We start from the raw sequence: 115343 nt of genomic DNA, 5'->3' as shown, positions 1-115343 counted from the left end.
TACGAAACTAATTGCCAAACCTTTTCAATTTATGAGCGATGCTTTAAAAGATATTATGAATCTTGATTTCTCAGATAAAAAGCTACTTAACAAAAATACAGACCAAACCGATTTTAATTTACAAGTAGCTGCTTCACAGGTTCCAAATATCGTGAAGAATTTACATGCAAGCAATCAAGATTTAAGAAACGAGCTCAAGAGAGAACAACAATTAGAACAATCTCGTAAAGAATTTATGTCTATGGTATCCCATGAATTAAAAACACCAATCGCAGCCGTTATGGGACAACTAGATGGCATGATTCACGGAATTGGAGCTTATAAAGATAGAGATAAATATTTAAAACGTTCCTATGAGATGATGCAAGATATTAACATATTAACGGAAAAAATGTCGGAATTATCCAAAATACAAAATCCTCAATTTAAACCTGATTTAAAAGTTATCTCATTAACTAATATTATTGAGGATGTTATGAAGAAAGTAGATTACTTTGTATCTGTAAAGCAATTAAATGTTCAATCTAACATTAAGCAAGATGTACAAATTTTAGCTGACCCTAAATTTATTCAAACTGCTATTTTTAACATTATTTCAAATGCAATTCATTACACAATTGACCATCAGCATGTATATATAAAGCTTTATGAAAAGCCAAACGGTTATGCATTAGAAGTATTAAATACAGGTTCACAAATTGATGAGGATAAACTCGCCCATTTATTTGAGCCATTCTATCGCGCAAACCCTGGCAAACACGGATTAGTACAAGGTAGTGGCCTTGGACTATATATTGTAAAACAAATATTAGATAAACATCAGTTTCCTTATGGGATACAAAACACACCTCAAGGTGTAAAATGTTCTATTGTATTCCCAAAAGCAATGTAAAAAACCTACTACAATTTCATACCCCAAATTCATACTTCGTATGAGTGGCGGAATTTTGTAGAGTATCTTACTCTGTTTCGTTCGCCCGTTATCCTTATTTGGATAGCGGGCGTTTTTTATTATTTAAAAGGAGGATTTTCATGGAGAAATTTAAGTATTCATTACTTGTTTTATTCGGAGCTTGTAGCTACGGCGTACTTTCAACTATTTTCAAACTCGGATTCATTGATGGATTTTCAGCACATCAACTATTAGGAGGACAATATGTCTTCGGATGGATCGGGCTTCTTCTGCTCGTTCTTTTCGTTTCACGTCATAAAGTAACAAAAAAGCAATTCTTTTCCTTACTAACAGTTGGCACAACAATGAGTATGACTGGTATCTTCTACGCTATTTCTGTAGAAGAACTACCAGCGTCTATCGCTGTTGTCCTACTCTTCCAGTTCACATGGATTGGTGTCGTTATAGAAGCAATCGCTAATCGAACATTACCAAGCCGTGAGAAAGTTATATCCATCATTATTTTATTTACTGGAACATTGTTTGCAGGCGGTGTCTTTGAAGGTCTCGGACAAAACTTTTCCACGAAAGGTATTATCTTTGGTTTATTAGCCGCTGTCTCTTTTTCATTCTATGTTTTTGCAAGTGGGCGTGTTGCTACAGAAGTACCACCTTATACGAAAAGCTTTCTTATGACAACAAGTGCTACTCTTATCGTATGCCTATTCTTCCCGCCAACCTTTTTAACGGATGGTGCCTTGCAAGCCGGTCTTTGGAAATACGCTTTCTTCCTCGGATTGTTCGGTGTTGTCGTACCTGTCATTTGTTTTTCAATTGGCGTACCGAAAGTAGGAACAGGACTTAGTACAATACTAGGAGCAGCTGAATTACCAACGGCCATTATCGCTTCTATTACACTTGTACATGAAGTCGTAACATTCATGCAGTGGATTGGGATACTCTTTATACTACTTGGAATTTTTACTCCTCAGCTGCTTACCTCTAGGAAAGCAAAGAAGCATAGAAGCGTGCATAGTGCGTAACAAAAGACCTTTCATGTATTTGAAAGGTCTTTTTCTCTATCTCACTTTACCGCTCCATATAGCTTTTCTATTTCATGCTCAATTTGTTTTACATCAATTCGTTCAAATAGTGGCTGCACACTATCAATTCTATTCGGCAACGTATTTTGAGGCTCCCAATTTCGGTTCACAATCGATAATGTATTTCTAACTCTTTCACTTGAAAATGGTAAAAACGGTTCAAGGAGATTTGCAAAATTAGCGATAAGATACACACAGTTGTAAATTGTTTTTTCGCATGAAACTGGATCATCTTCCCTTTGTTTCCAAGGCTGCCTCTCATCAAAGTATTTATTTGCAAAACGTACTGCATCAAATATTGTTTCTAGCGCCACCTTAAATTTAGTTTGCTCGATCAATTCTCCCACATTTTTATATAATCCTTCTACTTTATCTTTCAGCTCTACATCAATACTTCCCTTCGGCATGATACCACCATAATATTTTTCAATAAACTTTAATGTCCGGTTCACAAAGTTCCCGTATGCACCTAATAGTTCACTATTATGACTGTAAATGAATTCACGCCATGAAAAATCAGTATCACGATTTTCTGGTGCGTTGACGGTTAAAAAGTAACGAATAGAGTCTGGATTATAGCATTCCAATATGTCAGGCACCCATACTGCCCAGTTTTTACTTGTAGATAATTTTCTTTTTTCAACTGTTAAATATTCATTCGAAACGATATGACGAGGAATTGCCCCTTCTCCTATTCCAAGCAATACCGCTGGCCAAATGATGGAATGAAACGGAATATTATCCTTTCCGTGCACATAATATGTTTTCGCTCCTCGATCCCAAAACTCTTGATCATCTTTCCCTGTTTCTTCAGCCCAATGTTTACTCGCTGAATAATAGCCTGTCACTGCTTCAATCCATACGTAAATTTTCTTATCTTCATACCCTTCTACTGGAATTGGTACCCCGATTGGTAAATCACGTGATACGGCCCTATCTAGTAATCCTTCCTTTACATACCTTTCTGTTAGCTGAATCGCATTGTCACGCCATGTTCCTTCTTGTTTTGCGATTTCTACTGCTTCTTTAATTTGCTCCTGAAATGTATGCAATGCGAAATAGAAATGCTCTGTTTCCTGTACGGATGGCGTACTACCACATAACTTACATTTCTTTTCTAGCAAATCGAGTGGATCTAAAATAGCTGAACACGCATCGCATTGATCTCCTCTTGCTGCTTCATGGCAATGTGGACAAATGCCTTCTACATAACGATCAGGTAAAAACTGCGTACACGTTTCACAATACGCTTGTTCCACCATTTTTTTATAAATATAGCCTTCTTCTAATAAACGTAAAAAGACATTTTGAACAGTTTCATGATGATGCTCACTATCTGTACGTGTATAGCAATCATACGTAAAACCAAGGCTATGAAAACATCGCTGGAATTCTTCATGATACTTATCAGCAATTTCCTTCGCCGTCACACCTTCTTGTTTTGCCCTAATTGCAATCGGTGTTCCATTACAATCACTTCCCGACACATACAATACATTCTCACCTTTCGCTCTGTAATAACGTGCTAAAATATCTCCAGGTAACAAACTCGCAATATGTCCAAGATGTAACGAACCATTTGCATACGGCCAAGCTCCCCCAATGAAAATACTCATCTTACATTCCTCCTTTTAAATATAAAAAAGCCCCGCCCTTATCTTAAAAAAGATAAGGGCGGGGCTTTATAAACAGTCGCGGTACCACCTTATTTCGCCAATTACTCACATAACTAGCCTTAACAAGTACGGAGCTATATGCTCTTATACTGTGGTTTTGATAACGAGTACCAACTCTCGTCGCCGCCTACTATTATCATTTGATAAGTTCAGGACGAAGCTCAAAGGCCATTGTTCAAATGAATATTCTTGCTTCTTCTCAGCTACCGAAGCTCTCTGGAAAGAATGTGTTCATCCTACTTTTCCTTTTCAACGCTTTTACGTATAACATGTATTGTACGACTTAATAACAGAAAAATCAAACTTTAATTCAAGAAAAACAGGAAATCTCACCTTCCCGCCGAATACCTATACGTTCACAAAAGGAGTGATAACATTGAACCAAAAACAACTAAGCACTATAAATGAAAAAAGCTGGAATGCAGCTGCTTATGAAGCTTGGACGAATCGCCACGGGGCACCAGCCGATTATGCAAAAAAGCTTATGGAAGATCCCGTGCGCGAGGTAGATCACTATTTACCTTACATACAATCTCCAAAAGGAAAACGTATTATTAATTTACTCGGTTCAAAAGGCAATAAAGCCGTTGCTCTCTCTCTTTTAGGAGCTGACGTAACAGTTGTTGATATTTCGGCAAGTAATGCAAAATATGCAAATGAACTTGCGGAAGCAGCAGGTGTCTCTATCCAGTATGTCGTTTCTGATGTACTAAATGTACAGCTCTCCGAATCATTTGATATCGTATTACTGGAACTTGGTGTACTCCATTACTTTCTAGATTTAAAACCGCTCTTTCAAAAAATTGCTACCTTGCTTAAAGGAGATGGAACGCTTATCCTTCGTGACTATCATCCTGTTTACACGAAATTATTAGGAGTAGACCACCCATCATTTCGGGCCAATGGAAATTATTTCGATGAAGAATTGATTGAAGATGATGTTGCTTATAGCATCCTTCTTACAGAAGCGCAGAAAGAATCATTGCCTAAAACAACCATCCGTCGCTGGACGCTAGGAGAAATTATTACAACACTTGCGGAAGAACATTTTAAAATTGAAAAACTAGTTGAAGAACATGGGTCTCATCAAAGGTGGGTCTTCCCTTCTACTGCACCGGAAGAAATTGAAGATCGCGTGCCTGGTTTATATACATTAATTGCGACAGCATGCAAAAAAGGATCCCTTCACGGATAGGATCCTTTTTGCATGCTCACGCATATAAGTTGAGGTTGGAGATTACCATAATTCTGTAGAATAGGACACAAGATATTTCAACATTTCGTCTCTGACTTACGTCGTCAAAAAGGGGTATGACCAACATAACGAAGAGTAATGTCACAGTTGATACTGATAATCGTTATCAACTAATTAGAAGTATACATGATGTTATTTCAAATTACAATAGCATTTCTCATTTTTATTTATGAACTTTTTGATATACAAATGTATACATTTTAAGAACATTTACTCATATTAATCTGCCATCTTCCATTATCTGCTATAATTTTCATTGAACAGATTAATAACTTCATAATGATGTTTTTATTAATTTCGTTCTCAATATTTATAAATCATAATAAACAGTTTTTAAAGGCAGGGGTAACGATGAAATATGTTAGTATTCGCAAAAAACTACTGTTCACACTCTTAAGCATTTCTTCTTTATTTAGTATTGCTCTTATTGTTATTCTTTCATTCGCTATGAACCAAGCAAGCGAAATTGAAACGTTAAAAAATGATGTATCAAAACGAGCAACAATTTTAAAAGAACGTGGTGATTGGTTCCAAGCACAAGTTGCCGGTTTACAAGAATATTTACTGTCACATGATCAAAAAGGATTGGATAAATTCAACCGAGAAGGAAAAAAACTTGCTGATACTAGAGAGAAAGTAACAAGTGATAAAAAACTCCCAGAAGGAATGAAAGAAGCGATTTTAATGGGAGCAAAATGGCGAAGCGTCATAGATAATGAAGCCCTCCCTCTCGCTCGCGAAGGAAAATGGGACGAAGCATCCAAAATCGCTTTAGCTCAAACAGATTATGTAAACGATCTTTTAAGCCGTTTTACTAAATATGCAAATGAAGAAAATGATAAACGTGACGCATTAATTGCTGACGTAGAGTCTTCTTCATCTCTTATTCAATATATTATTTTCTTCTCACTCATTACATGTACGTTAACATCTATTTTATTAGCATGGTGGTTCTCTGGTAAACTCGTTAAACCGATACGACAAATTGATGAGAAATTAAAAGAATTAGCTTCTCAAGACGGCGATTTAACTGCTAGATTACACGTAACGAGTAAAGATGAAATTGGTGATATCGCCAATTCCTTTAATCAAATGCTCGCTAACTTACAACGTATCATAAAACAAGTGCAACAAACATCAACAAGTGTAAAAGAAGCGTCTGAAAATGTGTTCATCGAAACCACTGCTTCTATGGAAAATACAGCAAAAACCGAAGAAACTATGAATGCTCTTGCGTATAATATTCGTTCACAAGTTTCAAGCATCGAAGAAAGTTCAACTGCAATGGACGATATGACAACGAGTGTTCAGCGTATTGCAGAATCTGCCTCCTCTGTTGCTAGCCTAGCTGTTACAACTTCAGAAAAAGCAGATAGTGGGAATAAAGTCATTGAGAAATCTATTACACAAATGCATACAATTAACGAAGCTGTTAACGCTACATCACAAGTAGTAGAGCGACTCATTACACATACGAATCATATTGATACTGCACTTCAATCCATTTCTAATATCGCGGAACAAACGAATTTACTCGCTTTAAATGCTTCAATTGAAGCAGCTCGTGCTGGCGAACACGGAAAAGGATTCGCCGTTGTTGCCGATGAAGTACGAAAACTTGCTGAACAATCTCAGCTAGCAGCAACTGACATTAACCATTTACTTCATCAAATTCAAGCTGACACAAAAATAGCAAATGAAATGATGACACAAGGTCAGTCAGAGGCTTCGGAAGGAATTACAGTCATTCGTACCGCTGGATCTTCATTCTCGGAAATTGTTAACCACATTAACAAAGTCTCTACACAAATGCAAGAAATGTCTGCAACTGCTGAAGAAATGGCCGCAAGTTCAGAAGAAATCAATGCAGCTTTAAATAACATCGCCTCTATTTCAAATGAAGTTGCCGCCGAAACATCACAAACAGCAACTTCGGCTGGTGACCAAGTAAACAAAATGGGTGTCGTTGCTAAAAAAGCTTCTGAAATGAAAACGACTGTACAAGAACTTGAAGTTCTCGTTTCTCATTTCAAAACAAACGTTTAAAGCAAAACTTTCCTTTATACTTCTATGAGCTCCAAGTTGTTAAAAAGAGAGATTTACAGTCTCTCTTTTTTTAACCTTAAAATATCTCTTTCTATCTCTCATTACGTCTGCTATAATTCCTAAAGGAAAGAAGGAAGCTTTATTCCAGATGGAGTAAAGCTTTCTTTCGGTTTTTTACATTAATTAATTCTAATACTAAGATTTCACAAAGGGGGCTTTTTATCATATGAATTTTATTAGCATTCGAAAAAAACTAATGTTCATGATGGGAACGATTTGCGCTTTATTTGGCATCGCCTTAGCTTTTATTTTATTTTTTGCTATTGACCAATCTCGTAAAGCTGAAACATTACAAAAAGAAATTTCTCCTCTGGCAACAGAATTGAAAGAGCGTGGAGACGCTTATCAAGTACAACTTTCTGCTTTAAGAGGTTATTTACTACAACACGATCAAGTAGAATTAGACAAGTTTAACGAGATGAGTAAACGTCTGGAGGATTCAAAAGATAAACTTCTTTCTAATCCAAATATTTCTCAATCCGTGAAAGATACAATGAATTTAGGGTCCACTTGGAGAAAATTTATTGAAGAAAAAGTCTTCACCCTTGCAAAAGACCAAAAGTGGGAAGAAGCTTTACAAGTAGCTTCTACAGAGAATGGCTCTGTTTATAAAGTAATTGGTGATTTCACAAATTACAGTAATGAACAAGCTAAGTTACGTGATCAATCTATCAAAAAAATTGATCAATCTTCACTACAAATTGAATATGTTGTCTTCTTATCACTTGTTATTTGTATTATCGTAGCTATCATTCTTGCATGGTGGTTCTCTGGTAAACTTGTAAAACCAATTCAACAAATTGATAATAAGCTAAAAGAATTATCATCTCAAGAAGGTGACTTAACAGCTCGCCTACAAGTAAATAGTAATGATGAAATTGGTACGATCGCAACATCATTTAATAAAATGTTAGAAAACCTACAACATATTATCAATCGTGTTCAAAAAACATCCGTAGAAGTACAAAACGCTTCTGAAAATATGCTAGAAAAGACGAATATATCACGCGAGGCAACAATAAGAGTTCAAAGCTCGATGTCTAGCTTAAATGCAAATATTCAATCGCAAGCCTCTAGTATGGAAGAAAGCTCAACTGCAATGGACGATATGACAGTAAGCGTTCAGCGTATTGCTGAATCTGCTTCATCTGTAACTGAACTTGCTGTAACTACATCTGAACAGGCTAACGATGGAAGTTCAGTTATTCAAAAATCTGTTTCACAAATGACAACGATACACGACGCGGTAAATGCTACGTCAGAAGTGGTCGAACGTCTAATCACCCACACGAAATATATTGATACAGCTGTTCAATCTATTTCTAATATCGCAGAACAAACAAACTTACTTGCTTTAAATGCATCTATCGAAGCAGCTCGTGCTGGCGAACAAGGAAAAGGTTTCGCTGTCGTAGCTGACGAAGTTCGAAAACTTGCTGAACAATCTAAAACAGCGGCAACAGATATTAACCAACTACTACATCAAATTCAACAAGACACTGAAACTGCGAGCTCTATGATGTCCCAAGGCCGTTCGGAAGCATTTGAAGGCATTCATGTCATTCGTGAAGCTGGAAATTCTTTCACAACGATTGTAGAACAAGTAAATAAAGTATCTACTCAAATGCAAGACATCTCAGCAACTGCTGAAGAAATGGCTGCAAGCGCTGAAGAAATGAACGCTTCGCTGAATAACATCGCTTCTATTTCGACTGAAGTATCTAGTGAAACAGCGGCAACAGCACAATCTGCTGAGCAAAAGGTCATTACTATGAATGAGATGACTGTAACTGCTAGACAAATGAAACAAACAGTTCAAGAATTAGATCAACTCGTATCTCATTTCAAAACTGAATAGCTTTCAAAAAACATTCCTCTTTCAAGAGGAATATTTTTTTGAGCTCATTCCCTGCATATTATATATATATCCGTTATAATGAGAATCGATATCATTAATATGTAGGGGGTGCTACACATGTCACAACAAGCATTTGAAGAAAAGTTATATGCAAACTTAGAAGCTGTTATTGATCCTGAACTAGGTGTTGATATTGTTAATCTTGGATTAGTTTATGACGTTACAGCAGATGAAAATAATAATGCTGTCATTACGATGACGATGACTTCTATCGGTTGTCCAATGGCTGGGCAAATTGTATCAGACGTTAAAAAAGTATTATCAACGAACGTACCTGAAGTCAATGAAATAGAAGTAAATGTCGTTTGGAATCCGCCCTGGTCTAAAGAACGCATGTCACGTATGGCGAAAATCGCATTAGGTGTTCGTGACTAAATAAAGAAAGACCTGACATCCTAGGAGGGCACTGAAAAAGTGGTTGCTTTGAGAAAATAACACGCATTTTATCAATATGTTGAAATTAAAAAGGACCCCATCACCTTTATATAGTAGGTGGTAGGATCCTTTTTCTTATGAAGTGGAGTTTTTCAGTGCCCTCCATCCTAGTCAGGTCTTTTTCTCTTATTATTTTACGCCTACTGCATCATAAGCTTTCGTTACAGCTTGTACAGCTTTAGAGTTTTTACCATATAAATCTTCAGCTGACTGAAGAGCAGCTTGACGCATCATCTTAAAGTCAGAGTTTGCAGTTAAATATTTCGTAAGAGCACGGTAATAAATTTTTTCTGTCGCTTCACGGCCTACTCCAGCTACTTTCACGCCGTAATGCTCTCCGCCATCAGATACTAAATATGCAGCTTTATTGTTAATACTACTGTTAATATGAACGCCGCCATTATCAGCTGTTCCAGTGTAGCGTTTATTGTAATGATCTGGGTAACCTTCACCTGGTTTTAATGGATTTGGAATAGATGCTGGATCTTTCAGAGAACGAAGTGCATCACCAGGTTTTCCAGGTGTATAAATATCAGCACCTAAATCCCAGCTCTTCTTCTCAACCATGACACCCATAATATCAGATAACGATTCATTTAACGCACCTGACTCATTTTTATAAACAAGGTTTGCTGTATGTTCAGTTACAGCATGCGTTAATTCGTGACCGATAACATCTAATCCAGCAGATAATGGAATGAATGTTTTTCCATCACCATCACCATACATCATTTGCACACCGTTCCAAGCTGCGTTATTCCAACTCTCTCCTACGTGAACAGTAGAAATTAGCTTCGCACCTTTATCATCGAAAGAGTTACGATTAAATGTCTTTTTGTAGTAATCGTATACTTTTCCTGCATTTACATGCGCATCAACCGCTGCTTTATCTTCGAAGAACTTAGATTTACTCTCAACCTCTTCTCCTGTATATCCAAGCCATTGTGAGAATAAATTAAACAAGTTTTCATCCATATTTTCTGCATCAAATGTGTGAACACCTTGTCCTCGTTTACCATCAAATAAGTTGAACGCTCCTGTTTTCTCATCTTGAGCAATTTCAAATGATTGTCTATCGCCTAATACTCCGTAACCAAATCCTGTAATGTGATCTACAGCGTTATATTTCTCAATTACATTTCCATTCGTTGCATCAACGAAATAATGCCAATAGCCTGGAGCTGGTTTTGAAATCGATGCCTTAACTAAGTATGCAAGATAGTACTTCCCATCTTTTTCATACACAAATAAATCTTTTTTCACACCGTCATAATTCTTTACTTTACCAACTTCTTTTTCAATATCTGCCTTTGCAATTGTTTCCGCTTGCTCTGCACTAATATTTGCAAACGCAGGAATATTTTTATCCTCTAAATTCGGAATAACTTGTCCGAAGAATGCTTTTACATTATTTTCTTTATCAAGTGTAACAGTTTGATCTGAACCATACACAGGAATGTTATTATGCTTCTCAACTAACTTCACATGTGTTGTGCCAGATTCAGCATCTTTTTCTTCCCCAACGACATTGAAATGTTTATCAATATTTCCTGCTAATTTAAACATATCTTTCTTACTCTCTAAATACTGAAAGACTGTCTCTTTTTTATCTAGTCCTTCCGGTGCTTTCCATTCTTCACCTATGTATGCAGGCGTTTTAAATTCTTGATGATATTGAATTTTTTGTTCTTCCGCTTTCGTTGTCGTTGCTCCAAATGTTCCAAATCCCCCGGCGATAACAGTTAAGGCTAATGCTGATGAAATGACTTGCTTTTTCACTATAACATTCCCCATTCCCTAAAGATTTTTGACACTTTTATACAATTCTTATTTTCCGGGCTAATACCTTTATCTAAATATTGAGAAAGTTTTCTCTGACAATTCCACTCAAAAAAAGAGGACATCCTCTTGGGTGTCCTCTTTTTCATAAAGTGAAACTATAATCAGTGGGGGATAAACATTTTATTGTTTTTTCAATTCAATTGCTAAATAGTGTGATTGCTCTTTCGCTTCAATATGAATATCTTCTTCTACCGCTTCTGCTGCATCACGCATAATAAGCTTTTCACCATTTATTACGCTACTTCCTTCAATTTGTACAAGGTACAATTGACGACCTTCTTTCACAGGAAAATGAATTTCTTTTCCAGCATCTAACGATAAAGAATATAAATTCGCATCTTGGTGAATTTGAATTGGTGCCTCTCCTTCTAGTGGAGATACCATGTGAAACCATTCGTTTTCACGCTTGCTCCAATCAAATGTAAACTCACCATAGTTTGGTTTATGATCCGCACGATCTGGTAAAATCCAAATTTGTAATAAACGTAGTGTTTCATTTCCTAAATTATGCTCGCTATGAAATACACCTGTGCCAGCACTCATATATTGAACATGTCCTCGCTCAATTGTTCCGCGGTTCCCCATGCTATCCTCATGTGTTAAAGCACCATCTACAACGTACGAAATGATTTCCATATCGCGGTGCGGATGCATATCAAAACCAGTTTGCGGTGCTACTAGGTCATCATTAATTACACGCAATGCTCCAAAGTTCATGTTATTCGGGTTATAGTAATTCGCAAAGGAAAAATGAAAATGTGTATTTAACCAACCGTGATTTGCTCTTCCCATATTTTTATGATCAACTTTTCTAAACATATCCTTCACCTCATATTATCTCGAATTCAAGATTTATTTCAAAAATTTTTCTCACTGTAATTTTTTTAGTAATTGTAATAATTGATGTTGTTCTTCTACATTTAAATTTTGAAACTGCTCCGCTTGGAACGTTTCTTGAGGCGGGACGATTTCTTCATATAAAGCTTTTCCCTTTTCTGTTAACGAAATATATTTTGTAGTACCTTCTTGTTCACGATGAATCCACTCCAGCTGCTCCATTTTATTTAATAGCTGCGTGATATTTCCCTTCGTAACAAATAGTTTATTTCCGAGCTCTTGCTGCGTTAGACGATTATGTCCTCCAACTTGAGCTAGCACATCAAACTGAGCGGCAGATACATTCCATTCTTTCAAATGCTGATTCGTCTCACGAATACTTTTGTTATAAAAACGTGATAAACGAAACCATAATAGTAATCCGAGTCTATCTTCTGTCTTCATTCTATCACCTCGCTCATTTCATACCATTAGTTTAGAGCTAAACTTTATAAAAGTCAATCACTTACTTTTAGTAATTAACAAAGAAAGCACAGTGCCATTTCTTCACTATGCTTTACATTAATTTTCTATTTTTATATTCATCTAACTTCCTCTCCGCGAACTTTCTCGCATCTTTCTCAATCCATCTATCTTCGTACAATTCACTTCCAACATACAATACTTCCCTCTTATGCTGCATCGCATGGCGAAATTCATGCAGTAATGTTTTGAGCACCTGCTCATACTCTTCCCATATGCAAACAAAAATTAATTGTTTTTCTTTATGATAAAAACCACCTACTGGGAATAAGAATTCCTCTTCTTCTTCTCCTAATGATAGAAGCACATGATTCGCATCACACGTATCACAAAAAATAACTGGTGTTTTACATACTTCAATGAGTGAAAACAAATCATCTCTAAGCCTTTTGACATCCCAAGGAAGCTCCGAATCCAACACATACCAATTCTCCACCTGTTGATATACATTTTGAAACTGGAGTTCCATTTCTCTATAATCCCCTTTCCAAACTCCCTTTTCCTATATGTATGCCACAATATGTAAAATATTAAACCTACTCTTTCCCCTTTCGAAAAATGACAATAAAAAAGAATCTATGTCAGCATAGATTCTTTTGTTACAATCATTGTTTCATTCAGTTAGTCTTCGTATCCCACTTAAAGATTTTATTTAAAAATTTATATACATTCTTTGATTCTTTCGTCAGAAGTGGACCTAAGATGGATAGTATAAGCACGTATAGTGCCGAGAATGGTTTCAAGACTGACATTAAACCACCGGCGATGCCGATATTGGCCATAATGATAGAGAATTCTCCTCTTGAAACGATTGTTAATCCAATATTTGTTGACGCTTTATGAGATAATCCAGCTTGTCGCCCTGCAATCATACCTGCAACAAAGTTTCCGATGACTGTAAGAAGGACAGCACCTAACGTTAACCATATCGCTCCACCTAATGAAAACGGATCAATGCTTAATCCGAAACTGAAGAAGAAAATAGCTCCGAAAAAGTCTCTAAATGGAACAACGAGATGTTCAATTCTGTCACTATGCTCTGTCTCAGAGAAAACTAATCCTAAAAGAAGTGCACCAATTGCTTCTGCAACGTGAATTGTTTCCGAGAAACCTGCAATAAAGAATAACGAAGCAAATACTACAATAATGAAAATTTCATCTGAACTAATATTGAGCAATTTATTTAATAATGGTGTAGCCTTTCTAGCTACAATAAAGAATAGAAGCATGTATCCTAGAGCAATTCCAATTGAAGTAAGAGCTCCTAAGAAGGAAGCATGATCCCCTAGAACTAAGCCTGAAACGACTGATAAATATACAGCAAGGAATATATCTTCGAACATGATAATTCCTAAAATTAATTCGGTCTCATTATTACCAGTTCTTCTTAAATCCACTAACACCTTTGCAACGATAGCGCTAGAAGAAATCGTAATAATACCCGCAATAATTAAGATTTCTAGTAAAGGGAATCCCATTATAAATCCATATAATAACCCAAGTGAAAAGTTAATTAAAATATAGATCGTTCCGCCAATTGCAATAGAACGTCCAGATTTAATTAGTTTTTTCATCGAAAACTCTAGTCCTAGATAGAACAGAAGGAACAGAACACCAATCCGTCCAAGGAAGGAAATGACACTTGCACTTTCAATAAACTTGAAATCAATCACACCTATTGTCGGCGCGTGTGGCCCTACTAACATCCCAAGAACAATTAGAAACGGAATGACTGAGAATTTAAACTTTCCAGCAATTACTGCCGCAATTGCAACTAATACTAACGCTGTACCAACTTCAAAAATTAACGTATCCATCTAGTCAGTCCCCCTATTCGAAAGTAACTCATTAATAATTTTTTTAATTTCTTCTCTCTCACCTGAAACTACAAGCATATCGCCTTCTTCAATTACCGTTTCTGGCCCTGGATTAAATAGCTTTTTCATATTCTTTTTCATAACTGCAATGATCGTTACGCTATATGTTTTTCTTATTTCAAGATCACCGATTGTTTTTCCAAGCGCTGGAGCAGCATTCTCTACTTTAAACCACTCAATCGCTAAACCTTCAAAGACCATTTCAACATTTTCTAATGCTCTAGGCTTATATACCATTCCACCTAATATTGCTGCAATTTGTCTCGCCTCTGAGTCACGTAATGAAATACTTGAGATGCTTTCTTCATGATCTGAATCAAAATGATACATTTCTCTACGCCCATCATCATGAATGACAATCACCATCTTTTCGTTACCTTTCGTAACGATTTGAAACTTATAACCAATACCCGGAAGTTCACTTTCTCTAATATTCATATTTAGCTCCTCCATAACTTCTTTATTTTAATTTTCTGTTTTTCTGTCTTTTGTTCATCCAATCAATTTTAGAAATTCTAACCATTCAGGATACCTATGACTTGGAAATCTTTTATTGTAATAATAAGTCGCTCCTAAAAAGATACTTAAAGATGAAATGATAAAAAATATATTACTTCTCATTTTCAAACTCTTAAGGCTTACTTTCAATAAAGTTTCTTCTTTCAAATTATCCCCTCTTTCTCGCTTTACATTTAGTTTTTTAAAATGTAAATAATTCTAAAAATATTACGATGTAACATAATCATAACACAAAACATGTTTATGTAACATCATTTTTTAGAAAAATTGATTCTCGTATATTTTTTGCATATAATTTTCTTATTACGGAAAAAAGGAAGTGTATTATATGGTTGATATCTTTAGCAGATTCCTTGAGGTAACGAATAATATTTTATGGTCATATATTCTTATTGCAATGCTAATCGGCTTCGGTCTTTATTTCTCTTTTAAATTAAAATTCGTCCAAATTACTCATTTACGTGAGATGGTCAGTTTAATTAGTAAAGGATTTAATCGAAAAGAAAAAAAGAAAGATAGCATCTCTCCATTCCAAGCATTTTGCTTAAGTGCAGCAGCACGTATCGGTATCGGAAATTTAGCTGGTGTAGCATTAGCCATTTCAATGGGTGGACCTGGCGCAATATTTTGGATGTGGTTTATCGCAATTATCGGAGCAGCTACTAGTTTCGTAGAATGTACGCTCGCGCAAATTTATAAAGTAAAAGATGGAAGCAGGTTCCGTGGTGGACCAGCATATTACATGGAAAAAGGATTAAACAAACGCTGGATGGGTGTTTGGTTTTCACTTCTTATTACAGTTGCGTACGGATTAATTTTCAATTCTGTACAAGCAAATACAGTAACAATAGCGTTTGAAAATGCTTTTGGACTAGAGCGAACGATTGTAGGAGCTCTATTAGCTTTATTAGTTGCAGTTATTATTTTTGGTGGTATCAAGAGCATTTCACGTATTACAGAAATGATTGTTCCTCCAATGGCAATCATTTATATTGGTGTGGCTGTTTTTGTCGTAATTAACAACTTCAATATGTTACCAAGCATTTTTATGGAAATATTTAATGGCGCATTCGGTTTAGACCAAGCTATCGCTGGTGGTATTGGAGCAGCAATCAAATTCGGAATTCAGCGCGGTCTATTCGCGACAGAAGCAGGTATGGGTAGCTCCCCTAACGCAGCAGCAACATCAGATGTATCTCACCCTGTAAAACAAGGACTTGTTCAAGCATTAGGTGTTTTCGTAGATACATTCTTAGTATGTACATCAACAGCGTTTATCGTATTATGTTCTGGACTTTACAAAGGATCGAATTTAGAAGGTATTGAATTAACACAACAAGCATTAAGTTCACAAATTGGACCGTGGGCAAGCACTTTCTTAGCGATTATTATTTTCCTATTCGCTTTCAGTTCTTTACTAGGAAACTACTATTATGGTGAAACAAACATCGCATTCATTAAAGAAAGCAAAACATGGTTACTGATTTATCGTGTTGCAGTTGTCGGAATGGTGTTCTTCGGATCTATCGCTGCCCTTCAAACGGTTTGGAGTTTAGCTGATTTCTTTATGGGACTAATGGTATTCACAAACTTAATTGCCATCTCATTCCTTAGCAAGTTTGCATACGCAGCTTTAGTAGACTATATAAAGCAAAAGAAACAAGGAAAAGATCCTGTCTTCATTGCAAGTTCTATCCCTGGCTTACAGAATACAGAGTGCTGGGATGGACAGGATGTAGAAGAGAAACAAAAGGCTGTGTAACAGCAAAAAGCGGAAGCGGCTCGTCCAGAATCGCAGGACATTGGAGCTCTCGACCTTGAAGCGCTTTTTGCTTCGAGCGAGAGAGAGAGCGAAATGACCGGAGATTCTAGCCGCTGGAGCTGGATATCATTTAAAGCGGAGGTGACTTGCTCAGAACAGGAGGGCATTGGAGCTCCTGACGAAGAGGCGCTTTTTGCCTCACAGGAAGGCTCGAAATGACCGACTGTTCTAGTCACTGAAGCTGGATATAATTAAAAACAAAAGCGGCTCGTTTAGAACAAGAGCTATATACCAAACAAAATCCCTATTACTCCACAGTAATAGGGATTTTTATTTATAACAGTTCATAATTTGTACAAATTAATTCCAGCAAAAGGGTTGATTTATACGAATTACTAGATTATAATAATTATAAATTAGTAATTGATATAACATAACAACTCAAAAGGAGATTGATCATAATGAACAAACAAGTAATCGTAGTATTAAACAAACAAGTAGCAGACTGGAGCGTTTTATTCACAAAACTACACAACTTCCATTGGTACGTAAAAGGCCCTCAATTCTTCACATTACATGAAAAATTCGAAGAACTTTACACAGAATCAGCTACTCACATCGACGAAATTGCAGAACGCATTTTAGCAATTGGTGGTAAACCAGTAGCAACAATGAAAGAATACTTAGAACTATCTTCTATTCAAGAAGCAGCATACGGCGAAACTGCAGAAGGAATGGTTGAAGCAATCATGAAAGACTACGAAATGATGCTAGTCGAACTGAAAAAAGGCATGGAAATCGCTCAAAACTCTGATGACGAAATGACATCTGACCTACTACTAGGCATCTACACAGAACTAGAAAAACACGCTTGGATGCTACGCGCGTTCTTGAATCAATAATATATTTAAAAGCGGAAGTGGCTCGTTCAGAATGTGAGGGAGATGGAGCTTTTGACGTAGAGGCGCTCTTTGCCTCGCAGGAAAAAGCGAAGCCACCGAACATTCTAGCCGCTGGAGCTGGATATCACCTTAAAGCGGAAGCGGCTCGCTCAGAACAGGAGGGTGTTGGAACTCCTGATTACGAGGCGCTTTTTGCCTCGAATGAAGGAGTGAAACAACCGACTGTTCTAGCCGCTGGAGCTGGATATCATTTAAAGCGGAGGTGACTCGCTCAGAACAAGAGGGCATTGGAGCTCCTGACGAAGAGGCGCTTTTTGCCTCACAGGAAGGGGCGAAATGACCGACTGTTCTAGTCACCGGAGCTGGATATCACTTAAAGCGGAAGCGGCTCGTTCAGAGTCGCTTTTTTCTATGAAGTGGTCGCATTCAATGGTACATGAAATTATATCAACGATTTTTCAAATATATCGACGATAACCCACAATATATCAACGATTTTTTCATTATATCGACGATTCGACATAGGATATCGACTTACCGACAAAACACGACAATATTAGCACCCCTCTCCTCTACTTTTATCAATATATTACAATCCCTTTTATGTTAAAATATAGGTAACACCCTTTAGTAAAATAGATCCAAAAAAGCTTTTCCATATTCATCATTTACTACTTAAATGGCGGGAGTGGTTCAGTTGAAAGACTACTTAATTAGAGCATTTTTTGCGTTAATAACAGTTGGGATTCTCTTACTTATAGCTAATATTTTTAATATACGTGTCGAGGTTAAAGACTATGCTTTCCTCGTTGTTGTAGCAATTGGTGGCGGCTGGGGTGGCTGGTACCTGTATAAAAAACAAAGTAATCAAAGTGATAAAGGCATTCCAAAGTAATACGGAATGCCTTATTTTATTGCCGTCTATAATAAATAATAAAATTCAAACCGCTAATACAGCCAATTGCAATAAACATGCTAAAACTCTGTGCATCCCCAGCTAGATTATACTCATCAACGATAAACCCAGACATAAACAACGTCATCGCGGCAACACCGATACACAATATCGAAATAAACCAAAGCGAAAATTCATTAATTAGCTCTTTCTTCTGTGTTGAAACAATTAGCATAACAAGAATAGATGCTGCTAATATACTTTTAAAAACAGGACGTAAATACACAAACTCCTCCATCTATTTCTCCTTTTCCAAAAACATTATATCTAAATATTAATATATTTAACCAAACTAAAAACACATGCCTTTTCAAAGTAAAATGACATGTGTTTCCAAAAATATCTATAAAATTGTATTATGATAGCTGCTTCCACTTCGTTCCTAAAACAGGACGCTCGTAATTTTGGATTGCATGAATTAGTTTATCTGCCGTCTCAGCTGAAACGATCAATTCTTTATTTGATGGGTTCATAAACCCTTCTTCCGCTGCACGTTCAACCATTTGCAAAATTGGTCCATAAAAGCCTTTTATATTCAATAAACCAACTGGCTTATTATGTATACCAATTTGTGACCAACATACTACTTCAAATAGCTCTTCAAACGTTCCGTATCCGCCTGGTAATGCAATAAAAGCATCCGCAAGCTCTGCCATTTTCGCTTTGCGCTCGTGCATCGTTTCTACTTCAATTAATTCTGTTAGCCCTGTATGAACAATTTCTCCTCGGAATAGACCGCGCGGCATAACACCTGTTACGCGCCCGCCTAAACGAAGAACTTCGTTTGCCACTTCTCCCATTAACCCAACGCAAGAACCACCGTATACAAGCTCATAATCGTTCTCAACAAACATTTTCCCTAACGCTATTGCCTGCTCTTTAAATTCAGGTCTCTCCCCTAAGTTGGAACCTGCAAACACACAAATCTTTCTCATTCCTACACCCCAAAACTATATATTGTCATGATACAATTGTTATTGTACAACATATTGAGGAGATGAGGAAGAAATGGATATCGTTGCATTTCAAAGATGGGTTGAGGAATTTTACGAAAAACGAAGCTGGTCACAGTATAATGCCTTTATTCGCTTAAATTTCTTAACAGAGGAAGTTGGAGAAGTTTCACGCGTTGTTCGCGCTATTGAAATCGGCCGTGATCGTCCTGATGAGGACGCGAAAACAGAAGAAGAGCTAAAACAAGAACTAAAGGAAGAACTTGGTGATGTACTATCTAATCTTATTATTCTTTCACAAAAATATGATTTAGATTTACAAGACATTATGGAGGCACACGTCACAAAGCTTTCGAAAAGGTTCGAAGTATCCAAATGAGAATATTATCAATTATGGTATAATATTCTTGTCACAATACTAAGGGGGATTTTATGTTATCTAAAAAATTGCACGACGCATTAAACGATCAAATGAACTTTGAATTTTACTCTGCCCATGCTTATATGGCGATGGCTGCTTACTGTACGGCGGAGAGCTATGATGGATTCGCTAATTTTTTCCTTGTACAAGCTGAAGAAGAGCGCTTCCACGCAATGAAGCTTTACAACTACATTAATGACCGCGGTGAGCGCGCTATTATTACTGGATTTGATAATCCGAATAACGAATATGAATCTGTACTGAACGCTTTTGAAGTAGCACTTGAGCACGAGCGTGAAGTAACGAAGCGTATTTACAACTTATCTGATATCGCTTGGGATGAGCGTGAGCACGCAACAATTACATTCTTAAAATGGTTCGTCGATGAGCAAGTAGAAGAAGAATCTTCATTCGATAGCATCATCCAAAAATTAAAACGTATTACAAGCGATTCAAACGCATTATTTATGCTAGACGCTGAATTAGAGAAACGTACATTTACGCCTCCAGCTGAGTAGTGTTTCAATCACCTTAATGAATGTATTAAGGTGATTTTTTTATTTTCTCTCTAGCTTAAAATCACCTTAAATTTCCTCATATTTGACATAGCGCCCACTATAAAGTGGTATTATTTTCAATATAAAATAATATACGAGGAGAGAAAAAATGAATCAACGTGTAGAAGTTGTTGACGCCATGCGTGGCTTCGCTTTATTTGGTATTTTACTTGTTAATATAACATTAATTCAATTCGGGTTCTTCGCTAATGAAAAACCATCCTATATATTTGGCGAACTCGATAAAGGTGCTAATTGGTTTATTCAATTTTTCGGCACACAAAATTTCATTTCTTTATTCTCTTTTTTATTTGGTCTTAGCATTATTTTGTTACAAAAAAGCATTGTCGCAAAAGGAAAAAAGTTTTCCCCTACATATTTACGTCGTATTCTTATTCTTTTACTACTAGGTTTTATTCACGGCGTGCTCATTTGGTCCGGGGATATTTTATTCTCATATGGGCTCATCGGGATTTTCTTACTGATGTTTATAAACAGAAAGCCAAAAACATTATTAATTTGGGCAACTATTCTACTCGCACTCCTTACACTTATGACTTATTCAACTGACCCAAATACAAATGTTACTGATTTTGCTCCTTATATTGAAAAAGAACATAAAGTTCATGAGACTGGAAGCTATATGGATCATGTCAACTTTAGGTTAACTGAAAATCCTTTCGAATATATAGGCATTGACGGTTTCTTCGGATTAACCTTTATAACACTTTTTACACTCATTTTCCTATCTCCACTTTTCTTAATCGGTATGTACGTAGGAAAAAAAGGGTGGTTATTTGAGATTGATAAACATATCTCTGCTGTCAAAAGGATCTGGCTTCTTACTGGTATTTTCTCTTTTACAATCAAAATTTCAGCTATGTTCGTCAAACATCCTATTGTACTTATGTTACAAGACGGCCTTACACCAGTAACCATGACCTTCTTTTACGGAAGCACAATTATTTTATTATTCCATTACAAAAAAGCAACCCGTCTACTAACATACATGGCCAATATGGGAAAAATGTCGGTTAGTAATTACTTAGCCCAGTCCATTATCACAACAACAATTTTTTACGCATACGGCTTTGGCTTATTCGGTAAAATAGGATATTTCTTCGGTATTCTTTTAACGATTGGAATCTATACAATTCAATTATTTGTTAGCACATATTGGCTGCGAAAATATCGAATGGGTCCTGTTGAGTATATATGGAGGCTTGGAACTTATTTGGAGAAACCACAATTTAAAAGAGACTTAGATAGAGCAAGTTAAATAAAAAAGCAACGAGCCTACGCTCATTGCTTTTCTTAATTTATTAAAGCATAACCCCAACGATAATCGCTGATAATATACTTACTAACGTTGCACCGTATACAAGTTTTAAGCCGAATGAAGATACAACGTTTGCTTGTTTGCCATCGATACTCTTCGTTGCACCTGCGATAATTCCGATTGATGAGAAGTTCGCAAATGATACAAGGAAGATAGATAAAATACCTACTGTACGAGCTGATAAATCACCAGCTACTTTTCCAAGATCAAGCATTGCAACGAATTCGTTCGTTACTAATTTCGTTGCCATAATTTGTCCTGCCGTTAGCATCTCTGATGTTGGAATACCCATTACGAATGCTAATGGTGAGAAAACATATCCTAAAATGCTTTGGAATGTGATTCCGAAAATTGAATCGAACACACCGTTAATTGCTGTAATTAATGCTACGAAACCGATTAACATCGCCGCTACTGTTACAGCGATAGAGAAACCAAGCATAATATATTCGCCTAACATTTCAAAGAATGTTTGTTTTTTATCTTCTTGTAATTCTAAAATATCGTCTTCTTCTTTCACTTCATATGGATTAATAATATGAACGATAATGAATCCACTAAATAAGTTTAATACAAGTGCTGTTACTACATATTTTGGATCAATCATTTTCATGTAAGAACCGACGATTGACATCGATACTGTTGACATAGAAGATGCACAAAGTGTGTATAAACGATTTTTCGGTAATTTGCTTAGTTGATCTTTTACTGTAATAAATACTTCACCTTGACCAACGATTGCAGCTGCTACTGCATTATATGATTCTAGTTTTCCTAAGCCGTTAATTTTACTTAATAGGAAACCGACTGCACGAATGATAATCGGTAATACTTTAATGTGTTGTAAGATCCCAATTAGTACTGCTAAGAAAATAATTGGTAATAATACTGTTAAGAAGAATGGTGCTTGTCCATCATTTGCTAGACCACCAAATACGAAATTAACCCCTGCTTCCGCAAATTTTAAAATAGCCCCAAACCCATCTGCAATCCCTTTTACTAATACAAATCCGATCTTTGTATTTAGTAAGAAATACGCAAGTACCAATTGAATGACAAGCATAAGTGCAATTGGTTTATATTTAATTTTCTTACGATCTGAACTGATAAGGAACCCTAGTACAAATACTACAAGTAAACCGACTAGAAACATTACGATCTTCATATGTGAATCCTCCACTTCTCCCACGAGTTATCGGTCGTATAACGTATAACGAATGACGTCTGACCATTGTTGTTAAAAAATTTAAAACCCCTAAATTCTATTCAACTGTTTTCTAAAATCAGTAAGCGTTTACATAAATTGCAATTTATAAAAGGTAGCTTCTTCTCTCCTACCATACTTGAAAGTCTGAAATTGATACCACCTACAAATCAAATTGTAAGCGTTATCCAATCGAAATGCAATATAAATTTTAAAAGATTTTTATATGTTAATATATTCCTAACTAATTGGTTTTTTCATGCAAATTTACCATAAAAAATAGCCCTAGCTATGAGCTAGGGCTATTTTTCTTATAACATAACACCAACGATAATCGCTGATAGAATACTTACTAATGTCGCACCGTACACAAGGCGTAGACCGAATGATGATACAACATTTGATTGGTTTTCATCGATACCTTTCGTTGCACCTGCGATAATTCCGATTGATGAGAAGTTCGCAAATGATACAAGGAATACAGAAAGAATACCAACTGTACGAGCTGATAAATCACCAGCTACTTTTCCAAGATCCAGCATCGCAACAAATTCGTTTGATACTAATTTTGTTGCCATAATTTGTCCCGCTGTTACCATCTCTGCTTGCGGGATACCCATTACAAATGCTAATGGTGAGAAAATGTATCCTAAAATAGCTTGGAATGTAATACCGAACATTGAATCAAACAAGCTATTAATTGCTGTAATTAATGCTACGAAACCAAGTAACATTGCCGCTACTGTGATTGCAATCGTGAAACCAAGCATAATATATTCACTTAGCATTTCAAAGAATGACTGTTTTTTCTTATTTTCTAATTTCAGTGTATCTTCTTCTTCTGTAATATCGTACGGGTTAATAATATGAATAATAATGAAACCACTAAATAAATTTAATACAAGTGCTGTTACTACATATTTCGGTTCGATCATTTTCATATAAGAACCTACGATTGACATTGATACTGTCGACATGGAAGATGCACATAATGTATATAAACGATGTTTTGGGATTTTACTTAATTGATCTTTTACTGTAATAAATACTTCCGCTTGCCCAACAATGGCAGCTGCTACTGCGTTATATGATTCTAGTTTTCCTAGACCATTTACTTTACTTAGCGCAGTACCAATAGCACGAATAAATATCGGTAAAATTTTAAAGTGTTGCAGAATTCCGATTAAAACGGCAAAGAATACGATTGGTAATAACGCTGTTAAGAAGAATGAAACCTCTCCTTTATTAACAAGACCGCCAAATACGAAAACGATTCCAGCTTCCGCATATCCAAGAAGCGCGCCAAATCCATCTGAAATTCCTTTTACTAAAATATAACCAACTTGCGTGTTTAATAAGAAATAACTTAACGCTAGCTGAATAACAAGCATAATTGCGATTGGTTTATACTTAATCTTCTTTCGATCGGCACTTATAAGAAAACCGAGTACAAATACAACGAGCAATCCTACAAGAAACATAACAAACTTCATTAATAAAATCCTCCATTTAACTCTTCATTAACGTTGAACGTCTGACCATTTGAAATAAGAAATAATCCGAACTTTCCATTTCTCCTCTAAAACCTTCAATCGGATAGGAAAGATCATAAAACCTCTTGTTTCAAAGGCATTTTCCATTCTAACATAAATCACAACTCATATCCGCACTTTTCTTAAAAAAATTACATTTTATTATAAAACGTTCATGAATGTTCGTCTTTTACATTATATAGCGAAACTTTAATCAGTATCATCCCCACTGATTACTAGCCCGTATCAATCGAGAGTTTTACTGTTCACAAATAGCAGGATAAAACAAAAAAATGAGCATCAAGTTTCACTTGATGCTCACCTCATTATACTGCTTTTTCTTTATCAGCTACTGCTGGCTTATCCCAGCACTCTGTATTGTTCAAACCTGGAATAGACTCCGCATAGAATACTGGATCTTTTCCTTGTTTCTTTTGCTTAACGTAATCTGATAATGCCGTGAAAGCGTACTTAGAAAGGAATACGATCGCAACTAAGTTAATAACAGCCATAATCCCCATAAATAAATCTGCTAAATCCCAAACGATTTGAATTGTTGCTACAGATCCTAAAACAACCATACCAAGCACAGCAATTCGATAAGCATTTAATAACACTTTACTTCCATTTAAGAATTCAATATTCGTTTCACCATAGTAGTAGTTACCCACTAATGAACTAAATGCAAACAAGAAGATTGCAACTGCTACAAATATAGAAGCCCACGGTCCGATATGTTGACTTAATGCTTGCTGCGTTAATTGAATGCCATTTAAATCAGCTGCATTATGCAAATCTGATAAAAGAATGATAAATGCTGTACAACTACAAATTAATAATGTATCTGTAAATACCCCTAAAGTTTGAATGAAACCTTGTTTAACTGGGTGCGTTACGTTTGCAGTCGCAGCTGCGTTCGGCGCACTACCCATACCTGCTTCATTTGAGAATAATCCACGCTTTACCCCTAGTAAAATCGCAGCTCCTAATCCCCCGCCCACTACTTCTTTAATTCCGAAAGCATGTAAGAAAATTTCTTTAAATACATACGGGATTGCCGTAATGTTTGTTACAACAACGAATAATGCTACTGCTACATAAATAATCGCCATTACTGGAACGATCATTTCAACCGCACGTGCAATACGTTTTACTCCACCGAAGATAATAACTGCAAGTAAACCAGCCATTACAAGACCTACTAATCTACTGTCTGTTTTGAATGCCCCATCAAAAGCAGCCGCTACAGTATTAGACTGTACAGCGTTAAAAATCAATCCGAAACTAACTGTTATTAAAACAGAGAAAATTGCTCCAAGCCAGCGCTTATTTAAACCCTTTTCCATATAATAAGCTGGACCACCACGGAATGCATTCCCATCTTTTACTTTATAAATTTGCGCTAATGTGCTCTCTACAAATGCAGAAGCACCCCCAATTACCGCAATTAACCACATCCAAAATACTGCTCCTGGTCCACCTGCTGAGATCGCGATAGCTACACCAGCTAAGTTACCAGTACCTACACGAGAAGCTGTACTCATACAAAAAGCCTGGAACGATGATACACCACTCTTCTCTTTTTGTGCTTTCCTCGTTTTCGAACTTGCCCCATCCCCAAGCAAACGAATCATTTCACCGAAGTAACGAACTTGGACAAATTTCACACGAAATGAAAAGTAAAGTCCTAACCCAATTAACATCGCAATGATTATATATGACCAAAGAACATTATTTATATCCCCAATTACATTAGTTAAAAAATCCATAATTGCATTGCCCCCTCTTCTTCACAATAAGAAAATTATATTCTAAAAACTTTAAACAATCAACAATTTTCGACAAGAAGATGTAAGGTTTTCTAACATGTAATTGTTATCATATATGACATGTTTGTTTTTTTCTATACTAAAACAAGGAAAATAGCACAAACATCCCTACACCTATTCAACCAATTATTTCTATACTGAACATAGCAAGAAAAACAAACCGAATTACACTTTACATCATGTATTACAACAAAAAAGATGAGTATCGAATTCTGCTCGATACTCATCTTTTCATTACACTGCTTTTTCTTTATTTTTTACAACCGGCTTATCCCAACACTCTGTATTCGTTAAACCCGGAATAGAATCTGCACTGAACACCGGATCTTTTCCTTGTTTCTTTTGCCTTACATAGTCTGCCAAAGCAGCATATGCAAATCGGCCAAGAAGTGTAATCGCAATTAAATTTGTCATTACCATTAGTCCCATAAATAAATCCGCCATATTCCATACAACTTGAAGCGTTGCAACAGAACCAAATAACACCATTGCAACTACCGCAATACGGTAAATTGTTAACCAAGTTTTACTTTGTTTAATAAATTCAATATTTGTTTCACCATAATAGTAGTTTCCTAGAAGAGAACTGAATGCAAATAAGAAAATAATAATTGCTAAGAAACTGCTTGCCCACGGACCAATTTGTGAACTTAATGCATTTTGCGTTAACTCAATACCTTCTAAATTTGTTGCTTTATATGCACCAGAACATAGTACGATAAATGCCGTCGATGTACATACTAAGAATGTATCTACTAATACGCCAATTGTTTGAATAAAACCTTGCTTTGCTGGATGTGTTACATCCGCTGTTGCTGCCGCGTTTGGTGCACTACCCATACCTGCTTCGTTCGCAAATAATCCGCGTTGAATACCATATTTCATTGCAGCACCGATACCGCCACCTACAGCTGAATCTAAGCCAAATGCCCCTTTAAAAATTTCAGTAAACATATCCGGTATTAAATAATAATTTTTAATAACGACGAAAATTGCTACTGCAATATAAATAAGCGCCATTGGCGGAACGATCATTTCAGACATACGCGCAATACTTTTTACACCACCAAAAATAATAACCGCGACTAATACCGCTAACACAATCCCAACAACGTAACGCTCAATACCAAAGGCATTTTTAAATGCTAATGTAACTGTATTTGCTTGTACGGAGTTGAAAATTAATCCGTAAGTAATTGTAATTAGAATAGAGAACCAAATTCCCATCCAACGTTTATTTAAACCTTTTTCCATATAATAAGCAGGACCGCCACGGAAACCACTACCATCTTTTACTTTATAAATTTGCGCAAGCGTACTCTCCACGAAGCTCGAAGACGCACCGATAATCGCAATAACCCACATCCAAAATACCGCTCCAGGTCCTCCCATAGAAATAGCTAACGCTACACCGGCTAAGTTCCCGATTCCAATACGAGCTGCTGAACTCATACAGAACGCTTGGAAAGAAGATACACTACCTTTTTTACGCGTCTTTCCAGTTAATCCATCACTCATTAGTCGAACCATTTCCCCTAAATGAGTGATTTGTACGAATTTCAATTTAATAGAAAAATAAAGACCTAAACCAATTAACATTGCAATAAGAATATACGACCAAAGAATTGTATTCGTTGATGAAACGAATTGCTCTAAAATATTCATACAATTACCCCCTCCTTTTTCTTCATAAAACGAATTATATTTAAAAAATATTTAAAAATCAACATTTTTCGACAATTTACTCTTTTCCAAATGTTAGTGATTTATAACGTAACAATCTTTTTATGACTCTCCTCCATTTAACTGTACATACTAAAACAAAAAATAAATCTGCAAACAACACCATTGACAAAAACACCTACCTGTAACTATAATGATTACATCAGGTTGTAACAAACCTTATTACAACAAATTCATTTACTTTCAGATATACACTTTAACAAAACACTTTGGAGGGATTTATTATGAAAATCGGAATCATCGGAGCAACTGGTAAAGCAGGAAGTCGTATTTTAAAAGAAGCATTAGATCGCGGACATGAAGTAACTGCAATCGTAAGAAACGCTGCAAAAATTACAGAAGAAAATATAAAAGTTTTAGAGAAAGATGTATTCGCTCTTACATCTAATGACCTACAAGCATTTGATGTAGTTGTAAATGCATTCGGCGCTCCGGCAGGCGAAGAACACCTTCACGTAGATGCAGGAAACGTACTAATTGAAGCTATGAAAGGTGCACCTAACACAAAATTACTTGTAGTTGGCGGCGCTGGAAGCTTATTTGTAGACGAAGAGAAAACAACGCGTGTATTTGATACGCCAGGTTTCCCAAATGAATACCTTGCAACAGCTCAAAACCAAGGTAAAAACTTAGAAATTCTGCAACAAACAAACGATATTACCTGGACATTCATCAGCCCTTCTGCACTATTCGCATTAGGAAAACGTACTGGTTCTTATACAGCTGGACAAGACAATCTTCTTGTTAACGCAAAAGGTGATAGCTACGTAAGTTACGAAGACTTCGCAGTTGCAGCACTTGATGAAATCGAAAATCCAAAACACGTAAACGAACGCTTCACAGTAGTTTCTGAAGCTGAGTAATAAGAAAAAGCTCGTAAAACATAATGTTTTACGAGCTTTTTCTTATTATTGCACTTGTTCTAAGCCATTTGGAGTAATCTTGAAGGAAATTTCTTTAAACTTTTTTTTATCTCCTTTTCCAACTAACTCACTATTTTTGTACCAAATTAAACGACCTGATTCGGCATGATACACTTTCACTACATCTCCATACTGGAATGAAGTTCCATTTACTTGTTCAGCAAAATTCTTTGAAGTTTCTTGCCCTTCTGCTGTTACATGTTTTTTCTCATTTCCTTCTCCATCATATAACGTAATCCCCATGTATAGTTCGTTTTTAAAGTAGCTATGAATTTGTTCATTTGTATATGTTGCATGCAATTTCTTTTCTTCATGATCTAACGTTACAATTGAACGAACACTATTACTTAGCCCCTGATACACTAGACTGTCTCCATATGTTACTTCTACCGGCACTTCTGTCACTTTCTTATTCCCAAAGCGGTCTTTTGTTTCTATTTTCGCTTTTTGCTTACCGATTTTTGATGTATCTAGTTTTTCTACAAAACCGATTACTTCTCCATCTTTTACTTCAACAAACTTCTTCACATCTAATGTTTCACTATTTGTTCCGATTACTACTTTTTGCGGCACTACTTTTATTTCTTGTAAAGCTTCCATTCGCTCGAAACCTTGCTCTGTAATCTTAAAGAGCACTTCATTTACACCGTACTTCGTGTCTATCAATTCATTCTTTTTATATACTTTAAAGCGATCGAATTCAGCCTGATATACTTTTACTACATCACCGTATTCATAAGGCATTCCATTAAATTGCTCTGCAAATGCTTTTGTATTTTCCGTTCCCTCTAGTATCATTTGCTTCTTTTCTTTACCTTCTTGGTCATATACAGTTAATCCCATATACTTTTTATTTATAAAATGAGAATGAGTCGGGCCTTCTGTACCTATTGTATTTAATTTCTTTTCTTCATGATTTAATGTGACAACCGATTTGATATTACTTCCGTTATAACCTGTACCAAAGAACATAATACTATCACCATAAATCACTTCTAACCGTACTTCTGTCACTTGCTTATTTCCAAAACGATCTTTCGTTTCTACTTTTACTTTTTGCTCACCGATTTTCGATGTATTTGGCTTTTCTACAAAACCGATTACTTCTCCATCTTTTATTTCAACAAAGTTTTTCACGTCTAACTTTTCTACATTTGTTCCAACTACTACTTGTTGTGGTTTTGCTGTTACTTCTTGTAGCATGTCCATTCTCTCAAAACCTTTTTCTGTTACTTTGAAGAATAGTTCTTTCGTTCCTTTTTTCTCACCTTGACCAGTAAGGTTATTATTTTGATACCATTTCAAACGATCTGGTTCTGCGTGAAATACTTTCACTACATCTCCATACTCGAACTGCATACCATTTACTTGCTCTGCAAAATTCTTTGAAGTTTCTTGCCCTTCTGCCGTTACATGTTTTTTCTCTTTTCCTTCTCTATCATATAAAGTAATTCCTATGTAGCGCTCTTTATTAAAATACTGATGAATTTGTCTCTCCATATCAGTTGCATGGAATCTCTTCTCTTCGTGCTTTAAAGTTACAATTGAAGCAATATCATCGCCATATCCGACATATGCAATACTATCTCCGTAAATCACTTCTACTGGCACTTCTGTTACTTGCTTATTTCCGAAACGATCTTTCGTTTCTACTTTTACTGTTTGTTTTCCGATTTTCGTTGTATTTGGTTGCTCCACAAATCCAACTACTTCTCCGCCTTTTACTTCCACAAAATTTTTCGCATCTAGCTTTTCAATTTCTGTTCCGACTACTACGGTTTGTGGTTTCGCCGTTACTTCTTGTAACACGTCCATTCTCTCAAAACCTTTTTCTGTTACTTTGAAGAATAGTTCTTTCGTTCCTTTTTTCTCACCTTGACCAGTAAGGTTATTATTTTGATACCATTTCAAACGATCTGGTTCTGCGTGAAATACTTTCACTACATCTCCATACTCGAACTGCATACCATTTACTTGCTCTGCAAAATTCTTTGAAGTTTCTTGCCCTTCTGCCGTTACATGTTTTTTCTCTTTTCCTTCTCTATCATATAAAGTAATTCCTATGTAGCGCTCTTTATTAAAATACTGATGAATTTGTCTCTCCATATCAGTTGCATGGAATCTCTTCTCTTCGTGCTTTAAAGTTACAATTGAAGCAATATCATCGCCATATCCGACATATGCAATACTATCTCCGTAAATCACTTCTACTGGCACTTCTGTTACTTGCTTATTTCCGAAACGATCTTTCGTTTCTACTTTTACTGTTTGTTTTCCGATTTTCGTTGTATTTGGTTGCTCCACAAATCCAACTACTTCTCCGCCTTTTACTTCCACAAAATTTTTCGCATCTAGCTTTTCAATTTCTGTTCCGACTACTACGGTTTGTGGTTTCGCCGTTACTTCTTGTAACACGTCCATTCTCTCAAAACCTTTTTCTGTTACTTTGAAGAATAGTTCTTTCGTTCCTTTTTTCTCACCTTGACCAGTAAGGTTATTATTTTGATACCATTTCAAACGATCTGGTTCTGCGTGGAATACTTTCACTACATCTCCATACTCGAACTGCATACCATTGACTTGCTCTGCAAAGTTCTTTGAAGTTTCTTGCCCTTCTGCCGTTACATGTTTTTTCTCTTTTCCTTCTCCATCGTATAACGTGATCCCCATGTATAGCTCTTTATTAAAATACTCATGAATTTCGCTATCCATATCAGTCGCATGGAATCTCTTCTCTTCGTGCTTTAAAGTTACAATTGAAGCAATATCATCGCCATATCCGACATATGCAATACTATCTCCATAAACCACTTCTACTGGCACTTCTGTTACTTGCTTATTTCCGAAACGATCTTTCGTTTCTACTTTTACTGTTTGTTTTCCGACTTTTGATGTAGTTGGTTTTTCTACAAACCCAATTACTTCTCCATCTTTTACCTCAACAAAAGCTTTTGGATCTAACTTTTCAACGTCTGTTCCGATTACTACTTGTTGTGGTTTTGCTGTTACTTCTTGCAAACCATCTTTTAATTCAAAGCCTTGCGGAGTAATCTTAAAGAATTTTTCTTTTTTATTTTTAGCCTTTCCTTGATCTGCAAGTTTATTATTTTGGTACCACTTCAAACGATCTGGTTCTGCGTGGAATACTTTTACTACATCACCATACTCAAAGTCCATTCCGTTTAATTCAACCGCAAATCGTTTTCCATTTTCTTGTCCTTCTGCAGATACACTTTTCTTTTCAATCCCATTTCGATCATATACCGTTAAGCCCATATATTGTTCTTTTTCAAAACGGTAATGTATTTTATTATTAGTAAAGTTTACATTTAATTTTTTTTCATTGTGACGAAGCATCACTGTTGATATTACATCATTTGAAATCCCTTGAAAAATGATACTGTCACCATAAATCCCATTAACTTGAACAGGAATTGAATTTTTATTTCCCTTCTCATCCTCAATTTCTACTAATACTTCCTGGTTTCCCTCCTGTAATTTAGACCATATAATCTTACCTGTTACTTTTACATTCTCCCCTAAGTTTCGGACTAGTTTACTTGCTTGATTCTCATCAGAATCTGTACCAACTAAAAGGTTTTGCACCTCATTAGCAGGTTCACCATACGGAACCTTATACGGTTCAACTTGCTTTTCACGAATATCATTACTATCTGTAGCTTTCCATATTTCTTTTTCTAATTTAGGTAAATTTAATTTTTCTATTTTCTCTCTAATATCATTATTTGGCGTTAATCCCCATTCCTCAAAGAAAGGAATTAAATTTTGCCCTGCCACTTTTGATGTCATATAAACAAACATTTGCTTTTTCTCTTCATCAGACGCGGGCATTTCACTCTGTGGTAACAAACGATAAGCTTGATGTAACCTAGGATAGAAATGTTCTCCATACACTACATTTAATTGCCAAAACATTGTAAGAGGATTAATGTCATCAATGATCCTTTCTGCTTTAGGCTTCTCTAAATATTCAAATGATTTTTTATAGTGCTCATCCATTTCTAATCGGTTCCCTAACGCCTTTTGAACGGCTAATGAGTAAATATTTACTGTGACTTCGCTTACTTTAGACCACTTCCAAGGTGCTTGCTGATGTAAGTGTCCAACTTCATGCCATGGTCCCCATCCATCCTTTTCAAGCACTTCTATATCTAAAACTCTATTCATTGCGCTTGGAATATACCCTGTATGATAATTTGTCGCAAACATAAAGTCATCTTCATCAGGATTCCGTTTTTCAACAAACTGAACGTAATGATTTGGAGATTTTGCAACCCCAACACCGTCTTCAGATAATCCCGCTACTGCATTTTCCAAACGAATAATCTTATCGTGTAATTTCATTAACTTTGTTGGATTTGTATCGTTCATATGATCTTGGACAGCATTATAACTCGCAGTAATTAAACTTCTCTCACCTTTTAATTCAACTGCATAAGGATCCTTATATTTCTTCAACATTTCATCAAAATCTTTTTTCGTATGCTTACCTAAAATAAATAAAGGGAAGTGACTACCACCATTCGTAACTGAAGCTGTTACTTCTCCTTCGTTATTCATATTATAAAAATATAAAATACCGCCTCTTGGAGATGAAATAACATTTTTCCCTGGTTTTAAATCAAACTCTTCCGGTGCCTTTTCATCATAAGATCTCGTTCCAATAAAAGCTTGAATAGACTGCGTTCCTTTTATATCAATTGTAATCTCTTCATTTGGCTCTGCATAAATTCCAGTCGGTTCATTCGCAGAAAGTTTCCAACTAACTCTTAAACGTTTATTTTCTTCATCCACGCTACCTTTACCCGGTAACTGAAACACTCTCTGCTCAAACTTATTCTCTTTAACCTCTTCTAAATTCCCACCCTTATTCTCTTCCAAAGGTGCCGCATATCCTTTTGATGCTTCGAAAGCTACTGGCGATAATAATGTAGATATACATATTCCAGCTACTAATACCCTACTCGTCTTTTTCTTCGACATAATCTGTGTCCCCTATTCTTTTTGTAATGCAAACCATCATAGATACATTCACTTACTGCAAAATCAATTTCTCTTTATACAACCATTTTAAATACACAACAAAACTTCGCGCCCCAATATCGCTTACCTTTATTCCCTATATATATTCGCTTTCTTATATAGCAAAAAATTTCAAGTCTAAAATTCCTCCTCATCTTTCTCTATGTTTTATGATGAGTTCTCCTTTTTTACATCACGGGATAATGATAAGAAATACATTTAATGTGTATTGTTGTCTATACATGAAAAATGTGTATAAAAATATCGTTTTTTACAATTCATTCATAGGCATCCATCTATGGACAGTTTTTCCAAAATGAATTGTACACGATTTTTTTCTCGTTAGATAGACTTTTCAATTAGATTAATATTACAATTTTATGAATTTAATCCAAAAATCGTAACGTTTAGATTTCTAACTTTAATGCTATTTTAGAATAAAAAAACTGTCCAAAAGATACTAATCTTCCGGACAGGTTTTTATTAATCCAGTATACGTTTCATTACAAATCCTTTTCCGTGCAGCCACTCATCTTCCATTTCACCGGTTAAATGGAACCCAATTGACTCATATAATTTTTGGGCAAGCTTGTTTTCTGGATGTATGCTTAAATACATAACTTTACGATTATATTCTTTTTTTAAATGCTCTATTAACAAACGTAATAATGGTTTTGCATACCCTTTTCCTTGGCATGCACTATCAATGACAAATTGATTTAAATATACAGCCTTTTCTTCTTCCTCAAACCAGCCATACATTGCATATCCGATAGGTGTATCACCATCATATAGCCCTATCGAAATTGCATCTTCTTTATATTTTGTTTCAGCATCAACTAAACAATTTGCGACTGTGCTTTCAATGAATTTATGCTGTTCTTCTGTTACTTTTAAATTAGCAATTTCATGCCGATTTTCTTTCGTTATTTCACAAATACGAAGGTTCATCTTTTATCTCTCTTTCTAATTTATCATCCTCATTATATCGTAACTCATCAAATCGTTAGTACTGGCAATGCAAGAAATGCAAAAAAGCATTGGCACACGCCAATGCTTTTTCATTATCTCTTTTGATTCGGTTTATGTGGTTCATTTGGAGTATGTGGTTTATTATTTTCATGACCATTTGTTGTTTTCCAACTTACCGATAACTCCGGACTTGTTTTTTCTTCACTACGCTCAAGTAATACAACTGCATTTTGAATAGTCGGTGTCCCTTTATGTGCAATCCCTTGTAACTTTGTTAAATTCCCTAATACTTTAAAGCTAAATCCACCAGCTGGTGTTTGTTTCGGAATTAAAATGCGGAACTTTTCTCCTACATTAAATTCTGTTTTTGCTTCGCCTTTTTCATTTACAAATTTCGCTCCCGCTGGTGCACCTGTTGCTTGCACTTTATACGTTCCGCTTTTCGCATTTGTTTCTACTGTATATAAACCTGTTTCAAAGAAATCATTTTTCAACACTGCTTGTTGTTCTTCTGATGGTACGACACTCATCGTAATTTCTTGTAATTCTTCACTAGCATTTGCTTTTGCAACGATGTCTTTCGTTACCTTTTCTACATTTTTATTACGGAAATCTAAATCGTTAATATCAATTTGTTTTAACGCATTCCATACTGCAAGCTGCGTTGCATAATGTGCCTCTCTCCAATCAGAAACACCTAATTCTTGTGGACTCTTTTGCGGATACCCATTTAACAGTACACGGTATACATTAATATCCACTTTGCCCATTTCCGGTAAATCTTGACCGCTTGGAGATTTCAAATCTACATTTAAGCAAAAGGCAATTTTTCCATCTGCTGTTTTAATAAGCTCTGTTCGAATTGGTTTCTTCTTTGACTTACTATAACTCCAATCCATTTCATACTTTGTATGATCCATAACTTCCGCGAATGCTTTTTGAAGTGGAAATAATAAGTTCGCAAATACAAATAAAACACTCAAAAAAGCAGCCATTAGCTTGAACGATCTTTTTATATTCATGTTTACAACCCCTTATGAAATAACAAATTTTCTTCTGTTTATTATTTAGTTAGAAACTTTTTTTATGCATAAACAAAACAAAAAAGAGTGCAAACTGTTTGCACTCTTGCTCTCCACTATAAGTTTAGAAATCAAAGTTATCAGGATCTGGACCAACGCGATGATTTTCATTTAACGCATCAATTTTCTCCATATCTTCTTTCGTTAATTCAAAATTAAATATATCAGCATTTGCAATAATGCGGTGTTCTTTCGTTGATTTCGGAATTGTTACAACCTCATTTTGAAGATCCCAACGTAAAATAATTTGAGCTGTCGTTTTATCATGCTTATCAGCAATCTCTTGTAATGTTTCGTTATCTAATAATTGACCTTGCATAAGTGGTGACCATGCTTCCATTTGAATACCTTGTTCTTTACAGAACGCTTGTAATTCTTTTTGTGTTAAACGAGGGTGATATTCCACTTGGTTAATCATCGGTTTCATTTCTGCACCTGCTAATACGTCTTTCAGATGGTGAATTTGGAAGTTACTTACGCCAATTGCACGCACACGATCTTCTTTATACAGTGTTTCTAACGCTCTCCACGTATCTTTGTATTTCCCTTCTACAGGCCAATGGACAAGATATAAGTCTAAATAATCTAGCTCTAATTTTTTTAAGCTCTCTTCATATGCAGCAAGTGTCGTTTCATATCCTTGATCCGAATTCCACACTTTTGAAGTAATAAATAAATCTTCTCGAGTAATCCCGGCTTCTTTTATACCAGCGCGAATTCCTTCTCCAACTGCTTTTTCATTTCCATAAATCGCAGCTGTATCAATACTGCGGTATCCTGCTTTAATCGCCGATTTTACCGCTTCTACAAGTTCTGGTCCATCTTCTACTTTAAATACACCTAAACCGAACCAAGGCATTTCTACACCATTATGCAATGTTGTTTTACTTTGTAAATTTTTCATTATATTTTCTCTCCCTTATTTCACTTGATCTCTTTTTTCTAATGTCATACTCCACGCTGTTAAAATAACAGCCCCTGCTACCATGATGCCACCTACCCAGGCCGTATGAATTAACCCTAACGAGTTCGTTACAATACCGCCCAAGTAAGCACCAAGAGCAATTCCTGCGTTAAATGCTGCAATGTTAATCGCTGATGCCACATCAACAGCACTTGGAACAAATCTCTCAGCTAATATAACGACATACACTTGTAGCCCTGGAACATTCATAAACGCAAATAGTCCCATAAAAATAATTGTGATGAGTCCAGCGACTTTAAATGGCGCTGTAAATGTTAAAACAAATAATACAATTGCTTGAATAAAGAACATGTAAAATAGCGCTCGAATCGGATTATGATTCGATAACTTTCCGCCGACCATATTCCCTATCGCAATGGCGATTCCATACACTAATAAAATGATAGTAACAGTACTTGCTTCAAACCCTGTTACTTCTTGTAATAGCGGAGATAAATACGTAAACGTTACGAATGTTCCCCCGTATCCTAATGCAGTAATAATAAATACAAGTAATAGCCTTCCATTCGTAATCAGTTTGAATTGATCACGAAATGCTACGGATGTACCTTTTTTCAAGTTAGACGGAATCAGCATACTGTTGGCAATTAAGGCAACGATTCCAATTGCCACAATTACCATAAACGATGCTCTCCAGCCAAATTGCTGACCGATAAATGTTCCAATCGGTACGCCTGTAATGGTCGCAACAGTTAAACCAGTAAACATAAATGCAATTGCACTCGCACGTTTATTCTCTGGTACAAGCGCAGCCGCAATTGTGGATCCTATCGACATAAAAACGCCGTGTGCAAACGCAGATACAACCCTTGCGATAAGCAACACAGTAAAACTTGTTGCCACTGCCGCAATTCCATTACCAATAATGAAAATAATCATAATCCACATTAATAACGTCTTTCGCGACATACTAGCTGTTAATGACGTTAATACTGGGGCACCAAACGCTACTCCTAATGCATATAAAGAAACGGTTAAACCCGCTGTTGTAACAGAAACATGTAAATCCTCTGAAATAGATAGTAATAAACCGACACTAATAAATTCGGTTGTACCAATTCCAAACGCACTAATTGCTAGTGCTAATAAAGCAAACATGCTTCTCCGATTCGTCTGTACTACCGAAGAAGATACTGTATATGAATTCAATTGAACTCCTCCTTAATACGAGAAATCCAATCATAATAGTATGAAAAAAGGCCTTTTTTCTTCTAACAAATAATGTTACTGCTGATATATACTATTATGAATGGCTTCACTCTTTTTTTGAAGAACGCACTTTAAAGTACGATAGGTACCAAAAAGTAACATAGGCACTTTTTAGTACCGTACTACTCATTTCCCTGTTACGTATGCTATTATGGAACATATTCAACATGATAAAAAGTACGTACTTTAAAGTGCTATAGGTACTTTTTAGTAACATTTAAATTATTTGGCTTCTTTTGTTGGAGAACTAAAATCTACATTCATCAAAGGAGATTTTTTATATGAAGAAATATAATATTCCCGTTGAAGCGACTTTAGAGGTCATCGGTGGAAAATGGAAAGTCGTTATTCTTTGCCACTTAACGAAAGGTACAAAGAGAACGAGTGAATTAAAACGTCTCATGCCTGGTATTACACAAAAGATGTTAACACAGCAATTACGCGAATTAGAAGAAGACGGAGTTATTCAAAGAAAGGTATACAATCAAGTACCACCGAAAGTAGAATATTCTCTTACAGACTACGGTTGGTCTTTAGAATCCATTCTTGATTCTCTTTGTACTTGGGGCGAATGCCACCTTGAAAAAAGCGGTAACACATCGATGCTAATTACAGAAGGTGAACAATAAAAAAAGGAAAAAATGAACATAAATTTGTCCATTTTTTCCTTTTTTTATTTATATATACGTACATTTCTAACCTTAACAAAATAATTTATGCGCTTTCACGCCTTGTCAGTACTACATTATACGCTTAATATCAAATAATTAGGAATCATTTTTATGTTAACATAGGTGTATATAGTATATAATATAGGATATATATTATATACACTTTCCGATAAAGGAACTTTCCATTATGCGGACAAGCCATGTATCGGACAGTTCATAAATAATAGGTAGGACATTATGGTTTTGGATTTATGATTTCAGCTTACTTGCTGGCATAAATTTAAAGGCATTTTATTGTGCTTTGTGAAACTTTGTATAAAGTTTCGCAAACGTTTACTATCTTACCTATCAAAAATAAGAGTATTGCTATCGTAAAGGAGAATTGGAGATGCCAGAAACTATGACTCAAACAAAGCCAGAACAAGAAACTGTACAAATTTCTGCTAGCCAAGGACAACTTGATGTACTTGATCAGTTGTTAAAACCTGAGGTACAAGAATCATTAACTACACTAGTAGAACAGCTTCCAAAATTAACTGAGCTTGTTAACATTTTAACTAAGTCTTATGACTTCGCTCAAACTGTTGCTACTGATGAAGTATTAAAAAGCGACACTGTTGGTGCAATCACAGAGCTTGTAGAACCTGTAAAAGATACAGTGAAAAGCATGGCTGCTACTGCAATCGAAGCGAAAGATCGTGCTGACGAAAGCAACGAAGTTATCGGCCTGTTCGGTCTATTAAAATTATTAAAAGACCCACAAGCGCAAAAAATGTTCCGCTTTGTGAACGCATATCTTCAAATTAGTGCAGAACGTAACAATAAATAAGTTAACTTATAACAACAATTAGTAAAGACGGGGGATATCATACTATGTCAAAACAAATTGTCATCTTAGGCGCTGGTTATGGCGGTCTTCTTGCCGCTTTAAACGTACGTAAATATTACAGCAAATCAGAAGCACAAGTTACAGTGATTAACCAATACCCAACACACCAAATCATCACTGAACTACACCGCCTTGCAGCTGGTAACGTTGCTGAGCAAGCAATTGCAATGCCACTTACAAAGCTTTTCAAAGGTAAAGACATCGATCTTAAAATCGCAACAGTTGAGTCATTCTCAGTTGATAGCAAAGAAATTAAACTAGCTGGTGGCACTACTTTATCTTACGATGCACTTGTAGTTGCTTTAGGAAGTAAAACTGCTTACTTCGGTATTCCAGGACTAGAAGAAAACAGCATGGTATTAAAATCTGCTGCTGATGCAAACAAAATCTACAAACACGTTGAAGACCGTATTCGTGAATACGCGAAAACGAAAAACGAAGCTGATGCTACAATCGTAATCGGTGGTGGCGGATTAACTGGCGTTGAGCTAGTTGGTGAGCTTGCTGACATTATGCCTAAACTTGCAAAAAGCCACGGCGTAAATCCAAAAGAAGTTAAACTTCTTCTTGTTGAAGCAGGTCCAAAAATCCTTCCAGTATTACCAGACCACTTAATCGAACGTGCAACTACTAGCCTAGAAGCACGCGGTGTTACATTCTTAACAGGTCTTCCTGTAACAAACGTTGCTGGCAATGAAATCGACTTAAAAGACGGTCAAAAACTTGTTGCTAACACATTCGTTTGGACAGGCGGCGTACAAGGTAACCCATTAATCGGTGAATCAGGTCTTGAAGTAAACCGTGGCCGTGCAACAGTTGATGCATACCTACAATCTACTTCTCACAAAGACGTATTCGTTGCTGGAGACAGCGCTGTTGTCTTCGCTCCAGACGGACGTCCATACCCACCAACTGCACAAATCGCTTGGCAAATGGGTGAGTTAATTGGATACAACTTATACGCAGCACTAGAAGGCAAAGCATTCGAAGAGTTCGCACCTGTAAACTCTGGAACACTTGCTAGTCTAGGACGTAAAGATGCTGTTGCTACAATTGGAGCAAGCAATACTCCACTTAAAGGCTTACCAGCATCATTAATGAAAGAAGCAAGTAACGTTCGTTACTTATCACACATTAAAGGTCTATTCAGCTTAGCTTACTAAGCTGAATATAAGCCCGAATCATGCCCTGCATGGTTCGGGCTATTTTTATCCGTAATTTTCTCTAACTTATTTATTCGTCAAAAAAATTATATACCCTTTAAATTTATCTAAATATACTGACTTTTCGTAATAAAAGCTGTCCTGTTCGGAACAGCTTTTATTGTTGCTTTTTGTCGGTAAATCGATATATCAGGAAAATCGCTGATATATTTTTCGGCCTTACTCATTATCCTAACTTAACTAAACTGTAGTTCTTCTTCCCTTTACGAATAATAATAAATCGTCCATCAAATGAATTTTCTACAGTAACATCTGTATCCACATCCGTTACTTTTTCGCCATTCATCGAAATAGCTCCATTATTAATATCCTCACGTGCTTGTCGTCTAGATGGCTCAATTCCTAAATCAACTAGCCATTCTACGATGTTTTTCGTCTCTTTTGAAGACTGGAATGTTGGCATCTCTTTAAAACCTTGCTCAATTTCATCAGCTGTTAACGATTTAATATCTCCGCTAAATAACGCTGCTGTAATCTTCTCAGCTTGCAGGAGTGCCTCTGCTCCATGAACGAATTTCGTCATTTCTTCCGCTAATACTTTTTGCGATTCACGTTTATGAGGCTCTGTTTCTACCTTCGTTGCCAATTCATCGATGCGCTCTTTCGTTAAGAACGTAAAGTATTTCAAGTATTTCACTACATCACGGTCATCTGTATTCACCCAAAACTGGTAAAATTCAAATGGTGTTGTTTTTTCAGGATCAAGCCAAACTGCACCACCTGCTGATTTACCGAACTTCGTACCATCTGATTTCAATAATAATGGAATCGTTAATCCAAATACTTTCGCTTCGTGCCCTTCTAACTTACGAATTAAATCTAAACCACTCGTAATATTTCCCCATTGGTCACTACCACCAATTTGCAGTTGAACATCTTCTTTCGTGTATAAATGATGGAAGTCCATCGCTTGCAAAATTTGGTACGTAAATTCTGTGAAAGAAATACCTGTATCTAAACGACTTGCTACAATATCCTTCGCTAACATGCTATTAATGCTAAAGTTCTTCCCGTAATCACGTAAAAACTCAATAATATTTATTTCATGTGTCCAGTCGTAGTTATTTACCATCTTCACTTCGCTATTTCCGCCAAAATCAAATAGCTTTTTCATTTGCGCTGTTAACGCATCCACATTATGCTGAACTACTTCTAACGTTTGAAGTTGACGTTCTGATTGACGTCCGCTCGGATCACCAATTGTTCCTGTTGCCCCACCAATTAAAATAACTGGATGATGGCCAGCTAACTGGAATCTCTTCATCATCATAAACGGAATTAAATGTCCAATATGCATACTATCACCAGTCGGATCAACCCCGCAGTATAGTGAAATCTTTTTCTCTTCTACTAGCTTACGTAAACCTTCTTCATCAGTCTGTTGATTCACAGCGCCGCGCCATTCTAATTCATCAATAATATTCATCTTTTGTCATCCCCTTTATTTTTTAAAACAAAAAGTCCCTATGTCTATGACATAGGGACGATTATTCACCGTGTTACCACCCAGTTTGTATAAATAGCATAGCTACTCATACCACTCTTAGCAATAATATCGATTGCCAATCCGCTTAGCATTACCTAAGATACTCCAGAGTGTAATTCGCAAGTTTGTTTGTGCTAGGTTCCAGCAACCCCTAGCTCTCTCGTTAACAGTGACAAACTGCTACTGGGCTCTTTCAACGTATATTATTTGTTAAATTATTAGCCATTATATTGAATTGAAAACAAATTGTCAACAATACCCAAATGTTATTTTAAAATAATTCATACTTTTATACGCTTTTAATTCAAAGATTATTATAGATCTTCTCCAATAATCCTTACTTCTCTCTCTAACTTCACGCCAAATTTCTCTTCAACTGTCTTTTGTACAAAGTGAATTAAATCGATGTAATCTTGTGCTGTTCCATTATCAACATTCACCATAAATCCAGCGTGTTTTAGAGAAACTTCCACTCCGCCAATTCGCTTACCTTGTAGTCCTGATTCTTGAATCAATTTACCAGCAAAGTTATTTGGTGGACGCTTAAATACGCTACCACATGAAGGATATTCTAGAGGTTGTTTTGACTCACGTTTAAACGTTAAATCATCCATTTTTTCTTTAATTTCTTCACGCACACCTTCTTCAAGCTCAAATCTCGCTTCAAGAATAATGTAATGGTTGTTTGCAAATACGCTCTTACGATATCCAAATTCAAATGCTTCTTTCGTCAAAGTACGTAACTCTCCATCACCTGTCATTACGACAGCTTCTGTTAATACAAACGATACTTCACCGCCGTATGCGCCAGCATTCATATATAAAGCTCCGCCAACTGAACCTGGAATACCACAAGCAAACTCAAGACCCGTTAAATTATAATCTAATGCAATACGTGATACATCAATAATTGCTGCACCACACTGTGCCACAATCGTCGTTCCTGTTACAGTCACATCTGTAATGTGAATTAAACTTACGGTAATCCCGCGAATTCCACCATCTTTAATAATGACATTCGATCCATTTCCTAAAAACGTAACCGGAATATTATATTCGTTAGCATATTTGATAACTTCTTGAATTTCATCATAATTTGTCGGCGCAACGAACACATCTGCTTTTCCACCAACTTTAATATGCGTATGATTCTTTAACATTTCATCTTGTTTCACATGACCTTCAGGCAATACCGTACTTAAATATTTATAAACCTCTTGCATATTCATTTTACGATTCCTCTATTTCTATATTCTTTTTATCCCGTTATACGGGCCCATAATATCCCCACATACATGAACGAACCTAAAGTGGTGGATACAGTGTACCCAAAATCAATTCGAGACACCTATAAACCTCTTAATTTATAAGAGGTGCCACTCATATTAAAATATATATTGCATAATAAAGCAACCCAAATGGGCTACTAAACTTGACATGTCATCAGAAAGACAACAATTTGTAAAATATATAACTTTTTCAAAACACTATCCTTCAGTATCTTACTATACCATACGAAAATAAAGTGGTATTTTTTGTAATCTTTACTTTATTTTCATCAATAAAAAAGATGCTTTTACCTATGTAAAAGCATCTTTTTTATTACTTATTATAATTTACTTTTCGTTCTCTTCTTTTTCCTTATCAAACCATAATAGCTCATCGTCATCAACTTCACCATTATAATTGATTAGAATCTCTTCTCCCGCTTTTATATCTTTGTAAGCAAAGAAGTTAAACGTGTGATTCTCAAAGACAATATCATACGTTGCATTCGGATTATATGCATGATTAAATAACATGCCGTATCCTAAAAGGAATGCTGTATGATTTACCCCATACTCAAATGCGTAGTCAGCAAGTAACGTTTTCTCAATGTGTTCATGCTGTTCATTCGGATAAGAGATAACTGGTGCTGAGTGAATCAACTCACCCTTTTTAATATCACGAGTTGCAAATACACCTCTATTAAATTCTCCATCACTAAGTTCAGAAGTCTTAACTTCGATCATATGCGTCACCTATATAATTCTTTCTTTGAAGTATTTTAATACCGCTATTTGCGGGGTTCAACTAATAATCAGTAGCGTATAGCCCCACTAATTAAAGTCTCACTTTATCTCCTTAAGCTTGGCAGAAAACGCGCAGAAAAGCAATTAAATTACTATCAAGTATTCATTTAAATGAAAAAAGAGCACACATAGTGTGCCCTTTTTAAGAGATATTACTTTTCTAAAATATTTTCTAGCAACTTCACTTGCTCGCTAACAGTATGCAACGTCTTCACCGATATATCATTTCGATGTTTTTCTTCTTCCACACTTGCTAACACTTCTTCCGTAGCCGCAGAAGTTTGCTGAATTACATTAGAAGCATGTGTAACATCCTTTACGATATTCGTCGTTTTAACCTGCAAGTTTTCTTGATGACCAACAATCTCTCTCATTACATCATTAATTGCATCAATAAAATTCCCTAAATCCGTTACATTTGTTAAAACACTTGCTAGCATTTCGTTACATTCTTCTTGTACTTTTTCTGATTTTTCTACCTGCACTTCCACTTTACTTGCCTGATTACTAAATTCCTTCAAAATACCTTGAATTCTCCCCGCAGAACGATTCGATTCTTCGGCAAGCTTTAATACTTCATTCGCTACAATAGCAAATCCTTTTCCATGCTCGCCTGCTCTTGCCGCTTCAATATTTGCATTTAAAGCTAGCAAACTCGTCTGGCTTGAAATATTCGTTATTACATCTACAATTTCATTAATTTGCTTCGACTGCATCATTAAATCTCTAAATATAATTCCTGATTGTGAAACAACATCATTTAAACTTCTCATATTCGCTTCAAAATTTCGTAAAGTATGTACACTACCCTTTGAAACCTCTAAACTTTCATCAACACGAGTCGATGCATTTCTTACTTGCGAAATGATTTGTTCAATATTCCCCTCCATATCATTCAATACTTCTACCGAACGATGCATCATCTCTGATTGTGATTGGGTGCCAACTGCCACCTCTTCAAAAGCGAAATTAATTTCACTCATCGACTCCATTGATGTATTCATATTTTGTCTTAAGTGATTGAAATTACTATGTAGTTTCCCAACCGTTTCCTCAATAAGTCTTTGCGTTTCTTCTAGCTCCTGAGCTTTCCTCATTACTTCTTGCTTCTCATCACTTAAACGAGCTAACAAATTAGAGCCAATCTTCGTTACGCCCCACATTGCGATCGTTACGATTGCTAACAAGCTTGCGAAGTTTGCAGCCTCAGATGCCGCTGTATAAGCAAAAAATTGCTCCGGCCAATAACTACAAAGAATAAATGTGATAACAACCGCCACTCCGCCGAGAATGATAACGAGACGTTCACTTAAATAAATAAGTGAAACTGCTAATGTAAAGTAGACCATTTGAAATACAGCCGGACTTTCATTAAAAGCTTGTACCATAATGAAAGACATAATAAGCAACATAAATGTCATGATATATTTATACATCGCTTCCATGCTTTCTATAAAAGTAAACAGCGTTCCAAATACAACAACTGAAATACCACAAACCCAAAACGCTATTGCTCTCTCTGTAAAAATATATCCGTAATACCCAATCGCGATTATTCCAAGAAAGAAACTACAAATCGTAATGAACAGCAATAAATGATTTTTCTGTGATTCTTTCTCAAGGTTAGAAAAACAAGTTCTCTTTAACCACTCCATATATGAAGCCCCACCTTCTACTTATACATATCGATTACTTCAGCTTAAATACCGCACTTACTGGGTTATGATCGCTATTTTCAAAATTTAAATCTTTCCCTTGTACATTTACAATTTCCACATTCGGTGAAACGATAAAACCATCAATAATCGTGACAAAGTTTTCACCTTCCACATACTTCTTCACATCATCTCTCACCGTCATAACAGACGGATCTACAGCCCACTTAAAGCCACCATCAGTAAAGTCCTTCGGTAACTCTACTAACCACTCAGGACGCTCTTTCACAAACTTCGGATCACTTAATTGAACGTTAGAAAGTAATTGATTCCAATCTCCGCCCATTATTACGTAATCACCATTTTCATAATGTTTGTTCATATATTCTTTTAAAAACTCTACTTGCTGTTTTCTAATTTTCCCGCCTTCATCATACGCAGACAAATGTAAATTTACGAGTCTCACAAACTTCCCATTATTAACAGGTATTTTATGCTCAACAATCGCTCGATCTAAATCAAACAAACGCTTCGGCCAAGGCTCCATTCCAGGAAGCTGGAACCTCTGCGCTGTTTGAACTGTATATTTAGAAAACGTACTTAATCCAGCCTCCGCATATCCCATTGGACTTGTAATTGGTACAGGGACCCATTTTGTATCATAGTTCTTTCCGAACGACAAAGCATAATCAGGTAATCCTTTTTTCAAAAATTCATGCCCATTTACATCAAAAGATCGCATTGATTTTATATCAACTTCTTGTAATAACGTAAAATCACTATTCTCATTTTGTAAAAACGAAAGCATTTTCTTTAAATTCGTTTCCGTTTGCTCTTTACTACTTGAACCAGAACCTTTTCCACCATCCATAAAGAAGTCTTGATCCTTATCTAATCCAGCATATCCAATATTAAATGTTGTAACTTTAAATTCATTTCCTGTCGCTAATACGCGCTCTTTATTATTTTCCACCTTCAAACTTATAACATTAGCCGGCTGTTCTTTAGTAAGCGTCATATACGCTAAAAAACCACCTACAACTCCCGCCCCTACTAAAATACATATAAGTACTATTTTTAATAATTTTTTCAAACGAACGACTCCTTTTCTAAAACTATCAATTTTACTTTTCTTTATTTTCAGTTAACTGAAGCGAATGACAGACATACGAAACATTTTATCATATCGAAAACCTTATATCACTATATTTAGTTTATAAGTATAAATTCTCTATCTTAAACCATCACATACATACAAAACAGCTCCACTTCTTCACTGGAAATTCTACGCAATTTTTAGTACACTATATGTAATAATCATAGGCGATGGGGTTCGCCATAACTGCTGCTTAGCTAATGACTCCTACCAGTATAACTACTGGTAGGAGTCTATTTTTTTGAGCAAGCTATTTAAAGAGGTGAAGAAATTGATTTATATTATCGTTGGCATAGCCGGTATATTAGGAGCCCTTTCTCGCTATTATTTAGGTCTTACTATTCATACTTCATGGAATCATTCATTTCCGCTAGCCACATTGCTCATCAACTTACTCGGCTGCTTCCTATTAGCTTGGCTGACTACGTATATCGCTCGGCGAAACATCTTACCGTCAGAAATTATTACAGGCATTGGGACTGGATTCATCGGTTCTTTTACGACGTTTTCAACATTTAGTGTAGAAACTGTGCAATTAATCCATCATTCTGAATGGGGTACGTCTTTCTTATATGTATCATGCAGCATACTTGGTGGTCTCATTATGTCTGGTCTTGGCTATACACTAGGTGATTTCTTAATTAAGAAACATCTTACGGAAGGTGATCACTTATGATAGAAGCTTTATTAGTGGCAACAGGTGGATTTTTCGGTGCTATTACACGATTTGCAATTAGTAATTGGTTTAAAAAAAGAAATAAAACTTCATTTCCAATTGCTACATTTCTCATTAATATAACAGGCGCGTTTTTACTCGGATATATAATTGGAAACGGAGTCACTACAAGCTGGCAATTATTATTAGGTACTGGATTTATGGGTGCCTTCACGACATTTTCAACATTTAAGCTAGAGTCCATTCAGCTCTTCAATCGTAAAAATTTCGGCATACTATTTCTATATTTAAGTACTACTTATATTATTGGTATCCTTTTTGCATTCCTTGGAATGAAACTAGGCGGAATATAAAAAAAGAAAGCGACTCTTATCAGTCGCTTTCTTTCATAAGAAGTATGTCCCGCCATATGGAATGGAAAATAAACCCGCTGGATGCACATCGTAATGTACAATTTGCATCGGAGGCTGTGAGTACGACAAATACTGCCCTTGCATCATTTGTGCAAAATATGCTTGCTGCTGCATTTGAATCGCTTGATTCACAGCATGAATTGTCCCCTGTGCTCCTGCCAAAGTAATAGCCGATCCGACTTGCCTTTCAGGATAACAATAATGATTCACCATGATTCAGCTCACTTTTTATTTTTCTTCCATATAGTATGTTTCTATTTCATAGTGAGTATTTTGTCCTGATTAATGGATCCCTCACTGATTAAACTTCATTTTATCTATTACTTTTTTTCAACTTTGAAGTAATAAATCCAAATAGTAATACACCAATCCCACTCAAGAACAATACATAACTTATCGGTACTAAGAAAAAGAAAGGTTCTTCAAGGAATCCATTCGCTCCCACTTTACTGTTTGAAGCATGTATAGCTAAAGAAATGATCGCCAAAATCATGAAAGAAATAGCTACTACGTATTTATTTATCATTTCACATTCTCCTCTATTCATATAATTACCCTTAGATTATTAACATCATATTACCTAAAACAAAATCAATCGTCAATAATTATTTATTGTTATACAATAAATAATTATTGATTTGTATAAATAGAAAAAGGTTTATGAAGCACCTTACATTGCCTCACAAACCTTTTCAAACATAAATATTTACACTTCAAATCTTTTACTTACTACAATATAAATTGCACACAACAATACGAATATCCCAGCATAAATTAACAAAATTTCTACACTAAACATATCAGCCAATGGGCCAAATATTATCATTCCTAAAGGAAGCGCGCATGAATTAGCGATTTGTACAAGACTAAACATTCGTCCGTGCATAGAAGGTTCTACTTTTTCCTGCAATAACACGGTAACCGGTGTATTGAAGCACGGCATTGTTATACCAATTAAAAAGTTACATACTAAATACATAATAAATATTGGTGCAATCCCTATTCCAATCATAAGCAGTCCATACAACGCACAAGCTAGCGCTGTTGTATGCATACGATTACGAAAACCACCCCATGCCGCAATCAATATGCCACCAGCTGCTGCACCGGCACTAAAAGTCATCTCACTAGCAGTAAGCCTCCACATTTCTGCACCGAAAGAACGAGTTACCATTAAAGGCGTCAAAAAAGCAGCTGGACTTATTAAAATCATGACAATGATTAATAAAACGAGTAGTCTTTTAATAAATACATTTTCTTTTAAGTAAGCAAAGCCTTCCTTTATACCTTGTAGATTAGATCTTTGCTTACTCTCTGCATTCACATGTCTCTCCACTTGAATGATAAACATAATACTAATTCCAATCATAGCCGTAATAACATCAATAAAAAATGTCGTTTCAATGCTAGCAATAGAAAGAATTGCAGCACTTGCTGCTGGCGAAAGAAACATAATTAAAGATGTAATACTGCTATTTATCCCATTTACTTTCATAAGATGATCTTTCGGAACGATTTGTGGGATTAACGCATTCACAGCTGGCGTTTGTACCCCTGTCCCAGCTGAACGAATGAGTAGTACTATAAAAAGTAACCAAATGCTTTTATATCCCGTTAAAAATAAAACTGCTAAAACTAACGTAGCAATTGCTATAACCCCGTCCGATAACATAATCATTTTTTTACGATCATAACGATCAATCCATATACCTGCAAATAAAGAGATCGCGATTTGTGGTAAGAAACCGCAAACAGTTGAAATAGTCAACATTAATCCTGACGATGTTGTAAGGGTGATATACCATATAATCGCGTACTGTACGAGAGAGGAACCGAACAAAGAAATAGTTTGAGCGGTCAAAAATAATATAATTTCATTTTTCCAATCATTTCCACTCATATGTTTCACACCCCCTTAACTAACCCTGTCTCTATATTAAAAATACTATCTGCCCAATCAAGATAAAAACTTGCTTCGTGGGATACGAGTATAATGCTACCTTTAAACTGAATGAGTGCCTTTTGCAAAGCTTCCTTCGCTTCTGCATCTAGGTGATTTGTCGGTTCATCTAAGATTAAGAAATTACAAGGTGACAATAACAATCCGCATAATTTAACCTTTGATTGTTCACCACCACTCAACGTACGAATTTCTTGGGAAACATGAGTATCCTTCACACCACACGCAGCTAAATGATGACGTATTTCCTTCACGTTTAGTTTAGGAAACTGTTCCGAAATAATTTGAAGCGGCGTTAACGAATCGTTATTCCAATTTAAATCTTGCTCATAATATCCAATCTTTATTTGCTCTGAGAAGTGAAATTCTCCGGCAATACTAGAAATAGTTCCAACGATTGTTTTTAATAAAGTAGATTTCCCTACTCCGTTGAATCCTGTAATAACAAGTTTTTGCCCACCCATCACTGAAAAATTCAATTTTGGTAAGAGAGCAAAATCGTAACCAACTTCAAGATTATTTACTTCAAGAACTGTCTGAACTGAAATAGGAAGTTCCTGAAAATGAATAGACGGTTTATGAGTAAAACTTGGTGGCGCAATTCTTTCCATACGTTGCAACTGCTTCCTACGCCCTTGCGCTATTTTTGAATTCACTCCAGCAATATTTCTACGAATATACTCTTCCGTTTTTTCAATTTTCTTTTGCTGTGCATGATATTGGCGAATATAGTCTTTTCGCAAATGCTCCTTTTGTCTTACAAAATCTGAGTATTTGCCGTAATACTTCTTCACCGTTCCAAACTCTACATCACATATGCAAGAAGTCACTTTTTCTAGGAAATCAAAATCATGTGACACGACAATAAACGCCCCTTCAAAATTCATTAAATAATTAGCAAGCCATTCAACATGCTCTTTATCAAGAAAGTTTGTCGGTTCATCTAGTAATAAAATATTAGGCTCTTCTAATAAAAGCTTTGCTAAAATTACCTTTGCTCGTTGTCCTCCGCTTAATTCACCAATAACACGACTCATCCCAATAGCATCAATACCTAAACCGGCTGCCACCTTATTTATTACGCTGTCTACGGAATAAAAATCACGAGCTTCAAGCTGCTCTTGTATTTCAGCTGCTTTCAATAGTTGATTCTCATCTCCAGTCATTGCACTTTCTTCATATAACTTATTCATTCTCTTTTCCAATTCAAACAAATCATAAAAAGCTCGCTTTAAATATTGTGAAATGGTATAGCTCCCATCAATTTCTGCATATTGATCAAGATGTCCAATTTGAATATTTGGTTGCCACTTAATGCTACCCTTATCAGAAATAATTTCTCCCACCAATATTTTCATTAACGTGCTTTTTCCTGCACCATTCTGTCCAACAATTCCCATATGCTCTCCTTTATGCAAATCAAAAGAAGCATTTTCGTATAATACTTTATCTATAAAACTATGTGATAAACTTTCAATTTTAAGTAAACTCATTTTTATTCCTCTTTTCCTGAAATTAAAAAAGCAGAGAGATAGCGTCATTCGACACTAGCCCTCTGCTTCGTGGTTTTTCCCATACTACTCCAATTTACAGTAAAAGCTCATCGGAATAATATACACAAAGGGCCATAGACAAAGCATTGTCTATGGCCCCTTAATCTATTTTATACATCAGCTGAAAAACCATAACCAAATAAGCATAGGTAAACTATACTTTTTTCGAAAAGTTATTCAGCCGATGAATATAGGGGATTTATACCCCTTGATTAAGCTCCGTACAACGCTTCACCGTATACATTTGTGCGGAGCAAAGTTTTCTAATGAGTTTTACAAATTTTATATAAAGCATGTTCTGCACCTTCCTTAATACTTAAAAGGGATTTTAGCATACGGTTTTATGAAGCGTCAACATTACTTCCAGATCATTCAACTATTTGCTTTCAAAATATTCCTTCTGAAACATACACATTCTTATCGCATTATGATAATTACCATCCACGAAAAACTCGTCGAGAAGTTCACCTTCCACCATAAATCCAACTTTTTTATAAACGTGTACAGCCTTTTCATTCTCTTTATCAACAACTAAATAGAGTTTATGCATATTTAATACAGAAAAAGCGTAATCCATCGCTAACCGCGTCGCTTCCGCTGCGTAACCATACCCTTGGTAATTCGGATCAATAATAATTTGGAATTCCGTTCTTCGATGAATATAATCGATTTCTACTAACTCCACTAATCCAACCATCTCATTATCTTTCTCCAGGATAAAACGACGTTCACTTTGATCGTGTATATGTTTATCGTATAAATCCTGCAGCTCCACAAATGCCTCATATGGCTCTTCAAACCAATACGACATAATATGTGCATTGTTGTTTAGTTCGTGTACAAACTTTAAATCTTCTCGTTCTAATGGACGTAACTTTAATTCCTGACTCATTGCTATAACCTCCAAGTAAAAGAAACCTCTTTACTTAATTTCTCAATTTTTTTCAATTTCAAACGCCCTAATTTCATTGTAAACTTTCAAGCAGCTTGAAGGTCAAGATATAAAAAGTAGTGCAAACTACACCTGCACTACTACTCTTTTCTCAAATCTCTCATATTTGATATGTATAAAGCAATAACTAAAACAAGAATGGATCCCGCATATAACAACGTCTCCATCGGTTCCTCATACGACACAATAATTAAACGAATTAACGCCGTAATTCCGATATAAATAAAATAACGTAACGGGAAATGATAATTTGACTTAAAATACTTAATAATCAATGCGATAAATCAATACAAACAAGAAGTTTAATTGAACTGTTAGAAAATCCACATAGATTAGACCATTTTTAAATTACATTTCTACGGACCTTCTCGCTAAAAATAAAACTATCTTATAAGAATAGAAACACCCCGAATTATAGGACCTTTTAAAGCACCCACAATTCAGGGTATTCTTTTTCTATTTTATTTCTTTTTATTATTCTATCGAGTTAGCAATTCCAATCAACTCTTCAATAGTAAACTTGCCTACATCTTTTTCACCTATTAAAGCATAATATAAATTATCTTTTGGACTATTGAATGCCAAGACTTGAGCTGCATCACCTTCTGCATATGTTGCTTCTATGCCATTACTCAATCTTACAATTTTCGTATCATAACCCGTTGTATCAATATTTGTTTCAGTCCCTATTACATTAAAAGTTATTCTTTGAGAAGCATCTTTATTCTCATATCTATGAGTATAAAACTTTGTTCCCTCTGAAGACTCAGATAGAGATGTTGCTATATATTCTCCAGCCTTATTATCCATAAAATTAGTAATGTCATAGTTTATTTTTTCTAACATACCTTGATTTTTTTGTTCATCTCTAAAGATTACTTTCTTAGGAAGCTTTACATCTTTAGATACCGACTTATATAATTCCCTATCTGTATTTAAAGCATATGCTTCTATTTTTTCTTCACTAGCCTGTACTTTGTCCTCCATTCCACTGACTAAACACATACTAGTAGCTAATCCGCTAAATAAAATCACAGCTAGTAACTTTTTATTAAATTTCATTTAGATCTCCACCTTTTCATAATATAAATTTAATATTTAAAAATCTGCACATATCTGTATTGAACTCCATTACCAGCTCCAGAACTACGAGCATCTGTATTTATATGCAAGTTAGAAGATGTTACATTAGGTAAATTAAGTCCCCAAAATGGTTCTGGATTATTTCGTAACATTTTATTATAAGCACTTAAAGGATAGTGCACATTAGAACTCGTTTTACTTTGCGCCCAAAAACTTTGTATATAAGGGTCACCAGATTCAATACTGGTTCGTAACTTTATCGCTATTAAACGTTTGTCTTTACTAATAGTACTTGTCATTGATAAATTCCCACTACCACCACCGCCAGAAAAACCGGCACTATTTGTATAAGAACCACCACTTGATCCAACATTATACTGTTTATACTTATCAACATAACTACCTGCACTAACCGACCCTAACGACGAAAAACCTATAAAAGTTGCTAATGCCCCAATTCCACAAATCTTTTTTGCTCTTGAACTCCCCAAAAATTTGTTAAACATGAATAACATCACTCCTTTTTAGATTTTTTTGTTACAAAAACATCATAAACTAATATAAAAATTCCATGTCGAAATTTACAACTTATTAACGAAAAAATGAAAAAAATGCAGATATTTACGGTAAGTTAATAAAAAAACAAATTATCCTTAACCTACCCTAGACACATGTAGGCTAAAATATTATTGTGAACGTTTTTCTAAAAATGAAGAAAAGGAGATGAATCTATGAAAATACAATATAGAAAGTATGCGTTATCTATAATCTCGCTAGCCTTATTTACTCTTATTGGTTGTACTAATAATGAGAAAAAAAACAATACAAACGAGACATATACTTTTGAGGATTCCCAAAAACGTGGTGATATTATTGAAAAAAACGATAAAATTTATAACATAGAGAAATTAGATACTTTCGTAAAAAACTATAATTCAAATAAAGACGATTCAGTTAGAATTACTAAATTTAATAACAAGAACGAACCTATTATTATTGATTTAACTGTAAAAAAAGAAAAGGAATCTACCTCCGTCTATTATGATGTCGACTACACAAAAACAAATGAGAAACATAATGAAAATCAAGAGATTCAATATTCAAATAATACATGTCAAAAGATAAAGAAAGATATTGAAGATAATAAAGTAACTTATAAATTAGAATGTCCTGACACTATTCATTTGATTACAGCCTCAAAATAATAGGGAGGAAAATTGCAAATAAAAAAGTAGTGCAAGCTTATGTCTGCACTACTACTCTTTTCTCAAATCTCTCATATTTGATATGTATAAAGCAATGACTAAAACAAGAATGGATCCCGCATATAACAACGTCTCCATGGGCTCCTCATGAGATACGATAATTAAACGAATTAACGCCGTAATTCCGATATAAATAAAATAACGTAACGGGAAATGATAATTTGACTTAAAATACTTAATAATCAATGCGATGAACTCGAAATACAAGAAATAAACGATGATGCTCTCAACCAATTTATACGATGTATATTCCTTTGTTGAAAATATGTATTGAATAAATGTAATCGTCTCGTTAATTAAAAAGATCGATAAAACAATGGACAATATAATTAACGCTATATTCAATATCCACTGTAAAACGCTAGCTATGTAATGATCGATATTAAACTTCATTTCACACTCTCCTTCACGTAAATACTTATTTATTATAGCAAAATTATGATTGAAGCGTAGTTAAATCATATATTCGCCCCTTGTTGTCACCTGTGTGGGGGATATTCATTGTTTGGAGGGGTCTATGAACTGTTGCACTTGATTGAACATGGAGAAATTCCTTTAACTGCATATTTGTACAAGTTCCACTAATAAGAAGTACATAATCATGTATGGCATCCTCATGTGCTACTTTAGAGATAGCTTTACAATTTGAACAATACCACCCTTTTTTTAATTTCAACATCGGCATTATAGAGCATACCTCACATCGTACGCCGTTTAACAATTCTCCTTTTTTGATTTTAAATTGTTCAAGGATATTTTGCTGTAATGGAGTATGATGCCTTACTATTTGACAAATAAGATCGTCTACATTTTTTATAGTTTTTTTCTTATATTTACTCTCAAACCATTTTATTTTATGAGGTAAATTTGCACTGTGGATAATTTTATTGGGGAGATTATCGTCTGAAGCTTTAATAATAGTTCGTGGATTACTAATAACAACGAGTGATTCAATCGGAAAACGAGAAAACCCATTTAAACTTAACCATTTTCTAAACTGTTCCTCTTGTCTTTTCACTTGTAAAATTGGATCTGGAAAGCCTTCTGAATTCCCCTCTGATATTCTAATAAGCTGATTAAACTTTGAATCAAATAGTAACGTACCTGCTATATTTTTTATTTCGAGGAAAAGAAGAAAATATGCTGAAATGATAATCGTATCAATTTGAAAATGGTGATTTTGATCAAACAACCTTATATCGTGCAAAATACTATATGTTTCTTCTGGCAAAAAACTTAGTGGATAATTGATAGCTTGTTCACCTTTGTAACCTGCTTTATGCTTCGCTAAACTTTCTGCAACCATATCCCGTTTCGGATGGTGAGCAGGTAATCTTCTAGATAACGCTTCTAATTGCCGTAAATACATTGGCATTTGTCGTTCTTTCACAATCATCTTTAGCCCTCCTCAAAATATATCAACGATTTTTCAAATATATCTATCATAACTCACAATATATCAACGATTTTTTCAATATATCAACGATTCGACATAGAATATCGACTTACCGACAAAAACCGACACAACATGCACCCATAAAATCCTATACACAGTATAGCATCACATCTAAAATCGCACTGTAAGCATAATGTTAATCACCTCTTTTGATTACGACATTTTCGAAATGAGAGAATAACATTCACCTTATGCAAAAGAACTTTTTTATAAATACGACCTCGTATTCTGAGTGCTCAAAGCGTTGCAAATGAAATATCCGCGGAATGGGTAATCGCAAAAAAGCTACTGCCTATAAAATATAGACAGCAGCTTTTTTGCATACTCATTTTGTATCTAATAAACAGCGATTGGCCCATAAGGACCATCGATAATTTCTATTTTTGTTTCAAAAATATCTGTCAAAATTGTTGGATCCATAACCTCTTCTACTGTTCCAAAAGCAGCAATTTGGCCATCTTTCATAGCACAAATTTTATCAGAGTATTTGGCTGCAAAATTTATGTCATGCATAACAGTCAAAATTGTTCTTCCAAATTCATTAGCCGCACGTCTCAAATGCTCCATCATTTGAACAGAGCGCGCAACATCAAGGTTGTTCAGAGGCTCGTCCAATAGCACATATTCAGTCTCTTGGCACAATACCATCGCTACATATGCCCTTTGTCTTTGACCACCAGAAAGCTCATCTAAATATCTATTCTCTAAACTAGTTAAATCTAAGAAATCGATATATTTAGAAATGATAACCTCATCTTCTTTAGTTAATCTTCCCTTTGAATAAGGAAAGCGCCCAAATCCAACTAATTGTCTAACAGTAAGCCTCGTTACAAAATGATTTTCTTGTCGCAATATAGTCAAAATTTTTGCTAAGTCTTTTGATTTGGACTCAGAAACATCCATATTCGCTACTTGAATTTGACCTTCATCCATATCTAAAAGTCTTCCAATCATCAAAAGTGTCGTAGACTTTCCAGCGCCATTTGGTCCAATTAAAGAAGTAAAGCCCGCTTTTGGTATTTCAATATCCAAAGGTCCTATTTTCACCTTATCAGTATAGAACTTTTTAACATTATCGATTTTTATCATAAAGCCCTCTTCCTTAAAACTATAGTTAAGAATATGATTCCACCAAATAATTCAATAATAACTGAAACTACACCTTGAGCATGGAATACATGATACATTAAAAAGTATGCACTCGTCATTATTAAAAATCCTATAGCAAAAGCCATTGGGAAAATATATCTATGATCATAAGTTGACGCCGCCTGATAACTCAAAGTTGCTACTAAAAAGCCGTAGAAAGTAAGTGGCCCAATTAGAGCTGTTGAGATAGACATCAAAATAGCAACTAACACAAGCGTATAAATTACACTAGGTTGATATTTAACCCCAAAAGAAGTAGCAACATCCTTTCCTAATGACAAAACATTCAACTTCTTAGAATGAGCAAAAATTAATACTGCTACAATTATGATCATAGGAATTACAACAGGAAAATATGCAGGGTCTGCATGATTAACAGAACCAAATAATCTCGCTTGTAAAATATCAAATTCTGAAGGCGCAAGTAGTTTTCTCATAAAAGTTGACACAGAATTTAGCCCGGTACCAATAATAATTCCAACTAAAAGCATAAGTTGTAAATTCCCGTATTTACCGGAAAGTAACCACCCATAAAGTATCAAACTCATGAAGACCATAACAACGACTTGAAATAAAAATGATCCAATTCCATTAAAATTGATTAATGCACTAGCACCAAAGAAGAATATTGTACTCGTTTGAATTGCTGAATAAAGTGATTCGAAACCTAAAAGTGAAGGAGTAATAATCTTATTATTTGTAATAGATTGGAAAGCGACTGTCGATAAACTATGGCAAACTGCAGCAATAATCATTGCAACAATAGCTACTATCCTTCTCTTAACAACCGGGATAAAAGAAGGTGAATCTATCGGAACTGGGTTGTTATAAACTAAAAGTCCATATGAAGAAAGGAGACCTAAAGCAATCAATGTTATGAGTAAAATCCAATAACGTCTTGCTTCCTTCTTAGAACGAAAAGCACTAGCTGATCTACTTTCATTATGAAGGCTAGAATCGATTTCGACATTTTCTTTATTTTTATATTCTAATGTGATCATCGCAGCCTCCTTGGTTTTCTTTGTCTCAATAGAATAGTAATAAACACGACCGCTCCCACTGTTGCAAGTATTAAAGAAACAGGGACTTCAAAAGGCTTTATAATTGTTCGAGAAATGATGTCACAGGCAGTTATTGTCCCCATTCCAATCACACAAACCCAAGGTAAATTACTTCTAAGATCATCACCTCTAAACATGGAAACAATATTTGGCACAATTAATCCCAAGAAAGGTAAGTGTCCAATAACAGCTGCAACAATTCCAACAGCAACAGAGATAAGACCAGTCCCAAAAAGAACAATTCTATTGTAATTAACGCCAAGGCTTGTTGCAACATCTTCTCCTAGTCCAGCTAACGTCAATCTATTAGCATACATAAAAATAAGCAAAGTAACGATAACAATTAGCCATAAATATTCGTATCTTCCCACCTGAATGTTAGCAAATGAACCTACGAACCAAGTTTCAATACTTTGCGTCATTTGAAAAAGGAGTCCCAAAAAAGTAGACACTGCAGAAATAACTGCTCCAAGCATCAATCCAATAATAGGGACAATTAAAGACGAACGAAGTTTAACTCTTCTTAAAAACAGAAAGAAAATCATAGTTCCTATAAAAGAAAAAATGATTGCACCAGTCATTCTTTGAACTAAAGTCGGGGCAGGAAATAATAAATACACAAAAAGCAGGCCTAAGCCTGACCATTCAATAGTCCCCGTTGTAGTAGGTTCAACAAAACGATTCTGTGTAATTAATTGCATTACGAGCCCTGCCATCGCCATTGCAGCTCCAGTAAGCATTAATGCAACTGTTCTCGGAACACGAGTGATGAAAAACATCTCCATTCCGTCCTCTTGTCCACGTATATCATAAACTCCAGTAAACAGTGATATAATCCCTAAAATTATAACAACTATAACCGCTATTATAAAAGGTTTTGTCCATATTTTATTGTGATTATAAAACTGGGGTTGAGAAATATTCTCAACCCTAGAAATCATATTTTTTGACACTGTTTCGTACCCCTTTACACTACTTAGCTAAAGTTTTTGCAAGATTTCCAAATAACTCTACATAAGTCTGAATTGATTCATTTGTGTAAGTATCTTCTGGTGCATAAACAACTTGTTTTTTAGAAACAGCAGTTGTGTTTTGAAGAGCTGGTGATTTAGAAATAACATCCTTAGCAGGTGTTGACTTAGCTGCATCAGATGTTGCAGCATCACGATCTAATACGAAAAGCCAATCAGGATTTGTTTGTGCAATAGCTTCAACAGAAACGTCATCACCTTTATGACCTGCAGTAGAATTAGACACTTCTAATGCTGGAGTCCAACCGAAAATTTCATACATTGGTCCCCAAACACGACCAGAATGTGGAGCAGCAAAACCAATATTCCCACCAGTAACGATAACACTCATAACTTTATCTTTTCCGTTATAAGCAGATTTTGCTTTTTCAATAGATTTATCAAAATCAGCTACTAATTGTTTAGCTTCTTTATCTTTATCAAAGATTTTTCCTAGAGTAGTTGTAGAATTTTTAAGTCCATCTACTAAATTTTTTCCAGGCGTAGTAGATTTCTCAGAAACATCAAAATTAAGATCAATAACAGCTGCATTTGGCACTAATTTTTTGATTTCTTCGTAATGATCAGCAAATCTTTGACCAACGATTACAAGGTCAGGGTTTGCCGCTGCAATAATTTCAAGATTTGGTTCGCGGTGATTCCCAATATTTTGAACTTTTTCATCCTTTTTATATGCTGAATCAGCAGGCATGATATCCTTTGGAGCAGCCGCTAATTTAATTCCCCAATCAGCTAAAGTTTCAAACGTTCTATTATCTAAAGCAACTACATTCTTTGGATTTACAGGAACTGTAACTTTTCCATGCGCATCAGTAATTTCAACCGTTTTTGGCTTATCACTACCATTATCTTTAGTAGCCTTCGAAGTTTCTTTACCTGAATCTGAGCAAGCTACTAACATTAAAGTAAAAATTGCTAGAATACTTACTAATTTTAAAAGCATAGTTTTTTTCATACGTATACTCCTTATTATGTAATTTAGTTCGAAAATGATGACGTCCATAGATTGAATTAGATAGTAACTGCTATTCACCTAAACCAATATTGATAATCATTTTCATTTGAACATCCTGTTAATTAGTATAATCATTAATTCTGTGAAAATCTTGTGAATGGTGCGAATTCATGAAACCAAGCATAAATTGGATGTCAGAAGTAATATTTGAAGTCAGGCATGTTGACTAACCATGATTTCTTCTACAAAACACAGCCATTAATAAGCTAGTATTTTCATAATCCATTGCTTATTACATCTTTTAATACTTCCCAGAAACTATTTGCTATTATGCTAGAACTGTGCGTTACCTATTATCTTATTTTTTATCATTCAATCATTGAATAGCCCCTGCCATGTATCGTTTGAATATATCTGTCTTTCTTCTCGCACTTTAGCTTTTTTCTTACATACCCAATATATAAGTCTACTACATTCGGATTTACTACTACGTCATATCCCCATACCTGGTTCAAAAGCATTTCACGGCTTAATATTGTATTTTTATTCTTAATTAAAAATACAAGTAAATCGTACTCGCGCTTCGTAAGCGAGAGATTTTTGCTACCTTTTTTCACAATATTGCTAGATGCATCAACAAAGAGATCTTTAAACTGAAAAAAGGTTGTCTCATTTTGCTGGTTATAGTCACTTCTTCTTAAAATAGCTTGAACTCTTGCTACTAATTCTTCCTTCACAAATGGTTTTCTAATATAATCATCTGCTCCTGCTTGTAACCCTGCTATACAATCCTTACTAGAAATATTGTCGGTCACAATAATGATCGGTGTCATTTTAACAAGTCGTATTTGCCTGCAAATTTCTGGTCCGGATATACTTAATAAATCCCAATCTAATATGATAATATCCCAATCTTGTTCATATATTATATTTAAACCTTCGTTTTCATTGTGAAGTTTTAAAATGAAATGGCCTTCTTGCGTTAAACCGCTTACGATTTTCTTCGCTAAAGACCGTTCATTCTTAATTACTAACACCTGCCTCACCGATGGTTCACCTCTACTTCAATATAACTTAGTTATCTCAAAAAAATAATTTAAGATTTATAAATATTAAATTCCTAAAAAATCCATTATAAAAGCTTATTAGGAGAACTCTATATAATCTTACAATAGATATAGATAAAAACACAAAACATATTAAGATTTGAATAAAGTGAATTTCCAATAGGAACTCACTAATCGGGTGTTTACGAGTAGCTATAGTATCTAACTGCTTATCATCAATAACCATTTCTTTATTTTCTATTTCGGGGGTACCACCCGATTGTCAAATTATATGTTTAGGAAAAATTCAGAAACAAACTAACTATTCTCTTGTACATTAACAGAAACCTCTGCAATAGTTATAGTGGTTTTTATATTTTCATTTCCCTTTTTGGCATTCATCTTTTAATTAGATGAATGCCTTTTTAAGTACATAATAAAAAAAATAAGAAAAACTGTCACAAAATCCGTTTTTCTGGTTTCTCTATAATACAGGCATCAAATTGAAAGTGAGGTTTTAACTAACATGTTAACCATAGAAAACGAAGAAAGTCATACTTCTCATATGACCTTCGAAGACATATTTAAACAATACTATGTTTACGCTGTGAAACAGATAATATGGATTGTTAAAAATCAACCTATTGCTGAAGAGTTAGCACAAGAAGTATTTTTACAATTATATCGTAGCGATTGGAAAGCAATTGAAAACATACCTGGATGGTTGATTAAATCTTCTACTTATGTAGCTTATAACCATCTACGATCCGAAAAAAGGCATCAAGCGAAGATTGATAAGGAAATACAATACCATGAAGTGCAAAATGTTTCATCATTAGACGATGATTGGATAAGAAAAGAAGAAATTACAAAAGTCCAAACGATACTAAATAAAATGAATGAGCGAGAACGAACCCTTTTACTAATGAAATTCTCTGGTTTTCAATATAAAGAAATTGCAGCAATACTTCAAATTGAAATATCTTCTATTGGAACATTATTAGTCCGAGCCAAAATGAAATTTCGCAAGATTTATAAACAAATGGAGGAGGCATAACAAATGAAATGTTATGATATCGGATTTATTCAAACATATATTGATGGAGAACTTTCTCATGATACAAGAAAGGAATTCACTAAACACCTAGATACATGTGAAGTATGCCAAGATTTATTAGTAGAAATCAGTAAATTAAACCAATGGGAGAACGTAATGCTAGATGAAGAATCTGCACATTCACCACAAGAAATCAAAATTGATGTAGATCAAGCATGGAAAACATTTGAAAGTCGTACAAAGCTAGACAATGTTTCTAATATAAATCATAAAAAACAACAAAAGAAAGGGATTTTTACAAACATGAATAAAAAATCAAAACGTTTCATGTATACAGCAGTAGCTGCAGTTGCACTTTTCACAACAGCAATGATTCCACAAGTACAAGTAGCAGCTACAAATGTTGCCTCGTATTTTTCGGATGCAGTTACAAATGATAAGGTTGTAAATGAGGGAGGTGCAGATGAAAATGGTGTCACAATAGATGGAATGAAAAATGGTAAATATATTCCTATTGATGAAAAAATTACAGATCAAGGTATTACTGTACATTTCAAAGAGTTATATATCGCGGATTCTCGTATATCCGTTCATTATAGAATGGAAAAGGCTGATGGGAGTTTAGTACCATTTGAATTTGATACAACGGGATTAGAGCTTGGAAGTGATGGTAAAGTTAATGGACAACAAGAGAACAACCCTGAACTTAAAAATGGAGAAGTAATATCCTTTATCCAAGATTCAGATGATCGTCTTCCTTTTGAACTTATGGTAGCAGGTAAAAAATTAGAGCATGTAGGCATTCGTGATAAAGATAAACCAGAAGGTGTTGTTACATTTGTTGAAGGTCCTGAAGGAAAAGACGCTTTTAAACAACCCCTTACATTAGATGTAAATATAAATAAAATTGGAAAAGTAGCTGGATCTTGGAAAGGTGAGATTCAAATTGATACTTCACATTTAAAAAATAAAACCAATTAACATGAAAAAAAGAATAGCACAATATGTATCTAATGCTCGGTTTATATGTTTTCTTGTTTTCGTTACATTTATTTCTTATATAGTTTTTACTCTATCTTTTATTTATGATTTAAGTTTATAACCTTAAATCAATCATTTAAGACCATTTCAAGACAAAAACTCCACAAAAAAGTAATAAAACAAATAGCCGGTTCCTTAACGTACAAGGAATCGGTTAGTTGTGTCTAAACGTACAATTTTCTTTTTTGATATAGTGAGCCCTAATTGTAGTGCCCAATCCGGTGTAAACTCCTCAATAACAATTGGTCTTTCCATATTTATAATGCACCTTATATATTTTACGCTTAAACACAATATTAAATTTAGATGAGCAAAGCCATTTCAAGTGAATAGAATTCACTCTTTAAGAATACATAAAATATATACACACAAGTTTAGCCTAATCATTAGTGAACGTAGGATTCTATAAATTTTGGAGGAAGAGATATGCCAAAAAAGGTTCTCCTGTTTACAGATTTGGGAATTGATGATGCGTTTGCTATACTATACACCTTTTTTCGTAAAGACATTCAACTTGTAGGAATTGTAGCCGATTATGGAAATGTATCAAGAGAAAATGTAATAAGGAATATTAACTATTTGAAGTACATTGCGGGAAGAGAAAAGATACCTGTATTCCTTGGTGCTTCTGTACCGTTGACAGGTATATTGATTCAGTATTTCCCTGAAGTACATGGAAAAGTTGGATTAGGACCTATCATTCCCCCTGAAATTTCATATCCAGTTTATCCTTTAAATGATATTTATCAAATTATACAATCAAATTTAGAAGATCTTACAATTATCAATTTAGGAAGACTTTCTTCGCTAGCTACGACATTTGTACTGAATTTAGAAACAATGCGAAACGTTAGAGAATGCATTTGCATGGGAGGGGCTTTTTTCCATCCAGGTAACGTAACTGCCGTGGCTGAAGCTAACTTTTACTCAGATCCTTATGCAGCAAACCTAATTCTGCAGCATGCAAAGAATTTGACAATTATTCCTTTAAATGTGACTCAACATGCGATTGTTACACCCGAAATGGTCCAGCAAATTGATACATTTCATCGGAATACACAGGATCTTGCAGGACTCATCATCAAGCCTATGCTAGACTATTATTATAATTTCTACTCCAAGTCTAATCCTGGTATAAACGGAAGTCCTATGCATGATTTTGTAACAGTGTGGTATTTGCTGAATCAAGAGGCTGTTAGCCTTTCAAGAGTACCCATTAAAGTAATTCCTGATCAAGGAGAAGGATTTGGTCAAAGCATTGCAGACTTTCGCTTTGTTTCTAATCCAGGCTATAAAATACATAATGTAGCTTTTCAGTTTGATTATGAAAGATTCAAAAAGGATATTATGGAAACGTTCTTAAAGAAGAGGGTATAACATGCTTTATTAATTTCAGATAATAAGAATCACGCGAATAAAAATTCACTTTACTTAATGTACAGAAATTCGAACTTTCCAGGTTAAAATTCGCCTAGTAGGGATACTCTACATGCCCACCGAACCAAAAATTTGTAGTCTCACCGGAATGAATTTTCCACAAATTTGTACCAAAAAGATTATTTATTAGTTTTGGGATATTTGCTTTTCCTAGCTTGAGTGTGATGTGTTCTTTAAAATGTAACAAGAATCGTAAAATGGCCAAAAGTCTTTTATTAACCCATAAATTTGCCGCTAGTTAATTCTCTCATTTTGGCAGAGAAGGAACAACCATACCGGAAAGTACAAATTAACTTACAATAAATATATTTAAAAACACAGAGGTTTGTCACCTCTGTGTTTCTTCAAGTTTCCGCTAGTTCATTTTTAATGCCGCATTATTTCTTAATCACAATGGATAGTTTATAGTTTGCATGCTTATTTAAACCCAGTAAAAATTGATCTAATGATTCATTAGAGGGAAACCTGCATTCAAGAAGATAACAACCATCCCCACTAATTTTATAGTTATTTATGACGTGTCTCTCTTGTGTTTTAATAAATGAGAGATACGGCTGATGATGTGTATCTTTTATATAGATATTAATAAAAGCATGCATAAAGCAACCTAATTTACCTTGATTTACTTTAATGCTATAACCTTCAATCACTCCATTATCCTCTAATTTAGTAATTCTAGATGCGGTAGCTTGTCCTGTTAAATGAACTTTCTCCCCTAATTCCTTCATTGTGATACGACTATTTTTAGATAACTCTTCTAATATTTGTACATCTGTGTGATCCAGCATGAAATCAAATCCTTTCAAAGAAGTTTTACAAACTTTTATGTAAATGAATCTCTACATTTTCTCCAATTAGAATGCAGTTTAGTTTATTTAATAATTACGAACACAAAATATATTAATTCTTTCAAAATTCAAGGCAAACTACAAAAATACTTGATTTTATCTATGTAAATGAATAATGCTCGTAGTATACACTAACAACAAGTAAGTTAATAAACAAGAGGCAAAGGAGGTAATGAATATGAATATACAACAAATTCGAAATGCGACTATAGTCGTTGAATATGCAGGAAAAAAGTTTTTAATCGATCCAATGTTAGCAGAAAAAGGGACTTACCCACCTTTTCCAAATGCACCAAGACAAGATCAAAATAATCCTTTGGTAAGCTTACCTACATCTATTGACAATATTATTCAAAATATTGATGCAGTCATTGTCACTCATTTGCATTATGATCATTGGGATGATGCTGCTAAAGAAGCATTAGCAAAGGAGGTTACAATATTCGCCCAAAACGAGGAAGATGCGACAGAAATTCGAAATGATGGTTTTCAAAGTGTAGAAGTTTTACAAGAGGATACTGTCTTTGAAGGTATCCAATTAATTAAAACAAAAGGTGAACATGGAAGAGGCAAAATACTTGAACTTGCTGGTCTAGTATGTGGCATTGTCTTCAAACACTCAACAGAGAAAACATTATATGTTGCTGGAGATACGGTGTGGTATGAAGCTATTCAAGAAGTGATTGATACACATAAACCGGAAATCATTGTGGTAAATGCGGGAGATAATCAATTCTTTGAAGGGGGTTCTCTTATCATGGGGAAAGATGACGTCTATGAAGTATATAAGGTTGCTCCTAACGCAAAAATTATTGCTGTCCACATGGAAGCTGTAAACCACTGGGCATTGTCCAGAGAAGAATTAAAGAACTTTATTAATGAAAAAGGAATCACGTCTAATGTGTTAATACCAGACGACGGTAGATCTTACACATTCTAAGTGAAAAACGAATGGTAATTGTAGTAATTATTTTAAAGAAGAAGAATGATTATCGTGTCAATTGAAGCGAATAAAGAATTGGTTCGTCGTTTTTATGAAGCAATTCAACAAGATTTTTTGGGATGATTTTACACTTTTTTTAGATTATATAGCTGACCGTTTATGAAGATTCAAATGAATACAATGTAGCAATGCTCTTGTATTTATTTATGCCTAAATTAAATAACTTCATTATCACTTTATAAAATCTTCCTATGATGTATATGTAAAATTAATAAAAATACTCGATACTTTCTACAAATCTTAAAGAAGTGAAGTGGGCACTTCTTATAACAGATGTCGATTTATTTAACTTATTAAATAGAAACTAATATTGAAGCATATCTTTACCACAAACAAAAAGAACCATAACTCCGCCAGCCTGGCAAAGTTATGGTTCATATCATACAAAATGTTATTTGAACCATAAACCTGCCACAATTTGAAGCATATTATTGCCGTAAACGCCAACCCCACAGGATTATTTTCATAAAATGTGAAACATAATGTTGCCAAAAGTTTTTGATTAACCCATAACCTTGCCACAAGTCTAAGGTTTATCTATTATTATGCTCTATTATTAGTTCAAGTGGTTTTTTATCCAATTCACTCCAACAATTTTTTATACAAGGTTGAGCCACTATTAAAAGTTATGTTATACACCCACTGTATATAGCTTCTTCAATGAAATTTATAAGATGCACCTTTTTCATAAATAAATACATCATTCTATATTAATAGCGATATCCTAATTCTTTTAATAAATCTAGGTATGCCTCTCGGAAAAACGGTTTTAGCAAATAACCAGTTCCAGAAAGGCGTTCAGCAATTTTGTTTCCACTAGGGTAAATCCCTTGTTCATGTAAGTAGTAAGTATAGTATTTAATTTCATTAATAATTTTCGCCTTATGCTCTTCCTGCATTTTCAGCTGATAATTTTTATATCTCTCACTAATTTTATTACATACTTCTGAGAAGTTACTCCGTCCCGCAGAACGAGAAATACCCAGCTTCTGTAAAATTAAATATAAACTTAGATCCTCATATAAATTATCACTTAAGACTCTCTCTAATGCTTCTCTTCTTTCATTATTTCGCTTTTTTATGATATTATCTTTATGCATCTTACTTTTCAATTTGATTTCCTTATATAAATGAGGATAATGCTTTTTCATTGTAGCTGGTGCATATCCGTACTTTCTATATATTTGTTCTAAACTTTCTGGTTCATCTGATTCTAATACTTTTTCTAACACATCTTTTAAACTCAACTTCTTCAATTGTTTACCTTTTATATCCTTCTTCTCTGTATCCTCTTTTGCTTGATTCCTTAATTTAAGGTTATTGAATTCTTCCTCATATTGAATAATTTCATTTGTAAGTAGATCATATACTTTAATATTTGAATTATAAGAAAATTCAAATAAAGAATCGATGGATGGATACTTCCTCCCATTTAGCCAGCCAAACACAGTAGATAAACCTACTGAAAAACACTCTGCTAATTCCTTTCCATAAAAATCAAATTCTTCTTTAATTCCTTTTAAAATATTTATACTTTTATATTTTAATGGTACCTCATAAATTTTTGGAGCCATCTCCAATAATAAACCATAATTATTGACCATTTCCTTTTCTTTGCTAGCAATATGATATTGGGTTTCTTTAAACTTATAATTTTTAGTTTTCCCTAACCATCCTTGACAATACTGGCAATACCCCATGCGAACTTCCCCATGCATATGCATCAGTTGTTTTGAACAGTTCCAACATGTTTCAGCTAACTTTTTCTTATGTAAATTACAATGGTTACTTCCACGCAAATACCAGATTAACGGTTCGTAAATCGGTCTTCCTTGTTCTTTCCATTCACCTAAACAATCCGAACACCACTTCCTATGATTATCTACTATCTTTCTCACATTTATAATTGATGTCCATGACAACATAGTCAAATAAATGATATCGTTCCGTAATGTTAATTTTTCTAATGCTTGTACATAATCCAAACAAATATCACCAAATCCATTTATTCCTTTCGTAACTGATGATGCCCCATCATTATATATTTTATTTTTTAATAATTCATTCTTCAATTCTTTAGCAATAACCTTTTTGATTAATACTCCCACCCTAACATTATGTATATAAGCTAGCCTTGAGATATAGCTAGTCAAACTTTCTACATAGGGAGTCCCTAATCCTATAGGTTCTATTGAATAAAGTGTGCTAACCTCAACCTTGTATTCCTTTTGTATTCCTTGATTTATACTCTGAATCCCCATTATTTCACTTCCCTATTACATCACGCTTTGCTTTTCTAACCCCTACATTTTTCTTCGATTTACTTTTCTGATTTGTGGATACTTGATTTACCGACTCTATATTGAATTTATCCAATCCCATTTTCACTCTTAACTCACTAACCTTATCTTTATCTTCATTGAATTTATCTTCACCAATTTTGATTTCTTCCATCATTACTTCTATTTTACTAATAGGTAAAGCATATTTTTTCAAAGACTGTAAATTGATTGTTACTTCACCATTGTTTAAAGTACCAACTAAACATCGACTAAGCCAATCTTTTAAAATCCCTACACATCCCAGTGTACGCTCATATATGAAATCATAATGATTTATTAAATCTGGTTCTTTCTCTAAAGGAAGCTGTTGTTGTAAATTTGCTATAACGTTCACAAAACTTTTTAATTCGTCAATATTATTAGCATTATATCTTGCAAAATGAATGTCCGTGACCCTTCTACTTAATTGTCCACTTAAATTAATAAAATCTGCTAAATCATAATGACCAACAAGAATATGTAATACACCTGATATATTTGCTAAAGATTTAATAACATCTAACTGCAGGTGCAACGTCTTACCATTTGCAATATTAGAAAAATGTTGCGCTTCATCAACTAGAAATGCGAGTGGTCTTCTATAATAAAATGCTTTTTCTAAAGATCGCCTTAATTCAGGAGATGTTCTTTTGTCATAAGGACTGATTCTTTTTCCTCTAGAATCCTTTTTTAAGGTATCGTAGTCTACTTTAAAATCAATTAATGGCTCATTTAAAGCTTCTAAAGCCCTTTTATAATAAGCCTTCCAATTAAATCTCCCCAATTCTGGAGATGGTAACTCCAATCCTGTAATAGGTATCCTATTATCCATGTCTTCCCATTCAAGAGCCCACTGATAAATCTTACGTACAACTAGCTCTTGCACTGTGGTCTTTCCCACTCCTGTTGGACCAACTACCATAATCAAATTACTTCCTGCTGGATTTTTAATACGCTCTACTAAATTTTCTACTAAATTCTCCATGATAGGGTGTTCTACTTTTGCATATTGTTCAAACCAAGCTCCTCTTTTTTCAACGGACTCTAATAAAAGCTCTTTTGGGAAATTTATTTCAACAGACATTATTGGCCTCCTTCATCAAAGCGCTTTAATTGTTTGAATTCAAAGTTCAATACATTAATTTTCTCTCGATTAGGAAACGACTCTTTACTATCCTGTTGCTCCACACAAATTAAACTATTATTCATTCTGTCTCTAACAATCGATTGCATTTCTCGATCTTTAATTGCTTGTTCAAACACTCTTTCACTTTTTTCGCTCTTATTAATAAAATCAGCTATCATTTTTGCAGAAATATTAAACGATTTATTATAATCCTTAAAACTTTTTTTCAGCTCCGCCGTAATATGTTTTAATTCTCTCTCTGTTCGATTTCTAAAAATTGAATAATACTCCGATATACATCTAACCCATTTATTATTTACATATGCATAAGCAATACTGATATCATAAGGATCATACCTAACAGCGACATTGGTATTTTCAACCTTTGGATTACTAAATTCACTACACCAGTAATATTTATAGTCAATTTTCACACCACGCCCTATATGTACCTTTGCCACCCCCTTAGTTGTTGAAGGAAGCGTTAGAATTCTAAACTCATCGTCATAGCGGATTAATTTTGATTCTCTAAAACCACTAATTGTAAGACTCTGTTCAGAACACTCTAAAGGCGTTTGTCCTAATGCTGGGTGAGGAAGCCTATGATATACCTCTTCAAACCAACTATTTAAACATTCATATAAATCTTTAATTGTCCATACCGCATGTGTCTTTGGATTCACACTTTTTGTAACTTGACGAACATCTTTCATAATCAATGTGCTACCTTTTAAATTATGAATAAACATTGTATTAGTCGTTCCAAACATTCTCTCAATTACAGAACCAAATCTAGACTTGGCGGGCGGTCTAGACTTTCTAATAATTTCAAAATACGCTAAAAAGGTTTCGAAATATATGCTGCCAAATTCCTTTCCATTGTCTACAACAACTATTTGAGGCAATCTCGAATGTCTTCTAACACAATCTCTCATCACCATCATGACCGAACGATAACTAGGTGGATCAAACGTTAAAAAAAAGGATAAAATTTTTCTTGAGTAAGCATCCGTCATAAGGGTAAGCCATGGTCTTCCTAAGGATTTGTTTGTTTTTGAATCAACGAGCTCAATATCTAATTCTGTATGATCAATGTGACAAACGTGAAAGACTCGTTCCCCATGTCTAGGTGTTTTTAATTCTAGCTCCCAATAAAATTGATTGTAATTGTATGCTGCTCTTTTCCCTTTTCTCTTTTCTACCTTTAATGCTTTTGGACGTAATTTAATATAGTTTGTAAATGTTTTATAACTTGGAGCAATAATTCCTTTTTTCTCACAAGCATTAATTAATGAGCCATAAACAACTCTCATCGACTTTTGTTTATTGGTTTCGTAATCTCGTTCAATGTATTCGTTCATGAGTTCGATGGATTCCAGTGGCAATTTATCACTTCTATTACCCCTATCTTTACTTTTAGGAATTAAGCCTAAATAACCGTTTCCATATAAAAGTTGTGCTTCTTTAAATTTTTTAGTCCATTCCCTAATCGTTCTTGAAGGGACATCATTATTCTCATTTAATTCTCCGCTTAGCTTTTTCTTTACTAATTCATACCTTCGATTCGCAATTTCATAATCACCTTGTTTTGCTTGTATAAGTATCTCTCTTCTTATTTTTTCTTTGTCACGACTCATTGTATTAATTCCTCTAATATTTCCTTCTGCAAATAAATCTACAAATATATTTTGCGGAACTTTAACAATCTGTTCTTCTGAAGACAATAAAGTTATCTGTTCATTACCATTATTAATAATTAGATACTGATTACCATCCCACATTACATTAGTACCTATATCAGTCCTCACTATTTCAGGGTTACAATTTTCTTGTTGTTGCACGTTAACAACACTATTTATAAAAGAATGATATTGTTCAACGCTTATATATACAGGATTTCTATCTGGTTCACTAAGTAAATAAGTATTTAAATCAACATAAATTTCATTGCATATTATTAAATTGTATACATGATCAGCTGAATATAAAGTAGAAGATTGAATTAAATCTTGAAGGGATATTCCTGGAGAAGTTTTAATTATATTGAAGATAACATTTTTAATATCATTTGATACATTTTGTTGACCAACTCTTAAATAATCATCTAAAAACTGAAAGTTACGAGACAATATCCAATTAATTTCACTATCTGATCTAACTCTAAATTTTAAAGCATGTTCCATTGCCCATTGTTCCGCCGGCGGCGAACTCCATTGCCCTGTTTCATTTTTTTTATACCTTACTGGCTCTTTTTCAAATAATTTTATAAGTTCTCTTTCAGTTTTCCATTCTTCAAAGTAAATAGCATCCTTTGCAATTATTAAAAAATCCGGGGTATAAATTGGCGCAACTTTTTTGCCATTGGACTTTTGATATTCAAGTTTAATTTTAGTTGGTTGATCATAATACTCTAAAACATCTGCGTCATTCTCCATCATAAAAATAGCTGGTAACTCAACCTTAGAAGATTCATATTGAATTGTGCAACCCATTTTTTTACTTGGATATGTTCCACAAACATTATGATGACCACCTCCTACACGACGTACAGGTTCAGAAACACGTATATGATTTATGAATTCTTGGGTTTTCTTAGGTATATGTAACTTTAAACATAATTGTTCAAATTCAAAATCGCTTAACATGAACAAAAACCTCCCATCTTCTATTCTGATATCTTCTTTAGCCATTCTTCACGTATTTTTCTCTCATGTAGAAGACCTGGTTTTTCTAAAAATTTTTCAACTTTTCTACGGCTAGGGTAAACTTCATTCCCATGAAGATAATTAACTGCAGTATCAATGCTTCTTGTCAATTCAATATTTCTCTCTTCTTTTTGCTGAATACAATATTCTTTATGCCTATTTACAATAAGACTACATATCTCTGGAAAATTACACGTCAATACTTTCCTATCATATCCTAATCTCTCTGAAACCTTTGCTAAAGACAAAGGAATATTACTTGAAAGAAATACCTCTAACTTTCTTTGTAGTTCCTCCCTATTAATTTTTCTTCTTATTAAAATTTGTTGCTCTTTTTTCTCAAACCTTAATTTTTGTTTGGAATCTAAATAAAAATCTCCATTTAAAAACTGTATTAAAGAACTATTGATACTAAGACAAATATCTAAAATTTTATTGAATGTAGGCAATCTCTCTCCATAAACCCAATCCCATAACGTTACTTTGGGAATATTAACGAATCTCGCAAATTCTGCTAAATTCCCATCAGCAAAGCAGTGAATTAATTGAAATAAAACATCAGAAATAGATTTCTTACTATATTTTTCAATTAAACCAGATCGGTTAGCTATTAGTTCATACACGTATTGAGCTTTCAATAAATCTTTTGTGTCCTTTATCTTTTTTGAATTTCTTTCTCCCAACCATTTATTACAATAAGAACAATATCCAACTATGCTCTTTCTGTGCATAATAGGCATATTATTTTTACAAGAAAAACAAAACTTCTCTAGTTCACAATGATGTTTCAAACATATCTTCACATCTTTAAAAAACCATAATAACGGATAATACGATTCATTGTCTCCCCATTCCTCTAAACATACTGAGCACCAAGTTAAATTTTTCTCCATCAAATCCCTTGAAGAAATAAAATTCTCTAATCCTAGCAAAGTTGTATTTTTTATATCGGTTCTTTTTACTAGTAAACTTAAAATATTTGTAAACGCTAAGGCATTTTTATTAAAAGAATTTAAACTTTTTATCCCATCGTAAAGACGATTTCCTCCATACATACTACTACGTAATATATATTTACTATCTAATCTAGGGGCTAATATCTTACCTACCAATACTCCAGGTAAGATATTATGTTCCTTAGCTAAGCGAATAATATAACTTGTCAAACTCTCACAGTTTCCTGTGTATACCTCCTTTGGTGCAAGATCATATAATAAACTAATATTATTTTGAGAGGATTTCATTATTTTAACTCCATTTTAAACATAATTTTTATTATTATCGTCGTTAATATATAAAATTAAACAAATTAATTACAATAATATAAGATTTATCACCTTCTTTAATTCAGAGTATTCACTATATAGGTGCCATTTAAGCAATACACTAGTTCATATTTATAAAATAAAAAAAGAACCTATTAGGGTTCTTTTTTTATTCTTTAAAATTTTATTCATTATTTTCCCCCCATTAAACACAAGAGGTGTGTGTGTACCTTACAGTTAGAATTTCTCTTTTGGTTATTTTGGAACAATTTAATAAGTCAGGGTCAAATATCATTAAGTTATATCCACTTGTGCTCACTGTACTTTCAAAAACTATTCCATGGTAACCCGCGAATTCAGTGGTATTAAGAGTTTTAATAAAATCCACAATAAACTGTGTAGGTAAATAATCCAATTTACTGTCTCCACTGCGAACTGGCTTAGATATTGCTTTACTCATCTCACTAAAAGTCTCTAAATTTATCGCATACATGACGTACATGATAGGATCATCGAATTCAAAAACATCTAAATTTTTCAGCATTCTAAAATCTACTACTTTTAATGGTTCTCTTATCGGGAAATTCCCAATATATAGTATATCACTTATACTAGGTCTAATTTCATTTATAACAGTTTCTATATCACTAGCCAAATATAAATGACTAATTCCTTCTGAATTGGCCCGTCCCGCTGTTGCATATAATAAAGGTGGAGCACCCATTTCAGTGCTATCTAACTCTTTATCATTTGAAATTCTTCCTCTATAAAAAACTTCATCTTCTACAACAGTTGTAATTCTTTCTAGATATTTTTTCAATATTTCATTATTCACATGATTAGAATGAAACCTATTTTCATGTTTTATGTATTTTACAAATTCTCCCCATGAATATCCCTTTAAAACCGCATTTTTTTCGAGATAACTTTCATTCATCCACTCTATAATAGCTACTTGGTTATTCAAAAAAGAAATTTTATCTGAATACTTACGTTCAAGAAGTAAAGTTAACAAACGATGGATTTTATTCCCATCAAAACCATTGAAAATGTTCCACCTTTTTTCGAACTCGTCTTTAATGCTAATCAACTTATATTGTGAATAACCTTCAGCAAGCAAATCATCTGTACCTAATTTAAAGATACTTAGAAGATCATTAAACCTATCATCTAAGCCATTATCGTTATCTAAATCATATACATACACATTGCTACTCTCACAGAAATTACAATCGCCAATACCATCTAAACTTTTAATAAAGCTTTTAATTTCTGATGATGTAAAACATTTCTCGCAACAATTCATTTGTATCTCCCCTAGCCTAACAATTTCCCCATTAATTCCAAGTGATGCATTATTGATAATTTCTTAAGAGTTGGTAAACCTGGATATGTTCCTTCCTCATAATGTTTTACAAAACACTGCATAGCCAACGTATCCATTCTCTCATCAGGTACTGAGCGATACCACTCTATCAATTTATCTAAAGCCTCAGCAAACTTTCCAGCAGGGTCACTTGTATCACTATTAGATTCTGAGACAAAGTGCATTACCCCTAAAGAGTTTTCCTTATTTGGATAAACAATGTGAATTGCAACAGCATACGGTGCAAAGCCACCTTCACTATATTCTTTTCCCACTATAGTGAAATCTGAAAAGCCAAAGTAGCCCTCCTCTTCAAAGAAGAGATGTTCCTCTGAATAAAATTCACTAATCTTCTCTAAGTAATCTACATTCCTTGAAAGCTTATTAAACTTATCATCTAAGCCTACCAATTGTTGTCCTCTTAATTGCCTTTTGAATGAACTATCAGTTGGTATTACATTTATCCAAGGGTTTACGGTTTCAAAAATTTCTTTGTAGAAAGGTATATAATTTCTTTCCGAATGTATAATAGCCAAGTTCTCCAAGTTCACATCAAATTCTTTTTGCAAATTGATTATTTGATTTTCAGAGTCTTCATTCAGACGGTGAGCAAAGATAACAACATGACTTGACATCATCTCTTTAAATTTTTGATAAATACTAGGAATAACAATTTCCCCTGTAAATGAACCTACTTTTGGATTAGTAATTATAATTAAATTTCTCTCTCTTTCTTCAAACATGTTAACAGTAGATAGCAAAGTAGGGTTTAATTTAATTGGTTCAATAATCGGGATAATTTTCTTGCTTAGTAATCCCTTACTTTGTAGTTCTCTAAGCGCTAACAAATCATATTGTCTTCCTCTTATAATTGGAAAATACATTATTTTTCCCCCTAAGTTTGATTCAATTTGTTATATATATCACGTATCTCTTTTGGTTTAAAATTACCTGTGTAAATTATCCATCTTAGTGACATAGGTAATTCCTTTAATATTTTTACATCCTCTACAACTTTTCGCTTTCTTAACTGATTTAATACTAATATTTGTGCATCCTTAAGATTTAGGGTTTTAAACCATCGGAGGGATGTTTTAAAATATTGAACAGGCTTTACTTCAGGTAAGCGTCCAAACTCAGCAAGCAAGATTTCTTCATATTCTTGTTTCCTCAATAATTTAAATAAACTTTCATACTTTAGACTGCTATTGTTCTCAACAGCACTTTTTCTAACACTCAAGTTCCCTTTATCTGTCAAAACAATAATACCTACCGAAGGATTAGATCCTCTTAATGTCTTATAGACTGGGTAGTAGTTCTTTTCAGAAGTTACAACGTATACCTCACTAAACGCGCTGTAATAATCCTCTAATTGGTGTTCTAACCTTTCAAGATTATCAAGATCTGTCTTAATCTCAAAGACCATCCCTTTACTATGGTTTATAAGAACAAAATCCGCCTTTGACTTTCCAATTACAACCTCACTGAACGCGGATGTGGTTGTTACACTGTACTTTCCTAATACCAGCTTATTAAACAAAGTATTTTTAAAAAAAAATTCATTTCTATAATGTTGATTTAAAATTTTATAATTATTCTCGAGTTCCTTATTAAATAATCCCGCATCAAATACTTCCTTAGATAACATATCAATTAAATACTTTCTACTGAAAAATCTATTTAAGTACATATAATTCATACTAATCACACTTTCTAAACTGGTATATTTATTCAGTTTAACATTTTAAGCAATTAGTGTAAAAATTATAATTGGAGATCTCACCCTTATTAACAAACCCTTCAAAATAAGAAAAATAATCAGATTATTCATCCGCTATGAAGAGATAGTTTAATAATTGTTTAGAGAGAAAAAAATATAGGTGCTTAGGAAATAATTTCAATAATCCTCTTCAAATCTTTCAGAAACAAAAGCATAATTAATTATTTTTAAAGCATTGAAAAGCAACTCGAAATTCCCAGCTATATATTTTCTTCTTTACTTGAAATTAATTTAATGCCAATTTATATAAATCAAAACTCTATAAGTTAGAGTTAATTATAACATAAAAATTGGAAGTTCAATATTATCATGAAGTGAAATTATTCACGAATCCTCTGATTATATTTGAACAATGACATCACTCTCCCCTTCTTATTCCCTCATCAATTTCCTACAAAATAAAAATATTGATATGCCCTCTGTAAAGTTAAATAATATTTGATTTTAAAAATCTGATAAGAATGAGAATTTCTTATCAGATTTTTAGATGAAGAATCATTTTATTTGTTATTTCACTTACCATTTGTCTATCATAGTTCGCTAAATCAAAATATTCTACTTCACCATATCTCGCTTTATAAATCGCTACCTTTTTTATCTTCAAATCTTTATAGGCATCCGACCACTCACTACTATTTAAAGTTACTGAAATTTCATTTAAAAAATAATAACCAATTAATTGAGCCACTTCTTTCCAAGAATATCCTAGAGCCTTTCCGCTTTTGAAGTCATATAAAACTCCATCAATAATTATATCACCATCGGCTCCACCTACCATTAAAGAAGCAATCCCAAAGGTCGGGTTATAGATTACTTTGCTTTTTTGGGAGACAATTTCAGTGACAAGAAACCTTTTTTGGAACGCTCTGCACATATCTTCTAATTCTTTTTTTATTACTTCTTCCGGATTAGAAAAAAGACTTTTTTTAGGATTCATTGGAGGTAATCCACTGCGAAAAATATGTTCCAATTTAGCTAAATAACATGCTGCAGTAATTAATTCATTAATTTCATTTTTTCCGTTAATAAATAATTGAAATTGTTTAATGGATTTCTTGTAATGGTAGTTTAACTTAAATGAGCTAAGTATAGATTTTTTAAAGAAACTTTTCATTATCTTTAAACCATTTTCTGCATTTATTTTTTTAAAAAAATCTTCTGAATTACCAATAGCAACTTGGGCTATCATTGCTCTAGCTAAATAATCAAAAGCTGTTCCTACTAATGAGGCTTGATATGGATTCGTAAGAGTATATGGAACCAGCATCTCATATTCTTTAGTAAAAGCTGTTTTACCAGACACTGTTTTAAACTCATTCTTCTTAGGAATTATTTTTCTTAATATAGATTGAAACTCCTTATCCCTTTCTTTAGAACTTTTAAGAATGCTTGTTAATGACATTAAATCACCTTATTTATTTTTATAATAACAATATATAATTATAAATTAATTTATTTCCAATGTTAAATTCTTTATCGCTTATTTGTTTAACATAATGAATTCCATATTGAACCGAAATACAAATTGATTAAAGCTTATTTGAAATTATCTAATGAAAAAAGTATTCTTTAATATAATACTTTTTTACCAATAAGAAATGAAGTTCATTTTTATCGTTTTTGGGGCAACTTGTTCTATTAGGCTGATTGTTACATATTATTTTTGGAACCATAACTTTGCCACAAACAAAAAGAACCATAACCTTGCCGTTTTGGCAAAGTTATGGTTCAAATCACACAAAATAAAAAAACCACCAAATATGTATTGGTGGAGACGGTGGGAGTCGAACCCACGTCCAAAAATATCGGCACTTAAGCTTCTACGAGTGTAGTCGATATATTAGCATTTCGCAAACTCTTCGGCCTATCGACAGGCTTCCAAGTTGCTAGTCTGATTGTTCTCTTCCTTCGCCCTCAGACGGCGAACTCCGGCGTAGTCCACTTAGTTTGAGTCCCTTACCCTACCACATGGACGATGGAGGGAGGAACCTTTAGTGCAATTAAGCAGCTAAAGAAAGATTGTTTTGTTTGCCAATTATAGGCTTTGACGTTTTAACGAGGCCGATCCCCTCGACTCGCAACCTAAGCTCGAACTATCCCTGTCGAATCCGTAACGTCCCCATGATAAAAATGGAGCATACGAAGAAATATCGTGATAGCTACTAAGAGCTGTTTTTCAATGTGCAACAATCTTACATAAGTTATTATATCATACGCGCGCCGTTTTACAAATGTAAATATCTGTATTACATCTTTTGACGATCACGGAACGCGCGTGCAATTTCACGTTTTGCTTCTTTCTCTTTTAAATCGTTACGCTTATCATATTGCTTTTTACCTTTTGCTAAACCAAGTGCCATCTTCGCAAATCCATTTTTTAAATAAATTCTAACTGGAACTAATGCATAGCCTGTTTCTTTTGAAGCACCCGTTAACTTCTCAATTTCTTTTTTATGAAGGAGTAACTTTCTCGTGCGAAGCGGATCATGGTTGAAACGATTCCCTTGCTCATATGTACTAATATGCATATTATGTACCCATACTTCACCATTATGTACACGTGCAAACGCATCTTTCAAGTTCACACGTCCAGCGCGAATCGACTTAATTTCAGTTCCTTGAAGGACAAGCCCTGCCTCGTATGTTTCTTCAATGAAATAATCATGAAATGCTTTTTTATTTTGTGCAATAACCTTACCTGTACCCTTTGGCATATAACGTCCCTCCTCTATTTTTACTATTGTAACAAATGTTAATAAAAAGCGAAAGTGGCTCGCTCAGAATGTAAGGTGGATGGAGCTTCTGACCTTGAGGCGCTCTTTGCCTCTCGGGAAGAAGCGAAGCCGCCGAACATTCTAGCCACTGTAGCTGGATTCCATTAAAAAGCAAAAGTGGCTCGCTCCGAATGTGAGGTGGATGGAGCTTCTGACCTTGAGGCGCTCTTTGCCTCTCGGGAAGAAGCGAAGCCGCCGAACATTCTAGCCACTGTAGCTGGATTCCAACAAAAAGCGAAAGTGGCTCGCTCCGAATGTGAGGTGGATGGAGCTTCTGACCTTGAGGCGCTCTTTGCCTCTCGGGAAGAAGCGAAGCCGCCGAACATTCTAGCCACTGTAGCTGGATTCCAACAAAAAGCGAAAGTGGCTCGCTCTCAAGCCACCAATAAAAAAGAAAAAGCCCCGCTTTTCATCAAAGCGAAGCCCTCCTTTTCTTACTTACGCTTTTTCTTTTTCTTCTTGAATCCTGGTACATTTTCGAAGAATGCTTTTTTCTTCTTACCGTTACCATCTTTTTTCCCTGGCTGACTAGCGGACGTGGAAGTGGAAACAGAAGCTGATCCTCTTCCTTTTCCTTTGCCACCACGGTCGAATTTTCTACCTGTACCACGTTCTCCGCCGCGCTCATCACTGCGCTCGCTACGTCCACCGCGTTTCTTTCTGCCTGTTCTTGGCTGTTCGATAACGACTGGACGATCTTTGAACTTACGACGAGGCGTACCTTTCATGCCAACGATTTCAAAGTCGATTGCACGCTCGTCTTTGTTTACGTTAATAACACGAATTGTAATTTCGTCTCCGATGCGGAATACGTTACCTGTACGTTCTCCGATCATTGCGAAATGTTTCTCGTCATAACGGTAGTAATCATCCGTTAAGTAGCTAACGTGTACAAGACCTTCAATTGTATTTGGAAGCTCTACGAATAAACCGAAGTTTGTTACAGAGCTAATCATACCGTCATACTCTTCGCCGATTTTATCAACCATATACTCTGCTTTTTTCATTTCGTCTGTTTCACGTTCTGCTTCAACAGCACGGCGTTCCATATTAGAAGAATGCTCTGCAATTTCAGGTAAGTTTTCACGCCATTTCGCTTGTGTTTCATTGTCGACTTTACCGTTAATGATGTATTCACGAATTAATCTATGAACGATTGTATCTGGGTAACGACGAATTGGTGATGTGAAATGTGTGTAGAACTCAGTTGATAAACCGAAATGTCCTAAGCTATCCGCATCGTAACGCGCTTGCTTCATTGAACGAAGCATTACTGTTGAAATAACTACTTCTTCCGGCTGCCCTTGAACCATTTCAAGAATTTGTTGCAGCGCACGAGGATGTATTTCGTTCGCACGTCCTTTTACTGCGTATCCGAAGTTCGTTACAAACTCGAAGAAACGTTCCAGCTTATCTTCTTTCGGATCTTCATGGACACGGTACATGAATGGTACGTTCATCCAGTGGAAATGCTCTGCTACTGTTTCGTTCGCAACAAGCATAAATTCTTCAATTAACTTCTCTGATACAGAACGATCACGCATGACAACATCTGTCGGTTTACCTTCTTCATCTACTAATACTTTCGCTTCTTTAAAGTCAAAGTCGATTGCACCGCGGCGCATACGTTTTTCACGTAAAATCTGTGCCAATTGACCCATCTCTTTAAACATCGGTACGAGCGGCTCATAGCGTTTGATTAACTCTTCGTCCTCATCTTCTAAAATGCTTCTTACGTCAGCATACGTCATACGCTCTGTCGTTTTAATCACACTTTGGAAAATCTCATGCTTTACAACATCACCTAAGTTGTTGATTTCCATTTCACAAGATAACGTCAGACGGTCTACTTTCGGGTTTAACGAACAAATACCGTTAGATAGACGATGCGGAATCATCGGAATTACACGGTCAACAAGATATACACTCGTTGCTCTTTCCGCTGCTTCTACATCAATTGGAGAACCTTCTTGAACGTAATGACTTACATCCGCAATATGAACGCCAAGCTTGTAGTTACCGTTCTCGAGCTTCGTTACTGTAACAGCGTCATCTAAATCTTTCGCATCTGCACCGTCAATCGTTACGATCATTTGGTCACGCAGATCACGGCGATCTTTTAAATCTTCTTCTGAAATCGTTTCTGGTACACTGTTTGCATGCTCCATCACTTCTTCAGGGAATGCTAAAGGTAGATGATGTTTATGAATAACTGATAAAATATCTACTCCTGGATCATTTTTATGACCTAGAATTTGAATAACTTCACCTTCTGCACTTAAACGATTCTCTGGATAGCTCGTAATTTTCACAACTACTTTATGGCCTTCTACAGCACCCATTGATGCACTTTTCAAGATAAAGATATCACTCGTCCAGCGCTTATTATCAGGTACAACAAATCCAAAGTTTTTCGATTCTGTATATGTACCAACTAGTTCTTTCGTGCCGCGCTCTAAAATACGTACAATTGAACCTTCTTGGCGTGATCCACTTGATTGTGCGCTAACACGCGCTAATACTGTATCGCCATGAAGTGCACCGTTTAACTCTGTAGGTGGGATGAAAAGATCATCATCTCCCGTTTTCTTCTCTTCTGGTACAACGAATGCAAAGCCACGTGCATGTCCAATTAATTTACCGCGTACTAAATTCATCTTTTCAGGAAGACCGTAACGGTTACTACGTGTGCGAATAACAAGTCCCTTCTCTTCCATCATTACAAGTGCCTTTACAAAATCTTTAAAGCCCTCAGACCCTTCAATTCCAAATGCCTCTTCTAACTCTTGTATTGTTAACGGTTTGTACGCTTCTTCTCTCATAAATAATAACAACTTATCAATATTTCCTTGTATGATTTCTTCCAAGCAGAAATACCTCCTTTAAACCCTTATATTATTTAGTGTATCCGAAAGACCGGGGATGTATAAAGCGAAACTTTAATACTCCCCTAATGATTTTTACAGTTTTCACAAAAAATTCCTTATGAAAAAAAGAGGCAACTAGATCTTACCAATCTAGTTGCTCCAAGAAGTTATATACATCCTCATGTAGCTCGTCACGTTGCTTATCAAGTGTAATGACATGCGTAGAGTCTTCATACCATTTAATGTCTTTTAACGTAGATTCTACACCGTTATAAATAATGTTAGCACTATCTGTATTAATCATTTCATCATGACGCGCTTGTACAACAAATGTAGGTGCATAAATCATATCCACATTGTTACGTACGTCAGCAATTAATTGTTGTAATGCTTTTAATGTATTCATCGGTGTCTTTTGGAATTCCAACATTTCTTGTTCGATTTGCTCTGGTGATTTTTGCTCACGGTTTTTATATTCGCGGGCATATGCCAATATACCTTGGTACATCGTTTCTTCACTCTTAATATACATTGGTGCACACATTGGTACTACACCTAAAACAGGTACTGTATAACCTAATTTTAAAGAAAATACGCCGCCAAGTGATAATCCAACAACAGCAATTTTCTCAAAGCCTTTATCTTTTAAAAGCTGATATGCCTCCATTACGTCTTGCCACCAATCTTCAGGACCTGTATGAACAAGCTCTTCTGGTGGTACACCGTGCCCTTTATAAATTGGCGCATGACAAGTGTAGCCTTTCTTCTCTAAGAAACGCCCTAACATACGTACATCAGCTGAGTTTCCTGTGAAACCATGTAGTAATAAAACAGCGCGGTCTCCACCCTCAAATGTAAATGGTTTCGGAGATGCTAATTTCATCATGTACTTCTCCTCTTTCTCTTCTGTAATCTAGTCGTATTCTTTCTATATCTAGTGTACCATATTTATCCCTTTCGGCAAGAAGACTCCATCTGATTTGTGTTACGGGTGAAATCCAACAACTCAGGTGGAGATGAATTGCCGTCAGCAGGTAGACGAAACAATTTTGTTTCTTTTGTCTTACGATATAATCTGCCCTAGATAAGGAGGGAATATATCGTAGGACAACGAAATTGAATAATGATAATCATAATCATAATCATTAATGCTAGAGCGTCAAACTGTCTAGCGATAGACGAAAAGACCTAGCGTTCGAACTCAAGCCCCCACTGAAACGCTTTATCTCAGTAGGGATAGTTGACATTTCTATAATCTAGTTAGAAACATCTTTCAAATGGCAAAATAAAAAAAGAAGAACCATTAGTACAACTTACTAACGCTTCTTCTTTCAATTCTATAAATTGAAGTACGTAACACCAATTGTTAATACAAAGAACAATACAGCTAAAACAATTGTAATACGGTTTAATACCGCTTCAATTCCACGTGCTTTTTGCTTACCAAATAATTGCTCTGCACCGCCTGAAATTGCACCTGAAAGGCCTGAGCTATTACTAGACTGCATAAGTACCATAACAATCATTAAAATCGATACAATAATAAGTAAAACGGATAATAACGTATGCACTTGGCGCACCTCCTACAAAGATTCAGTTATTTTAACTGTAGCATAAATTCTATAGAAAAGCGAGAGCTATAGAGTCTCTCTCGCTTTTCTTCTATTACATAAACATCATTGCAAATAACGGCCCGAGCAAACATGTCAAAATTGCTGTTAATGTCATTGTTACCGATCCAATAACACCTTCATGTTCATTATTTTTCATCGCTCTCATTACACCCATAATATGAGAAGCACATCCAAATCCGATACCTTTACCAACTGAGTTTGTAACGCGGCTCCATTTTAATAAAAGTGGGCCGGTAATCGTTCCAGTAATACCTGCGATAACAACGAAAGCTGCTGTTAATGACGGTACACCACCAACTTGCTCTGAAACACTCATCGCAACTGGCATTGTCACCGATTTTGGTAAAGAAGATAAAATTAAGCTTTTATCTGTTCCCATAAGTGATGCAATGGCAAAATCACTTGCGATTGCAACTGTTGTCCCTACTAATACGCCACCAGCAATCGGTACAACATATTTTTGCAGAACGTGACGTTGTTTATAAAGAGGAATTGCAAATGCTACAACACCGGGTCCGAGCAGTTTTGCAATCCAGCCACCACCGCTTTCCATATAATGTTGATATGGTATATCAAGCATGATAAATAAGAAAGCCATTAATCCTGTTGCTACAAGCATTGGAATGGTGAATGGTGTTGGAAATAATTTATAGATTTTTTTAGATAATTGGTATAATAGCACCGTAAAAAGAACCCAACCGATTCCGATTAATATTTGGCTCATCGCGACTCTCTTTCCTTTCTATTCGCAAGATATTGTCCTGTATGCCCTGCGACAATAATAATTAAAAATGTACTCGCTACAATTGTAATGAAAAGAGAAATTCCTTTACTCATAAAAAAAGCACCGTAATTCATTAGGCCAAGTGTTGGCGGAATTAATAAAAACGGCATAATAGCAACGAGTGTTTCTGCTCCTAAATCGAACCATTTCACTGGAAGGACTTTTAGGCTAAGTAAAACAAGTAAGAGGAACATTCCAATCAAACTTCCTGGAATCGGAATATTTAACACTTCTTGTAACCAAGTTCCAACCATATACAAGACGTAAAGAGCAGCAATTTGGACAAGAATCTTTGTAAATTTCATGTTCATCATCCCTCATGTTTATACGATCTTCTCTTAATATCTTTATCATAGTATAAATTGTAAAAAGCTGCAATTTATCAACTTGACAGCAAAAACAGCTTATGTTAGACGCTTACAACCTTGATATGACTGGATTTCCGCATAGAAATTAAGTCAAAAACCTTGACCTAATATAAAAAGTTTTTATTTTCTGAATTTATAACGTTGTTATTTCAATAAAATAATCTTTTTATCCTTAAGCTTACATATATATAAAGTGAAACTTTCATTAGTGGTGGTTTTCTTCATCCCTACAATCAGGCTTTTACGGGATAAACAAGATAGGTGGTGAACATATGCCAAAAAAAGTTCTTATTTTTTGTGATCCTGGGATTGATGATACGATGGCTCTCCTCTTAGCATTCTTTATTGATGAAATAGAAATCGTCGGCATCGTTGCTGATTACGGCAATGTTCCAAAAGAAATGGCCGTACAAAACGCTCATTTTCTTAAGAGCGAAGCAAAGGAGAGAAATATCAAGATATTTGGTGGGTCAGAACGTCCACTTACTGGCGCCCCTCCAGCTTTCTTTACGGAAGTACACGGGAAACAGGGGCTCGGGCCAATTATTCCAAAGGGAAATGTGACTAACGGAGAGATGGAGAATTTTTTCGAAGTTATTCCTCTTATTGAACAGTATAAAGATGAATTAATCATTGTAAGTTTAGGAAGACTTACCTCCCTAGCAATTTTATTCATCTTATGTAAACAGCTCATGAAGCAAGTTAAATCTTACTATGTAATGGGCGGTGCCTTTTTACATCCTGGTAATGTTACCCCTATTTCCGAAGCAAACTTTTATGGCGATCCTACTGCCGCTAATATAGTCCTTCAATCCTCACCTAACATGTACATCTATCCATTAAACGTCACTCAGTATTCCATCATTACACCAGAAATGGCTGAATACATTGAAGCAAAAGGAAAAGCCCCACTCGTCAAACCGTTATTCAATCATTATTACTACGGATATTATAAAGACGCCTTACCGCATTTAAAGGGGAGCCCCTTCCATGACACAATGCCAATACTCGCTTTACTTGATAACTCTATGTTTACGTATCACAAGTCACCTATCGTTGTCATGACAGAATCTTATGCACAAGGAACAAGCATAGGGGAATTTCGTTCTTTAGGAGAATCTAAGCCATTTATTGATTGGCCGAGTCATCAAATCGCAATTGATTTTGATTATAACCGCTTCTTTAAACATTTCATGTCACTTATGACGGGTGAGCAATTTTAACATAAAGTGAAACTTTAATCAGTGGGGGTTTTGTTCATCCCCCACTGATTATTAGTTGAACCAATCGGACGTTTACGGACAGTTGATCTCCCACCTAACTTCTTTGCTCCAACTGAATTTTGAGGTGGGGATTTTACTGTCCGTTAACGCGGGATAAAAAAACAGACCGTGATTTCTCACGGTCTGTCGTTATTTTCTACAATTATCGTTTGATGTTGTAGAAAGATTTGATACCATCGTAAACAGCGATTTCGCCTAGTTCGTCTTCGATGCGTAATAATTGGTTGTACTTAGCAATACGGTCAGTACGGCTCATAGAACCAGTTTTGATTTGGCCAGCGTTAGTTGCAACTGCGATGTCAGCGATTGTAGCATCTTCAGTTTCACCAGAACGGTGAGATACAACTGCTGTGTAACCAGCACGTTTAGCCATTTCGATAGCTTCGAAAGTCTCAGTTAAAGTACCGATTTGGTTAACTTTAATTAAGATTGAGTTAGAGATACCTTTTTCGATACCTTCAGCAAGTTTTTGAGTGTTAGTTACGAATAAGTCGTCACCAACTAATTGTACTTTATCACCGATACGCTCAGTTAATAATTTGTGACCATCCCAGTCGTTTTCGTCTAAACCATCTTCGATAGAGATGATTGGGAAGTCTTTGCAAAGCTCTTCGTAGAAATCAACCATTTCTGCAGAAGTTAAGCCAGTACGGCCTTCGCCTGCAAGGTCATATTTACCAGTTTCTTTGTTGTAGAACTCAGAAGAAGCAACGTCCATTCCTAAGAATACGTTCTCGCCAGCTTTGTAACCAGCTTTTTCGATAGCTTCGATGATTACTTCTAATGCTTCACGGTTAGAACCAAGGTTTGGAGCGAATCCACCTTCGTCACCTACTGCAGTGTTAAGACCTTTGTCATGTAATACAGCTTTAAGTGCATGGAATACTTCAGCACCCATACGGATTGATTCTTTGAATGTTGGAGCACCAACTGGTAAGATCATGAACTCTTGGAAGTCTACGTTGTTATCAGCGTGAGAACCACCGTTGATAATGTTCATCATTGGAGTTGGTAATTGTTTTGCATTGAATCCACCAAGGTAACGGTATAATGGAAGACCTACGAAGTCAGCTGCTGCGTGAGCTACTGCCATAGATACACCAAGGATAGCGTTAGCACCTAGTTTACCTTTGTTTGGAGTGCCATCTAATTCGATCATAGCACGGTCGATACCAGCTTGGTCAGTTACGTCGAAACCAACGATTTCTGGAGCGATTGCTTCGTTAACGTTGTTTACTGCATTTAGAACACCTTTACCAAGGTAACGAGATTTGTCACCGTCACGTAATTCTACTGCTTCGTGCTCACCAGTAGATGCACCACTTGGTACGATAGCGCGTCCGAAAGCGCCGCTTTCTGTGTAAACTTCTACTTCTACAGTTGGGTTACCACGAGAGTCAAGGACTTCGCGAGCATAAACATCAATAATTGTTGACATAATAAATTCTCTCCTTTTTATATAAGCAAATTATTTAATAATTGTTTTACCTGTCATTTCTTTCGGTTGTTCCACATTTAAAAGCGTAAGCATTGTTGGAGCGATATCTCCTAAAATACCACCTTCACGAAGCTCTACATCATTTTTTGTAACGATGAAAGGAACCGGGTTAGTTGTATGAGCTGTCATTGGTCCACCATCAGCAGTTAACTCCTGATCAGCATTACCATGGTCAGCAGTAATAAGTGCTACACCATCTTTTGCAAGAATCGCTTCTACAACTTTTCCTAAACATTCGTCAGTTGCTTCTACTGCTTTAATTGTTGGTTCCATCATCCCAGAATGGCCAACCATATCACAGTTTGCAAAGTTAAGAATGATAACATCATGTTTATCATTTTCGATTTCATTTACTAAAGCGTCCGTTACTTCGTAAATGCTCATTTCAGGTTTCAAGTCATACGTTGCAACCTTCGGTGAGTTAATTAAAATACGCTCTTCTCCTGGGAATTCAGCCTCACGACCACCGCTAAAGAAGAATGTAACGTGCGGATACTTTTCAGTTTCCGCGATGCGAAGTTGCTTTAATCCCGCTTGCGCAACAACTTCACCTAATGTGTTATCAAGGTTCATTGGCTTGAATGCCACGTAACCATCTACAGTTTCACTGAAATGTGTCATACAAACGAATTCAGGAATATGAGGTACTTTTTCACCACGATCGAACTCACGGAAGTCTTCGTTTGTAAATACACGAGCAATTTGAATTGCACGGTCTGGACGGAAGTTATAGAAGATAACTGCATCATCATCATTGATTGTTGCAACTGGCGTGTTATCTTCGTTAACAATTACAGACGGCAATACGAATTCATCATAGATACCGTTCGCATAAGAGTCTTCTACACACTCTTCTGCTGATTTATAAGTAGGGCCTTCACCATTTACCATAGCACTGTAACATTTTTCTACGCGATCCCAACGCTTGTCACGGTCCATAGAGTAATAACGACCAGAGATAGTCGCGAATTGTCCTACTCCTGTTTCTTTAATTACTTCATTTGTTGCATCGATATAACCTTTTGCTGTTTGTGGTCCAACATCGCGGCCGTCTAAGAATGCATGGATATAAACTTTCTCCACGCCTTCTTTTGCTGCTAAGCGAAGAAGAGCAAACATATGGTTCATGTGACTGTGCACACCACCATCAGAAAGTAAACCGAATAAATGAAGAGCAGTACCTTTTTCTTTTACGCTTTTAATTGCATTTTGGAAAGTTTCGTTCTGATCGAACTCACCTTCACGAATTGCAACGTTTACGCGTGTTAAGCTTTGATATACGATGCGGCCAGCACCGATATTTAAGTGACCAACCTCAGAGTTACCCATTTGACCTTCTGGAAGACCTACTTCCTCACCACAAGCTGTAAGCGTTGTGTGAGGGAATTTGTTCCAGTAACCATCAAAATTAGGTTTCTTAGCTTGTGCTACAGCATTCCCATGAGTTTCTTCACGTAGTCCGAAACCATCAAGAATGATTAAAGCTGTTGGCTTTCTCATTTTACCGCCCCCAGAAGACCTAAGAACGAAGCAGGCTCTAAGCTAGCACCGCCAACTAAAGCGCCGTCGATGTCAGATTGTGCCATATACTCTTTAATGTTTTCTGGTTTTACGCTACCGCCGTATTGAATACGAACAGCTTCTGCAGCTTCTGTAGAAACAGCTTCTGCAACAACTTTACGGATGTGCGCACATACTTCGTTTGCATCTGCAGAAGAAGAAGATTTACCTGTACCGATAGCCCAGATTGGCTCATAAGCGATAACAGTTGCTTTAACTTGCTCTTCTGTTAAACCTGCAAGTGCTTTTGTCACTTGACCTGCTACTAGATCAAATGTTTTTCCGCTTTCGCGCTCTTCTAAAGTCTCACCACAACATACGATTGGTGTTAAACCATGTTCAAATGCTGCAAGAGTCTTTTTGTTTACTGACTCATCTGTTTCAGCAAACATTTCACGACGCTCAGAGTGGCCAAGTACTACGTAGCCTACTTTTAAGTCGCTAAGTGCTACTGGGCTAATTTCGCCAGTGAATGCACCATTTTTTTCGAAGTGCATGTTTTGTGCACCTACTTGTAAATCAGTTCCTTCAGCCTTAGCTACTAAACGCTCTAAAAATAGAGCTGGAGAGCAAACTACTGCATCAACAGCTGAAGCTGCTGGGATTTGACCTTTAACTTCCTCTACGAAGCTAACTGCTTCAGATAGAGTTTTATTCATTTTCCAGTTACCTGCGATAATTGGTTTACGCATGCTTTGCACCGTCCTTTTTCTTTGGCTGCTACTTATTTGTCGTTAAGACAAACTACACCTGGAAGCTCTTTGCCTTCCATGAATTCTAATGACGCACCGCCGCCAGTAGAAATGTGGCTCATTTTATCAGCCATACCGAATTTTTCAACAGCTGCTGCAGAGTCACCACCGCCGATAACAGAGTATGTATCTTCTGCATCTGCTAATGCTTGTCCTACTGCTTTTGTACCTTCTGCGAATGGAGTCATTTCGAATACACCCATTGGTCCATTCCATACAACAAGCTTAGAATTTTTAATTACATCTGCATAAATTTCACGTGTTTTAGGACCGATGTCCACGCCTTCCCAAGTAGAAGGGATAGAGTCGATACCTACGATTTGAGTTGTTGCAGTTTCAGAGAATTCCTCTGTGATTACAACATCAACTGGCATGTAGAAGTTTACGCCTTTTTCTTTTGCAAGTTGCATAAATTCTTTAGCTAGTTCGATCTTGTCGTCTTCACATAGAGATAGACCAATTTCATGACCTAAAGCTTTAACGAATGTGTAAGCAAGTCCGCCACCGATGATTAAGTTATCTACTTTGTCTAATAGATGACGAATTACACCGATTTTATCTTTTACTTTCGCACCACCGATGATAGCTGTGAATGGACGTTCTGGGTTAGAAAGTGCTTTTCCAAGTACATCTAACTCTTTTTCCATTAATAATCCAGATACTGCTGGTAGGTAGTCTGCGATACCTGCTGTAGAAGCGTGAGCACGGTGAGCTGCACCGAATGCATCGTTTACGAAGATATCAGCAAGAGCTGCAAATTCTTTCGCAAGTTCTGCATCGTTCTTTTCTTCGCCCGCATAGAAACGTACGTTTTCAAGAACTAATACGTCGCCTTCGTTCATTGCTGCAACCATTTCTTGCGCAACTGGTCCGAATGCTTCGTCTGCTTTTTTAACATCTTTACCAAGAAGCTCGCCTAAACGTGCTGCTACTGGAGTAAGACGTAATTCTTCTACTGCTTGACCTTTTGGACGGCCTAAGTGACTTGCTAAAATAACTTTCGCACCTTGCTCTACTAAATATTGAATTGTAGGAAGAGCTGCACGGATACGAGTTTCATCTGTAATTTTGCCTTCTTTCATAGGTACGTTGAAATCAACGCGGCAAAATACACGCTTACCTTTTAAATCTACGTCACGAATTGATTTTTTGTTCATTGGATTTCCCTCCGACTACTAGTTAGGATTGACAAAACCCACTCAAAAGCTTAACACATTTGCTTTTAAAACGAAAGAAGAGAGAGAGGGAACAAACCCTCTCCCTCGTTTTGTCATTGATTACTTATATAATTAAGAATTAAAGACCTTTAGAAGTCATGTATGCTGCTAGGTCTACTACGCGGTTAGAGTAACCAGTTTCGTTATCGTACCAAGAAAGTACTTTAACCATGTTACCTTCCATTACCATTGTAGATAATGCATCGATTGTAGAAGAAGCTGTACATCCGTTATAGTCGATAGATACTAATGGCTCTTCGCTGTATCCAAGGATACCTTTTAATTCGCCTTCAGCTGCTGCTTTGAATGCTGCGTTTACATCTTCAACTGTTACTTCTTTGTCAAGTTCAACAACTAAGTCAACAAGAGAAACGTTAGCAGTTGGAACACGTACAGCGCCACCGTTTAATTTACCTTTAAGTTCTGGTAATACTAATGCTACAGCTTTAGCTGCACCAGTAGATGTTGGAATCATGTTTTCAGCTGCTGCACGAGCACGACGTAAATCTTTGTGTGGTAAGTCTAAGATTTGTTGGTCGTTAGTGTAAGAGTGAATTGTTGTCATCATTCCGCGTTTTACGCCGAATTTTTCGTTTAATACTTTAGCGAATGGAGCTAGACAGTTTGTAGTACAAGAAGCGTTAGATACTACGTTGTGGTTAGCTGCATCGTATTGTTCATGGTTAACACCCATAACTACAGTGATATCTTCGTCAGAAGCTGGAGCTGAGATGATAACTTTCTTAACTGATCCACCTAAGTGTTTTTCAGCGTCTGATTTTTTAGTGAAACGGCCAGTAGATTCTACTACTACTTCTACTCCGTAGTCGCTCCATGGTAATTGAGCTGGGTCACGCTCAGCGATAACTTTAATTTCTTTACCGTTAACAACGATGCTGTTTTCGTTAGCAGATACTTCTGCATTTAAAGTTCCGTGAACTGTGTCATATTTTAAAAGGTGAGCTAATGTTTTAGCATCTGTTAAGTCGTTGATTGCTACTACTTCTACCTCAGAGTTGTTAAGAGCTGCGCGGAATACGTTACGTCCGATACGTCCAAATCCATTAATACCAATTTTAGTCATTTGAATTTCCTCCTTGGGGGATTATATTAAAGGGTAATACCCTTTGTTAACTGTTTTGCTGCACCTTCATCTGTAATTAGAATTGAAGTGTGCCCTTGTTTAATTACAGCCTGTATTGCCTTTGCCTTTGAAGAACCTCCAGCGACTGCAACAACGTGAGATACATGTTGTAAATCCTCAAGTTGCATACCAACTGTTCTCACTTTATGAACAACATTTCCTTGTTCATTAAAGTAGTAACCGAAAGCTTCGCCTACTGCTTCGCTTGCTTGAATCTTTAACCAATCTGCTTCTGAAGTATTTCTGCGACGTGCCATTGTTAACGCATCACCTATTCCATGAATGACGATATTGGAAGATCGAATCAACTCAAGAACTTCTTTCACGGAAGGCTCTGTCACAATAGACGCATATGCTTCGCTACTAACATGGTCTGGAACATACAATAAGCGATAATTACTCATCGTATTTTGCGCCATCTTGGCACAAATCGTATTGGCTTCTAATTCGACGCCCTCTCCAATTCCACCACGCGCTGGGACAAATAGCATATGTAAATCTTTGCAATCAAGCTGCATCATGTCCGCAGCAGCAGCTAGCGTAGTTCCTCCAGCCACAGCAACGATATTATTCGCTGTCAGACGGTCTTTTATACAAGTCACACAAGCACGGCCCATCTCCAGTTTGACCCAAGGTGATTCATCACTATCACCAGGGACAACGAAAACTTCATCCAAGTCTAATGTTTCCTTAAGTTGCTTTTCTAAAACCTTTAACCCGGAAATTTCTTTCATAAAGTCTTCCAAAGCAAGAACTAAAGCTGTTCCTTCTTCTGTCAAAGTCATTCCAGAAGAAGCGACGTGAACTAAGTTTTGTTCTTTCAAAACTTGAACTTCACTTCGCAATACTCGTTCTGTCATACCGAGACTTGCTGACAAGTTTCTTCTTCCAATCGGCTGCATGAGCCTAATGTATTGAAGAATTTGCATTCTCGTTTGCATAACAGGTAGCAGATCAGGTAATAATTTTTTTGTGTTCTGAATCCATGAGCGCATATCTTTTCTCCTCACTACATTGGTTCATTTTTCCTCGTGGTCACTTTACGTCCCGTAGTGACATTTTGTGTCCCACATAGGTTAAAAAAATAATCCCTGCTACGTGTATTATTGTAACAGGAGATAGAAACTTATTCAACTCTTAACTGCATTCTTTATATAGTTTATTATGACACCTTTGTGAATGTTACCATATTCTACTTGTTTTCCGTCTATTTCTACAACCGGAATCATTAGGTGATATTTTTCTAAAAGGTCATTATCTTCATATATATTTATTTCCTCGATTTGAAAAGAATATTCACATTGTACTTCCTGTAATACTTGTTTCGCCTGCACGCAAAGGCCACAATCTTTTTTTGTATACAGTACAACTTTCATATTCTTCACCTATCCGATCGTTTTTCGTAATGATGACGCTGGAATGTGCATTTGTTCTCTATACTTCGCCACTGTTCTTCGAGAAATAACGATTTCATGCTCTTCTTCTAATAATTTTGAAATCTTTTGATCTGAAAGTGGCTTTTTCTTATTCTCCGCCTCAACAAGCGTTTGGATAAATCGTTTCACACGCTTCGTAGAAACTGCTTCATCTTCAGTAGTCGAAATAGCATTACTAAAGAACGATTTCATCTCAAATAAACCGTGTGGTGTTTGCACATATTTATTTCGCGTTGCCCGACTAATTGTAGACTCATGCACACTTAACTCTTCTGCTACCTCTTTTAAAGCAAGCGGTTTTAAATATTCTGGACCTTCCCAGAAGAAATCACGTTGTTTCTCCATAATAATAGTCATCACTTGCAAAAGCGTTTGTTTTCTCTGTTTTAAACTGCGCATAATCCACTGCACATGCTGATACTTTTCTGATACATAAGATGCTACTTCACTTTCACTATTATTCAGAAGCGCACTATACTCAGAATGAATTTCAATTCTCGGCATATTTCTCTCGTTCATTTGTAAAACGAGACGATCACCATCTTTTTTCACCGCCATATCAGGCACGATATACAGTGGCTTATCAGAAGAAAACGCAAGACCTGGTTTCGGCTGTAATGACGTAATACAGTTCACTGCTGATTGCAATTCTTCATTACTACACTTCAACACTTGAACGAGCTTTCGCCAATCTTTCTTCACGAAATAAGCGAAGTGATCCTCTATAATCTCTTCAGCTAATCCATTCCGCCTTTGTAAGCGCTTCAATTGTAAAATTAGACATTCCTGAATATTACGCGCTCCTACCCCTGCTGGCTCGAGTGATTGGACAAGCTCTACAAAGCGGGCGACTTCATGAATCGGTGCGGAAAGGAGATCCGCTAACTCTTCATTCGTTTCTTGTAAATACCCATTTCCATCCATGTTCATAATAATGAAAGAAGCTATTTTTCGCTCTTCTTCATCTATTTTATAATACTGTATTTGATTTAATAAATGTTGCTGAATCGTTGTTGAATCCACACTGTAGATTTCCATCTGATTCTCGACTTGTTTGCTGGTACTTTTACTGTTGTTAGAGCTCTTTTTCTTCTCCCTCTCAAAACCACCTAACTCAATAAGGGGATTCTCTAACGATTGCTCATACAAAAACTCCGATAATTCTTGTACATTATACTGGAGCATTGTAATCGCTTGCCTTAACTCTTGTGTCATTGCCAAACGTAAGCTTTGTTCTTGTAAAAGACTTGCCTTCAAACTAATCTCCCCCTTGTTTCTATTGTACAATAAGTTTGGTAAAAGGAGAATGCTATCACAGACACCCATTCCAAAATATTATTAATTTATATGTATTAATGAGATTTACAACTTACAACCGAAATTTGAATAATATTGAAAGAAAATAATAAGTTGTTTAATTATTATCAAGTACTAATAGTAAATCTTATCACTAGATATAACAAGAGAGAAATAAAAAAAGTCCTAACCTACAAAACGTAAGTTAGGACTTTTTGACGCGCCCAGAGGGATTCGAACCCCCGGCAGACGTGGTACCGGAAACCACCGCTCTATCCGACTGAGCTATGGGCGCATGATAAAATTTTATAAACCGTTTATTATCAAGGTTTTAAGCCTTCTTCCATTCCGCTTTTTCACATTTACTTTCTTGCGAAAAAACTCTAATAGAAGTGAAATATAACAAGTAAATACCTGCTTATTTTCTTCTCATAATAATAGCAATAAAATCCATCTAAATCAATAAAAATATCCCCTTAATCCTTTACGCACCTTAGCTAGGAGCATATAAATACATCCCTCTCCTAAATTTTCCAATCATAAATTTACTCCAAATCACAAATTATAATCCTTGAATTGATATTCCAAAGGGGGCTTCATTCAATGACTGTAATTACAAAACTAAAGCAAACTGTTTCTGGATTAAAAAGTGCACAAGCTAGCTTAGAGGGATTCGCTCTTGATACGGATAACCAACAAGCAAAGCAACTTTTCCAAACAGCTGCAGAGCAAACACAAACGATTATTGATTCTTTAAACCCACGTGTTGAAGAAGTCCAGCAAGAAGAACCACAATACACACAGCAATAATGGATTCGCCATGCTGTGAAATAGAAAAAGGATGATATGCAATCATCCTTTTTCTATCAAATTACATAATGCAATAGAAATGGAATGATTATAATGCGAAAACTCGGAATCATAGCCGTGTTATTTGTGGTCCTATTCGGTTCACTTACCGGATGTGATAATAGCCCATTAGATAAAAAGGTAAAGAAAGAAGAAGCAAAACGAACAAAAGAAGAAAAGGGCCCCAAGTTAACAAAAATGAGTACAGAATCCTTTAATCAATCTATATCGCAAGAAGCTAAGAAAAAAGCTCTCGCTACGGAAGGAATTATAGAAGCAACCGCAGTTAATACAAATTTAGATCTTTACATAGCCGTCAAACCTGAACATCACGAAAGATTTGGTTTAAAACCGTTACGAAGCAAATTAAAAAAGAAGCTAAGTGATGAAAACCCTACTTTCGATATTCGTGTAAGTACAGACAAAAAGATCTTTATGCTCATAGAAGAACTTGAAAACAAAATTAAGAAAAAGAAAGTAAGTAAAAATGGAATAAAAAAACAATTGAAACTCATCCAATCAGAAATGGGATCTAATATTTAAGCTTTCTAAAAGAGAAGGAAGGATTCAAATGTCTAGTAAAGATAAAAATTTAACACCTGTACAACAAGAATATAAAAAATTCGAACAACAGCGCGAACCGAAGCGTCCCGTTTTAAAAAATTGTATAAAAGCTTTTTTCGTCGGGGGATTAATTTGTTTAATAGGCCAACTGATTTCCACCTTTTATATTACTTATTTCGATTTTACTGAAAGATCTGCTGGAAATCCTACAGTTGCAACTCTTATTTTTATTTCTATGCTACTGACGGGATTTGGCGTCTACGATCGCCTTGGGCAATTCGCCGGCGCTGGTACCGCGGTGCCTGTTACTGGATTTGGCAACTCCGTTATCGCTGCATGTATTGAACACCGTACAGAAGGGTTTGTTCTCGGCGTTGGGGGTAACATGTTTAAACTAGCAGGATCAGTTATTTTGTTTGGTGTATTTTCAGCTTTCGTCATCGCTCTTATTAAAACGATTCTCTTTCAATGGGGAGGTCTGTAAATGTTACAAGGACACCGAACATGGGTATTCGAAAACAAACCAGTTATTATCTCAACAGGTGTAGTCGGTGGCCCCTTTGAGGCAAAGGGAAAAATACCTGAAGACTTCGATACCCTTCATGAAGATTTATGGCTCGGACAAGATTCCTATGAAAAAGCACATAAAATTTTGTTTGAAGAAGCTTGTAGCCGCGCTACAGAAAAAGCGAAACTTCGAAAAGATGATATTCAATTCGTTCTCGCTGGCGATTTAATTAACCAGATTACGCCTACTAGCTTTGCTTGCCGCACACTTGGTACACCTTATCTCGGTTTATTCGGTGCTTGTTCTACCTCTATGGAAGGCTTAGCACTTGGCGCAAGTATTGTAAATGCGAAAGGTGCAAAATATTTATTAACTGGTGCATCAAGCCATAACGCTGCCGTGGAAAAACAATTCCGTTATCCAACTGAATATGGTGGTCAAAAACCCCCTACTGCCCAGTGGACAGTGACCGGCGCAGGCGCAGCTATTTTAAGTGATACAGGACATGGCCCAAGAGTAACTTCCGCCACAATTGGGCGCATTGTTGATATGGGGTTAACAGATCCATTTAATATGGGGGGCGCGATGGCTCCTGCTGCTGTCGATACAATTGAAGCTCATTTAAGAGAAAGAAATCTCGATGCATCTCACTACGATTTAATCGTAACAGGCGACCTCGGACACGTTGGACGCGAAATTGCTTATGACTTACTACATAAACATGGGACAAAAGTAACAAGTGAACAATTTCAAGATTGCGGGTTACTCATTTATAGAGAAGGTCAACCTGTAATAGCCGGCGGAAGTGGCCCAGGCTGTTCAGCAACAGTCGTGTATGGACATTTATTAAATAGAATGCAAAAAGGAGAATTCAAAAAGATACTAGTTGTCGCGACAGGCGCTTTACTATCACCCCTTACATTCCAACAAGAAGAAACAATTCCATGTATCGCTCATGCTGTATCGATCGAATTTGGAGGTGCAACACAATGATTTTTTTCTGGGCTTTCGTCATTGGCGGACTTATATGTGTAATTGGTCAACTTATGTTTGATGTCGGTAAACTTACTCCTGCCCATACGATGGCAACACTCGTTGTTGCTGGAGCAATATTAGATGGATTCAATTTGTATGAACCACTAATTGATTTCGCTGGGGCCGGGGCAACAGTACCAATTACAAGCTTCGGTAACGCCCTCGTTCACGGAGCGATGGAAGAAGCTGCCAAACATGGAATCGTCGGCGTAATTACTGGTATGTTTAAAGTAACGAGCGCAGGTGTATCAGCAGCGATTATTTTCGGCTTCATTGGAGCATTACTATTTAAACCGAAAGGATAAGAGGTGTTTGCATGACTGTTATCGCTAGCGTAAAAACTTGCCTTGCCAGTGTAAGAGGGGCTCAAGCAAGTTTAAGCTCCCTTTCATTAAATTCACAAGACGAAGAATCAAAACGCGTATTTCATGAATGTATGTTAGAAATGGACAGCATCATCGCTGATTTACAGAATAGAGTTTCATTATTAGAACGTGAAGAACCTCAATATAAAGGGTTTTAAGTAGACTGGAGGAAATGACTATGTCTCACCTGCCGGAATGGACACTTGTCATTCTTCGCTCTGTATTCATATTAATTATTTTATTCGCTATTACGAAATGGTTAGGGAAAAGACAAATTTCTCAGCTCTCCTTTTTTGAATACATAGCCGGAATGACAATCGGTGACATCGCTGCCCAAGTATCTACAGGGCTCGATTCAAAATTTTTCCACGGCGTCTTTGCGATACTCATTTTCGCTGTGGTACCTTTTTTCACAGGAATCCTCTCTTTAAAGAACAAAACAGCTCGTGACTTCTTTGAAGGAAAATCTACCGTATTAATAAAAGACGGAAAAATACTCGAAGACAACTTAAAGAAAGAAAAATATACAAGTGACGAATTACTGGAACTACTCCGTGGAAAAAATGCTTTCAGCGTAGCTGATGTTGAATTTGCCGTACTAGAACCGAGCGGAGAATTAAATGTGTTATTGAAGAAAGATCGCCAACCACTTACAGCAAAAGACGTTGGCTTAAAAGTACCGAATGAAAAAGAACCACAAACTGTTATTATGGATGGCAATGTCTTAGATGAACCTCTATCCTCTAGTGGACATAACCGTGCTTGGTTACATTCTGAACTAGAAAAGCTCGGTGTTGTTATTGAAAATGTCTTTCTCGGTCAAGTGGATTCATACGGACAACTTACTATCGACATTTATAATGACAAACTACAAATGCCTTCTCCTCAAAACAAGCCTTTATTATTGGCATCTTTAAAAAAATGTCATGCTGATCTTGAACTATTTTCCCTAGAAACAAAGTCGAAATCAGCAAGCGAAATGTATAGTAAAAACGCGAAACACATCGAAAAGATTTTAAATAAAGTAACCTATCTTTTAAAAGAATAGCTATCACAAGAACGCTTCAGTAAAAAGGCGTTCTTTTCTTTTTACTACAGATTTCATGACGTTTAAATTTATGTAATTCGGTTATGATGTTGAAGATACATAAGCAGGGAATTTCAAAAACATAGCGAATAATTCATGGTACAACTACATATTTTTTTGATTTAAAGTGGTTTCGTTTGACCTTTATTGACCATAATTGTATTATAAGACTAAGAAAGCTTTAGAAGGAGGAAATAACAGATGAATTTAATTCCTACAGTAATTGAACAAACAAATCGTGGAGAACGCGCTTACGATATTTACTCTCGACTATTAAAAGACCGCATCATTATGCTTGGTAGTGCAATTGATGACAACGTAGCTAACTCAATCGTTTCCCAGCTTTTATTCTTGGAATCTCAAGATCCAGAAAAAGATATTCATATCTACATCAATAGCCCTGGTGGTTCTATCACAGCAGGTATGGCAATTTACGATACAATGCAATTTATTAAACCACAAGTATCAACAATCTGTATCGGTATGGCTGCATCTATGGGTGCATTCTTACTTGCAGCAGGTGAAAAAGGAAAACGTTATGCACTTCCAAACAGTGAAGTAATGATTCACCAACCACTTGGCGGAGCACAAGGTCAAGCGACTGAAATCGAAATCGCTGCAAAACGTATCCTATTCTTACGTGAAAAACTAAACCAAATTCTTGCTGACCGCACAGGTCAACCACTTGAAGTACTACAACGCGACACAGACCGCGACAACTTCATGACAGCTGAAAGAGCTCTAGAATACGGCTTAATCGATAAGATCTTTACAAATCGTTAATACTTAAAAGCGGAAGCGGCTCGTTCAGAATCGCAGGGCGATGGAGCCCCTGATTCCGAGGCGCTTTTTGCCTCGAATGAAGGGGCGAAACGACCGAAGATTCTAGCCGCTGGAGCTGGATACAACTAAAAGCGGAAGCGGCTCGTTCAAAATGGGAGGAGGATGGAGCTTCTGACAAAGAGGTCCTTTTTACCTCGTCGGAAGAAGCGAAGCCACCGACCATTCTAGCCGCTGGAGCTGGATACAACTAAAAGCGGAAGCGCCCTCTTACAGGGCGCTTTTTTTATGATTAAACCTCCGCACGTGCATACCCCAGCTAGTATCCTTCTAAATATATCAACGATTTTTCAAATATATCGACCGTAACTCCAATTATATCGGCGATTATTTTAATATATCGACGATTCGACACAACTTATCGACTTACCGACAATCCTCGACAAACATGCACCGCCTACATACCCGCCCCCCCAACAAACAACAAAACAAAAAAGCTATCGCACATGCGCGATAGCTTCTTATTGTATATATGCAGCTAATGCTTCTAACGCTTCTTCTGCATCTGAACCTTCTGTCGTAATTGTTATCACGCTACCAGTTCCAATTGCTAAGCTCATAATCCCCATTATGCTCTTTGCATTCACTGTCTTTCCATCTTTCTCGATGAAGATATCCGCATGAAAGCGATTGGCCTCTTGTACAAACAACGCAGCCGGACGTGCTTGTAAACCGTTTTTTAATGAAACCTTAACTCGTTTTTGAAACACAGCTCCATTTCCCCTTTAACCTCTTATTTTTTTGCTACCGCTTCCCCCGCGCGTAATTTCTCTGCAATCTCATCGATTTTACGCAAACGATGATTAATACCCGATTTACTAATTTTCCCCCCGGATACCATCTCGCCTAATTCTTTCAATGTTACATCTTGATAATCTCTTCGTAATTGTGCAATTTCTCGCAGTTTATCTGGTAATATATCAAGACCAACTGTCTCATCAATATAACGGATATTTTCAATCTGCCTTAGCGCTGCACCAATTGTTTTATTTAAATTGGCTGTTTCGCAGTTCACTAAACGATTTACTGAATTACGCATATCGCGAACGATTCGAATGTCTTCAAATCTTAAAAGTGCATTATGAGCGCCTATAATATTTAAAAACTCCGTAATCTTTTCTGCTTCTTTCAAATACGTAATGTACCCTTTTCTTCTTTCCAACGTCTTACTATTTAAATCAAATCCGTTCATCAATTCACATATAGCATCATTATGTTCCTTATATAACGAAAAGACCTCTAAATGATAAGATGATGTTTCTGGGTTATTTACTGAACCACCTGCTAAAAATGCACCACGTAAATACGATCGTTTACAACATTTCTTCTCAATCAATTCTTGTGATATATTTCGGATAAACGAAAAGTCGTCTCGAACAATATGAAGATCAGCTAATATTTCGCGAGACTTCTCAACAAGCCGCACAATATATACATTATTTTTCTTCAATCGCATTTTTTTACGAACAAGTAATTCTACCGTCACGTCATATCCTTTTTTCAAAAGCGTATAAATCCTTCTTGCGATTGCCGCATTCTCCGTTTGAATATCGATAGATAGACGACGGTTTGAAAAAGAAAGCGATCCGTTCATTCGAAGTAACGCTGATAATTCTGCTTTCTCACAGCATTCCTTCACCTCAAGATTCGTTAGCTCTTTCTTTGTTTCTGATGCAAATGACACAGTCAACACCTCCTTATACGATTACTTTGGAACAAAAATCTTGTCCTATATGAAATGATGAGCGTTACCTCAAACGAGGCAACGCACATCTACAACAGTGAATATAAAATAGAAGCTAGTTTTAATGTATCGTGCCTTACAACACGATCATCATACTTCGCTAATTGATCTTGAATGACATCAATATTGCTCTCTGTAAAACGCTCTTCATCTACTACAACTGGTGCCGACAGTTCTTCCTCATATAACTGACGTAATTCACAAGGAATATCACGGTTATTTACAATCGCAGTATCAATAAATGGTTTACCTAAATGATCATGTAACGCCTGCACGTGGTCAAACGCAGTATATCCCATCGTTTCACCAGCTTGTGTCATAACATTACACACATATACCTTCTTCGCTTTTGCAGCAAGAACAGCGTCCCCGATTTTGTTAACAACTAAATTCGGTAATATACTCGTATACAAACTTCCTGGACCAAAGACAAGTAAATCAGCTCGTTTAATCTCAGCCAACGTTTCATGTAACGGCTCTACATCTTCTGGAGTTAAAAAGACGCGGTTAATCTTCTTCCCGGAATAAGGAATCTTTGATTCACCTGTTACAATTTCTCCATCTTCTAGTTCCGCATGAAGTACCGCACTTTGGTTAGCTGCCGGTAATACACGTCCTCTGACATTTAACACTTTACTCGTTTCCGTAATCGCATGGAAGAAGTCTCCTGTAATCGAGGTCATACCCGCTAATAATAAATTTCCTAACGCATGACCTTTCAGCCCGTCTCCCGTTGTGAAACGATGCTGAAATAAAGCTTCCACCAGCGGCTCTACATCTGATAACGCAACAAGTACGTTACGAATGTCACCTGGGGGTGGAATTTCGAGCTCATCACGTAGTCTACCTGAACTGCCACCATCATCAGCGATTGTAACAACTGCTGTAATATCAACTGGATATTGTTTTAATCCTCGTAATAAAACAGAGAGTCCAGTACCGCCTCCCATGATAACAATTTTAGGTTTTCTCTCTTTTTTCATCCCTTAATGGCCCTTTCTCTTCTCCACATCACGATGAGATACATGAACGCTATACTCTGGTTTCAAATGTTTCCCAAGGTATTCTGTAAGCGTAACAGAACGATGCTGTCCACCTGTACATCCAATTGCAATTACAAGTTGACTCTTGCCTTCTCTTTTATAATGAGGCAGCATGAAAGTAATAAGATCCGTCAATTTTTCTAAAAACTTATGTGTCTCATTAAATTTCAGTACATACGACGAAACTTCTTCATCTAGTCCTGTTAATGGCTTCATATGTGGAATGTAATATGGATTTGGTAAAAAACGAACATCAAATACTAAATCTGCATCAATTGGAATACCGTACTTAAATCCAAATGACATAACATTTACACGAAATGCTTGCTCAGTTTCAGTTGAAAACAGATGAACAATTTTTTCACGTAATTCTTTCGGTTTTAAATCCGATGTATCCAGCACAATATTCGCTCGTGCCTTCATATCAGTTAATAAGCCACGCTCCATCTCGATTCCCTTTAACGGCAAACCAGTTGGTGCAAGTGGATGCGAACGTCTCGTTTCTTTATAACGAGTTACAAGCGTGCCATCTTTCGCATCTAAGAATAAAATATGAGGAATAATCCATGTACGTTCTGATAAATCATCAAGTGCTCCCCATAAATGTTCGAAAAACTCTCGGCCACGTAAATCAACGCCAAGTGCTACTTTATTCATTTTCCCTTTTGAATCCGCCATAAGTTCAATAAACTTCGGCAATAACATCGGTGGTAAATTATCTACACAGAAATATCCTAAATCTTCAAAACTTTGTAAAGCTACTGTCTTTCCAGCTCCAGACATTCCTGTAATAATTACCATTTTTATATCATTATTCTCTGTCATCGTATCCTCTCCTTGACGGTTTAACTCGGATCTAATCGATATGAAAGCAACTCAAAATCTGGGGTATATACAAATGTACCGTAGATTATGCCATTTCCTTTAATTAAATAATCAATAATGTGATAATCTCCTGGTGCCATTGCTAAATCATCAATTTTGTCAAATGTATGCCAACCAATGATGCCTTCTTCGCTCTCTAGTTTGTTTTCTCCTGCAAAATCTGTCGCTAAAAAGGAGAACATCATCCATTCAGAAACAACTTTATCACCTTCTTGGATGACAAAGGTGAAGACCCCTTTTAACGCTGGGTTCTTTAAATAAATACCTGTTTCTTCACGATACTCGCGAACAACGGAATCTCTTACTGTCTCACCACGCTCCATTTTCCCGCCTGGTGCAACCCACCAATTTCGGCGAGGTTTTTGGAGTAAGAGTACTTCATTATCTCTAATTAACACACAGTTTGTCACTCTTTGCATGTTTCTTCACCTCAGCTACTTGCAGTAAATTTCTCACTGCATACTCATTTCATTATACTATCAAAAACAGTTTGCTACAACGAAGGAGCCAGTCCTCTTTCGCTAAGCGCATGCTACTCAACAATTTTAAAAAAGCTTTCTAGAACAAGCAATGTAAATGCCTAGACTTTCAATGTATAGCATGAAAAATCCCCTTAACGATTTTTGTCGCCAAGGGGATTAAAGTCCTTATTTCTTACCGAAATAAGTAACAATCGCAAATCCTAAAATAAAGGTAATAATTGAACTTATAATTGAAAATCCTCCAGTTGGAATACCAGGGAACACAATTACAATCGAGCCGATAACAAGTCCAATAATTACCGCAAATGTCATACTTTTATAACGATCTAACAAGAAACTAATTCCTTTACTACTTACAACAAACCCTACCATAACACCAGCACCGATAACTACGATTAAAGGTAAGTTGAGTGTAGTTAAAGCATTAATTGCTGTCGGATACACACCAATAATTAATAAAATAAATGATCCGCTAATTCCAGGAAGCAACATAGCCATACTAGCCATCCAGCCCGCGAAAAATAAACCAATTGCATTTAAAATTGTTAACGTCGTAATTGGATCTGCTGCCTTATCTGGTTTAAAGAAAGCTGTGATCGCAACAAGAATTGCTGCAACTATTAATAAAACAATGTGCTTACCTTTAAACGACGACTTTGCATCAGCTTCCCTCATTAACATCGGTAATATACTAATAATTAAACCGAGGAAGAAAAACTGAGTCGGTTCATAATGATTTGCAAGTAAATATTTAATAACGTGACTTAACGTTAAAAACGCTGCTGCCACACCAGCTGCAAGGGGAATTAAAAAGCCTAAATGTTTTTTCCATTCGCGACTAAAAAATCCACTAATTGCCGCAAGCAATTGTTCATAAATCCCTAACACAACAGCGATTGTACCGCCGCTCACACCAGGAATTAAATCACTAACGCCCATACAAAATCCACGATATATATTACGCCATTCCATACTGAATAAATTCCTCATTTCTTATAGTGATTTTTCCGTAAAGTCCAGTATATCAATAAGAAAGCTTATAATCCTAATATTTTTTGACAAAACTTTGACATTTTCATAAAAAAAGAAGAAAGCTCCTATCGGTAGCTTCCTTCACAAAAGGCATATTATCCCTTATTTTTCTGATACTGTTTTTAGTTCTTCTAATAATTCTTCTACGTAATGTTGTGCACTTTGTGCTGCGATACTACCATCACCTGTTGCCGTTACAATTTGACGTAGCATTTTTTCACGAACATCTCCAGCTGCGAAAATACCAGGAACTTTCGTTTCCATACGCTCATTTGTTTCAAGGTAACCATTTTCATTTGTAATACCTAGTTCAACAAATGGTTTTGATAGTGGTAACATACCGATGTATATGAACACGCCATCAGTTTTAACTTCTTTCTCTTCTCCACTGTTTACGTCTACAAGTGTTACGCTTCCCACTTTACCATTTGCATCGTTAATTTCTTTTATAGTGTGATTCCAAATGAAATCAACTTTCTCGTTTTGGAAAGCACGATCTTGTAAAATTTTCTGTGCACGAAGAGTGTCACGACGGTGAACGATTGTTACCTTTGATGCGAAGCGTGTTAAGAACACACCCTCTTCAACAGCAGAATCTCCACCACCAATAACTACAAGTTCTTTTCCTTTAAAGAAAGCCCCATCACATACTGCACAATATGATACACCACGGCCGCCAAGTTCTGTTTCGCCTGGCACACCAATTTTTTTATACTCTGCACCGCTTGCAACGATAATTGCACGTGCTTTATATTCTTTTTTACCAGCAATAATTGTTTTGTATTCTTTACCATCGATGACTGCTTTCACATCACCGTATGCATATTCAGCACCAAATTTCTTCGCATGCTCGAACATTTTATTTGATAAGTCTGGTCCTAAAATAGACTCATAACCTGGATAGTTCTCTACATCTTCTGTGTTTGCCATTTGGCCACCTGGGATACCACGCTCAAGCATTAATGTGCTTAAATTCGCACGAGATGTATATACTGCAGCTGTCATACCAGCTGGTCCTGCACCAATAATAATGACATCATAAATTTTTTCTTCTGACACACTATTCACTCCTATTCATTCCTACACAATTAAGTTACCCTCATTATACTGTTAGCATCATTTTTTTCCCAATGATTTGCTTACCCTATGTGTGCGTACGCTTAACAGCCTGCACATACTTTCGAACAGTCGCTACAGATACATTATATACATCCCAAGCTCCGACTGTGTCATCTTATTTCCTTGTTCGCTGCGTACAATATATTCAACCGCAGCTGACCAGCCGTATACATTTGTAAAAACTGCCCCAGATGTATATAAACGTATGAACGTACAAAACCAAAATTGTAAACACTCTTCGATTAATTCATCATCTTTTTTCGTATAATTATATAAAGCATCCGCAATTTGCGCGCACTGTTCAAATTGCTGTAAATCAACTGGAATGCTCTTATGGCTATTAAGTAAAAAGAAATACTTTGCAAGTTGCGATACGATTGGAACACCGTTCTTCGCCTGCGTTACATCAAAGAAGAATCCCACCTTCTCTGGCGTTGACAATTCATTCATTAAATATAAAGCTAGCATTTGTTCCTCTAACGTCGCACTTTGTTGAAATGATTTCCGTAATTCTTCAAATAATACGTTTTGTCCTTCATCTGCTAAATTCAGCGCATTCCACGGTTCTTTTCCCTTTTTATCAGGGTGCAATTCTACAACATGCTGCCACATTTTTTCAGCTACTTGCTGATCTTTCACCATATAAGCAGAATATGCAAACCAATAATAAAAACTAACGTCTCCCTCATATCCTTGACGCTTTAATACTTTGAACCATTTATATGCAGGCTCAAAATGACCAATTGTTGCAAGTGTCGTTCCAAGTTTCAAACGATGCTCGAACGAAATCGGATATACTGAAACTAACTGCTCCGCTAACGCTTCTACTTGTTTATGCTCTCCAATTGAATATAGGAAAATAAGCGTATTACAAAGCGCATGTATATTACCAGGATTTTTCTCTAAAATCATTTCCGTTAACTTCAGAGCTTTATCTACATTACCAGATTGAAAATGTGCAATGGCTAAATTATTATGACCCGACCAAAATTCCGGATAATCTTTTGTAACAATTTCCAATGTAGCAATTGCTTCTTCCAATTGTCCGTTACGAATATAACGATTCGCTTCTTCTTGCATAACAATTAGATCGTCTTCATCCTCAATCTCTTCCTCACCCATCGCTTCTTCTTCCATAATTTCAAGTAATTCTAATGTATCTTCTACAAATTCCTTCTCTTCTGCAACTTCTAAATAGCGATCTGCATACTTTTTCGCCTGCTGAAATAGCCCCATATATGCATAATTATTTGCAATAAAATAATAGCATTGTTCAAGTTCTGGATTAGATCTAACAAGCTTAAAGAAGATTTGATTCGACTCTTGATATTCACCAGCCTCAGATAATACTGTTGCTAATTGGCATAAAATAAACGGCTCCTTCTCACTTTGTGCCGCTCTTCGAAAATATTTAATTGCATCTTGCAATTTTTGCCCTTTGTAAGCTCTCATCCCTTTTTTATAAAAGAAGTCCGCTAATTGATTAAAAGAGATAACTTGTCCGTTCTCCTTATATATTCCTTGATTTTTCCCCATATATCCTCCAGTTTTTTGTTTTCTTCGTTCACACATTCTTCTATCTATAAGTATAAACGATTCCGTAAAAAACAAAACAGTATATTATACTCAATTATTTCCTTTTTATTCATTAAAAAAGAAGAGAAATGTTACATTTTTAGCATCAACCTTCTCTAGCATCCATTTCTTCTTTCGTATAAATAACACGCATTGGATTTCCACCCACGAAAGCGCCGCTTGGTACATCTCTATGAACAAGTGTGCCAGCTGAAACAATCGCGCCATCTCCAATTTTCACACCTGGTAATATCGTTGTATTTGCTCCAATCATCACTTCATTTCCAATGACGATTTCTCCAAGTCGATATTCACGAATTAAATATTCATGCGCTAAAAGCGTTGTGTTATAGCCAACAATTGAATTTTCTCCCACAGTTATCTTTTCTGGGAACATAATGTCCGGCATTACCATAAGCGCAAATGAGGTTTTCTCTCCGACTTTCATCCGTAAAAACGTGCGGTACAACCAATTCTTGACGGATAAAAATGGCGTATAACGCGCAATTTTGATAATAATAAAGTTCTTCATCACCTTCCAAAAAGACACTGTTTTATACACATTCCATAATGAATTTTCTCCTGAAACAGGATAGCGCGTTGTCCGTCGCACTTAGCTCGCCCCTCTACTAAAAAGTGAAACTGTAAGTTAGTAGAGAAACAGACCCCTACTAACTTACTTGGACCTTTATGAACGGTTCATATTAGACAAAATCGGTAGTAAATCACTCATTTTATCTAACATAAAGTCCGGCTTGTAAGCCTCTAAATACGTTCTACCTTTCAACGTCCATGAAACCGCAGCTGTTTTCGTGCCCGCATTTTGTCCGCCGACAACATCATGATGATTATCCCCAACCATCAATGCTTCTTCCGGTTTTGCATCCAATAACTCAAGCGCTTTTTGAAGTGGCTCTGGATGTGGTTTCACATGCTCTACATCATCAATTGTCACGACAATATCAAAAAATTCATCAAGCTTTGACAACTTTAATCCCATCTCAACGGTTTGTCTCGCTTTCGTTGTAACAATACCAACTTTATAGCCTTGCTTCTTCAACTCTTGAACTGTTTCATATACAGTTTCATATTCTTCCACTAATTCATCGTGATGATCATGGTTAAATTGACGATAACATGTAATCATCTCTTCAACCTTGTTTTCATCAATCTTGCTGAAAGTATCATGTAAAGAAGGGCCAATAAATGGCAATACATCTTCACGCTTATATTGACTTGGATAATATGTATGTAACGTATGTAAAAAAGAAGAAATAATAAGTTCGTTTGTATTAATTAAAGTTCCATCTAAATCAAATAACACTGTATTTATTCTCATTGCCTTAGTCCCTTCTCTTTCCTGAATATGAAAGAAGCAGCATCTTATAATAAGATGCTACTTTTCTCTAATTTTCCGAATATCTTTTATCAGCTTGCCCCATTTTTCGTCTCACAATAATGAAAATAATAGAAATAACAACAAGTCCAATTGACATTACTTGTGCGATACGAAGTGGTCCTAACATTAAACTATCTGTACGTAAGCCTTCTACGAAGAAGCGCCCTATTGAATACCAAATTAAATATGTGAAGAATAATTCCCCGCGTCGTAAATTCACTTTTCGTAATGCAAGTAATAAAATGACACCTGCAAAATTCCATAATGATTCATATAAAAACGTTGGGTGATAGTACACACCCTCAATATACATTTGATTAATAATGAAATCCGGTAAATGAAGTCCTTCTAAAAACTGTCTCGTTACTTCATCACCATGCGCCTCTTGGTTCATAAAGTTTCCCCATCGACCAATTGCTTGTCCTAGTAAAATACTTGGCGCAGCAATATCAGCCAACTTCCAGAATGAAACCCCGCGTCGTTTCGCAAAAAGAATCCCTGTAATAACAGCCCCGATTAAACCACCATGAATCGCCAAGCCACCTTGACGAATATTAATAATTTGACTCGGGTTTTGCGCGTAATATTCCCATTCAAAAATAACATAGTACATTCTCGCAAATAGAATAGCGATCGGTACTGCAATTAATACAAGGTCAACAAATGTATCTTTTGGAATACCTAGTCTTTCTCCCTCGCGAGTTGCTAGCCAAAGACCTAATAGCACGCCTGTACCGATAATAATCCCGTACCAATAAACAGGAAACGGCCCAAGTTGAATCGCTACACGGTCAAGCTGTGGTACAGAACCTAACAGCATATGTATGACCCCCCTCTCCAAAGTTTACTCCTGATTTCCTAACTCAATCGCACTCATTAATCGTTCAGAGAACTGTTGTGCTGCATTGACTCCCATACGTTTTAAACGGAAGTTCATCGCTGCTACTTCAATAATAACAGCCAAGTTTCGACCAGGACGAACTGGAAGTGTAATCTTCGTAAGCTCTGTATCAATAATCTTCATCTTCTCTTCATCAAGACCTAAGCGATCGTAATTTTTCTTTTGATCCCAAATTTCAAGATTAATAACAAGTGTAATACGCTTATAATTTCGCACTGCCCCTGCACCGAATAACGTCATAACGTTAATGATACCTAGACCACGAATTTCTAATAAATGCTCAATTAAATCTGGTGAGCTTCCTACTAATGTGTCTTCATCTTCTTGGCGAATTTCTACACTATCATCCGCAACAAGACGGTGACCACGCTTCACAAGTTCAAGAGCTGTCTCACTTTTACCGACACCACTTTGACCTGTAATTAAAACACCAACACCGTAAATATCTACTAACACACCATGTACAGCTGTTGTTGGCGCTAACTTACCTTCTAAATAATTTGTTAAACGACTTGATAATCTTGTTGTCGTTTGAGCAGAACGTAATAAAGGCATGCCTGATTCACGTGATGCATGCAGTAACTCATCTGGTACATCTTGATTACGAGTTATAATGATACATGGCGTCTCCTCAGTACAGAGCGCTTTCATTCTCTCTTGCTTTTGCTCTGACGTCAATGTGTCAAAGAACGTAAGCTCTGTCTTTCCAAGAAGCTGTACGCGATCAGCTGGATAATATGTAAAAAATCCTGCCATTTCAATTCCAGGTCGTGATAAATCACTTGTATCAATCGGACGATGAATTCCTTCTTCACCACTGATTAACTCTAATTGAAATTGTTCAATTAAATCTTTTGTCCTTACTTTCGGCATATGTATAAACCTCCACTCCGCTGCGGGTTCAGTCTCATTTGATGTAAAATTCCATTCTACCGGATATTGTACCATTTTTTTCTGGAAACAAGAAATACGGTTTCTAATAAATAGAAAAAAACATTTCATATACATCATGAAATGTTTTTCTTTTTGTCATTTTCTCTTTTTTTCATATAGTGGCTCCACAATTGCCTTTTCAATAATCATATTAAAAATTGAAATACAAATTGCCGCAACAATCGCTACACCGAACCCTGATATATTAAATGCATCTCCTAATAATGAATCTGCTATTTTTAACGTAATCGCATTAATAACAATTAAGAAGAACCCGAAAGTTACAAGAGTAATCGGTAGCGTAATTAAAATTAAAAACGGTTTTACGAACACATTTAAAACAGCCAAAATAATACTCGCAATAATTGCAGTTTGTATATTTGCTACGTAAAACGCGTCTGGTGCAATCCCTTTTAAAAGTCCCGATACAGCGATTAACACAACGCTATTTACAAGAAGTGATACAATCCATCTCATTTCGTTACACATCCTTTTAAACATATATATTTCATCATACGCTAATAGACAATAAACGCAAGTATGATACGAACACTTATATCAACTTATTCTCCCGTTCATGCTTGTATACCTCCTAACATTTTCTCGCAAAATAAGGGCCATACCATCCATGTTCATGCGTTTTCACAAAGGTCCAAGTGAAATCTTTATCTCCAATATAGATATCGCCTTTATACATATCAGCTGTTTCACGTAATATATCAGCCATAATTAATAAACTCGCATCCTTTATTAGCAGTACATCATCACAGTGTTGATAGAAGATGTAGCACTCCTTTTTCACTTCATTATGAAATGCTCTCTCTGCTTCTGTTCCTTCTAAACATTTCTTTTTCTCGTAACTAAATATGTGCCAAAGATAACCACATGTATACTTATCTCCATACAGGAAAATATCTTCTTTTTCTTCATCACTTAAATGATTTGCAAAGTTATCCTCCCAGCACTTCCGAAAATACACACCTCATTTTTGAAATTCTCTTACCTTCATATTTTTCTTCCTTATTACCTCTAAAAACTCCATCTTCTCCCCCTATACAATAAAAACCGAGTGTCATTTCCACTCGGTTTCCATTAATAAACTTATTGCGATAACTCTACTTCTTTTATTTTTTCTTTCATTCTCGCTTTATCACGAACTAAAATATCTTTTAAATACTTACCTGTATACGAGCGCTCTTCTTTTACTACTTGCTCTGGCGTTCCTGAGGCAACGATTTGCCCACCTTTATCTCCGCCCTCTGGTCCAAGGTCAACGATATAATCAGCTGTTTTAATTACATCTAAATTATGTTCAATAACAAGAACTGTCTCGCCACTTTCAACAAGGCGTTGCAGCACTTCTAGAAGACGCGCGATATCATGGGCATGCAAACCAGTCGTTGGCTCATCTAAAATATATAACGTACGCCCAGTAGAACGACGGTGTAATTCAGAAGCTAATTTCACGCGCTGTGCTTCTCCTCCAGATAACGTCGTAGCTGGCTGTCCTAATTTCATATAACCAAGCCCTACATCTACAAGCGTTTGAAGTTTACGCTTAATTTTTGGGATATTAGCGAAGAACTCTACTCCATCTTCAATTGTCATCCCTAACACTTCAGAAATGTTCTTATCTTTATACTTCACTTCTAACGTTTCGCGGTTATAACGTTTACCATGACAAACTTCACACGGAACGTATACGTCTGGTAAGAAGTGCATTTCGATTTTAATAATTCCATCACCACGGCACGCTTCACAACGTCCACCTTTTACATTAAAGCTGAAACGTCCTTTTTGATATCCGCGCACTTTCGCTTCATTCGTTTGTGCAAACACATCACGAATATCATCGAATACACCTGTATACGTCGCTGGATTAGAACGTGGTGTACGCCCGATTGGCGATTGATCGATATCGATTACTTTATCTAAATGCTCAAGACCTTTAATTTCTTTATGAGTACCTGGCTTCGCTTTCGCCTTATATAACTTTTGCGCTAATGATTTATATAGTACTTCATTAATCATCGTACTTTTACCGGAACCAGATACACCCGTTATCGCTACAAACGTACCAAGCGGGAATGACATCTTTGCATTCTTTAAGTTATTCTCTTTTGCACCGACAATTTCCACTTTACGTCCGTCACCTTTACGTCTTTCAAGTGGAACCGGAATAAACTCTTTACCGCTTAAATACTTCCCTGTTAGCGAATTCTCATCTTGCATCACTTCAGCTGGTGTACCCGCTGATACAACTTGGCCACCGTGA

Annotated in this window: 108 protein-coding genes, 1 tRNA gene, 1 other RNA gene, 2 pseudogenes, 1 riboswitch and 2 other annotated features (2 of these 115 running past the window's edge); of the genes and pseudogenes, 34 read left to right on the top strand and 78 right to left on the bottom strand. The window is 35.7% G+C overall.

Annotated elements, in window-relative coordinates:
* Both ACUN0F_RS07685 and ACUN0F_RS07680 read left to right on the top strand, forming a co-directional pair.
* On the top strand, positions 1 to 892 hold the 3' portion of the coding sequence (locus ACUN0F_RS07685) for a sensor histidine kinase (RefSeq protein ID WP_445539329.1). Its footprint begins 551 nt before the window's first position; 892 of the gene's 1443 nt are visible here — the last part of the coding sequence; the start codon falls outside the window, past its left edge; its stop codon occupies positions 890 to 892.
* A 140-nt stretch (positions 893 to 1032) separates the two neighbouring features.
* Positions 1033 to 1935, top strand: a complete 903-nt coding sequence (locus ACUN0F_RS07680) for an EamA family transporter (protein ID WP_445539328.1) — start codon at positions 1033 to 1035, stop codon at positions 1933 to 1935.
* Positions 1936 to 1976: 41 nt separating this feature from the next.
* Here the strand turns inward: ACUN0F_RS07680 and metG are convergent, their stop codons facing one another.
* Positions 1977 to 3611 (bottom strand): methionine--tRNA ligase, encoded by a 1635-nt coding sequence (gene metG, locus ACUN0F_RS07675; protein ID WP_445539327.1) that lies wholly within the window; start codon positions 3609 to 3611, stop codon positions 1977 to 1979.
* A gap of 51 nt (positions 3612 to 3662) precedes the next feature.
* Positions 3663 to 3933: a binding site (T-box leader), on the bottom strand.
* A gap of 114 nt (positions 3934 to 4047) precedes the next feature.
* On the opposite strand from metG, the gene ACUN0F_RS07670 reads away from it, so the two are divergent.
* From ACUN0F_RS07670 to ACUN0F_RS07655, 4 genes are all read left to right on the top strand, one after another.
* Positions 4048 to 4866 (top strand): class I SAM-dependent methyltransferase, encoded by an 819-nt coding sequence (locus tag ACUN0F_RS07670; RefSeq protein ID WP_445539326.1) that lies wholly within the window; start codon positions 4048 to 4050, stop codon positions 4864 to 4866.
* A gap of 411 nt (positions 4867 to 5277) precedes the next feature.
* A complete protein-coding gene (locus ACUN0F_RS07665; protein ID WP_445539325.1) occupies positions 5278 to 6972 on the top strand; it encodes a methyl-accepting chemotaxis protein in 1695 nt (564 codons plus the stop codon).
* A gap of 226 nt (positions 6973 to 7198) precedes the next feature.
* On the top strand, positions 7199 to 8890 hold the full coding sequence (locus ACUN0F_RS07660) for a methyl-accepting chemotaxis protein (RefSeq protein WP_445539324.1): 1692 nt from the start codon (positions 7199 to 7201) through the stop codon (positions 8888 to 8890).
* A 117-nt stretch (positions 8891 to 9007) separates the two neighbouring features.
* Entirely contained in the window at positions 9008 to 9325 is a 318-nt protein-coding gene (locus tag ACUN0F_RS07655; RefSeq protein WP_098815113.1) for a metal-sulfur cluster assembly factor, read from the top strand.
* Positions 9326 to 9514: 189 nt separating this feature from the next.
* Here the strand turns inward: ACUN0F_RS07655 and nprB are convergent, their stop codons facing one another.
* The 6 genes from nprB to ACUN0F_RS07625 all read right to left on the bottom strand — a co-directional run bounded on the left by nprB (position 9515) and on the right by ACUN0F_RS07625 (position 14901).
* The gene (gene nprB / locus ACUN0F_RS07650; protein WP_000745135.1) at positions 9515 to 11164 is read right to left on the bottom strand and encodes a neutral protease NprB; all 1650 of its coding nucleotides are present in this window, start codon (positions 11162 to 11164) and stop codon (positions 9515 to 9517) included.
* Positions 11165 to 11347: 183 nt separating this feature from the next.
* Positions 11348 to 12046: a pirin family protein gene (locus ACUN0F_RS07645; RefSeq protein ID WP_445539323.1), complete on the bottom strand. Its 699-nt coding sequence runs from the start codon at positions 12044 to 12046 to the stop codon at positions 11348 to 11350.
* A gap of 51 nt (positions 12047 to 12097) precedes the next feature.
* On the bottom strand, positions 12098 to 12508 hold the full coding sequence (locus ACUN0F_RS07640; RefSeq protein WP_000845460.1) for a MarR family winged helix-turn-helix transcriptional regulator: 411 nt from the start codon (positions 12506 to 12508) through the stop codon (positions 12098 to 12100).
* A 112-nt stretch (positions 12509 to 12620) separates the two neighbouring features.
* Positions 12621 to 13055 (bottom strand): DUF3920 family protein, encoded by a 435-nt coding sequence (locus tag ACUN0F_RS07635; protein WP_000422822.1) that lies wholly within the window; start codon positions 13053 to 13055, stop codon positions 12621 to 12623.
* Between the two features lie 148 nt (positions 13056 to 13203).
* Positions 13204 to 14403 (bottom strand): cation:proton antiporter, encoded by a 1200-nt coding sequence (locus ACUN0F_RS07630; RefSeq protein ID WP_097852920.1) that lies wholly within the window; start codon positions 14401 to 14403, stop codon positions 13204 to 13206.
* Positions 14404 to 14901 carry a cation:proton antiporter regulatory subunit gene (locus ACUN0F_RS07625; protein ID WP_001026071.1) on the bottom strand — a complete coding sequence of 166 codons (498 nt, stop codon included), beginning with the start codon at positions 14899 to 14901 and terminating at the stop codon, positions 14404 to 14406.
* Between the two features lie 409 nt (positions 14902 to 15310).
* Between ACUN0F_RS07625 and ACUN0F_RS07620 the strand changes: the two genes are divergently transcribed.
* The 4 genes from ACUN0F_RS07620 (at position 15311) to ACUN0F_RS07605 (ending at position 18541) form a co-directional block, all read left to right on the top strand.
* A complete protein-coding gene (locus ACUN0F_RS07620; RefSeq protein ID WP_445539322.1) occupies positions 15311 to 16744 on the top strand; it encodes an alanine/glycine:cation symporter family protein in 1434 nt (477 codons plus the stop codon).
* Between the two features lie 461 nt (positions 16745 to 17205).
* The gene (locus ACUN0F_RS07615) at positions 17206 to 17646 is read left to right on the top strand and encodes a Dps family protein (protein WP_001041906.1); all 441 of its coding nucleotides are present in this window, start codon (positions 17206 to 17208) and stop codon (positions 17644 to 17646) included.
* Positions 17616 to 17912, top strand: coding sequence for a hypothetical protein (locus ACUN0F_RS07610; protein WP_445540863.1), 297 nt, complete (start codon positions 17616 to 17618; stop codon positions 17910 to 17912). The genes ACUN0F_RS07615 and ACUN0F_RS07610 overlap by 31 nt, the downstream gene beginning before the upstream one ends.
* 431 nt (positions 17913 to 18343) lie before the next feature.
* Positions 18344 to 18541, top strand: coding sequence for a hypothetical protein (locus tag ACUN0F_RS07605; RefSeq protein WP_000656314.1), 198 nt, complete (start codon positions 18344 to 18346; stop codon positions 18539 to 18541).
* Positions 18542 to 18557: 16 nt separating this feature from the next.
* On the opposite strand, the gene ACUN0F_RS07600 is transcribed toward ACUN0F_RS07605, so the two are convergent.
* Positions 18558 to 18839, bottom strand: coding sequence for a hypothetical protein (locus ACUN0F_RS07600; RefSeq protein WP_000390915.1), 282 nt, complete (start codon positions 18837 to 18839; stop codon positions 18558 to 18560).
* Between the two features lie 118 nt (positions 18840 to 18957).
* Positions 18958 to 19536, bottom strand: coding sequence for an LOG family protein (locus ACUN0F_RS07595; RefSeq protein ID WP_046955625.1), 579 nt, complete (start codon positions 19534 to 19536; stop codon positions 18958 to 18960).
* A gap of 73 nt (positions 19537 to 19609) precedes the next feature.
* Here ACUN0F_RS07595 and ACUN0F_RS07590 point away from each other — a divergent pair, with 73 nt between their 5' ends.
* From ACUN0F_RS07590 to ACUN0F_RS07580, 3 genes are all read left to right on the top strand, one after another.
* The gene (locus ACUN0F_RS07590) at positions 19610 to 19933 is read left to right on the top strand and encodes a MazG nucleotide pyrophosphohydrolase domain-containing protein (RefSeq protein ID WP_073517057.1); all 324 of its coding nucleotides are present in this window, start codon (positions 19610 to 19612) and stop codon (positions 19931 to 19933) included.
* Positions 19934 to 19986: 53 nt separating this feature from the next.
* Positions 19987 to 20493 (top strand): ferritin, encoded by a 507-nt coding sequence (locus ACUN0F_RS07585; RefSeq protein ID WP_000949394.1) that lies wholly within the window; start codon positions 19987 to 19989, stop codon positions 20491 to 20493.
* Positions 20494 to 20641: 148 nt separating this feature from the next.
* Positions 20642 to 21811 (top strand): DUF418 domain-containing protein, encoded by a 1170-nt coding sequence (locus tag ACUN0F_RS07580; protein ID WP_264461662.1) that lies wholly within the window; start codon positions 20642 to 20644, stop codon positions 21809 to 21811.
* Positions 21812 to 21854: 43 nt separating this feature from the next.
* On the opposite strand, the gene ACUN0F_RS07575 is transcribed toward ACUN0F_RS07580, so the two are convergent.
* From ACUN0F_RS07575 to ACUN0F_RS07560, 4 genes are all read right to left on the bottom strand, one after another.
* Positions 21855 to 23036 carry a NupC/NupG family nucleoside CNT transporter gene (locus ACUN0F_RS07575; protein WP_000706845.1) on the bottom strand — a complete coding sequence of 394 codons (1182 nt, stop codon included), beginning with the start codon at positions 23034 to 23036 and terminating at the stop codon, positions 21855 to 21857.
* A gap of 350 nt (positions 23037 to 23386) precedes the next feature.
* On the bottom strand, positions 23387 to 24568 hold the full coding sequence (locus tag ACUN0F_RS07570; protein ID WP_000673848.1) for a NupC/NupG family nucleoside CNT transporter: 1182 nt from the start codon (positions 24566 to 24568) through the stop codon (positions 23387 to 23389).
* Between the two features lie 365 nt (positions 24569 to 24933).
* Positions 24934 to 26376, bottom strand: a complete 1443-nt coding sequence (locus tag ACUN0F_RS07565) for an alanine/glycine:cation symporter family protein (protein ID WP_445539321.1) — start codon at positions 26374 to 26376, stop codon at positions 24934 to 24936.
* A gap of 294 nt (positions 26377 to 26670) precedes the next feature.
* Entirely contained in the window at positions 26671 to 28101 is a 1431-nt protein-coding gene (locus ACUN0F_RS07560) for an alanine/glycine:cation symporter family protein (RefSeq protein ID WP_193672724.1), read from the bottom strand.
* Positions 28102 to 28403: 302 nt separating this feature from the next.
* Here ACUN0F_RS07560 and ACUN0F_RS07555 point away from each other — a divergent pair, with 302 nt between their 5' ends.
* Positions 28404 to 29042, top strand: coding sequence for an NAD(P)-dependent oxidoreductase (locus ACUN0F_RS07555; RefSeq protein WP_048542416.1), 639 nt, complete (start codon positions 28404 to 28406; stop codon positions 29040 to 29042).
* Positions 29043 to 29087: 45 nt separating this feature from the next.
* Here the strand turns inward: ACUN0F_RS07555 and ACUN0F_RS07550 are convergent, their stop codons facing one another.
* From ACUN0F_RS07550 to ACUN0F_RS07530, 5 genes are all read right to left on the bottom strand, one after another.
* Positions 29088 to 34106: a putative mucin/carbohydrate-binding domain-containing protein gene (locus ACUN0F_RS07550; RefSeq protein WP_445539320.1), complete on the bottom strand. Its 5019-nt coding sequence runs from the start codon at positions 34104 to 34106 to the stop codon at positions 29088 to 29090.
* A gap of 522 nt (positions 34107 to 34628) precedes the next feature.
* On the bottom strand, positions 34629 to 35096 hold the full coding sequence (locus ACUN0F_RS07545; protein WP_445539319.1) for a GNAT family N-acetyltransferase: 468 nt from the start codon (positions 35094 to 35096) through the stop codon (positions 34629 to 34631).
* Positions 35097 to 35209: 113 nt separating this feature from the next.
* Entirely contained in the window at positions 35210 to 36139 is a 930-nt protein-coding gene (locus ACUN0F_RS07540; protein WP_445539318.1) for a thioester domain-containing protein, read from the bottom strand.
* Positions 36140 to 36263: 124 nt separating this feature from the next.
* Positions 36264 to 37103: an aldo/keto reductase gene (locus tag ACUN0F_RS07535; RefSeq protein ID WP_445539317.1), complete on the bottom strand. Its 840-nt coding sequence runs from the start codon at positions 37101 to 37103 to the stop codon at positions 36264 to 36266.
* 15 nt (positions 37104 to 37118) lie between these two features.
* A complete protein-coding gene (locus ACUN0F_RS07530; protein ID WP_445540808.1) occupies positions 37119 to 38282 on the bottom strand; it encodes an MFS transporter in 1164 nt (387 codons plus the stop codon).
* Between the two features lie 392 nt (positions 38283 to 38674).
* Between ACUN0F_RS07530 and ACUN0F_RS07525 the strand changes: the two genes are divergently transcribed.
* The 3 genes from ACUN0F_RS07525 (at position 38675) to ACUN0F_RS07515 (ending at position 41116) form a co-directional block, all read left to right on the top strand.
* The gene (locus tag ACUN0F_RS07525; protein WP_000760478.1) at positions 38675 to 39022 is read left to right on the top strand and encodes a winged helix-turn-helix transcriptional regulator; all 348 of its coding nucleotides are present in this window, start codon (positions 38675 to 38677) and stop codon (positions 39020 to 39022) included.
* A gap of 430 nt (positions 39023 to 39452) precedes the next feature.
* On the top strand, positions 39453 to 39893 hold the full coding sequence (locus ACUN0F_RS07520; RefSeq protein WP_001115309.1) for a DUF1641 domain-containing protein: 441 nt from the start codon (positions 39453 to 39455) through the stop codon (positions 39891 to 39893).
* Positions 39894 to 39937: 44 nt separating this feature from the next.
* Entirely contained in the window at positions 39938 to 41116 is a 1179-nt protein-coding gene (locus tag ACUN0F_RS07515; protein WP_000043194.1) for an NAD(P)/FAD-dependent oxidoreductase, read from the top strand.
* Positions 41117 to 41342: 226 nt separating this feature from the next.
* Here the strand turns inward: ACUN0F_RS07515 and tyrS are convergent, their stop codons facing one another.
* From tyrS to ACUN0F_RS07490, 5 genes are all read right to left on the bottom strand, one after another.
* A complete protein-coding gene (gene tyrS, locus ACUN0F_RS07510; protein WP_445539316.1) occupies positions 41343 to 42602 on the bottom strand; it encodes a tyrosine--tRNA ligase in 1260 nt (419 codons plus the stop codon).
* A 50-nt stretch (positions 42603 to 42652) separates the two neighbouring features.
* Positions 42653 to 42868, bottom strand: a binding site (T-box leader).
* 108 nt (positions 42869 to 42976) lie between these two features.
* On the bottom strand, positions 42977 to 43891 hold the full coding sequence (murB, locus tag ACUN0F_RS07505) for a UDP-N-acetylmuramate dehydrogenase (protein WP_327986605.1): 915 nt from the start codon (positions 43889 to 43891) through the stop codon (positions 42977 to 42979).
* Between the two features lie 387 nt (positions 43892 to 44278).
* On the bottom strand, positions 44279 to 44674 hold the full coding sequence (locus ACUN0F_RS07500) for an SET domain-containing protein (RefSeq protein WP_000573650.1): 396 nt from the start codon (positions 44672 to 44674) through the stop codon (positions 44279 to 44281).
* Between the two features lie 212 nt (positions 44675 to 44886).
* A complete protein-coding gene (locus ACUN0F_RS07495; RefSeq protein ID WP_445539315.1) occupies positions 44887 to 46389 on the bottom strand; it encodes a DUF4077 domain-containing protein in 1503 nt (500 codons plus the stop codon).
* A gap of 34 nt (positions 46390 to 46423) precedes the next feature.
* Positions 46424 to 47482 carry an endonuclease/exonuclease/phosphatase family protein gene (locus ACUN0F_RS07490; RefSeq protein WP_445539314.1) on the bottom strand — a complete coding sequence of 353 codons (1059 nt, stop codon included), beginning with the start codon at positions 47480 to 47482 and terminating at the stop codon, positions 46424 to 46426.
* Between the two features lie 220 nt (positions 47483 to 47702).
* Positions 47703 to 47762, top strand: a riboswitch (Fluoride riboswitch).
* 54 nt (positions 47763 to 47816) lie between these two features.
* Between ACUN0F_RS07490 and crcB (ACUN0F_RS07485) the strand changes: the two genes are divergently transcribed.
* Entirely contained in the window at positions 47817 to 48221 is a 405-nt protein-coding gene (gene crcB / locus ACUN0F_RS07485; RefSeq protein WP_445540807.1) for a fluoride efflux transporter CrcB, read from the top strand.
* Positions 48218 to 48574 carry a fluoride efflux transporter CrcB gene (gene crcB / locus ACUN0F_RS07480; protein WP_000568598.1) on the top strand — a complete coding sequence of 119 codons (357 nt, stop codon included), beginning with the start codon at positions 48218 to 48220 and terminating at the stop codon, positions 48572 to 48574. The genes crcB (ACUN0F_RS07485) and crcB (ACUN0F_RS07480) overlap by 4 nt, the downstream gene beginning before the upstream one ends.
* A gap of 33 nt (positions 48575 to 48607) precedes the next feature.
* Here crcB (ACUN0F_RS07480) and ACUN0F_RS07475 read toward each other — a convergent pair whose 3' ends face one another.
* The 8 genes and pseudogenes from ACUN0F_RS07475 to ACUN0F_RS07440 form a co-directional block, all read right to left on the bottom strand.
* A complete protein-coding gene (locus ACUN0F_RS07475) occupies positions 48608 to 48847 on the bottom strand; it encodes a DUF3947 family protein (protein WP_445539313.1) in 240 nt (79 codons plus the stop codon).
* A gap of 100 nt (positions 48848 to 48947) precedes the next feature.
* Positions 48948 to 49181, bottom strand: coding sequence for a DUF3955 domain-containing protein (locus ACUN0F_RS07470; RefSeq protein WP_080349982.1), 234 nt, complete (start codon positions 49179 to 49181; stop codon positions 48948 to 48950).
* A gap of 159 nt (positions 49182 to 49340) precedes the next feature.
* A complete protein-coding gene (locus ACUN0F_RS07465) occupies positions 49341 to 50534 on the bottom strand; it encodes an MFS transporter (RefSeq protein WP_445539312.1) in 1194 nt (397 codons plus the stop codon).
* A gap of 5 nt (positions 50535 to 50539) precedes the next feature.
* Positions 50540 to 52087 (bottom strand): ABC-F family ATP-binding cassette domain-containing protein, encoded by a 1548-nt coding sequence (locus ACUN0F_RS07460; protein WP_445539311.1) that lies wholly within the window; start codon positions 52085 to 52087, stop codon positions 50540 to 50542.
* 436 nt (positions 52088 to 52523) lie between these two features.
* Complete coding sequence (speG, locus tag ACUN0F_RS07455) at positions 52524 to 53039, bottom strand: spermidine N1-acetyltransferase (RefSeq protein WP_172554552.1); 516 nt, start codon at positions 53037 to 53039, stop codon at positions 52524 to 52526.
* 140 nt (positions 53040 to 53179) lie between these two features.
* Positions 53180 to 53383, bottom strand: a pseudogene (locus ACUN0F_RS07450) (phosphate-starvation-inducible PsiE family protein); the annotation flags it as partial.
* Positions 53384 to 53573: 190 nt separating this feature from the next.
* Positions 53574 to 54161 carry a DUF4367 domain-containing protein gene (locus ACUN0F_RS07445; RefSeq protein WP_264461673.1) on the bottom strand — a complete coding sequence of 196 codons (588 nt, stop codon included), beginning with the start codon at positions 54159 to 54161 and terminating at the stop codon, positions 53574 to 53576.
* A 29-nt stretch (positions 54162 to 54190) separates the two neighbouring features.
* Positions 54191 to 54688 carry a hypothetical protein gene (locus ACUN0F_RS07440; RefSeq protein WP_264461674.1) on the bottom strand — a complete coding sequence of 166 codons (498 nt, stop codon included), beginning with the start codon at positions 54686 to 54688 and terminating at the stop codon, positions 54191 to 54193.
* Positions 54689 to 54913: 225 nt separating this feature from the next.
* Here ACUN0F_RS07440 and ACUN0F_RS07435 point away from each other — a divergent pair, with 225 nt between their 5' ends.
* Complete coding sequence (locus tag ACUN0F_RS07435; protein ID WP_264461675.1) at positions 54914 to 55387, top strand: DUF4362 domain-containing protein; 474 nt, start codon at positions 54914 to 54916, stop codon at positions 55385 to 55387.
* Positions 55388 to 55438: 51 nt separating this feature from the next.
* Here ACUN0F_RS07435 and psiE read toward each other — a convergent pair whose 3' ends face one another.
* The 7 genes from psiE to ACUN0F_RS07400 all read right to left on the bottom strand — a co-directional run bounded on the left by psiE (position 55439) and on the right by ACUN0F_RS07400 (position 62145).
* The gene (gene psiE, locus ACUN0F_RS07430) at positions 55439 to 55840 is read right to left on the bottom strand and encodes a phosphate-starvation-inducible protein PsiE (protein ID WP_000671178.1); all 402 of its coding nucleotides are present in this window, start codon (positions 55838 to 55840) and stop codon (positions 55439 to 55441) included.
* A 43-nt stretch (positions 55841 to 55883) separates the two neighbouring features.
* Positions 55884 to 56843 (bottom strand): nuclease-related domain-containing protein, encoded by a 960-nt coding sequence (locus ACUN0F_RS07425; protein ID WP_445539310.1) that lies wholly within the window; start codon positions 56841 to 56843, stop codon positions 55884 to 55886.
* A 396-nt stretch (positions 56844 to 57239) separates the two neighbouring features.
* Positions 57240 to 57992, bottom strand: coding sequence for an iron ABC transporter ATP-binding protein (locus tag ACUN0F_RS07420; RefSeq protein WP_327986600.1), 753 nt, complete (start codon positions 57990 to 57992; stop codon positions 57240 to 57242).
* Complete coding sequence (locus ACUN0F_RS07415; RefSeq protein WP_088080837.1) at positions 57989 to 59053, bottom strand: iron chelate uptake ABC transporter family permease subunit; 1065 nt, start codon at positions 59051 to 59053, stop codon at positions 57989 to 57991. Before ACUN0F_RS07415 ends, ACUN0F_RS07420 begins: the two co-directional genes overlap by 4 nt.
* Positions 59050 to 60066 (bottom strand): ABC transporter permease, encoded by a 1017-nt coding sequence (locus tag ACUN0F_RS07410; RefSeq protein WP_046960060.1) that lies wholly within the window; start codon positions 60064 to 60066, stop codon positions 59050 to 59052. Before ACUN0F_RS07410 ends, ACUN0F_RS07415 begins: the two co-directional genes overlap by 4 nt.
* Before the next feature lie 19 nt (positions 60067 to 60085).
* Complete coding sequence (locus tag ACUN0F_RS07405) at positions 60086 to 61099, bottom strand: siderophore ABC transporter substrate-binding protein (RefSeq protein WP_215562349.1); 1014 nt, start codon at positions 61097 to 61099, stop codon at positions 60086 to 60088.
* Positions 61100 to 61467: 368 nt separating this feature from the next.
* On the bottom strand, positions 61468 to 62145 hold the full coding sequence (locus ACUN0F_RS07400) for a response regulator transcription factor (RefSeq protein WP_137035745.1): 678 nt from the start codon (positions 62143 to 62145) through the stop codon (positions 61468 to 61470).
* Between the two features lie 526 nt (positions 62146 to 62671).
* Here ACUN0F_RS07400 and ACUN0F_RS07395 point away from each other — a divergent pair.
* The 3 genes from ACUN0F_RS07395 (at position 62672) to ACUN0F_RS07385 (ending at position 65620) form a co-directional block, all read left to right on the top strand.
* Positions 62672 to 63202 (top strand): RNA polymerase sigma factor SigX, encoded by a 531-nt coding sequence (locus ACUN0F_RS07395; RefSeq protein WP_137035744.1) that lies wholly within the window; start codon positions 62672 to 62674, stop codon positions 63200 to 63202.
* Positions 63203 to 63205: 3 nt separating this feature from the next.
* On the top strand, positions 63206 to 64183 hold the full coding sequence (locus tag ACUN0F_RS07390; protein WP_445539309.1) for a DUF4179 domain-containing protein: 978 nt from the start codon (positions 63206 to 63208) through the stop codon (positions 64181 to 64183).
* 486 nt (positions 64184 to 64669) lie between these two features.
* Positions 64670 to 65620, top strand: coding sequence for a nucleoside hydrolase (locus tag ACUN0F_RS07385; RefSeq protein WP_137052370.1), 951 nt, complete (start codon positions 64670 to 64672; stop codon positions 65618 to 65620).
* A 437-nt stretch (positions 65621 to 66057) separates the two neighbouring features.
* Here ACUN0F_RS07385 and ACUN0F_RS07380 read toward each other — a convergent pair whose 3' ends face one another.
* Positions 66058 to 66468, bottom strand: coding sequence for an Lrp/AsnC family transcriptional regulator (locus ACUN0F_RS07380; protein WP_137035741.1), 411 nt, complete (start codon positions 66466 to 66468; stop codon positions 66058 to 66060).
* A 238-nt stretch (positions 66469 to 66706) separates the two neighbouring features.
* Between ACUN0F_RS07380 and ACUN0F_RS07375 the strand changes: the two genes are divergently transcribed.
* A complete protein-coding gene (locus ACUN0F_RS07375) occupies positions 66707 to 67468 on the top strand; it encodes an MBL fold metallo-hydrolase (RefSeq protein ID WP_137035740.1) in 762 nt (253 codons plus the stop codon).
* Positions 67469 to 68241: 773 nt separating this feature from the next.
* Here ACUN0F_RS07375 and ACUN0F_RS07370 read toward each other — a convergent pair.
* The 10 genes from ACUN0F_RS07370 to smpB all read right to left on the bottom strand — a co-directional run bounded on the left by ACUN0F_RS07370 (position 68242) and on the right by smpB (position 80808).
* Positions 68242 to 69792, bottom strand: coding sequence for a TniQ family protein (locus ACUN0F_RS07370; protein ID WP_150159600.1), 1551 nt, complete (start codon positions 69790 to 69792; stop codon positions 68242 to 68244).
* 4 nt (positions 69793 to 69796) lie between these two features.
* Positions 69797 to 70936 (bottom strand): ATP-binding protein, encoded by a 1140-nt coding sequence (locus ACUN0F_RS07365; protein WP_098138098.1) that lies wholly within the window; start codon positions 70934 to 70936, stop codon positions 69797 to 69799.
* Entirely contained in the window at positions 70936 to 73623 is a 2688-nt protein-coding gene (locus tag ACUN0F_RS07360; protein WP_445539308.1) for a TnsA endonuclease N-terminal domain-containing protein, read from the bottom strand. Before ACUN0F_RS07360 ends, ACUN0F_RS07365 begins: the two co-directional genes overlap by 1 nt.
* A 20-nt stretch (positions 73624 to 73643) precedes the next feature.
* On the bottom strand, positions 73644 to 74927 hold the full coding sequence (locus tag ACUN0F_RS07355; protein ID WP_098138094.1) for a TniQ family protein: 1284 nt from the start codon (positions 74925 to 74927) through the stop codon (positions 73644 to 73646).
* Between the two features lie 226 nt (positions 74928 to 75153).
* Positions 75154 to 76254: an RES family NAD+ phosphorylase gene (locus ACUN0F_RS07350; protein WP_103655859.1), complete on the bottom strand. Its 1101-nt coding sequence runs from the start codon at positions 76252 to 76254 to the stop codon at positions 75154 to 75156.
* Between the two features lie 11 nt (positions 76255 to 76265).
* Positions 76266 to 77198 carry a sce7725 family protein gene (locus tag ACUN0F_RS07345; RefSeq protein WP_103655860.1) on the bottom strand — a complete coding sequence of 311 codons (933 nt, stop codon included), beginning with the start codon at positions 77196 to 77198 and terminating at the stop codon, positions 76266 to 76268.
* 11 nt (positions 77199 to 77209) lie between these two features.
* Positions 77210 to 78013, bottom strand: a complete 804-nt coding sequence (locus tag ACUN0F_RS07340; RefSeq protein WP_445539307.1) for a sce7726 family protein — start codon at positions 78011 to 78013, stop codon at positions 77210 to 77212.
* Positions 78014 to 78569: 556 nt separating this feature from the next.
* Positions 78570 to 79496 (bottom strand): hypothetical protein, encoded by a 927-nt coding sequence (locus ACUN0F_RS07335; protein ID WP_103655861.1) that lies wholly within the window; start codon positions 79494 to 79496, stop codon positions 78570 to 78572.
* A gap of 364 nt (positions 79497 to 79860) precedes the next feature.
* Positions 79861 to 80215, bottom strand: a transfer-messenger RNA (tmRNA) gene (ssrA, locus tag ACUN0F_RS07330).
* A gap of 125 nt (positions 80216 to 80340) precedes the next feature.
* Positions 80341 to 80808, bottom strand: coding sequence for an SsrA-binding protein (gene smpB, locus ACUN0F_RS07325; protein ID WP_001123922.1), 468 nt, complete (start codon positions 80806 to 80808; stop codon positions 80341 to 80343).
* A gap of 177 nt (positions 80809 to 80985) precedes the next feature.
* On the opposite strand from smpB, the gene ACUN0F_RS07320 reads away from it, so the two are divergent.
* Positions 80986 to 81396: a hypothetical protein gene (locus ACUN0F_RS07320; protein WP_431144358.1), complete on the top strand. Its 411-nt coding sequence runs from the start codon at positions 80986 to 80988 to the stop codon at positions 81394 to 81396.
* On the opposite strand, the gene rnr is transcribed toward ACUN0F_RS07320, so the two are convergent.
* The 5 genes from rnr to ACUN0F_RS07295 form a co-directional block, all read right to left on the bottom strand.
* Positions 81303 to 83735 carry a ribonuclease R gene (gene rnr, locus ACUN0F_RS07315; protein WP_445539306.1) on the bottom strand — a complete coding sequence of 811 codons (2433 nt, stop codon included), beginning with the start codon at positions 83733 to 83735 and terminating at the stop codon, positions 81303 to 81305. The two genes, ACUN0F_RS07320 and rnr, sit on opposite strands and share 94 nt — an antisense overlap.
* Before the next feature lie 142 nt (positions 83736 to 83877).
* On the bottom strand, positions 83878 to 84618 hold the full coding sequence (gene estA, locus ACUN0F_RS07310; protein ID WP_000761972.1) for a carboxylesterase: 741 nt from the start codon (positions 84616 to 84618) through the stop codon (positions 83878 to 83880).
* A 454-nt stretch (positions 84619 to 85072) separates the two neighbouring features.
* On the bottom strand, positions 85073 to 85306 hold the full coding sequence (gene secG, locus ACUN0F_RS07305; RefSeq protein WP_000557264.1) for a preprotein translocase subunit SecG: 234 nt from the start codon (positions 85304 to 85306) through the stop codon (positions 85073 to 85075).
* 94 nt (positions 85307 to 85400) lie between these two features.
* The gene (locus ACUN0F_RS07300; RefSeq protein WP_000078299.1) at positions 85401 to 86093 is read right to left on the bottom strand and encodes an LrgB family protein; all 693 of its coding nucleotides are present in this window, start codon (positions 86091 to 86093) and stop codon (positions 85401 to 85403) included.
* The gene (locus tag ACUN0F_RS07295; protein ID WP_075309614.1) at positions 86090 to 86458 is read right to left on the bottom strand and encodes a CidA/LrgA family holin-like protein; all 369 of its coding nucleotides are present in this window, start codon (positions 86456 to 86458) and stop codon (positions 86090 to 86092) included. The genes ACUN0F_RS07300 and ACUN0F_RS07295 overlap by 4 nt, the downstream gene beginning before the upstream one ends.
* A gap of 335 nt (positions 86459 to 86793) precedes the next feature.
* Between ACUN0F_RS07295 and ACUN0F_RS07290 the strand changes: the two genes are divergently transcribed.
* Complete coding sequence (locus ACUN0F_RS07290; protein ID WP_445539305.1) at positions 86794 to 87744, top strand: nucleoside hydrolase; 951 nt, start codon at positions 86794 to 86796, stop codon at positions 87742 to 87744.
* 202 nt (positions 87745 to 87946) lie between these two features.
* On the opposite strand, the gene eno is transcribed toward ACUN0F_RS07290, so the two are convergent.
* The 9 genes from eno to ACUN0F_RS07245 all read right to left on the bottom strand — a co-directional run bounded on the left by eno (position 87947) and on the right by ACUN0F_RS07245 (position 97002).
* Positions 87947 to 89242, bottom strand: coding sequence for a phosphopyruvate hydratase (gene eno, locus ACUN0F_RS07285; protein ID WP_000103948.1), 1296 nt, complete (start codon positions 89240 to 89242; stop codon positions 87947 to 87949).
* Between the two features lie 30 nt (positions 89243 to 89272).
* Positions 89273 to 90802 (bottom strand): 2,3-bisphosphoglycerate-independent phosphoglycerate mutase, encoded by a 1530-nt coding sequence (gene gpmI / locus ACUN0F_RS07280; protein ID WP_001231145.1) that lies wholly within the window; start codon positions 90800 to 90802, stop codon positions 89273 to 89275.
* On the bottom strand, positions 90799 to 91554 hold the full coding sequence (gene tpiA, locus ACUN0F_RS07275) for a triose-phosphate isomerase (protein ID WP_001231045.1): 756 nt from the start codon (positions 91552 to 91554) through the stop codon (positions 90799 to 90801). Before tpiA ends, gpmI begins: the two co-directional genes overlap by 4 nt.
* A 32-nt stretch (positions 91555 to 91586) precedes the next feature.
* A complete protein-coding gene (locus ACUN0F_RS07270; RefSeq protein ID WP_001036333.1) occupies positions 91587 to 92771 on the bottom strand; it encodes a phosphoglycerate kinase in 1185 nt (394 codons plus the stop codon).
* Between the two features lie 139 nt (positions 92772 to 92910).
* Positions 92911 to 93915, bottom strand: coding sequence for a type I glyceraldehyde-3-phosphate dehydrogenase (gap, locus tag ACUN0F_RS07265; RefSeq protein WP_000161234.1), 1005 nt, complete (start codon positions 93913 to 93915; stop codon positions 92911 to 92913).
* Between the two features lie 26 nt (positions 93916 to 93941).
* Positions 93942 to 94970: a gapA transcriptional regulator CggR gene (gene cggR, locus ACUN0F_RS07260; protein WP_001258183.1), complete on the bottom strand. Its 1029-nt coding sequence runs from the start codon at positions 94968 to 94970 to the stop codon at positions 93942 to 93944.
* A gap of 135 nt (positions 94971 to 95105) precedes the next feature.
* Positions 95106 to 95351 carry a glutaredoxin family protein gene (locus tag ACUN0F_RS07255; RefSeq protein WP_060632839.1) on the bottom strand — a complete coding sequence of 82 codons (246 nt, stop codon included), beginning with the start codon at positions 95349 to 95351 and terminating at the stop codon, positions 95106 to 95108.
* A 9-nt stretch (positions 95352 to 95360) separates the two neighbouring features.
* Positions 95361 to 96668: an RNA polymerase factor sigma-54 gene (rpoN, locus tag ACUN0F_RS07250; protein ID WP_445539304.1), complete on the bottom strand. Its 1308-nt coding sequence runs from the start codon at positions 96666 to 96668 to the stop codon at positions 95361 to 95363.
* A gap of 258 nt (positions 96669 to 96926) precedes the next feature.
* Positions 96927 to 97002: transfer RNA gene (locus ACUN0F_RS07245), tRNA-Arg, on the bottom strand.
* A gap of 308 nt (positions 97003 to 97310) precedes the next feature.
* On the opposite strand from ACUN0F_RS07245, the gene ACUN0F_RS07240 reads away from it, so the two are divergent.
* From ACUN0F_RS07240 to clpP, 8 genes are all read left to right on the top strand, one after another.
* Positions 97311 to 97517 (top strand): DUF1657 domain-containing protein, encoded by a 207-nt coding sequence (locus tag ACUN0F_RS07240; protein WP_002124076.1) that lies wholly within the window; start codon positions 97311 to 97313, stop codon positions 97515 to 97517.
* A gap of 93 nt (positions 97518 to 97610) precedes the next feature.
* Positions 97611 to 98099, top strand: a complete 489-nt coding sequence (locus ACUN0F_RS07235; protein ID WP_264461684.1) for a YhcN/YlaJ family sporulation lipoprotein — start codon at positions 97611 to 97613, stop codon at positions 98097 to 98099.
* A 28-nt stretch (positions 98100 to 98127) separates the two neighbouring features.
* Positions 98128 to 98604 carry a stage V sporulation protein AC gene (gene spoVAC, locus ACUN0F_RS07230; protein WP_002034730.1) on the top strand — a complete coding sequence of 159 codons (477 nt, stop codon included), beginning with the start codon at positions 98128 to 98130 and terminating at the stop codon, positions 98602 to 98604.
* Positions 98605 to 99621 (top strand): stage V sporulation protein AD, encoded by a 1017-nt coding sequence (spoVAD, locus tag ACUN0F_RS07225; RefSeq protein ID WP_262744826.1) that lies wholly within the window; start codon positions 98605 to 98607, stop codon positions 99619 to 99621.
* A complete protein-coding gene (gene spoVAE / locus ACUN0F_RS07220; RefSeq protein WP_000575919.1) occupies positions 99618 to 99968 on the top strand; it encodes a stage V sporulation protein AE in 351 nt (116 codons plus the stop codon). The genes spoVAD and spoVAE overlap by 4 nt, the downstream gene beginning before the upstream one ends.
* A gap of 11 nt (positions 99969 to 99979) precedes the next feature.
* Positions 99980 to 100186, top strand: coding sequence for a DUF1657 domain-containing protein (locus ACUN0F_RS07215; protein WP_076541641.1), 207 nt, complete (start codon positions 99980 to 99982; stop codon positions 100184 to 100186).
* Between the two features lie 20 nt (positions 100187 to 100206).
* On the top strand, positions 100207 to 101076 hold the full coding sequence (locus ACUN0F_RS07210; RefSeq protein ID WP_046955590.1) for a DUF421 domain-containing protein: 870 nt from the start codon (positions 100207 to 100209) through the stop codon (positions 101074 to 101076).
* A gap of 240 nt (positions 101077 to 101316) precedes the next feature.
* Positions 101317 to 101898, top strand: a complete 582-nt coding sequence (clpP, locus tag ACUN0F_RS07205; RefSeq protein ID WP_001049163.1) for an ATP-dependent Clp endopeptidase proteolytic subunit ClpP — start codon at positions 101317 to 101319, stop codon at positions 101896 to 101898.
* A 518-nt stretch (positions 101899 to 102416) separates the two neighbouring features.
* Here the strand turns inward: clpP and ACUN0F_RS07200 are convergent.
* From ACUN0F_RS07200 to uvrA, 15 genes and pseudogenes are all read right to left on the bottom strand, one after another.
* On the bottom strand, positions 102417 to 102665 hold the full coding sequence (locus ACUN0F_RS07200; protein ID WP_097857053.1) for an HPr family phosphocarrier protein: 249 nt from the start codon (positions 102663 to 102665) through the stop codon (positions 102417 to 102419).
* Between the two features lie 23 nt (positions 102666 to 102688).
* Positions 102689 to 103639, bottom strand: a complete 951-nt coding sequence (whiA, locus tag ACUN0F_RS07195; RefSeq protein WP_000006567.1) for a DNA-binding protein WhiA — start codon at positions 103637 to 103639, stop codon at positions 102689 to 102691.
* An 89-nt stretch (positions 103640 to 103728) separates the two neighbouring features.
* Positions 103729 to 104682 (bottom strand): gluconeogenesis factor YvcK family protein, encoded by a 954-nt coding sequence (locus tag ACUN0F_RS07190; protein WP_000712181.1) that lies wholly within the window; start codon positions 104680 to 104682, stop codon positions 103729 to 103731.
* Between the two features lie 3 nt (positions 104683 to 104685).
* On the bottom strand, positions 104686 to 105567 hold the full coding sequence (rapZ, locus tag ACUN0F_RS07185) for an RNase adapter RapZ (protein WP_000138461.1): 882 nt from the start codon (positions 105565 to 105567) through the stop codon (positions 104686 to 104688).
* A 20-nt stretch (positions 105568 to 105587) separates the two neighbouring features.
* Positions 105588 to 106046, bottom strand: a complete 459-nt coding sequence (locus ACUN0F_RS07180; RefSeq protein ID WP_001190080.1) for an NUDIX hydrolase — start codon at positions 106044 to 106046, stop codon at positions 105588 to 105590.
* 228 nt (positions 106047 to 106274) lie between these two features.
* Positions 106275 to 107081, bottom strand: a complete 807-nt coding sequence (locus tag ACUN0F_RS07175; protein ID WP_000455199.1) for a DUF368 domain-containing protein — start codon at positions 107079 to 107081, stop codon at positions 106275 to 106277.
* Positions 107082 to 107243: 162 nt separating this feature from the next.
* A complete protein-coding gene (trxB, locus tag ACUN0F_RS07170; RefSeq protein ID WP_001288065.1) occupies positions 107244 to 108200 on the bottom strand; it encodes a thioredoxin-disulfide reductase in 957 nt (318 codons plus the stop codon).
* An 85-nt stretch (positions 108201 to 108285) separates the two neighbouring features.
* Positions 108286 to 109796, bottom strand: a pseudogene (locus ACUN0F_RS07165) (tetratricopeptide repeat protein).
* Between the two features lie 145 nt (positions 109797 to 109941).
* Entirely contained in the window at positions 109942 to 110448 is a 507-nt protein-coding gene (locus tag ACUN0F_RS07160; RefSeq protein ID WP_264461688.1) for an acyltransferase, read from the bottom strand.
* A 75-nt stretch (positions 110449 to 110523) separates the two neighbouring features.
* Positions 110524 to 111174 (bottom strand): pyrophosphatase PpaX, encoded by a 651-nt coding sequence (ppaX, locus tag ACUN0F_RS07155; RefSeq protein ID WP_264461689.1) that lies wholly within the window; start codon positions 111172 to 111174, stop codon positions 110524 to 110526.
* A 67-nt stretch (positions 111175 to 111241) separates the two neighbouring features.
* On the bottom strand, positions 111242 to 112054 hold the full coding sequence (lgt, locus tag ACUN0F_RS07150; RefSeq protein WP_000924234.1) for a prolipoprotein diacylglyceryl transferase: 813 nt from the start codon (positions 112052 to 112054) through the stop codon (positions 111242 to 111244).
* Between the two features lie 24 nt (positions 112055 to 112078).
* A complete protein-coding gene (hprK, locus tag ACUN0F_RS07145) occupies positions 112079 to 113008 on the bottom strand; it encodes an HPr(Ser) kinase/phosphatase (protein ID WP_001127245.1) in 930 nt (309 codons plus the stop codon).
* A 156-nt stretch (positions 113009 to 113164) separates the two neighbouring features.
* The gene (locus ACUN0F_RS07140) at positions 113165 to 113545 is read right to left on the bottom strand and encodes a phage holin family protein (protein WP_001267307.1); all 381 of its coding nucleotides are present in this window, start codon (positions 113543 to 113545) and stop codon (positions 113165 to 113167) included.
* 115 nt (positions 113546 to 113660) lie between these two features.
* Positions 113661 to 114047 carry a DUF4275 family protein gene (locus tag ACUN0F_RS07135; protein WP_264461690.1) on the bottom strand — a complete coding sequence of 129 codons (387 nt, stop codon included), beginning with the start codon at positions 114045 to 114047 and terminating at the stop codon, positions 113661 to 113663.
* Between the two features lie 122 nt (positions 114048 to 114169).
* On the bottom strand, positions 114170 to 115343 hold the end of the coding sequence (uvrA, locus tag ACUN0F_RS07130) for an excinuclease ABC subunit UvrA (RefSeq protein WP_264461713.1). It continues 1697 nt past the right edge of the window; only the last 1174 of its 2871 coding nucleotides appear in the window; the start codon falls outside the window, past its right edge; the stop codon is at positions 114170 to 114172.

Source organism: Bacillus sp. 1A, assembly GCF_052682215.1.
The sequence above is the reverse complement of the archived record's forward strand: the minus strand, read 5'-3'. Positions and strand labels throughout refer to the sequence as shown.

Excerpts from the sequence above, each read along its gene's own strand:
- ACUN0F_RS07290 (WP_445539305.1), top strand. The coding sequence starts at position 86,794 with ATGCCAAAAAAAGTTCTTATTTTTTGTGATCCTGGGATTGATGATACG.
- ACUN0F_RS07660 (WP_445539324.1), top strand. The coding sequence starts at position 7,199 with ATGAATTTTATTAGCATTCGAAAAAAACTAATGTTCATGATGGGAACG.
- ACUN0F_RS07630 (WP_097852920.1), bottom strand. The coding sequence starts at position 14,403 with ATGGATACGTTAATTTTTGAAGTTGGTACAGCGTTAGTATTAGTTGCA.
- ACUN0F_RS07370 (WP_150159600.1), bottom strand. The coding sequence starts at position 69,792 with ATGGGGATTCAGAGTATAAATCAAGGAATACAAAAGGAATACAAGGTT.
- ACUN0F_RS07645 (WP_445539323.1), bottom strand. The coding sequence starts at position 12,046 with ATGTTTAGAAAAGTTGATCATAAAAATATGGGAAGAGCAAATCACGGT.
- ACUN0F_RS07420 (WP_327986600.1), bottom strand. The coding sequence starts at position 57,992 with ATGATAAAAATCGATAATGTTAAAAAGTTCTATACTGATAAGGTGAAA.
- ACUN0F_RS07215 (WP_076541641.1), top strand. The coding sequence starts at position 99,980 with ATGACTGTTATCGCTAGCGTAAAAACTTGCCTTGCCAGTGTAAGAGGG.
- ACUN0F_RS07655 (WP_098815113.1), top strand. The coding sequence starts at position 9,008 with ATGTCACAACAAGCATTTGAAGAAAAGTTATATGCAAACTTAGAAGCT.
- metG (WP_445539327.1), bottom strand. The coding sequence starts at position 3,611 with ATGAGTATTTTCATTGGGGGAGCTTGGCCGTATGCAAATGGTTCGTTA.
- ACUN0F_RS07295 (WP_075309614.1), bottom strand. The coding sequence starts at position 86,458 with ATGAAATTTACAAAGATTCTTGTCCAAATTGCTGCTCTTTACGTCTTG.
- ACUN0F_RS07590 (WP_073517057.1), top strand. The coding sequence starts at position 19,610 with ATGGATATCGTTGCATTTCAAAGATGGGTTGAGGAATTTTACGAAAAA.
- gpmI (WP_001231145.1), bottom strand. The coding sequence starts at position 90,802 with ATGAGAAAGCCAACAGCTTTAATCATTCTTGATGGTTTCGGACTACGT.
- rapZ (WP_000138461.1), bottom strand. The coding sequence starts at position 105,567 with ATGACAGAGAATAATGATATAAAAATGGTAATTATTACAGGAATGTCT.
- ACUN0F_RS07180 (WP_001190080.1), bottom strand. The coding sequence starts at position 106,046 with ATGCAAAGAGTGACAAACTGTGTGTTAATTAGAGATAATGAAGTACTC.
- ACUN0F_RS07460 (WP_445539311.1), bottom strand. The coding sequence starts at position 52,087 with ATGAGTTTACTTAAAATTGAAAGTTTATCACATAGTTTTATAGATAAA.
- ACUN0F_RS07345 (WP_103655860.1), bottom strand. The coding sequence starts at position 77,198 with ATGTATTTTCCAATTATAAGAGGAAGACAATATGATTTGTTAGCGCTT.
- ACUN0F_RS07625 (WP_001026071.1), bottom strand. The coding sequence starts at position 14,901 with ATGAATATTAGAGAAAGTGAACTTCCGGGTATTGGTTATAAGTTTCAA.
- ACUN0F_RS07190 (WP_000712181.1), bottom strand. The coding sequence starts at position 104,682 with ATGAAAAAAGAGAGAAAACCTAAAATTGTTATCATGGGAGGCGGTACT.
- ACUN0F_RS07335 (WP_103655861.1), bottom strand. The coding sequence starts at position 79,496 with ATGTCATTAACAAGCATTCTTAAAAGTTCTAAAGAAAGGGATAAGGAG.
- ACUN0F_RS07340 (WP_445539307.1), bottom strand. The coding sequence starts at position 78,013 with ATGAATTATATGTACTTAAATAGATTTTTCAGTAGAAAGTATTTAATT.
- ACUN0F_RS07570 (WP_000673848.1), bottom strand. The coding sequence starts at position 24,568 with ATGAAGTTTGTTATGTTTCTTGTAGGATTGCTCGTTGTATTTGTACTC.
- ACUN0F_RS07395 (WP_137035744.1), top strand. The coding sequence starts at position 62,672 with ATGTTAACCATAGAAAACGAAGAAAGTCATACTTCTCATATGACCTTC.
- ACUN0F_RS07580 (WP_264461662.1), top strand. The coding sequence starts at position 20,642 with ATGAATCAACGTGTAGAAGTTGTTGACGCCATGCGTGGCTTCGCTTTA.
- ACUN0F_RS07565 (WP_445539321.1), bottom strand. The coding sequence starts at position 26,376 with ATGGATTTTTTAACTAATGTAATTGGGGATATAAATAATGTTCTTTGG.
- ACUN0F_RS07535 (WP_445539317.1), bottom strand. The coding sequence starts at position 37,103 with ATGAAAAATTTACAAAGTAAAACAACATTGCATAATGGTGTAGAAATG.
- ACUN0F_RS07635 (WP_000422822.1), bottom strand. The coding sequence starts at position 13,055 with ATGGAACTCCAGTTTCAAAATGTATATCAACAGGTGGAGAATTGGTAT.
- ACUN0F_RS07595 (WP_046955625.1), bottom strand. The coding sequence starts at position 19,536 with ATGAGAAAGATTTGTGTGTTTGCAGGTTCCAACTTAGGGGAGAGACCT.
- ACUN0F_RS07560 (WP_193672724.1), bottom strand. The coding sequence starts at position 28,101 with ATGAATATTTTAGAGCAATTCGTTTCATCAACGAATACAATTCTTTGG.
- ACUN0F_RS07425 (WP_445539310.1), bottom strand. The coding sequence starts at position 56,843 with ATGATTGTGAAAGAACGACAAATGCCAATGTATTTACGGCAATTAGAA.
- hprK (WP_001127245.1), bottom strand. The coding sequence starts at position 113,008 with ATGCCGAAAGTAAGGACAAAAGATTTAATTGAACAATTTCAATTAGAG.
- ACUN0F_RS07235 (WP_264461684.1), top strand. The coding sequence starts at position 97,611 with ATGCGAAAACTCGGAATCATAGCCGTGTTATTTGTGGTCCTATTCGGT.
- ACUN0F_RS07210 (WP_046955590.1), top strand. The coding sequence starts at position 100,207 with ATGTCTCACCTGCCGGAATGGACACTTGTCATTCTTCGCTCTGTATTC.
- ACUN0F_RS07680 (WP_445539328.1), top strand. The coding sequence starts at position 1,033 with ATGGAGAAATTTAAGTATTCATTACTTGTTTTATTCGGAGCTTGTAGC.
- ACUN0F_RS07530 (WP_445540808.1), bottom strand. The coding sequence starts at position 38,282 with ATGTTTGCTTTATTAGCACTAGCAATTAGTGCGTTTGGAATTGGTACA.
- ACUN0F_RS07620 (WP_445539322.1), top strand. The coding sequence starts at position 15,311 with ATGGTTGATATCTTTAGCAGATTCCTTGAGGTAACGAATAATATTTTA.
- lgt (WP_000924234.1), bottom strand. The coding sequence starts at position 112,054 with ATGCTGTTAGGTTCTGTACCACAGCTTGACCGTGTAGCGATTCAACTT.
- ACUN0F_RS07575 (WP_000706845.1), bottom strand. The coding sequence starts at position 23,036 with ATGAAGATCGTAATGTTTCTAGTCGGTTTACTTGTAGTATTTGTACTA.
- ACUN0F_RS07255 (WP_060632839.1), bottom strand. The coding sequence starts at position 95,351 with ATGAAAGTTGTACTGTATACAAAAAAAGATTGTGGCCTTTGCGTGCAG.
- estA (WP_000761972.1), bottom strand. The coding sequence starts at position 84,618 with ATGAAATTAGCATCTCCGAAACCATTTACATTTGAGGGTGGAGACCGC.
- spoVAD (WP_262744826.1), top strand. The coding sequence starts at position 98,605 with ATGTTACAAGGACACCGAACATGGGTATTCGAAAACAAACCAGTTATT.
- ACUN0F_RS07380 (WP_137035741.1), bottom strand. The coding sequence starts at position 66,468 with ATGCTGGATCACACAGATGTACAAATATTAGAAGAGTTATCTAAAAAT.
- ACUN0F_RS07615 (WP_001041906.1), top strand. The coding sequence starts at position 17,206 with ATGAACAAACAAGTAATCGTAGTATTAAACAAACAAGTAGCAGACTGG.
- gap (WP_000161234.1), bottom strand. The coding sequence starts at position 93,915 with ATGACTAAAATTGGTATTAATGGATTTGGACGTATCGGACGTAACGTA.
- ACUN0F_RS07545 (WP_445539319.1), bottom strand. The coding sequence starts at position 35,096 with ATGAACCTTCGTATTTGTGAAATAACGAAAGAAAATCGGCATGAAATT.
- ACUN0F_RS07375 (WP_137035740.1), top strand. The coding sequence starts at position 66,707 with ATGAATATACAACAAATTCGAAATGCGACTATAGTCGTTGAATATGCA.
- tpiA (WP_001231045.1), bottom strand. The coding sequence starts at position 91,554 with ATGCGTAAACCAATTATCGCAGGTAACTGGAAAATGAATAAAACTCTA.
- ACUN0F_RS07600 (WP_000390915.1), bottom strand. The coding sequence starts at position 18,839 with ATGGAGGAGTTTGTGTATTTACGTCCTGTTTTTAAAAGTATATTAGCA.
- ACUN0F_RS07550 (WP_445539320.1), bottom strand. The coding sequence starts at position 34,106 with ATGTCGAAGAAAAAGACGAGTAGGGTATTAGTAGCTGGAATATGTATA.
- ACUN0F_RS07240 (WP_002124076.1), top strand. The coding sequence starts at position 97,311 with ATGACTGTAATTACAAAACTAAAGCAAACTGTTTCTGGATTAAAAAGT.
- clpP (WP_001049163.1), top strand. The coding sequence starts at position 101,317 with ATGAATTTAATTCCTACAGTAATTGAACAAACAAATCGTGGAGAACGC.
- ACUN0F_RS07640 (WP_000845460.1), bottom strand. The coding sequence starts at position 12,508 with ATGAAGACAGAAGATAGACTCGGATTACTATTATGGTTTCGTTTATCA.
- ACUN0F_RS07405 (WP_215562349.1), bottom strand. The coding sequence starts at position 61,099 with ATGAAAAAAACTATGCTTTTAAAATTAGTAAGTATTCTAGCAATTTTT.
- ACUN0F_RS07475 (WP_445539313.1), bottom strand. The coding sequence starts at position 48,847 with ATGGTGAATCATTATTGTTATCCTGAAAGGCAAGTCGGATCGGCTATT.
- speG (WP_172554552.1), bottom strand. The coding sequence starts at position 53,039 with ATGAGTCAGGAATTAAAGTTACGTCCATTAGAACGAGAAGATTTAAAG.
- ACUN0F_RS07355 (WP_098138094.1), bottom strand. The coding sequence starts at position 74,927 with ATGAAATCCTCTCAAAATAATATTAGTTTATTATATGATCTTGCACCA.
- ACUN0F_RS07300 (WP_000078299.1), bottom strand. The coding sequence starts at position 86,093 with ATGAGCCAAATATTAATCGGAATCGGTTGGGTTCTTTTTACGGTGCTA.
- ACUN0F_RS07515 (WP_000043194.1), top strand. The coding sequence starts at position 39,938 with ATGTCAAAACAAATTGTCATCTTAGGCGCTGGTTATGGCGGTCTTCTT.
- ACUN0F_RS07440 (WP_264461674.1), bottom strand. The coding sequence starts at position 54,688 with ATGTTTAACAAATTTTTGGGGAGTTCAAGAGCAAAAAAGATTTGTGGA.
- ACUN0F_RS07435 (WP_264461675.1), top strand. The coding sequence starts at position 54,914 with ATGAAAATACAATATAGAAAGTATGCGTTATCTATAATCTCGCTAGCC.
- psiE (WP_000671178.1), bottom strand. The coding sequence starts at position 55,840 with ATGAAGTTTAATATCGATCATTACATAGCTAGCGTTTTACAGTGGATA.
- ACUN0F_RS07665 (WP_445539325.1), top strand. The coding sequence starts at position 5,278 with ATGAAATATGTTAGTATTCGCAAAAAACTACTGTTCACACTCTTAAGC.
- spoVAC (WP_002034730.1), top strand. The coding sequence starts at position 98,128 with ATGTCTAGTAAAGATAAAAATTTAACACCTGTACAACAAGAATATAAA.
- cggR (WP_001258183.1), bottom strand. The coding sequence starts at position 94,970 with ATGCGCTCATGGATTCAGAACACAAAAAAATTATTACCTGATCTGCTA.
- ACUN0F_RS07390 (WP_445539309.1), top strand. The coding sequence starts at position 63,206 with ATGAAATGTTATGATATCGGATTTATTCAAACATATATTGATGGAGAA.
- ACUN0F_RS07175 (WP_000455199.1), bottom strand. The coding sequence starts at position 107,081 with ATGGAATGGCGTAATATATATCGTGGATTTTGTATGGGCGTTAGTGAT.
- murB (WP_327986605.1), bottom strand. The coding sequence starts at position 43,891 with ATGAATATGCAAGAGGTTTATAAATATTTAAGTACGGTATTGCCTGAA.
- ACUN0F_RS07495 (WP_445539315.1), bottom strand. The coding sequence starts at position 46,389 with ATGGAGTGGTTAAAGAGAACTTGTTTTTCTAACCTTGAGAAAGAATCA.
- ACUN0F_RS07520 (WP_001115309.1), top strand. The coding sequence starts at position 39,453 with ATGCCAGAAACTATGACTCAAACAAAGCCAGAACAAGAAACTGTACAA.
- ACUN0F_RS07585 (WP_000949394.1), top strand. The coding sequence starts at position 19,987 with ATGTTATCTAAAAAATTGCACGACGCATTAAACGATCAAATGAACTTT.
- ACUN0F_RS07140 (WP_001267307.1), bottom strand. The coding sequence starts at position 113,545 with ATGAGATGGATTGTATCACTTCTTGTAAATAGCGTTGTGTTAATCGCT.
- ACUN0F_RS07350 (WP_103655859.1), bottom strand. The coding sequence starts at position 76,254 with ATGAATTGTTGCGAGAAATGTTTTACATCATCAGAAATTAAAAGCTTT.
- ACUN0F_RS07415 (WP_088080837.1), bottom strand. The coding sequence starts at position 59,053 with ATGATCACATTAGAATATAAAAATAAAGAAAATGTCGAAATCGATTCT.
- tyrS (WP_445539316.1), bottom strand. The coding sequence starts at position 42,602 with ATGAATATTATTGATGAATTAGAATGGCGCGGCGCTGTGAATCAACAG.
- crcB (WP_000568598.1), top strand. The coding sequence starts at position 48,218 with ATGATAGAAGCTTTATTAGTGGCAACAGGTGGATTTTTCGGTGCTATT.
- ACUN0F_RS07365 (WP_098138098.1), bottom strand. The coding sequence starts at position 70,936 with ATGTCTGTTGAAATAAATTTCCCAAAAGAGCTTTTATTAGAGTCCGTT.
- eno (WP_000103948.1), bottom strand. The coding sequence starts at position 89,242 with ATGTCAACAATTATTGATGTTTATGCTCGCGAAGTCCTTGACTCTCGT.
- ACUN0F_RS07270 (WP_001036333.1), bottom strand. The coding sequence starts at position 92,771 with ATGAACAAAAAATCAATTCGTGACGTAGATTTAAAAGGTAAGCGTGTA.
- ACUN0F_RS07385 (WP_137052370.1), top strand. The coding sequence starts at position 64,670 with ATGCCAAAAAAGGTTCTCCTGTTTACAGATTTGGGAATTGATGATGCG.
- ACUN0F_RS07445 (WP_264461673.1), bottom strand. The coding sequence starts at position 54,161 with ATGAAATTTAATAAAAAGTTACTAGCTGTGATTTTATTTAGCGGATTA.
- ACUN0F_RS07465 (WP_445539312.1), bottom strand. The coding sequence starts at position 50,534 with ATGAGTGGAAATGATTGGAAAAATGAAATTATATTATTTTTGACCGCT.
- ppaX (WP_264461689.1), bottom strand. The coding sequence starts at position 111,174 with ATGAGAATAAATACAGTGTTATTTGATTTAGATGGAACTTTAATTAAT.
- ACUN0F_RS07470 (WP_080349982.1), bottom strand. The coding sequence starts at position 49,181 with ATGAATAGAGGAGAATGTGAAATGATAAATAAATACGTAGTAGCTATT.
- ACUN0F_RS07500 (WP_000573650.1), bottom strand. The coding sequence starts at position 44,674 with ATGATCGAAGTTAAGACTTCTGAACTTAGTGATGGAGAATTTAATAGA.
- ACUN0F_RS07525 (WP_000760478.1), top strand. The coding sequence starts at position 38,675 with ATGAAGAAATATAATATTCCCGTTGAAGCGACTTTAGAGGTCATCGGT.
- spoVAE (WP_000575919.1), top strand. The coding sequence starts at position 99,618 with ATGATTTTTTTCTGGGCTTTCGTCATTGGCGGACTTATATGTGTAATT.
- smpB (WP_001123922.1), bottom strand. The coding sequence starts at position 80,808 with ATGCCAAAGGGTACAGGTAAGGTTATTGCACAAAATAAAAAAGCATTT.
- ACUN0F_RS07360 (WP_445539308.1), bottom strand. The coding sequence starts at position 73,623 with ATGTTAAGCGATTTTGAATTTGAACAATTATGTTTAAAGTTACATATA.
- ACUN0F_RS07540 (WP_445539318.1), bottom strand. The coding sequence starts at position 36,139 with ATGAATATAAAAAGATCGTTCAAGCTAATGGCTGCTTTTTTGAGTGTT.
- ACUN0F_RS07555 (WP_048542416.1), top strand. The coding sequence starts at position 28,404 with ATGAAAATCGGAATCATCGGAGCAACTGGTAAAGCAGGAAGTCGTATT.